General features: G+C 41.0%; 111 protein-coding genes and 1 pseudogene (2 of these 112 cut by a window edge). 55 read left to right on the top strand and 57 right to left on the bottom strand.

The window, feature by feature from the left end; all coding sequences use genetic code 11:
* On the bottom strand, window positions 1-731 hold the 5' portion of the coding sequence (locus tag Vgang_RS06045; RefSeq protein WP_105902031.1) for a DUF2813 domain-containing protein. 934 nt of this gene lie to the left of the window's left edge; the window shows 731 of its 1,665 coding nt (coding positions 1-731); its start codon is at window positions 729-731; the stop codon falls past the left edge of the window.
* 239 nt (window positions 732-970) lie between these two features.
* Here Vgang_RS06045 and Vgang_RS06040 point away from each other — a divergent pair, with 239 nt between their 5' ends.
* Together Vgang_RS06040 and Vgang_RS06035 are read left to right on the top strand one after the other, a co-directional pair.
* Entirely contained in the window at window positions 971-2,698 is a 1,728-nt protein-coding gene (locus Vgang_RS06040; RefSeq protein ID WP_105902032.1) for a bifunctional metallophosphatase/5'-nucleotidase, read from the top strand.
* Window positions 2,699-2,985: 287 nt separating this feature from the next.
* Complete coding sequence (locus Vgang_RS06035) at window positions 2,986-3,939, top strand: TerC/Alx family metal homeostasis membrane protein (RefSeq protein ID WP_105902033.1); 954 nt, start codon at window positions 2,986-2,988, stop codon at window positions 3,937-3,939.
* 92 nt (window positions 3,940-4,031) lie between these two features.
* Here Vgang_RS06035 and moeA read toward each other — a convergent pair whose 3' ends face one another.
* Window positions 4,032-5,291 carry a molybdopterin molybdotransferase MoeA gene (gene moeA / locus Vgang_RS06030; RefSeq protein WP_105902034.1) on the bottom strand — a complete coding sequence of 420 codons (1,260 nt, stop codon included), beginning with the start codon at window positions 5,289-5,291 and terminating at the stop codon, window positions 4,032-4,034.
* Between the two features lie 235 nt (window positions 5,292-5,526).
* Here moeA and folE point away from each other — a divergent pair, with 235 nt between their 5' ends.
* Window positions 5,527-6,210 (top strand): GTP cyclohydrolase I FolE, encoded by a 684-nt coding sequence (folE, locus tag Vgang_RS06025; protein WP_105902035.1) that lies wholly within the window; start codon window positions 5,527-5,529, stop codon window positions 6,208-6,210.
* A gap of 105 nt (window positions 6,211-6,315) precedes the next feature.
* On the opposite strand, the gene arfB is transcribed toward folE, so the two are convergent.
* Window positions 6,316-6,729 (bottom strand): alternative ribosome rescue aminoacyl-tRNA hydrolase ArfB, encoded by a 414-nt coding sequence (gene arfB, locus Vgang_RS06020; protein ID WP_105902036.1) that lies wholly within the window; start codon window positions 6,727-6,729, stop codon window positions 6,316-6,318.
* Between the two features lie 139 nt (window positions 6,730-6,868).
* Here arfB and Vgang_RS06015 point away from each other — a divergent pair, with 139 nt between their 5' ends.
* Complete coding sequence (locus tag Vgang_RS06015; protein WP_105902037.1) at window positions 6,869-7,456, top strand: beta-phosphoglucomutase family hydrolase; 588 nt, start codon at window positions 6,869-6,871, stop codon at window positions 7,454-7,456.
* Window positions 7,457-7,564: 108 nt separating this feature from the next.
* On the opposite strand, the gene Vgang_RS06010 is transcribed toward Vgang_RS06015, so the two are convergent.
* The gene (locus tag Vgang_RS06010) at window positions 7,565-8,035 is read right to left on the bottom strand and encodes an FKBP-type peptidyl-prolyl cis-trans isomerase (protein WP_105902038.1); all 471 of its coding nucleotides are present in this window, start codon (window positions 8,033-8,035) and stop codon (window positions 7,565-7,567) included.
* 12 nt (window positions 8,036-8,047) lie between these two features.
* Window positions 8,048-8,674, bottom strand: a complete 627-nt coding sequence (locus tag Vgang_RS06005; protein WP_105902039.1) for a thiol:disulfide interchange protein DsbA/DsbL — start codon at window positions 8,672-8,674, stop codon at window positions 8,048-8,050.
* 234 nt (window positions 8,675-8,908) lie between these two features.
* Here Vgang_RS06005 and Vgang_RS06000 point away from each other — a divergent pair, with 234 nt between their 5' ends.
* Window positions 8,909-9,931, top strand: coding sequence for a S1 family peptidase (locus Vgang_RS06000; RefSeq protein ID WP_105902040.1), 1,023 nt, complete (start codon window positions 8,909-8,911; stop codon window positions 9,929-9,931).
* A 73-nt stretch (window positions 9,932-10,004) separates the two neighbouring features.
* Here Vgang_RS06000 and Vgang_RS05995 read toward each other — a convergent pair whose 3' ends face one another.
* On the bottom strand, window positions 10,005-10,502 hold the full coding sequence (locus Vgang_RS05995) for a CreA family protein (protein WP_105902041.1): 498 nt from the start codon (window positions 10,500-10,502) through the stop codon (window positions 10,005-10,007).
* 167 nt (window positions 10,503-10,669) lie between these two features.
* Between Vgang_RS05995 and Vgang_RS05990 the strand changes: the two genes are divergently transcribed.
* Both Vgang_RS05990 and Vgang_RS05985 read left to right on the top strand, forming a co-directional pair.
* Window positions 10,670-11,185 (top strand): flavodoxin, encoded by a 516-nt coding sequence (locus tag Vgang_RS05990; protein ID WP_105902042.1) that lies wholly within the window; start codon window positions 10,670-10,672, stop codon window positions 11,183-11,185.
* A 127-nt stretch (window positions 11,186-11,312) separates the two neighbouring features.
* The gene (locus Vgang_RS05985; protein WP_105902043.1) at window positions 11,313-11,978 is read left to right on the top strand and encodes an HAD-IA family hydrolase; all 666 of its coding nucleotides are present in this window, start codon (window positions 11,313-11,315) and stop codon (window positions 11,976-11,978) included.
* Window positions 11,979-12,002: 24 nt separating this feature from the next.
* Here the strand turns inward: Vgang_RS05985 and Vgang_RS05980 are convergent, their stop codons facing one another.
* A complete protein-coding gene (locus tag Vgang_RS05980; protein WP_105902044.1) occupies window positions 12,003-12,218 on the bottom strand; it encodes a hypothetical protein in 216 nt (71 codons plus the stop codon).
* Window positions 12,219-12,472: 254 nt separating this feature from the next.
* Between Vgang_RS05980 and Vgang_RS05975 the strand changes: the two genes are divergently transcribed.
* On the top strand, window positions 12,473-13,066 hold the full coding sequence (locus tag Vgang_RS05975) for an acyl carrier protein phosphodiesterase (protein WP_105902045.1): 594 nt from the start codon (window positions 12,473-12,475) through the stop codon (window positions 13,064-13,066).
* Between the two features lie 47 nt (window positions 13,067-13,113).
* Window positions 13,114-14,406, top strand: a complete 1,293-nt coding sequence (locus tag Vgang_RS05970; protein ID WP_105902046.1) for a DEAD/DEAH box helicase — start codon at window positions 13,114-13,116, stop codon at window positions 14,404-14,406.
* A 62-nt stretch (window positions 14,407-14,468) separates the two neighbouring features.
* Here Vgang_RS05970 and Vgang_RS05965 read toward each other — a convergent pair whose 3' ends face one another.
* The 3 genes from Vgang_RS05965 to Vgang_RS05955 all read right to left on the bottom strand — a co-directional run bounded on the left by Vgang_RS05965 (window position 14,469) and on the right by Vgang_RS05955 (window position 16,886).
* Window positions 14,469-15,206 carry a TetR/AcrR family transcriptional regulator gene (locus Vgang_RS05965; protein ID WP_105902047.1) on the bottom strand — a complete coding sequence of 246 codons (738 nt, stop codon included), beginning with the start codon at window positions 15,204-15,206 and terminating at the stop codon, window positions 14,469-14,471.
* Window positions 15,207-15,343: 137 nt separating this feature from the next.
* Window positions 15,344-16,354 carry a low-specificity L-threonine aldolase gene (ltaE, locus tag Vgang_RS05960; protein ID WP_105902048.1) on the bottom strand — a complete coding sequence of 337 codons (1,011 nt, stop codon included), beginning with the start codon at window positions 16,352-16,354 and terminating at the stop codon, window positions 15,344-15,346.
* A gap of 10 nt (window positions 16,355-16,364) precedes the next feature.
* Window positions 16,365-16,886, bottom strand: coding sequence for an NUDIX hydrolase (locus tag Vgang_RS05955; RefSeq protein ID WP_105902134.1), 522 nt, complete (start codon window positions 16,884-16,886; stop codon window positions 16,365-16,367).
* 227 nt (window positions 16,887-17,113) lie between these two features.
* Here Vgang_RS05955 and Vgang_RS05950 point away from each other — a divergent pair, with 227 nt between their 5' ends.
* The 5 genes from Vgang_RS05950 (at window position 17,114) to ppiC (ending at window position 23,607) form a co-directional block, all read left to right on the top strand.
* Complete coding sequence (locus Vgang_RS05950; protein ID WP_105902049.1) at window positions 17,114-18,778, top strand: ATPase RavA domain-containing protein; 1,665 nt, start codon at window positions 17,114-17,116, stop codon at window positions 18,776-18,778.
* 12 nt (window positions 18,779-18,790) lie between these two features.
* Window positions 18,791-20,239 (top strand): ATPase RavA stimulator ViaA, encoded by a 1,449-nt coding sequence (gene viaA / locus Vgang_RS05945; RefSeq protein ID WP_105902050.1) that lies wholly within the window; start codon window positions 18,791-18,793, stop codon window positions 20,237-20,239.
* A 201-nt stretch (window positions 20,240-20,440) separates the two neighbouring features.
* Window positions 20,441-22,165 (top strand): choice-of-anchor I family protein, encoded by a 1,725-nt coding sequence (locus tag Vgang_RS05940; RefSeq protein ID WP_245879905.1) that lies wholly within the window; start codon window positions 20,441-20,443, stop codon window positions 22,163-22,165.
* Window positions 22,166-22,532: 367 nt separating this feature from the next.
* Entirely contained in the window at window positions 22,533-23,216 is a 684-nt protein-coding gene (locus Vgang_RS05935; protein ID WP_105902052.1) for a MaoC family dehydratase, read from the top strand.
* A 112-nt stretch (window positions 23,217-23,328) separates the two neighbouring features.
* A complete protein-coding gene (gene ppiC, locus Vgang_RS05930) occupies window positions 23,329-23,607 on the top strand; it encodes a peptidylprolyl isomerase PpiC (protein ID WP_105902053.1) in 279 nt (92 codons plus the stop codon).
* A 65-nt stretch (window positions 23,608-23,672) separates the two neighbouring features.
* Here the strand turns inward: ppiC and Vgang_RS05925 are convergent, their stop codons facing one another.
* From Vgang_RS05925 to msrP, 4 genes are all read right to left on the bottom strand, one after another.
* The gene (locus Vgang_RS05925) at window positions 23,673-23,948 is read right to left on the bottom strand and encodes an EAL domain-containing protein (protein ID WP_105902054.1); all 276 of its coding nucleotides are present in this window, start codon (window positions 23,946-23,948) and stop codon (window positions 23,673-23,675) included.
* A gap of 97 nt (window positions 23,949-24,045) precedes the next feature.
* Window positions 24,046-24,837: a lipase family protein gene (locus Vgang_RS05920; RefSeq protein WP_105902055.1), complete on the bottom strand. Its 792-nt coding sequence runs from the start codon at window positions 24,835-24,837 to the stop codon at window positions 24,046-24,048.
* Between the two features lie 71 nt (window positions 24,838-24,908).
* Window positions 24,909-25,517: a protein-methionine-sulfoxide reductase heme-binding subunit MsrQ gene (msrQ, locus tag Vgang_RS05915; protein WP_105902056.1), complete on the bottom strand. Its 609-nt coding sequence runs from the start codon at window positions 25,515-25,517 to the stop codon at window positions 24,909-24,911.
* Between the two features lie 13 nt (window positions 25,518-25,530).
* Entirely contained in the window at window positions 25,531-26,541 is a 1,011-nt protein-coding gene (gene msrP, locus Vgang_RS05910) for a protein-methionine-sulfoxide reductase catalytic subunit MsrP (RefSeq protein WP_105902057.1), read from the bottom strand.
* 275 nt (window positions 26,542-26,816) lie between these two features.
* On the opposite strand from msrP, the gene Vgang_RS05905 reads away from it, so the two are divergent.
* A complete protein-coding gene (locus Vgang_RS05905; RefSeq protein WP_105902058.1) occupies window positions 26,817-27,356 on the top strand; it encodes a cytochrome b in 540 nt (179 codons plus the stop codon).
* 11 nt (window positions 27,357-27,367) lie between these two features.
* Window positions 27,368-27,937, top strand: coding sequence for a YceI family protein (locus Vgang_RS05900; RefSeq protein ID WP_105902135.1), 570 nt, complete (start codon window positions 27,368-27,370; stop codon window positions 27,935-27,937).
* Between the two features lie 76 nt (window positions 27,938-28,013).
* Here Vgang_RS05900 and nadE read toward each other — a convergent pair whose 3' ends face one another.
* Window positions 28,014-28,844: an ammonia-dependent NAD(+) synthetase gene (gene nadE / locus Vgang_RS05895; RefSeq protein ID WP_105902059.1), complete on the bottom strand. Its 831-nt coding sequence runs from the start codon at window positions 28,842-28,844 to the stop codon at window positions 28,014-28,016.
* A 165-nt stretch (window positions 28,845-29,009) separates the two neighbouring features.
* Here nadE and Vgang_RS05890 point away from each other — a divergent pair, with 165 nt between their 5' ends.
* A complete protein-coding gene (locus Vgang_RS05890; protein WP_105902060.1) occupies window positions 29,010-29,528 on the top strand; it encodes a nicotinate-nicotinamide nucleotide adenylyltransferase in 519 nt (172 codons plus the stop codon).
* A 61-nt stretch (window positions 29,529-29,589) separates the two neighbouring features.
* Here Vgang_RS05890 and Vgang_RS05885 read toward each other — a convergent pair whose 3' ends face one another.
* Entirely contained in the window at window positions 29,590-30,225 is a 636-nt protein-coding gene (locus Vgang_RS05885; RefSeq protein WP_105902061.1) for an AraC family transcriptional regulator, read from the bottom strand.
* A gap of 305 nt (window positions 30,226-30,530) precedes the next feature.
* Here Vgang_RS05885 and Vgang_RS05880 point away from each other — a divergent pair, with 305 nt between their 5' ends.
* Complete coding sequence (locus tag Vgang_RS05880) at window positions 30,531-31,655, top strand: 1-acyl-sn-glycerol-3-phosphate acyltransferase (RefSeq protein WP_105902062.1); 1,125 nt, start codon at window positions 30,531-30,533, stop codon at window positions 31,653-31,655.
* Window positions 31,656-31,757: 102 nt separating this feature from the next.
* Here the strand turns inward: Vgang_RS05880 and Vgang_RS05875 are convergent, their stop codons facing one another.
* The 7 genes from Vgang_RS05875 to Vgang_RS05845 all read right to left on the bottom strand — a co-directional run bounded on the left by Vgang_RS05875 (window position 31,758) and on the right by Vgang_RS05845 (window position 36,967).
* The gene (locus Vgang_RS05875) at window positions 31,758-32,069 is read right to left on the bottom strand and encodes a DUF406 family protein (protein ID WP_105902063.1); all 312 of its coding nucleotides are present in this window, start codon (window positions 32,067-32,069) and stop codon (window positions 31,758-31,760) included.
* 107 nt (window positions 32,070-32,176) lie between these two features.
* Window positions 32,177-33,058, bottom strand: coding sequence for a heme ABC transporter ATP-binding protein (locus Vgang_RS05870; protein WP_245879906.1), 882 nt, complete (start codon window positions 33,056-33,058; stop codon window positions 32,177-32,179).
* Complete coding sequence (locus Vgang_RS05865; RefSeq protein ID WP_245879914.1) at window positions 33,058-34,095, bottom strand: FecCD family ABC transporter permease; 1,038 nt, start codon at window positions 34,093-34,095, stop codon at window positions 33,058-33,060. Before Vgang_RS05865 ends, Vgang_RS05870 begins: the two co-directional genes overlap by 1 nt.
* Before the next feature lie 91 nt (window positions 34,096-34,186).
* Complete coding sequence (locus tag Vgang_RS05860) at window positions 34,187-35,008, bottom strand: heme/hemin ABC transporter substrate-binding protein (RefSeq protein WP_105902137.1); 822 nt, start codon at window positions 35,006-35,008, stop codon at window positions 34,187-34,189.
* A gap of 47 nt (window positions 35,009-35,055) precedes the next feature.
* Complete coding sequence (locus Vgang_RS05855) at window positions 35,056-35,472, bottom strand: ExbD/TolR family protein (protein ID WP_105902065.1); 417 nt, start codon at window positions 35,470-35,472, stop codon at window positions 35,056-35,058.
* Entirely contained in the window at window positions 35,465-36,157 is a 693-nt protein-coding gene (locus tag Vgang_RS05850) for a MotA/TolQ/ExbB proton channel family protein (RefSeq protein WP_105902066.1), read from the bottom strand. Before Vgang_RS05850 ends, Vgang_RS05855 begins: the two co-directional genes overlap by 8 nt.
* 36 nt (window positions 36,158-36,193) lie before the next feature.
* Window positions 36,194-36,967 (bottom strand): energy transducer TonB, encoded by a 774-nt coding sequence (locus Vgang_RS05845; protein ID WP_245879915.1) that lies wholly within the window; start codon window positions 36,965-36,967, stop codon window positions 36,194-36,196.
* A gap of 164 nt (window positions 36,968-37,131) precedes the next feature.
* On the opposite strand from Vgang_RS05845, the gene hutX reads away from it, so the two are divergent.
* The gene (gene hutX / locus Vgang_RS05840) at window positions 37,132-37,641 is read left to right on the top strand and encodes a heme utilization cystosolic carrier protein HutX (RefSeq protein ID WP_105902067.1); all 510 of its coding nucleotides are present in this window, start codon (window positions 37,132-37,134) and stop codon (window positions 37,639-37,641) included.
* A gap of 11 nt (window positions 37,642-37,652) precedes the next feature.
* Entirely contained in the window at window positions 37,653-38,231 is a 579-nt protein-coding gene (hutZ, locus tag Vgang_RS05835) for a heme utilization protein HutZ (RefSeq protein WP_105902068.1), read from the top strand.
* Window positions 38,232-38,354: 123 nt separating this feature from the next.
* Here the strand turns inward: hutZ and Vgang_RS05830 are convergent, their stop codons facing one another.
* A complete protein-coding gene (locus Vgang_RS05830) occupies window positions 38,355-39,155 on the bottom strand; it encodes a M48 family metallopeptidase (RefSeq protein ID WP_105902069.1) in 801 nt (266 codons plus the stop codon).
* Window positions 39,156-39,563: 408 nt separating this feature from the next.
* Here Vgang_RS05830 and Vgang_RS05825 point away from each other — a divergent pair, with 408 nt between their 5' ends.
* From Vgang_RS05825 to Vgang_RS05805, 5 genes are all read left to right on the top strand, one after another.
* Window positions 39,564-39,983 carry a hotdog fold thioesterase gene (locus tag Vgang_RS05825; protein ID WP_105902070.1) on the top strand — a complete coding sequence of 140 codons (420 nt, stop codon included), beginning with the start codon at window positions 39,564-39,566 and terminating at the stop codon, window positions 39,981-39,983.
* Window positions 39,980-40,213 carry a DUF3389 family protein gene (locus tag Vgang_RS05820; RefSeq protein WP_105902071.1) on the top strand — a complete coding sequence of 78 codons (234 nt, stop codon included), beginning with the start codon at window positions 39,980-39,982 and terminating at the stop codon, window positions 40,211-40,213. The genes Vgang_RS05825 and Vgang_RS05820 overlap by 4 nt, the downstream gene beginning before the upstream one ends.
* Window positions 40,214-40,670: 457 nt before the next feature.
* Window positions 40,671-42,416, top strand: coding sequence for an SgrR family transcriptional regulator (locus Vgang_RS05815; RefSeq protein ID WP_105902073.1), 1,746 nt, complete (start codon window positions 40,671-40,673; stop codon window positions 42,414-42,416).
* A 47-nt stretch (window positions 42,417-42,463) separates the two neighbouring features.
* Window positions 42,464-42,793 carry a divalent-cation tolerance protein CutA gene (gene cutA / locus Vgang_RS05810; protein WP_105902074.1) on the top strand — a complete coding sequence of 110 codons (330 nt, stop codon included), beginning with the start codon at window positions 42,464-42,466 and terminating at the stop codon, window positions 42,791-42,793.
* Between the two features lie 23 nt (window positions 42,794-42,816).
* Window positions 42,817-43,290, top strand: a complete 474-nt coding sequence (locus Vgang_RS05805) for a LabA-like NYN domain-containing protein (protein WP_170066832.1) — start codon at window positions 42,817-42,819, stop codon at window positions 43,288-43,290.
* A gap of 15 nt (window positions 43,291-43,305) precedes the next feature.
* Here the strand turns inward: Vgang_RS05805 and Vgang_RS05800 are convergent, their stop codons facing one another.
* Window positions 43,306-43,485 (bottom strand): DUF2986 domain-containing protein, encoded by a 180-nt coding sequence (locus Vgang_RS05800; protein ID WP_105902076.1) that lies wholly within the window; start codon window positions 43,483-43,485, stop codon window positions 43,306-43,308.
* Between the two features lie 140 nt (window positions 43,486-43,625).
* Between Vgang_RS05800 and queD the strand changes: the two genes are divergently transcribed.
* Both queD and queE read left to right on the top strand, forming a co-directional pair.
* A complete protein-coding gene (gene queD, locus Vgang_RS05795; protein ID WP_105902077.1) occupies window positions 43,626-43,985 on the top strand; it encodes a 6-carboxytetrahydropterin synthase QueD in 360 nt (119 codons plus the stop codon).
* A 14-nt stretch (window positions 43,986-43,999) separates the two neighbouring features.
* Window positions 44,000-44,668 carry a 7-carboxy-7-deazaguanine synthase QueE gene (queE, locus tag Vgang_RS05790; RefSeq protein ID WP_105902078.1) on the top strand — a complete coding sequence of 223 codons (669 nt, stop codon included), beginning with the start codon at window positions 44,000-44,002 and terminating at the stop codon, window positions 44,666-44,668.
* Between the two features lie 165 nt (window positions 44,669-44,833).
* Here queE and Vgang_RS05785 read toward each other — a convergent pair whose 3' ends face one another.
* Together Vgang_RS05785 and trxC are read right to left on the bottom strand one after the other, a co-directional pair.
* A complete protein-coding gene (locus Vgang_RS05785) occupies window positions 44,834-45,994 on the bottom strand; it encodes an MFS transporter (protein WP_406708296.1) in 1,161 nt (386 codons plus the stop codon).
* Window positions 45,995-46,205: 211 nt separating this feature from the next.
* A complete protein-coding gene (gene trxC, locus Vgang_RS05780; protein ID WP_105902080.1) occupies window positions 46,206-46,640 on the bottom strand; it encodes a thioredoxin TrxC in 435 nt (144 codons plus the stop codon).
* A 134-nt stretch (window positions 46,641-46,774) separates the two neighbouring features.
* Here trxC and Vgang_RS05775 point away from each other — a divergent pair, with 134 nt between their 5' ends.
* Window positions 46,775-47,869 carry a ketoacyl-ACP synthase III gene (locus Vgang_RS05775; RefSeq protein WP_105902081.1) on the top strand — a complete coding sequence of 365 codons (1,095 nt, stop codon included), beginning with the start codon at window positions 46,775-46,777 and terminating at the stop codon, window positions 47,867-47,869.
* Between the two features lie 113 nt (window positions 47,870-47,982).
* On the opposite strand, the gene Vgang_RS05770 is transcribed toward Vgang_RS05775, so the two are convergent.
* A complete protein-coding gene (locus Vgang_RS05770) occupies window positions 47,983-49,626 on the bottom strand; it encodes an FAD-dependent oxidoreductase (protein WP_105902082.1) in 1,644 nt (547 codons plus the stop codon).
* 85 nt (window positions 49,627-49,711) lie between these two features.
* On the opposite strand from Vgang_RS05770, the gene Vgang_RS05765 reads away from it, so the two are divergent.
* From Vgang_RS05765 to Vgang_RS05755, 3 genes are all read left to right on the top strand, one after another.
* Window positions 49,712-50,134: a YeeE/YedE family protein gene (locus tag Vgang_RS05765; RefSeq protein WP_105902083.1), complete on the top strand. Its 423-nt coding sequence runs from the start codon at window positions 49,712-49,714 to the stop codon at window positions 50,132-50,134.
* 10 nt (window positions 50,135-50,144) lie between these two features.
* Window positions 50,145-50,567 (top strand): DUF6691 family protein, encoded by a 423-nt coding sequence (locus Vgang_RS05760; RefSeq protein WP_105902084.1) that lies wholly within the window; start codon window positions 50,145-50,147, stop codon window positions 50,565-50,567.
* Between the two features lie 69 nt (window positions 50,568-50,636).
* Complete coding sequence (locus Vgang_RS05755; protein ID WP_105902085.1) at window positions 50,637-50,879, top strand: DUF2789 domain-containing protein; 243 nt, start codon at window positions 50,637-50,639, stop codon at window positions 50,877-50,879.
* Window positions 50,880-50,885: 6 nt separating this feature from the next.
* On the opposite strand, the gene Vgang_RS05750 is transcribed toward Vgang_RS05755, so the two are convergent.
* Window positions 50,886-51,638, bottom strand: coding sequence for a 5-oxoprolinase subunit PxpA (locus Vgang_RS05750; protein WP_105902086.1), 753 nt, complete (start codon window positions 51,636-51,638; stop codon window positions 50,886-50,888).
* A 119-nt stretch (window positions 51,639-51,757) separates the two neighbouring features.
* Between Vgang_RS05750 and galE the strand changes: the two genes are divergently transcribed.
* Window positions 51,758-52,774: a UDP-glucose 4-epimerase GalE gene (gene galE / locus Vgang_RS05745; protein WP_105902087.1), complete on the top strand. Its 1,017-nt coding sequence runs from the start codon at window positions 51,758-51,760 to the stop codon at window positions 52,772-52,774.
* Between the two features lie 473 nt (window positions 52,775-53,247).
* Here galE and Vgang_RS05740 read toward each other — a convergent pair whose 3' ends face one another.
* Window positions 53,248-55,428: a TonB-dependent hemoglobin/transferrin/lactoferrin family receptor gene (locus Vgang_RS05740; protein WP_105902088.1), complete on the bottom strand. Its 2,181-nt coding sequence runs from the start codon at window positions 55,426-55,428 to the stop codon at window positions 53,248-53,250.
* A 236-nt stretch (window positions 55,429-55,664) separates the two neighbouring features.
* Between Vgang_RS05740 and Vgang_RS05735 the strand changes: the two genes are divergently transcribed.
* Window positions 55,665-56,588, top strand: a complete 924-nt coding sequence (locus Vgang_RS05735) for a LysR family transcriptional regulator (protein ID WP_105902089.1) — start codon at window positions 55,665-55,667, stop codon at window positions 56,586-56,588.
* Here the strand turns inward: Vgang_RS05735 and Vgang_RS05730 are convergent.
* Window positions 56,583-59,264, bottom strand: a complete 2,682-nt coding sequence (locus Vgang_RS05730; RefSeq protein ID WP_105902090.1) for a bifunctional acetate--CoA ligase family protein/GNAT family N-acetyltransferase — start codon at window positions 59,262-59,264, stop codon at window positions 56,583-56,585. The two genes, Vgang_RS05735 and Vgang_RS05730, sit on opposite strands and share 6 nt — an antisense overlap.
* Before the next feature lie 222 nt (window positions 59,265-59,486).
* Between Vgang_RS05730 and Vgang_RS05725 the strand changes: the two genes are divergently transcribed.
* Together Vgang_RS05725 and Vgang_RS05720 are read left to right on the top strand one after the other, a co-directional pair.
* On the top strand, window positions 59,487-60,092 hold the full coding sequence (locus Vgang_RS05725) for an SPOR domain-containing protein (RefSeq protein WP_157946020.1): 606 nt from the start codon (window positions 59,487-59,489) through the stop codon (window positions 60,090-60,092).
* 149 nt (window positions 60,093-60,241) lie between these two features.
* Window positions 60,242-61,249: a D-alanine--D-alanine ligase gene (locus Vgang_RS05720; RefSeq protein ID WP_105902092.1), complete on the top strand. Its 1,008-nt coding sequence runs from the start codon at window positions 60,242-60,244 to the stop codon at window positions 61,247-61,249.
* A 36-nt stretch (window positions 61,250-61,285) separates the two neighbouring features.
* On the opposite strand, the gene Vgang_RS05715 is transcribed toward Vgang_RS05720, so the two are convergent.
* Window positions 61,286-62,254 (bottom strand): tyrosine-type recombinase/integrase, encoded by a 969-nt coding sequence (locus tag Vgang_RS05715; RefSeq protein WP_105902093.1) that lies wholly within the window; start codon window positions 62,252-62,254, stop codon window positions 61,286-61,288.
* 143 nt (window positions 62,255-62,397) lie between these two features.
* Between Vgang_RS05715 and yciH the strand changes: the two genes are divergently transcribed.
* Genes yciH through Vgang_RS05700 form a run of 3 tightly spaced genes read left to right on the top strand, consistent with a single transcriptional unit; the run spans window position 62,398 to window position 64,594 of the window.
* Window positions 62,398-62,709 carry a stress response translation initiation inhibitor YciH gene (gene yciH, locus Vgang_RS05710; protein WP_105902094.1) on the top strand — a complete coding sequence of 104 codons (312 nt, stop codon included), beginning with the start codon at window positions 62,398-62,400 and terminating at the stop codon, window positions 62,707-62,709.
* A 50-nt stretch (window positions 62,710-62,759) separates the two neighbouring features.
* Window positions 62,760-64,178 (top strand): MATE family efflux transporter, encoded by a 1,419-nt coding sequence (locus tag Vgang_RS05705; RefSeq protein WP_105902095.1) that lies wholly within the window; start codon window positions 62,760-62,762, stop codon window positions 64,176-64,178.
* A gap of 32 nt (window positions 64,179-64,210) precedes the next feature.
* Entirely contained in the window at window positions 64,211-64,594 is a 384-nt protein-coding gene (locus Vgang_RS05700; protein ID WP_105902096.1) for a cystatin domain-containing protein, read from the top strand.
* Window positions 64,595-64,878: 284 nt separating this feature from the next.
* Here the strand turns inward: Vgang_RS05700 and Vgang_RS05695 are convergent, their stop codons facing one another.
* Window positions 64,879-65,247 (bottom strand): DUF3693 domain-containing protein, encoded by a 369-nt coding sequence (locus tag Vgang_RS05695; protein WP_105902097.1) that lies wholly within the window; start codon window positions 65,245-65,247, stop codon window positions 64,879-64,881.
* 252 nt (window positions 65,248-65,499) lie between these two features.
* On the opposite strand from Vgang_RS05695, the gene Vgang_RS05690 reads away from it, so the two are divergent.
* The 9 genes from Vgang_RS05690 to Vgang_RS05650 all read left to right on the top strand — a co-directional run bounded on the left by Vgang_RS05690 (window position 65,500) and on the right by Vgang_RS05650 (window position 73,644).
* Window positions 65,500-65,799 (top strand): hypothetical protein, encoded by a 300-nt coding sequence (locus tag Vgang_RS05690; RefSeq protein WP_105902098.1) that lies wholly within the window; start codon window positions 65,500-65,502, stop codon window positions 65,797-65,799.
* A 15-nt stretch (window positions 65,800-65,814) separates the two neighbouring features.
* Window positions 65,815-67,821: a replication endonuclease gene (locus tag Vgang_RS05685; protein WP_105902099.1), complete on the top strand. Its 2,007-nt coding sequence runs from the start codon at window positions 65,815-65,817 to the stop codon at window positions 67,819-67,821.
* Window positions 67,822-67,896: 75 nt separating this feature from the next.
* Entirely contained in the window at window positions 67,897-68,217 is a 321-nt protein-coding gene (locus Vgang_RS05680) for a chemotaxis protein (RefSeq protein ID WP_105902100.1), read from the top strand.
* 260 nt (window positions 68,218-68,477) lie between these two features.
* Window positions 68,478-68,720, top strand: a complete 243-nt coding sequence (locus Vgang_RS05675; protein ID WP_105902101.1) for a major coat protein — start codon at window positions 68,478-68,480, stop codon at window positions 68,718-68,720.
* A gap of 55 nt (window positions 68,721-68,775) precedes the next feature.
* Window positions 68,776-70,266, top strand: coding sequence for a hypothetical protein (locus Vgang_RS05670; protein ID WP_105902102.1), 1,491 nt, complete (start codon window positions 68,776-68,778; stop codon window positions 70,264-70,266).
* Window positions 70,267-70,268: 2 nt separating this feature from the next.
* Window positions 70,269-70,634 (top strand): DUF5455 family protein, encoded by a 366-nt coding sequence (locus Vgang_RS05665; protein ID WP_105902103.1) that lies wholly within the window; start codon window positions 70,269-70,271, stop codon window positions 70,632-70,634.
* On the top strand, window positions 70,634-71,707 hold the full coding sequence (locus Vgang_RS05660) for a zonular occludens toxin domain-containing protein (RefSeq protein ID WP_105902104.1): 1,074 nt from the start codon (window positions 70,634-70,636) through the stop codon (window positions 71,705-71,707). The genes Vgang_RS05665 and Vgang_RS05660 overlap by 1 nt, the downstream gene beginning before the upstream one ends.
* Window positions 71,688-72,896 (top strand): secretin N-terminal domain-containing protein, encoded by a 1,209-nt coding sequence (locus Vgang_RS05655; RefSeq protein WP_105902105.1) that lies wholly within the window; start codon window positions 71,688-71,690, stop codon window positions 72,894-72,896. The genes Vgang_RS05660 and Vgang_RS05655 overlap by 20 nt, the downstream gene beginning before the upstream one ends.
* A gap of 91 nt (window positions 72,897-72,987) precedes the next feature.
* A complete protein-coding gene (locus tag Vgang_RS05650) occupies window positions 72,988-73,644 on the top strand; it encodes a hypothetical protein (protein WP_245879908.1) in 657 nt (218 codons plus the stop codon).
* 565 nt (window positions 73,645-74,209) lie between these two features.
* Here Vgang_RS05650 and Vgang_RS05645 read toward each other — a convergent pair.
* The 3 genes from Vgang_RS05645 to matP form a co-directional block, all read right to left on the bottom strand.
* On the bottom strand, window positions 74,210-74,587 hold the full coding sequence (locus Vgang_RS05645; protein ID WP_105902106.1) for a phage protein: 378 nt from the start codon (window positions 74,585-74,587) through the stop codon (window positions 74,210-74,212).
* Between the two features lie 264 nt (window positions 74,588-74,851).
* Complete coding sequence (locus Vgang_RS05640; protein ID WP_105902107.1) at window positions 74,852-75,154, bottom strand: c-type cytochrome; 303 nt, start codon at window positions 75,152-75,154, stop codon at window positions 74,852-74,854.
* Between the two features lie 150 nt (window positions 75,155-75,304).
* Window positions 75,305-75,754: a macrodomain Ter protein MatP gene (matP, locus tag Vgang_RS05635; protein WP_105902108.1), complete on the bottom strand. Its 450-nt coding sequence runs from the start codon at window positions 75,752-75,754 to the stop codon at window positions 75,305-75,307.
* A gap of 234 nt (window positions 75,755-75,988) precedes the next feature.
* On the opposite strand from matP, the gene Vgang_RS05630 reads away from it, so the two are divergent.
* Together Vgang_RS05630 and fabA are read left to right on the top strand one after the other, a co-directional pair.
* Window positions 75,989-77,650, top strand: coding sequence for a S16 family serine protease (locus Vgang_RS05630; protein ID WP_105902109.1), 1,662 nt, complete (start codon window positions 75,989-75,991; stop codon window positions 77,648-77,650).
* Window positions 77,651-77,713: 63 nt separating this feature from the next.
* Window positions 77,714-78,238, top strand: coding sequence for a bifunctional 3-hydroxydecanoyl-ACP dehydratase/trans-2-decenoyl-ACP isomerase (gene fabA, locus Vgang_RS05625; RefSeq protein ID WP_105902110.1), 525 nt, complete (start codon window positions 77,714-77,716; stop codon window positions 78,236-78,238).
* A 121-nt stretch (window positions 78,239-78,359) separates the two neighbouring features.
* Here the strand turns inward: fabA and rmf are convergent, their stop codons facing one another.
* The 13 genes and pseudogenes from rmf to Vgang_RS05560 form a co-directional block, all read right to left on the bottom strand.
* Complete coding sequence (gene rmf / locus Vgang_RS05620) at window positions 78,360-78,533, bottom strand: ribosome modulation factor (RefSeq protein ID WP_086984359.1); 174 nt, start codon at window positions 78,531-78,533, stop codon at window positions 78,360-78,362.
* A gap of 146 nt (window positions 78,534-78,679) precedes the next feature.
* Window positions 78,680-80,656, bottom strand: a complete 1,977-nt coding sequence (locus tag Vgang_RS05615; protein WP_105902111.1) for a DUF3466 family protein — start codon at window positions 80,654-80,656, stop codon at window positions 78,680-78,682.
* Between the two features lie 19 nt (window positions 80,657-80,675).
* A complete protein-coding gene (locus Vgang_RS05610; protein ID WP_105902112.1) occupies window positions 80,676-82,607 on the bottom strand; it encodes an ABC transporter ATP-binding protein in 1,932 nt (643 codons plus the stop codon).
* A pseudogene (locus Vgang_RS05605) lies at window positions 82,585-82,873 on the bottom strand (glutaredoxin family protein). The gene Vgang_RS05610 and the pseudogene Vgang_RS05605 overlap by 23 nt, the downstream one beginning before the upstream one ends.
* Window positions 82,874-82,910: 37 nt before the next feature.
* A complete protein-coding gene (rlmKL, locus tag Vgang_RS05600; protein WP_105902113.1) occupies window positions 82,911-85,061 on the bottom strand; it encodes a bifunctional 23S rRNA (guanine(2069)-N(7))-methyltransferase RlmK/23S rRNA (guanine(2445)-N(2))-methyltransferase RlmL in 2,151 nt (716 codons plus the stop codon).
* Window positions 85,062-85,714: 653 nt separating this feature from the next.
* Entirely contained in the window at window positions 85,715-86,257 is a 543-nt protein-coding gene (locus Vgang_RS05595) for a cell division protein ZapC (RefSeq protein ID WP_105902114.1), read from the bottom strand.
* 162 nt (window positions 86,258-86,419) lie between these two features.
* Window positions 86,420-87,430: a quinone-dependent dihydroorotate dehydrogenase gene (pyrD, locus tag Vgang_RS05590; protein WP_105902115.1), complete on the bottom strand. Its 1,011-nt coding sequence runs from the start codon at window positions 87,428-87,430 to the stop codon at window positions 86,420-86,422.
* 114 nt (window positions 87,431-87,544) lie between these two features.
* Complete coding sequence (locus Vgang_RS05585) at window positions 87,545-92,389, bottom strand: NAD-glutamate dehydrogenase (RefSeq protein ID WP_105902116.1); 4,845 nt, start codon at window positions 92,387-92,389, stop codon at window positions 87,545-87,547.
* 438 nt (window positions 92,390-92,827) lie between these two features.
* A complete protein-coding gene (gene pepN, locus Vgang_RS05580; protein WP_105902117.1) occupies window positions 92,828-95,434 on the bottom strand; it encodes an aminopeptidase N in 2,607 nt (868 codons plus the stop codon).
* A gap of 136 nt (window positions 95,435-95,570) precedes the next feature.
* Entirely contained in the window at window positions 95,571-96,242 is a 672-nt protein-coding gene (locus tag Vgang_RS05575; protein WP_105902118.1) for a hypothetical protein, read from the bottom strand.
* Window positions 96,243-96,461: 219 nt separating this feature from the next.
* Window positions 96,462-98,468 (bottom strand): carboxy terminal-processing peptidase, encoded by a 2,007-nt coding sequence (prc, locus tag Vgang_RS05570; RefSeq protein WP_105902119.1) that lies wholly within the window; start codon window positions 98,466-98,468, stop codon window positions 96,462-96,464.
* 17 nt (window positions 98,469-98,485) lie between these two features.
* Window positions 98,486-99,121 carry an RNA chaperone ProQ gene (gene proQ / locus Vgang_RS05565; RefSeq protein WP_105902120.1) on the bottom strand — a complete coding sequence of 212 codons (636 nt, stop codon included), beginning with the start codon at window positions 99,119-99,121 and terminating at the stop codon, window positions 98,486-98,488.
* A gap of 159 nt (window positions 99,122-99,280) precedes the next feature.
* On the bottom strand, window positions 99,281-99,754 hold the full coding sequence (locus Vgang_RS05560; RefSeq protein ID WP_105902121.1) for a GAF domain-containing protein: 474 nt from the start codon (window positions 99,752-99,754) through the stop codon (window positions 99,281-99,283).
* Window positions 99,755-99,823: 69 nt separating this feature from the next.
* On the opposite strand from Vgang_RS05560, the gene Vgang_RS05555 reads away from it, so the two are divergent.
* From Vgang_RS05555 to rsmF, 4 genes are all read left to right on the top strand, one after another.
* On the top strand, window positions 99,824-101,653 hold the full coding sequence (locus tag Vgang_RS05555) for an ABC transporter ATP-binding protein (protein ID WP_105902122.1): 1,830 nt from the start codon (window positions 99,824-99,826) through the stop codon (window positions 101,651-101,653).
* A gap of 19 nt (window positions 101,654-101,672) precedes the next feature.
* Entirely contained in the window at window positions 101,673-102,998 is a 1,326-nt protein-coding gene (locus tag Vgang_RS05550; RefSeq protein ID WP_105902123.1) for a paraquat-inducible protein A, read from the top strand.
* On the top strand, window positions 102,988-105,624 hold the full coding sequence (locus Vgang_RS05545) for an MlaD family protein (protein WP_105902124.1): 2,637 nt from the start codon (window positions 102,988-102,990) through the stop codon (window positions 105,622-105,624). The genes Vgang_RS05550 and Vgang_RS05545 overlap by 11 nt, the downstream gene beginning before the upstream one ends.
* Before the next feature lie 124 nt (window positions 105,625-105,748).
* Complete coding sequence (gene rsmF, locus Vgang_RS05540) at window positions 105,749-107,191, top strand: 16S rRNA (cytosine(1407)-C(5))-methyltransferase RsmF (protein ID WP_105902139.1); 1,443 nt, start codon at window positions 105,749-105,751, stop codon at window positions 107,189-107,191.
* Between the two features lie 176 nt (window positions 107,192-107,367).
* On the opposite strand, the gene Vgang_RS05535 is transcribed toward rsmF, so the two are convergent.
* The 5 genes from Vgang_RS05535 to Vgang_RS05515 all read right to left on the bottom strand — a co-directional run bounded on the left by Vgang_RS05535 (window position 107,368) and on the right by Vgang_RS05515 (window position 111,726).
* Entirely contained in the window at window positions 107,368-108,156 is a 789-nt protein-coding gene (locus Vgang_RS05535; RefSeq protein ID WP_245879909.1) for a transporter substrate-binding domain-containing protein, read from the bottom strand.
* 238 nt (window positions 108,157-108,394) lie between these two features.
* On the bottom strand, window positions 108,395-108,643 hold the full coding sequence (locus tag Vgang_RS05530; protein ID WP_105902125.1) for a hypothetical protein: 249 nt from the start codon (window positions 108,641-108,643) through the stop codon (window positions 108,395-108,397).
* A 493-nt stretch (window positions 108,644-109,136) separates the two neighbouring features.
* A complete protein-coding gene (locus Vgang_RS05525; RefSeq protein ID WP_105903758.1) occupies window positions 109,137-109,970 on the bottom strand; it encodes a CvfB family protein in 834 nt (277 codons plus the stop codon).
* 188 nt (window positions 109,971-110,158) lie between these two features.
* Window positions 110,159-110,632 carry a PaaI family thioesterase gene (locus Vgang_RS05520; RefSeq protein ID WP_105903759.1) on the bottom strand — a complete coding sequence of 158 codons (474 nt, stop codon included), beginning with the start codon at window positions 110,630-110,632 and terminating at the stop codon, window positions 110,159-110,161.
* A 161-nt stretch (window positions 110,633-110,793) separates the two neighbouring features.
* Entirely contained in the window at window positions 110,794-111,726 is a 933-nt protein-coding gene (locus Vgang_RS05515; RefSeq protein WP_105903760.1) for a putative PEP-binding protein, read from the bottom strand.
* Between the two features lie 202 nt (window positions 111,727-111,928).
* On the opposite strand from Vgang_RS05515, the gene Vgang_RS05510 reads away from it, so the two are divergent.
* Together Vgang_RS05510 and Vgang_RS05505 are read left to right on the top strand one after the other, a co-directional pair.
* Window positions 111,929-112,993, top strand: a complete 1,065-nt coding sequence (locus Vgang_RS05510; protein WP_105903761.1) for a 3-deoxy-7-phosphoheptulonate synthase — start codon at window positions 111,929-111,931, stop codon at window positions 112,991-112,993.
* 2 nt (window positions 112,994-112,995) lie between these two features.
* Window positions 112,996-113,478 carry a YajQ family cyclic di-GMP-binding protein gene (locus Vgang_RS05505; protein ID WP_105903762.1) on the top strand — a complete coding sequence of 161 codons (483 nt, stop codon included), beginning with the start codon at window positions 112,996-112,998 and terminating at the stop codon, window positions 113,476-113,478.
* 104 nt (window positions 113,479-113,582) lie between these two features.
* Here Vgang_RS05505 and Vgang_RS05500 read toward each other — a convergent pair whose 3' ends face one another.
* The 3 genes from Vgang_RS05500 to Vgang_RS05490 all read right to left on the bottom strand — a co-directional run.
* Window positions 113,583-114,242: a hypothetical protein gene (locus tag Vgang_RS05500; RefSeq protein WP_105903763.1), complete on the bottom strand. Its 660-nt coding sequence runs from the start codon at window positions 114,240-114,242 to the stop codon at window positions 113,583-113,585.
* A gap of 57 nt (window positions 114,243-114,299) precedes the next feature.
* A complete protein-coding gene (locus tag Vgang_RS05495) occupies window positions 114,300-114,458 on the bottom strand; it encodes a hypothetical protein (protein WP_170066867.1) in 159 nt (52 codons plus the stop codon).
* Window positions 114,459-114,863: 405 nt separating this feature from the next.
* On the bottom strand, window positions 114,864-115,343 hold the 3' portion of the coding sequence (locus Vgang_RS05490; RefSeq protein WP_105902680.1) for a LysE family translocator. The gene runs 162 nt beyond the window's last position; only the last 480 of its 642 coding nucleotides appear in the window; the start codon falls outside the window, past its right edge; its stop codon occupies window positions 114,864-114,866.

Genomic DNA, 115,343 nt, shown 5'->3' with positions numbered 1-115,343 from the left:
CCACTAAACAAATGCTCTCTCGGTTGCATCTTTTGTTTGCTGCTATGCCTTTCAAAAGTGAAGTAATGCTCAATCAAATGCTGCATGGCATTGATGGTACTTTTTAATTCCCCTTTATTGACGTGGCCGGGCATAGCTAATAAGCGGCGATAGGTATTATTGATACGCTTTTCAGTTCTATCTTGAATGTCACGATCAGGCTTTAGAACACTTTGAAGGTGACTGGGCAATCGGCGAGCATCACGTAATCTTATAACGGGGTGAATTCGCGATAACTCCATCGCTAATTTATAGCTGTCATCAAGTTGAAGAGGATTACCTTCAATGTCGAGAAATTGGTATTCCGTATCAATTTTTAGTTCACAGCGTGAGGCACTGAGCTGATAAATACAGATTTTACAGGCGTTGCCATCCGCATCTACGTCGTTTTGCCAAACAGGCTTTAAACGTCGATAACGGCTATTTTTATGCTCATTTGAATAAGTGGAGCGCCAACGAGTAATAATTTGAATTTGTTGTGTTTGAGGGTGTGATTGCGCGTAATCCACATGAAAATCTTCAATTTCAAATTGATAAAGGTGACCAGACGTTGGCAGAGCGATGCATAAGGCATCAAGCAAAGAGGATTTTCCCCATGTATTTTCACCGAGTAAAGTCGTGACTTCATCTAAAGTTAGCGATAAACGTTTGATACCACGAAAGCCAAGGATCTCAATTCGGTCTAGTTGCATAGGCTATCCTAAGTATTGAAGATAAAAGGAAATTAGGTAAAAGGTAGTATGTAGAGTATAGAATTAAATATTTTTAAACGTATGTCCATCTCACAATTCTCGGTTACTGAGTCACAGTACAAGTTGGAGGAGCAATAGAAAAATTCATAGTTTTGTAATGAAACTCGCAGTAGTATGAAATCACTTTGTTCGTTGACGAACTGTTCATCGCACAAATGCAATCGAATTCAAGAGGTATAATGACTTCAAACAATGCTCAAACAGTTAGCCTAACTTTGGCTCACATCAATGATACCCACTCCTATTTTGAACCAAGTTCGCTACAGCTTTCTCTTAATATTGACGGACAAACGCTTTCACCTTACGTGAGTGCAGGCGGATTTGCTCGAATTGCGACTCGCGCAGAACAGCTCAAGCAACAAGCGTTACAACAAAACAAAGGCTTTTTATTTTTACATGCTGGAGACTGCTTCCAAGGGACTTTGTATTTCTCATTGTTTAAAGGCAAAGCCAATGCCGACATGTTAAATGCATTAGATATTGATGCGATGGCATTGGGTAATCATGAATTAGACATGGGAAACGAGCCTGTTGCGCGCTTCTTGCAACGTATTCAGTTTCCACTTCTTGCGGGAAACTGGGACGTATCGCAAGAGTCAGCCAAAAAATCGATTCGAGTCAGCGATTCTGAAAACCTAGTGCCTTATCAGCCTTTAACTCAACATGCGGGTTGGATTACTAAGCAAGTGCAGGGAACACCGATTGCGATTTTTAGTCTTGCACTCGATAAAATGGCCGATATATCAAATCCAGATCAAGATACGCCATTCTTAAATGCCATTGAAGTAGCAAAAGCAACCGTGCGTGCTATTCAGGCTTCTGGTGTTAATAATATTATATTATTGAGTCACTTAGGTTATGAGGCCGATCTCGATTTAGCTCAACAGGTAACTGGTATTGGTGTCATTGTTGGTGGTCATTCTCACAGGTTACAGGGTGACTTTTCTGATTTAGGTTTAACGAAAGATGATGATTATGGTCAATATGTGAATCAAACCTATGTCGTTCAAGCAGGATATCATTCGCTGTCGATGGGACATTGTCATATCACTTTTAACCAAGATGGTAAGGTGATTGACTTTAATGGAAAAAATGAATTGTTATTAGGCCGTAGGCTTTGTTTAGATGCCACTCTAGCGGACACCCATCAAGATGATTTTCATGCCAAAGCCAGTGAATATTTAAGGCAGCATCCGCACGTTGTCATCTGTAAAAAAGCCCCAAAACTACACAACATTTTACTAGAAAAATACATTCCGAAAGTTCGTCAGTTGCAAGAAACCGTTGTGGCAAAAAGTGATTATCCACTGCGACATATTCGTATTCCAGACCAAAATGGTCCAAGCGTTTTAGCCCCTTTAGTAGCCGAATCTTTCACTTTCATGATGCGCAAACAAGGCTATGAAGTCGATTTTGCCATTCATAATGCCGGTGGTGTAAGAGCCTCATTAAACCCAGGTAAAATCACCATAGCGGATATTGCCGGTAAATTACTGCCTTTTGCGGTTCCTATCGGTGTCTATGAAATCAAAGGGCAATACCTTGCTGCTATCTTGGAAGGTGCTATCAATAACGCACTCAATAATGGGGTAACAGGAACAGGTTCCGGAAGCTACCCGTATACACATAATCTCGATTTTGATTATTTACCAGACAACCCCATTGGCCATCGAATTGGTAATTTGCATATTCGCTTACAAGATGGGCTATGGCATGCCATCGAATCAGAACGCTTATATAAAGGCACGTCCTCGGCTTATACCATGAAAGGGAAAGAAGGCTACGATGCCATTTTGAATATGCATAAGTATGGCAAAGTGACTTACTTTTCAATGTCTGATTGTTTTGTGGAATTTTTACAAAGTAACCCACAGCGCATTTTGCAACCTATTGAAAAATATAGATGAACAAATATTTTCAATCAAAGTTATCAAATATTGAAAATACTCCTTGAGAGATGATCAACATGCGAGTACATTGACTGCGTTTGGGGAGTAGTCAGTGAAAATTTGCTTGTCGTCATCTCGAAATAGGCCACGAAAGTGATAGATCTATTTCCGGTAAGCAAAGGTGGGTCGCCACTCTGACGAGACCAACGCATATTACGACTATCGGGATTATTCCAGATAGTTTTTGTGTTATGCGGATGGTCTGAATGTCTCATTCATTTCTGTCCGCGGTTTGAGGGATAGAAATGCACATCTCAACTTATGCTTGTTTTGCGTTATTAACCTTGTTCATGCTGGCACTGGATGTTTGGCAGACGCGTAACGGCAATATCACCATTAAAAAAGCCGCGATTTGGAGTTGCTTCTGGGTTTTGCTGGCTTTGTTATTCTTTGTTTCTTTATACGAATATTGGCAGTTTTTTGAACCAAACAGCAGTTATTCGGCTCATGATGCGGCTACAGCATTTCTGACGGGCTATTTGCTAGAGAAATCTCTTAGCGTTGATAACTTATTTGTGTTTGCTTTGATCTTTGGCCGCTTTGCAGTCCCGCATGAGTTAAGACCAAGAGTTTTGCTGTGGGGCGTGATAGGGGCTTTGATTTTACGTGCGATCATGATTGCCGTTGGCGCTGAACTGCTCGAAACATTCCATTGGATCTTATATTTGTTTGCTTTCTTCCTTATCTGGACTGGCTACCAATTAACAAAACCAGAAGATGAAGAAGAGCAACTGAACTCATTTCCAGAGAGAATGGTGCGTAAATTATTCCGAGTGACAGAAAGCTATCAAGGCACGAAGCTGTTTACTAGTGATAATGTCGGTTTAATGGTAACGCCATTATTGGTTGTCGTTGCTGTGATTGCGATGACAGACGTTATGTTTGCGTTAGATTCCATTCCTGCAATTTTTGCGGTGACTCAAGAGCCTTTTCTGGTATTAACGGCGAATGTGTTTGCGTTATTAGGGCTTCGATCTTTGTACTTTGTTTTAGAAGGTATGATTGATAAGTTCGTGTACTTACGCCCAGCATTGGCATTTATCATGATTTTCATCGGTGTGAAAATGCTTCTCATCGGCACATCATGGGCGATTCCAACCATGGTGTCATTGTCGGTATTGCTAACAACCATGACGGTGGCGGTGATCGCTTCAATTCTCAAAGAGAAAAAAGCGTTGAAAAAATCGAGTATCAAGTAATAGCCATTGATTCTCAAGTGATACAAAAACCACAAAGGCCGACGGATGATGATTCGTCGGCCTTTGATTTTGTATGGAGTATTTATTGGTTGTTAGTAAAAGTTAGGGCTAAATAACTGAATTTTCACCGTTTCACCAACATCAACTCGGCCACGTTCTTGCTCTAATACCACAAAGCAGTTCGCAATACTCATAGAGCGGAAAGCACCTGAACTTTGATTACCCGTTGTGGATACTTCTATCTGACCTTGTTCATTAATACTGTAAATACCGCGTTGATAATCGGTTCTACCCGGTGCTTTTTTAAATGGCGTTTTGCTGATAGCTGGGATATTGGGTTGAGCTTTCCACTCGCTATTGCCAGCCAGTTTCGCCAGTAATGGTTGCACCAATATATAGAAGGTCAACATAGCAGATACGGGATTGCCCGGTAAGCCACAAAATAGGGCTTGTTGACGTTCGTTTGTTGCTAGTAAATGACCAAAAGCAAAAGGTTTGCCTGGCTTCATGGCAATTTTCCAAAAGCCAATTTCACCGAGTTCATCTAAAATTTCTTTGGTGTAATCGGCTTCACCAACACTCACACCACCGGAAGTAATCACTACGTCAGCTTGTTCTTGAGCTTGTTGGAATGCTTGTTTTAAGAGAGATTTATCATCAGGGATCACACCAAGATCAATCGCCTCACAACCAAATTTTTCAAGCATCACTTTAATGCCGTAACGGTTACTGTCGTAGATTTCACCTGCTTTTAATTCTGCGCCTAATGGTTTCAGTTCATCTCCAGTTGAGAAGAAAGCGACTTTGGGTTTGTGATAAACCGGTACCATTGGAATGCCTAATGTTGCAATTAAAGGAATATCTCGGGTAGTTAAACGATGGCCCTTAGGCAGCACTAAAGCACCTTGTGTAATATCGTCACCGATAGGGCGGATATTCTGTTTGGCTTTTACTGGCAATGCTTGGGAGAAATCAATCATATCGCCACTGACTTGCGCTTGCTCTTGCATGATAACAACATCACAACCAGTAGGAATTTGCGCACCAGTCATAATACGGATACAGCTCCCTTGTGGCCATTCGCCGTCATACGGTTGCCCGGCAAAAGATTTACCCACGACAGGCATTTGGCTCGATTTTTCGAGATCACAAGCACGAACCGCATAACCATCCATTGCCGAATTATCAAAAGGAGGAACATTCATTGGCGAGCAAATATCAGCACTTAAAACATGACCAATTGCCTCATCGAGTGCCACAGTTCGAGTCTGTGAAATAGGCGTAATTGATTCCAGCATTTTGTTTATTGCAGTGTCGATTGGCATTAAGCCCGGCGTGTCGCAGCAACCCATAATTCATCCTAATTTTCAGTGATTCATAATACTAGGGCGCATTATTACTAAAATCACCTTCAGATGAAATGATAAAGGGCAAATTTATAGGCTAGGGAAGTTAACCTAGGCACAATAAATGTCACAAGTAAATTAGGGATGTAATTTCAGAAGATTACGAGTATCCTTAAAACCCCGCGGTAATAAGCGCTGTAGCTGGCTTATCGGGTGTTAAGAGTGTAATCGGAGAATACAAATGGCAAATTTGGACACGAAATTGGTATCAGATCCAGAATTAAGCGAAGCAGCAAAATTAGTACAAGCGGCTTTGATTGAACGTGGTATCGAAACCCCAATGCAACCAAATGATGTTTCCCAATCGGAGAAGAAAGAGCGTATTGAATACCACATGCGTGAGATCTTATCTTTGCTTGAACTGGATTTATCCGATGATAGTTTGGAAGAAACACCGCATCGCATTGCAAAAATGTATGTGGATGAAGTCTTTTCTGGCCTAGATTATAAAAACTTCCCGAAAATCACAGTGATAGACAACAAAATGTCATGTAGTGAGATGGTGAGAGTTAAAGACATTACTGTTACTAGCACTTGTGAACACCATTTAGTTACCATTGATGGCCAAGCTGCGGTTGCGTATATCCCACGCTCAAAAATCATTGGTTTATCAAAAATAAATCGTATTGTTCGATTTTTTGCCCAACGGCCACAGGTGCAAGAACGCATGACGCAACAAATCTTAGTTGCACTACAAACTTTGCTTGAAACGGACGATGTTGCGATTACCATAGATGCAACACATTACTGCGTGAAATCTCGAGGTGTTATGGATGCAACCAGTGTCACAACCACAACGGCACTGGGTGGCATTTTTAAATCGAATCCAGCTACTCGCGCAGAGTTTTTACACGGATTACGCTAATTCTCCCCAATAACGTTCATTAAAGGCCTCGCGGAGTGATTCTCGCGAGGCCTTTACGTTTTCAGCTTGATGACAAAAAATACGCACATTCAAATGCGTTTTTGCTTAGAAATCGACTTTACCGCGTAGTTTTTTCGTTTGACCACGCTGTACTTTTTTATCAGTACGCTTTCGCTGTGATGCTTTCGTTGGGGCAGTGGCACGACGCGCTTTTTGAATCTTAATCGCATCTAAAATTATCTGTTTTAAACGTTCTAGTGCATCCTCTCTGTTTTTTTCCTGAGTTCTGAATTGCTGAGCTTTAATGACAATGACACCGTCAGTCGTAATTCGCTTATCTTTCAATTCAAGCAGTCGAGTTTTATAAAATTCAGGCAGTGAAGATTGGTGAATATCAAAACGCAAATGAATGGCTGAAGACACCTTATTCACGTTTTGTCCGCCAGCTCCCTGAGCTCGAATGGCTGTCAGCTCTATTTCAGAATCTTCGATTTCGACATTATTGGAAATTTTTAACATAAATTGACCGTTAACTCACAGTTTTAGGGCAGTTGGTTATCGAATTGTTAATAACACAGGTGTATGCTTATAACCACAGTATTACTACGGTAGTATGAAATTTATTACCTCATGCTTAAAATCAAACAGAGAGGCACGTATGGCAGTAGATGTTTCCAACTACAAAGGTTTAATTTTTGATATGGATGGTACCTTAATTGATACCATGCCTTCACATCTACGTGCTTGGGAACAAACAGCTGAGCAATTTCATTTTCCGTTTGATCAAGAATGGATTCACAGCATGGGCGGCATGCCAACACAAAAAGTGGCAATGCAATTGCAGGCACGATACCACATTGATATTGATCCGCAAAAAGTGGCCGATACCAAAACCGGCTTATTTGCCCATTTAATTGAAGATGGCAGCATCATCAAGTGTACATTTGACGTGCTTAAACAATGTTATGGTGAGAAAAAGCTCGCCATTGGGACTGGTAGCAACCAAACCAACGCCTTTAAACTTCTTGAGCATAACGGCATTCTTCCGTTGGTTGATGTAGTTGTGACCGCCGCCGATGTGATTAACCATAAGCCTAACCCTGACACTTTCTTACTTGCTGCGCAAAAACTGGGCTTGAAACCAAGTGAATGTGTGGTATTTGAAGATACTGAAATAGGGCGACAAGCCGCACTCGCAGCAGGTATGGATTGTATCATGGTCAAAGATGGGCAGCTGTATGCCTAATTGAGGTATAGAGGCTAACTAACTCAAACAAACTCAATAAAAAAGAGGTCTTACATTTAATCTGTAAGACCTCTTTTCATTTCTTCGTTTAATTAAGTGGGAGATAGCTCAATCGACTTTCAACAATTCCACATCAAAAATCAGTGTGGCACCCGGAGGAATAGGGCCTGAACCACTTTTCCCATAAGCAATGTTATAGGGAATAAACAAACGCACCTTTTCTCCTTCAACCATGAGTTGTAGACCTTCTTGCCAACCTTTGATGACTTGATTGAGTTTAAAGCTAATTGGTTCACCACGTTTGTATGAGCTATCAAACTCCGTACCATCTAATAATGTACCTTGATAATGGACCAATACTTGGCTGGTTGCCGTAGGGTGAATCGAGCCAGTCCCTTCTTTTAATACCAAATATTGCAAACCACTTTCAGTAGTTTTGACGCCTTCTCGTTGACTGTTCTCAGCAAGAAATTGCTCACCTTTTTGGATATTAACTGCCGCGAGCTTTTGGTTATTGATGTTGCGGTAAATAAAAAAAGCGACCAACAACAAAATAATAATAGGAATAATAATTTTCACTCGTTCAATCCTTTACGGTTGTTTTAATAAGAAGTTAATCGTGTCTGCTATGTCTTGAATATCTTTATGACCACCGACGAGTACTTCATACTTGCCGTTCACAACAAAGGTCGGTACAGCGTTGAATTGGCCTTGTTTGGTGATCGCCATTGCTTGGTCTAAGTAGCGGAAAAGCGCTTTTTGCTGTAACGCATCAAAACTATAAGGGCTGATCATGTGTCGCGAAGTGAAGGCTTGTTCTATCGCTTGCTGTTGCTGAGTCATCGTCGCACCTTCACCGAGCTGAACCGCGGCAAAGAGATCTTTCATCATCGCTTCATCAGGTTTGTGATTTTGTTGCATTACGGCGGCATAGTAAATTAATGCGGCGACTTGCGCTTGATCATTAAACGTAACGTGTACTTTCGCAATTTCTTGGTTGGTGAGCTTCTCTAATTCAGGAATAGAGGCTTCCATGTTTCGGCAATGACCACAAGTAAGAGAAAAGACTTCTGTAACGGGTTTTATATCGGATTGAGAAAGCGTGGTTGGTAGTGGTTGGTATTGCTCACCGACTTTTGGTGTCTCACTATCTGAACAAGCCGCTAAAAATAGAGAACTGACCGCTATCAATGTGATGGTTTTTAAATGTTTAAGCATAATAGGCTTCGAGGTTATAAATGAAGTTAATAAAAAATACTCAGTTACGAGTATAGAGGCTGTAAGATATGAAAAGTTCCTCCTGTTGTAAAACGACTTTTGTAAGCAAAAATAGGTTAGGGCAGAATTAGTTACCTGATGATAGGAATAAACGGTATGTTGAAATACACTTATGTAGCTAAGTAACTTTAAGGTACTTAGGTATAAACAAAACTTATGGAATGAGAAAGCAGTATGTTTTTAAAATCATCATTATCTTTAAAATCATCATTATCTTTATCATCGTTATTACTCGGTTTAGGGATATCGTTATCTAGTTTCGCAGCTGATACTTCTTCATCATCAATAACGACGTATATTATCAATGGTAATACAGTCTCGACTGCCGACTACCCGTACATGGCGTTACTCATTCACAATCAAATTGCTCAAGAATCTAAGATCACTTCTTTTTGTGGTGCAACTCTATTAAATGAACGTTACGTTTTGACCGCAGCGCATTGTTTATATACGTCCGAACCGAGCCAGTTTTCTGATCTAGAAGTCGTTTTTAATGTCGATCAAATACAAAACGATGCTTTTGACCAAACCAATATGATCGCAGCAGAAGCGGTTTATTATCCAGATGATTATCAAAATACTGGCAATTTTGATAATGACATCGCGATCATTAAACTTGCTGAACCGATTTCTTCACTGGTTGTGGAGCCGAATGATTACGTGCAACTGACTGCAAACGAAGATTACCAGTTGGACGGTGAAGTTTTTAAAGTATTAGGCTATGGCAAAACGGGGCCTGATTCTAAAAGCTCTAATACATTACAGGCTGCGCAGGTTGAATATGCTCAACCAGAGTTATGTAATCAATCTTTTGAAAGTCTCACACTCAGCGATAAACAAATATGTGTGCAGGGTAAGGTTCTTAATAACTTACAGACTGGTGTGTGTGGAGGCGATTCCGGAGGGCCATTGTTATATGAAGAGGATGGTGTCCTACATCAAGTCGGAATTGTTAGTTTCGGTCCGAAGGACTGTGGCAATACAGATATCAGCGTGCAAAGCGTGTACACCAAAGTCAGTGGTTATGAAGGATGGATAGCAGGAGTATTAAACGGAACGGAAGCCGCGAAATTCGATGTTACTGAACAAGTAAACAATAACAACACTGCGGAGAGTTCAAGTTCTGGCGGTAGCCTAGGAAGTGGTGCTTTTATGCTGTTGTGTCTGCTGGGATTATTTAGAAAAAATTTTAAATAAGACTAAGAAATACAACGCCAGCACTGAAGGCTGGCGTTGACGCTAAGTAGCAATATTCCAGTAGAATATTTAATTAGCTATTTGTTTGCGCTGAAGCTTCTGCTGCTATTTGTTCTGGTGTTTTGTATGCCTTCGTATTCCAGAGTGGGACAGTAGATAGGCTGTGCTTATAGCTACCTTGAATTTCTTTGGTGCTGTATGAAAGGTAAAGCAACGTTTGTGATCCAGCATCGTAGATACGGCGAATCTTCAACGTTTTAAACAGAACACTTTTCGATTTTTTAAAGACCACTTCGCCTGATTTAGACTTGTCAATTTGAGCGATCATCTCAGGAGTAATTTCTCCGGTTTGACGACAAGAAATCCCCATATCAGAAGGATCGGCAAAATCTAAATTTGCTTCAACATTTGAAATATGACAAGTGACACCAGTCACGATTGGATCGGTCAATACTTCAACTTTAATATCTTTGGTGGTGAATATACCTAAAGACACATCACCAACTTCGTTTTTATCACAGGCAGTAAGAGCTAGTGCCATTGCTGATACGACAGCAAGTTTTTTAATCATCGTCCTTTCCTTCGGATTCGAGTCAAATAATCGTTGTTTGTGCATAAAGTCTATCATAGCCATTGAAAAGTCATAAAAATTAATTTCTTAATTACCTATACTCTAGCCCTACGATGGGGTAACTGTTAGGATGCCTATTCAAATGGATTTATATAAAGGCTTTTACCATGCTTTCTAACATTGAAACACTTGTAGCAGACAAAAATAACTGGCTCGCTAGTCAAGTGGATGTAGAGTTTCCAACCCCTGAAAGCATTGCTGGTAGAGCTTTATATTTAGAGCTTCAATCCCATATTCAATATACACAGTCACCTCGTAATACCTTTACTGAATCCGGTTTAGTCGATGAAGTTATTGAAGTCGATTTTCACCGTTTGACCATTCTATTTTCAGTGCTACAAGCATCATCATTAACAGAAAATACAGAACAACAAGGTTTGCTAATAGAGTTTTTGACGCAAATTATTCTTGATTCTGAATATCAATTATATTTGGGATTCAAAGGCACTGAGCCTGTTGCTGCATTAATGTGTCGCTATATTCAAGGTGATAAAACCATGTTGTTTTCTGATGTAATGACGAAATATGAACAGAAAAACAGCGCTTTTATTTCCGATGTATTAAAGCACATTGAAACTTCTTCAAGCCAACTTGAGCATGTGATTTATCCAATCTTTGCGTAAAGAGTGATCCTGTTTGAAATTTCTGATTTAAACTCTGCGGAAGGTAACATTAATTTAACTTCTTACTGTTTTTTTATCGAATAAATCACAACACTAAATCCATGTCAGCAAAGTAAAAGGTTCTGGGATGGATACACGTAAAATCAAATGCGTCATATTCGATTGTGATGGAACATTGGTCGATAGCGAGCGTTTAACTTGCCAAGCATTAGTTGATGTTTTTGCCAGTTATGGTGCCGATATTAATCCTGATGAATACATGAGCAATTTCCAAGGTGGGAAAATGTTCGATATTCTGAAGCAAACCAGTGAGAGAGCGGGGGTTCTCATTCCAATGGAAATATTAGAGCCTCGATTTCGTGAGCGTTTGAATCAACTGTTTGACGAACATTTAAAACCCATTCCTTTTGCAGTTGAAACGGTTCAGAAATTACAAGAATTGGATATTGAGGTCTGCGTAGCATCCAATGGCCCACAATCTAAAATGAAGCATTCACTGGAACGTACTGGGTTGCTACCATTTTTCGAAAACAAAATCTTTAGCGCGTTCGATATTAATAGTTGGAAACCTGAGCCGGATTTACTCCTCTACGCTGCTATGCAAATGGGTTATAGAGTCGAAGAATGTTTATTTGTTGATGATACGGAAACTGGCGTAATGGCGGGGGTGAATGCAGGATTAACAACCGTCTACTTTTCACCACAGCAACAGGATAAATCGCCTGACTTAAATGACGTTTATTGCGTGCAATGTTTGTCTGAAATACCTGAATGGTTTTCCGTTCAGGTATAAAAATGCCTTAAAACTCCGGACTCATTAGTGCAGTAGAGAGGGGCGAGGCTGACAAGTAGCATTGAAATGTTTTTTGCCAACAGATACGGAATTTTGAATCGGAAGATGAACGGGTCCGCAATGGATGCAAATTAATACATCTTGCTTTTCTGATAATAAAAATTCTTCACTAGAGCAAATCGGACAGCAACAGATCTCAAAATCATCGCTTGGTGTTTTGTTTTGTTTTTTTTCATCCATCGCGTCATCCTTCTGTTTATGTTTACAGTATGGCGAGTAAATTCAGTTATTCCTAGCTTGCACGAAAATTATCCTTAATAAGTCGAGCCTGTTTGTTCAAAATAGAAACTTTATATCAATTAATTACATTCGATTAAGATACCTGTCGCATAATCATGCTATGTATTTAGTATAAAAGCTATGATAGAAGTTCAAAAATAAAGTTTTAATGTTGTTATGAATATGAAGCTATAAAACCCAAATAAGGAACAGTGATGAATTTTTTAGCCCATTTACACATTGCACAGTATTGCCAAAGTGATTTACAAGGCAATTTACTGGGTGACTTTGTGAAGGGCGATCCAAGCGGTAAATATCCTACAGATGTTGTGAATGGCATACGACTACATCGGTTTGTCGACAAATATACCGACACACATCCACAAATACTGGCGTTGAAAATGCTGTTTCCTAAGCCATTAAAACGTTTTGCACCCATCGCGTTAGATATGTTTTGGGACCATTGCTTAGCAAAGCACTGGTCACAATTTCACACCGAGCCTTTAAAAAGATTTATTGAGCAGTCCCGCTCTGAGTGTCAGCACCGCAATTACGCTGTACCCGCATCATTTGTCACAACGACAAACGCAATGTGGCAAGGTGAATGGTTGCTGTCATATCAAGACTTAACCAGTATTCAGTATGCATTAGAACGCATGTCACACCGCAGCGAGAGAATGACGCCGCTAGCAGAGTGTGGTGATACTTTAGAGACGCATTATGAGATTCTGACCAAGACTTTTTTGCTCATTTACCCAGAAGTGCTCGAACAGGCGAAAATATTTGCCTCTCAGCAATCCAAAGTTTGATAGACTTTGCGTGTTTTCTTAATTCGCTCAACTAAGCAAAGGCCATTATGTCTCTTCAATCGCCATTCCAATCACTGGGTTTATCGTCTTCTATTTGCCAAACATTAAGCCAACTGGGTTTTGAAATGCCGACTGACATTCAGTTGCAAGCGATACCTCAGATATTGGAAGGAAAAGATATTCTTGCCAGCGCACAAACGGGGACGGGTAAAACTGCTGCGTTTGGCTTACCTATTATTCAGCGTTTATTGGATGCACAAGCCTACGAAGTCGAGACAATTTCAGCCCCTGAGAATAATCAACCTTCTAAACAGACCCAAGCTGCGGCAGTGAAAGCCTTAGTTTTAACGCCAACGCGCGAGTTAGCACAGCAAGTTTTTGATAACCTGCAATCATACAATCAAAAACTCAAAATCGTTGTTGTGTATGGTGGCACAAGTATGAGTGTTCAAACCAAACATGTGAAAGCAGGCGCCGATATTGTAGTTGCCACACCAGGGCGATTATTGGATCACCTTTTCGTCGGTAACTTGCACTTAAAACACACGGAAATGCTGGTATTAGATGAGGCTGATCGCATGATGGATATGGGGTTCATGCCCGATTTGCAACGAATTTTGCGTAGAATGAGCCCAGAAAAACAAACCTTATTTTTCTCTGCCACCTTTACCAAACGTATTCGTGAAGTGGCATATAAACTCCTCAATGATCCAGTTGAGATACAGATTGCACCAGAGAACAGCACCGCAGATACTGTTGAGCAAATGGTGTATCCAGTCAATAAATCACGTAAGCGCGAACTGTTATCCTATCTAATTGGCTCACGCAATTGGCAGCAAGTGTTGGTGTTTGCTAAAACCAAGCAAACATCTGATGCTTTAGCAAAAGAGCTAATACTAGATGGCATTCAAGCGGCATCCATTAATGGTGATAAAAGCCAAGGTGCAAGACAAAAGGCGTTGGATGACTTTAAAGCGGGTAAAGTGCGTGCGCTCATTGCAACTGATGTGGCTGCTCGCGGGTTAGATATCCAGCAGCTACCTCATGTCGTCAATTACGAATTACCCTTCAAAGCTGAAGATTATGTACACCGAATTGGACGCACTGGGCGCGCAGGTGAAAAAGGGCAAGCGATTTCGTTAATGTGCCCACAAGAGCAATATTTACTCGAAGCGATTGAGAACCTGCTGGATAAACGCCTGCCACAAGAATGGCTAGCGGGCTATGAACCGATATTTGAAGAGGAAGAACCACAGATGAAGCGTCGTAGTCGTTCTTCTGAAAAGCGTAAAATGAAAGCTAAACTCAATATTCATAAAAACCGTGGTAAACGCCGTTAATCGTTAGGGCAGGAACACGCCCTAGTAAACATTAACCCGGTGTTTTTTATTTACTCGGCTTTTTACTCATTCGGATCTTTAGGTGGGGGGACGATAATATCAGCTAAACTGCTTGGTAATTCGATGTACTCCGGCTCGATGTGCAACTGTACCGCTAATAGCTGGCTAAATTGCTGCCAATGGGTAAACAATGCTTGTTCTTTGTCTTCCATTTCATAAGCATGCAACATAAGTGGTTGCAGTGTGCTGGCTGAATGAGAATACATAGAAGCTTGCCAACGTAATGTTTTCGAAGTCAGTGTTGAATGTGGGTAGGCTTGTTTGAACTCCGTTATCAAACGATCAAGCAATTGGTTATTTTTCTTACTTGGCTCAAGTAAATAATTGACCATTTTCGCTTCTTGTCGAACCGCATCAGCTAAAAACGTAATAGGGCGCGGATCATTCAAACTGCACGCCAATACTCGGTTCATTAACTTATACAGCTGAACATTTGCAGGTAAGTTTTTTGGAAGAGAATCAATGATATATTGAAAGTAATTCTGGAAATATTGGTAAATGCCATCGCTGATTTGCTGCCATATTTTCTCTTTGCAGCCGAAGTGATAACGTAACAAACTATGAGAGACACCCGCTTGTTCACTGATTTGTCTTAAAGACACTTTCTTGTAGCCATATTGGCAAAAAAGCTCTGCGCCCACTTTTAAAATGGCTTTTTTAGTCTGCTCTGCTTCTTGTGCACTACGGCGACCTTGTTTCTTTTCTGTTCCGCTATTCAATGTACTACCAACATCAGTCAATCATTGTTACTCAAAGTATACTGATTTTAAGAGAAAATTCTTGGCTAATTTTGTGAGCAACCGGTTAAATCCATGAAAAGACAAAGGGAATGGCTAAGGTCAACAGCCCTAATAACTCATTCCCTATGATTTGATGCTTACTGACTCATAAAACGCTTTATTTGCTCAATCAATACATCCACATCGTTTGCTTGAATATCATTGTGCAACACAAAGCGAAGAGGGTTACCAGAGCCAATCAATATGCCTTGTTGCTTTAAGAAAACTTGCAAAGCATTTTGGTCGATTTCTGAAGATAATTTCGCAAACACAATGTTGGTTTGAACGTGTTCGACGTTAACCATAATGCCATCAATGGTCGTCAGTGCATTAGCTAACTTTTTAGCGTTGTCATGATCAATGGCCAGCCTATCAACTTGTTCGGTGAGAGCGAGTTTACCCGCGGCAGCCAAAATGCCCGCCTGACGCATGCCACCGCCGAGCATTTTACGAATGCGGCGTGCTTTATGGATAAAGTCTTTGCTGCCAAGAAGTAATGATCCTACAGGAGCTGCGAGGCCTTTTGATAAACAAATGGTCATCGAATCAAAGTGACAACTAATTTCTTTAATATCCACATTAAGGGCAACAGCGGCGTTATATACACGCGCACCATCTAAGTGAAGTTGAAGTCCATGTTTAATGGTAAATTCACGAGCTTGGCGCAAGTATTCAAGTGGCAATACTTTACCGTTAATCGTGTTTTCAAGACTCAGTAACTTGGTTCGAGCAAAGTGAAAGTCGTTAGGTTTGATGGCTTGTTCAAGTGCTTTAAAACACAAAGTGCCATCGGGTTCATTCTGGATGGGCTGTGGTTGAATTGAACCTAAAACCGCCGCGCCACCGCCTTCAAACTTATAATTATGGGCTTGCTGTCCACACAAATATTCATCTCCACGTTCACAATGGCTCATTAGTCCAAGCAGGTTGGCCTGGGTGCCTGAACTAGTAAACAACGCCGCTTCAAAGCCATGTCGTTCTGCCGCCCAAAGCTCTAAAGCATTAATCGTTGGATCGTCACCATATACGTCATCACCTACGATGGCATTAGCCATGGCAACTCGCATAGCTTGAGTAGGTTGCGTTACTGTGTCAGAACGAAAATCCATAAATATTCCTTTAATTTAAGAGTCCAGCGAGTTTCGCTTTATATAAACAGGCAATGGTTTTTGAATCAGAAATTTGATCGTCTAAAATCCATTGCTCGACTTTTGATAGCGGCACTTTGAGCACTTCAATGACTTCATCATCATCTTGAGTCAGTGTTTGATTCTCTGACAATTGAGTGGCAACAAAAAGGTGTTGAATTTCATCGCAGAAGCCGGCTAAAGGTGTGCATTGACCTAACGAGATCAATTGACCTGCTTGATAACCACTTTCTTCAATTAATTCTCGACGGGCACATTCAATAGGGGATTCATTGGCTTCTAATGTGCCTGCGGGTAATTCGTAAATCCATTTATTCAGTGACGGCCTAAACTGTTTAAGCAAGATAATATCACCGTCGCCTGTGATGGGTAATATGACCGCCGCACCTGGATGGACAATGGTCGTATGCACCACACTTTGCCCGGTAGGAAGAGTGACATCGATTTCAGCTAATTGTATGGATTTCCAACGATGTAATATGGTTTGAGTCATAAAATAAATCACTTGCACGAAAGTTATGTTTTTCATACTGCCACTTACATTTGGAAATGCAATCCAAACTTCCATCGAAAAATTTTTCCATCAACCACACGGCAGAAAGTCGAGTTGTCGATCAATTCAGAATTACGAATCTAAAATTGAAAAATCGGTTCACCTTTCTGCCAGAATAAGAGAAAGTAAAAGAAATTCTTTACCGTCTTGAATTAACGAGGAAAAGTATGGAAAGCGCACAAAAACGCACCTCAGCCCAACGTTCTTTACTTTCTGAAAGAATCAACAAGCTTGTTGAAGGCTTGTCTGATGGCGTCTATGAACGTGAAGAAACCATCAAATTGTGTTTGTTGGCAGCCTTATCAGGTGAAAGTGTCTTTCTTTTAGGGCCTCCAGGTATAGCAAAAAGCCTCATAGCCAAACGACTTATTCAAGCCTTTGAGAGCAATAGCTACTTTGAATATTTAATGACGCGTTTTTCTACACCAGAAGAAGTCTTTGGCCCGTTGAGTATCGAAGAGCTTAAAGATAATGGCCGTTATGTCCGCTTAACCGATGGCTATTTACCCACGTCACAAATCGTTTTCTTAGATGAAATTTGGAAAGCCGGACCAGCGATTCTGAATACCTTATTGACGGTTGTGAATGAAAAGACCTTTAAAAATGGTAATGACATTGAACGCGTTCCCATGCGTTTGTTGATTGCGGCGTCAAATGAACTTCCTAATGAAGACAGCGGATTAGAAGCTTTATATGACCGCCTGTTAGTTCGCGTGTTCGTCAATCGAATTCAAAATAAACAAAACTTCCGTTCGATGCTCACCGTCGGCACCGACCAAGAAGCGAAAATCTCCCCAGAGCTTGCGATTAAAGACGAAGAATACTTTCAATGGCTTAAAGAACTTGACCAACTTCAACTGCCTGAACAGTCGTTTGAACAGCTTTACTACATCAAATCCATCATTGAATCTAAAGAACAACAAACTGCTTCTGCCACAACCGGAGAGAGTGATCTGTATATTTCGGATCGTAGATGGAAGAAAGCCGTTAAGTTGCTGAAGGCTAGCGCGTATTTTAATGGGCGCGATGAAATTAACGCGTTAGATTTACTGTTACTGCAAGACTGCTTATGGAATTCGCCACAATCTCGCCTTGTCATTCGTGAGTGTTTGAACGATTTTGCTACCGAACAAGCCTATCAACAACGTTCACTACGAACTCAAATCGAACAAAAACAAACTAAACTGGCTGAACTTGAAAATACCGTCACACAGCGTTTTGCGATGACGCTCAATGCCGAGACTGAAGGTACATTGCGCCGTAAAAATGTTTATCAATACGATTTATCGAGCGCTAAACGTTATAAGGTGGCCAATAGTTCAGATTTGGTCAAATTGGTATTACTGCAATCCAATATGTCAGTAACCGATCATGATACGGGCGACAGCCGTTGGGTTTACATCCCATACAAAGAATTGGAGCAAATTGTGCGTGATGGCGGTGGTGAAGGCTATGGTTATGTCAATAAGAAAACCACTTTATGTCGCTTCCGCTTTGAATTGGATGTAGAACAACGCCTTGTCATTAAAGATATTGCCAACCGAGCGATTCCAGTAACCGTGGTGACGCAACAAGGTTTTGACCATGAAATATTGTCGCAATGGCAGCAAACGACTCAAGAGGTGGTTAAAGCGTTATCTGAATTAGAGTTTGATGTCCGTAAAGCACGTAACGACTTTCATGCCAGCTTACCACATAGTTTTGTGGATAAAGCTGTGCTACTGAATATTGAGTCGAGCATCCAAGATCTCAGCCAATTAACGGATGAAATGAAATCTCAGTGTGATGAAACAATGAATCAAGTACATCGAATCCAAGAAGCCTTTGAGTAACGAGCGACATCTATGTTAGGAATTGATGCGTTAGACATTGCGGTCTTATTAGCGGATGCAGAAATGGTTGAAGTGGCGTTGCAAGATTTAATTGGACGCTCTCAGCTATTGCCTCTTGTGGAAGACAATAAGTCTGTTGGGAATTTGGTTCGTAACCAGCTTGAACGCTGGAAAAAACGTGCAACTGGCAAGCTAAACAATGCGCCCCAAACTCAAGAAATGAAGCAAGAAATCACCTTATACCAAGAGGTGATCCATTGGAGTGAGAAAGAGTTTCTCGACAAGATCGAACATCTGCTGGAGCAGTTAAAAGAGTGTTCGGAGTTTTATCCTCAAGCTGTGAAATTACTCGCTGATGGCAACGCTAAATTTAACCCAATGCTGCCGCACTTTTTTTGTCAACAATGGTACAAAAGCATCACAGAAAACGTCAAAAAAATCCAAGAAGCGCAACTAGAAAAAGAAAAACAAATTGAACTGGAGCAATTAAGAAAACGTCTCGAAAATATAAAAAAAATGGATCAATTGACACCAGAGCAAGATACGGGTGCGATTGCCGGACGTATGTGGGATATGACTAATGTCAGTTTGTCTAAAAGTGATTGGTCGGTGATGAAAAACCAGGCGGATTTTTTACAAAAACACCCTCAATTACAAGAAATTGCCGAGCAGCTTGGACGAATGGCTCGCAGCGCCGATCCCAATGAGCCACCTCAGTACAGCGAAGGTATTCAATATGCCGAAGAAACGTCTGAGATGGCAACGGATGATATTGTTGGCATCCATGAAAGCAATGATCTTAATAAATTACTACCCAATGAGCTCATGTTTCTGGCTTACCCAGAATTAGAAGTGGTGTTTTATAAGCACTTAATCGATAAACGGTTAATGAACTATCAAATGCAAGGCAAAGCCTATTCATCAAAAAAAGTGACTTCAACCGAACCTGTACCGGCGAAAACAGAAGAGGAAACAGGGCCATTCATCATTTGCGTCGACGCGTCTGGTTCAATGCGTGGCTTTCCTGAACAATGTGTTAAGGCAATTGCTTTTGCATTAATGCAGATAGCACTAGCAGAAGGCCGAGATTGCTTCGTCGTGCTATTTTCAACTGACTATGTCACTTACCAATTGACCAAACAAGATGGTCTAAGAGAGGCGAGTGACTTCCTTTCCTACACATTCCACGGTGGTACTGACTTAGAGCCTGCGATTAATGAAGCGATAAAGCAAATGCAGACTGACCGTTATCAACATGCCGATCTGGTCATTTTGTCTGATTTCATTGCTCCCAAACAATCTAAAGACATGATCCGTCAAGTGGAAGAATTAAAAGAGAGAAAGAATCGTTTTCATGCCATCAGCTTATCGAAATATGGCAACCCTGAGTTAATGAATATTTTTGATCATGTTTGGTCATACACGCCCAACATCGGGCAGCGATTTATGAAGCAAAAATAGCATCAGAAGCACATCACGTGTATCGGTATTTCTAGTGAGTACCATGATTTGTCATGAACAGAGTTTCTTAAACGCTAACTTTATTCATTCAGCTCACTAATTTTATCAGTGTCATTAAATAGAAATCATTATGAAACTTAACTGTCATAGATAGCCATGATGATAAGGTTTTATTTTCACGGAAGATTTGGAGAACAAGAAGTGAAATTTCAACCAACCTTATCAGTTTTAACTTTAGGCTTAATAACCGCATTACCCACATACGCATTAAACGTGGACCTCGTTGGACGCTATCAAACCGGGATTTATGGCGAAGCTGGTGCAGAAATTGTGGACTACCATCAAAGTACCGCATCCGCTTACGTAGTCGATGGTGCTCAAAACCGCATTGATATCATTTCATTATCTAATTTGCCTACTAAGCCTATCTCAACGCCTTATACAGCGAATACACTTCAAGCTTCACATCTTAGTCTTCCTGATAGTGTCACCACAGCCCAAGGAAAAGTCATTCCACTTGCGACCGCGAATTCAATAGCCATCCACCAAAACTGGCTGGCTATTGCCGTACAAAACAAAGAAAAGTATGACAATGGCGCAGTACTGTTTTACGAAATCAAGGCAGACAAACCGCAGTTGAAACTCGCCGTAGAAGTCGGGTCCTTACCGGATATGGTGACCTTCACACCTGATGGCAGTAAAGTTTTGATTGCAAATGAAGGCGAGCCAAGCCCTGATTATCAGCATGATCCCGTCGGTAGTATTGGGGTTATTAATATGAAAAATGGCCAACCTGAAGAAAACGCAACATTACTCATGTTTGATAAGTTCGAATCGCAAAAAGAGCAACTGATCAAACAAGGCTTTAAATATGCGAGCCCTAAAGGTCATACACTCGCTCAAGATATTGAGCCCGAGTACATCACTGTAACGGAAGATAGCCGTTTTGCTTGGGTCTCACTGCAAGAAAATAACGCACTGGCACAAGTGGACCTAAAATCAAACGATATTGTTGCCATTCATCCGCTTGGGCTTAAAGATTTCGGCAAAGATGAAAATGCCATCGATGCGAGTGATAAAGATGACAAAATAAATATTCGAGCGTGGCAGGGCGTCTATGGACTTTATCAACCTGACACCGTTCATAATTACACTGTCGATGGAAAACATTACACTGTCACGGCTAATGAAGGAGATTCACGTGATTGGTGGTTTACTGCTGCCGATGAGGATTCTTGTTTACAAGCTGGTGGTCAAAAATTTGATGAGGAAGACGGCTGCCTTGGCTATAGCGAAGAAACAAGAGCCGCAAAATTACCATTGGGCGACAATCATCCACAGAAAGATCATCTCGGTAAAAAAGAACTGGGCCGCTTAAAAGTCACGAAAGCCATGGGTGATGAAAACGGGGACGGTAAATACGAGAAAATTGTTTCCTTTGGTGCACGTTCATTCTCAATTTGGGATGAATCAGGCAAGCAAGTGTTTGATAATGGCAATCAATTTGCCAAAATTATCGCAGAACGTTTTCCTAAAGGCTTTAATACTGACGAAGCAGAAAATAAACTTGATAATCGTTCCGATGATAAAGGAACAGAGCCGGAGGCTCTAGCACTCGGTCAAGTGGGTGATAAAATTTATGCTTTCATTGGACTAGAAAGAATGGGTGGAATCATGGTGTATGACATCACCGCGCCACAGAAACCGGCTTTTATCGACTATATATTAAATCGAGATTTAACCGCAAAATTTGAAATAGATGACTCAACATCACCTGTCACGCTAAAAGGTGATTATATTCAAGCCGGTGACCTAGCACCAGAAGGGATGCGTTTTGTTTCACCAGAACAAAGCCCAACGAAGCAAGCCTTACTATTAGTTGCCAATGAAGTGAGTGGCACTGTATCGGTATATCAATTGAACTAAGTCTGATCATTCCATACTCATCCAGACTCAGTTGATTAGCCCTGTTTGTGACAAGCAGGGCTTTTTCAGTTAATGCCATTTGAAAAATCGCCAATTGAAGCCAATATGATAGTTGAGTGATTAACTGTTTGCTTTTCTTATTGGTTTACTCGTTCACTCAACTTAGGAGTCAGTTTATTGTAAACACAAGGTTAAAATGCGAAAATCCGATTTTCATTTAAGTTGCTGATTTTTATGGATTGTAATCTGTTTGCAATACAGCTGTACGCTCGAAAGTATTTGCACGGTTATGTGAAGTAGTTCAAAATTATTGCCAGGAAACAACTGGTAAGAGTTCTTCTAACATCTTATAGGGCAAAGACTGATCATGAAAGTCGTTGATTTAATCAAGCATAAAACAGATTCTTTAGCGAAACATCAATTTGAATTAAAAGATTTGATGTCGCCAGTATTGAGAGAATACTGGGCTGATTTTATTAATCGTGCAAACTCACAACAAATTTTCCCATGGTTGAAAGAGCACCAAACTCCTGCTGTTAATGAGGAAATTGCACCAGTCGCGGTACCTGACATTGAAATGTCGGCAGAAGCACAAGCCTTATACAATGAGTTAAGCTCTCAAATTGGTGAAGAAATTCACGTTGGCAACTGGATGACGGTTGATCAAGATAGAATTAATGCTTTTGGGCAAGTGACGGAAGATATGCAATGGATCCATACGGATACAGAGCGTGCCGCAACAGAGTCTCCATTTAAAACTACCATTGCCCATGGCTTTCTCACTTTGTCACTACTCTCAAAGCTTACAGACAGCGTTGATGAAGAAAACCCGCCATTTCCAACCGCTAAAATGACAGTGAATGTTGGGCTAAATGAAGTGCGTTTTCCATACCCTGTCAAAGCGGGCAATAATATTCGTGCACGCAGCAAGTTATTAAAAGTAACGCCTATTAAGCGTGGCTTAGAGATTGAACGCGAAGTTAAAGTGGAAATCGAAGGCGTGCGCAGACCAGGTTGTGTGGTCGTTTCTGTGATCCGTTTGTATTTTTGATTTCTAAAAAAACTAGATCCACAGACCCTAAGTAGGTTAGGTATTAATAAAATATTTCTTAAAACAGCGCTAATATGTTATTGGCGCTTTTTTCTATTAAAGGTATTTCAAGATGGCACGCACCGCAGCGGCATTACATATTTTGGTCAAACATGAATCCCAAGCGAAGGACATTTTACAACAGCTAAAAAAGGGCGCAAAATTCCAAACTCTAGCGAAAAAATATTCTACCTGTCCATCGGGTAAAAAAGGTGGAGATTTGGGGGAATTCCCGAAAGGCGCAATGGTCCCAGCCTTTGATAAAGTGTGTTTTAACGGTGAATTAATCACTCCACATTTGGTTAAAACTAAATTTGGCTGGCACATCGTCAAAGTGCTTTATAGAACTTAAGTTTTTTGATTTATTACGAAAGAGTCTACGAAGGTCAGTAGGCTCTTTTATTTTATCAATATGGCTTATGCGGCAGGAGTTAGAGGCGCCGGCATGCCATGATAAAACCCTTGGTACATATCGATATTCAATGCCTTCATTGTGTCAAATTGTTCTTGCGTTTCTATCCCTTCAATCACAGTTTTTGCGCCATATTCTTTGGCGATATTCATCGCTTCAACTAACTTAGTTCGATGGCCTTGCATATAATCTTCTAAAACCATGCGATCGGTTTTTACGATACTGGGTTCAATGAGACCAACACGGCCTCTATTTGAGAAATTCGCGCCGAAATCATCAATATCAAAACCTTACTTACTCATTGTTATTCATAGAAGATTAGCTCGAATGGTCGTGGCTTTAATAAAATAGCAGTGTAAAAAATTCGTTAATATAACGCTATCGCTCATCGAAGAAGTCCTTGTCTCGTATATATTTGCTCATCAAATGATAAGAAAAAGGTCTAATTAACCAACTGATAATGGAACGACCTAAGCGGATTAATGTTGGTGTATTTTCATAAATTTTCTCGTTATATAACCAAAGCACTTTGCCAACGTGCCAATACATAAATGGGATAGGAGGGAGAAATGTGACAATATCAATATCGCAGCAAATCCGAAAGGTACGTTTGGCCAACCGATAACGTTGCTTAAAGCGCCAACCACCAATAGCCGGTTGTCCGAAAGTGACCACGCGCTTAATGACGTTAGGGTATTTGCTTTCTAAATAATCCGCTAACACCAACCCGATTGCACCACCAGATGAATGACCAGTAATACTTATCCGTTTACCTGACTTTATGAGCGGAGCAAGAATCGTTTCCAAGCGTAAATAAACCGGTTCTCCGAGTCGATCGTCGCGATGATTCGGAACGCTTTCTTGGTGTATGAGGTAATAAAATCCAGCATGAATGGGGTAATGTAAACCTAGACTGGAGAAACAAGAGCGTTTCCACATAGCGAAATTCAACAACCAATCAAAAAGACTGTGTGAACCTTTAATCACAACAATAACTTCTTCTTTGTCCTGACTCCACAGCACACGCATTAACACTTTACCGCGTGAGTTTTTAATAACACGTTGACCATTTGGATCAAAACCATAACGGGTTTGTTTAAAAATTCGAGGGTAGGCTAAGCGGCACAACACCGCATAGCGTTCATATTGATAGCGTTTAAGTGATTTCAAGTATGTTGCTTATTCGTTGATAAATAAGCCACGATGCCATCATTACTTGACGCTTTAATGACAAGGAGGGATCAGCGTTTCAACTGCGTTAACCAACGTTGAATTTTGTCTTTTCGGATCGTGAGTAAAAAGAGTGCCACCACAAGGTAAAGGCTTGGTTCGAGTATTTCAGATTTTACTGACCAAAAGTAATGAATCGGAGCCAGCAATAAAGCGATATAAACCCAATTGTGTAACTGCTGCCATGATCGTCCCATCTTACGCTGGATAGCTTGTGTGGAAGTCAGAGCAAGTAAAAATAGAATGACCCACACAATAGCACCCACCACCAAATATGGCCGCTTTATAATTTCAGAACCAATTAATTGCCATTGTAAACTCAAATCAAACCAAGCAAAGGCAATGAAATGACATGCAGCCCAAGCAAAACTGTATAAGCCCAACAATCGACGACAACGCATAAGTTGCCCTTGTTTAAACTGTTTCACAATAGGTGAAATCAACATGGTGATCAGCAAGGTATTGAGCGCCGCTTTGCCGGTAAAATGCAAAATAGGCTGAACAGGGTCGGCACCTAAATGACCGTTTTTCACCGCAAATACTAGCCAAATAAATGAAAACAGTTGCACAAGATGCACGATCGCTTTTATGCCGATAACATGATTAGATTTTAAATTCATGACTTTAACAGGCCTAGTAATTACGCTTTAAATCTAAATCTTTATACAATGAGGCAACTTGATCGCCATAACCATTAAACATCAAGGTGTCTTGGCGAACAGATGAAAACAGACTACCTTCGCCAATGAATCGCTCGGAAGCCTGGCTCCAGCGCGGGTGATCCACATTTGGGTTTACATTAGCGTAAAAACCGTATTCATCCGGTGCAAGAAGATTCCAGGTTGTTGGTGACTGCTTTTCTAATAGCTGGATTTTCACGATAGATTTAATGCCTTTGAAACCATACTTCCAAGGAACGATCAAACGCAGCGGAGCACCATTTTGCGGCGCAAGGGTTTTACCGTACAACCCAACGGTCATTAAGGTTAAAGGATTCATGGCTTCTTCAATGGTTAAACCTTCAACGTAGGGAAAATCGATACTAGTAAAACCACGTTGCCCCGGCATTTGGTCTGGATCATAAAGGGTCTGAAATGCCACATATTTTGCTTTACTGGTTGGTTGAACTAATTTCAGTATTGAAGCAAGAGTAAACCCAAGCCAGGGTACATTCATGGACCATGCCTCAACGCAACGATGACGATAGATACGTTCTTCGATTTGCATGTTTTTTAGCAAATCTTGTACATCTAACTTGGCCGGCTTATTCACTTCACCAGTAATTTCAATTGTCCAGGGTTCCGTTTTAAAACCTTTGGCTTGCTCGGCTGGTTGGCCTTTACCAGTACCAAATTCATAAAAATTATTATAGGTAAGGACTTTTTGCTCCGGTGTTAAAACAAGATCGGCATTGGAATATTGAGAAGGCTTACCCGTTAATGGTTGACGAGGATCCGCTGACACATCGGACTTTGGGGCACTACTGAATACATCAAATAAGCCAGCCGAAGCAGGGGTAGCGAAAGGGGCAACAGCGGCGGTAATGCCGATTTTTTTTACAATATCACGACGTTGTTTATAAATGGTTTCAGGTGTCGCCTGATTTTCAGACAGATACCAGCTTGGTCTCGTTTTAATTAACATGATTATTCCTCATCATGGTTAGAATCCCTTTCCCACATGACCAACATTAGGTGAGAAAAATTTCATTCATCACAAAATAAAGATTTGTTACATAAAAGTAACCATGAATGAATAACGTCTATTCCTTATAGATAAAGGGATTGACACAATATTTCATCAACATCAAAAAATTTGAATAAGATGTCCAATGCAAAAGCTTCATTTTCATGGTCTTTTAGTAATACTGCCTATTAAAACAGACAAAGTAGTCCTATTTCGATGTTATGGAATCACACATGAGTAAAAACGTTCAACAGTACAACTTGTTAACCAAGATCAACCATTGGGCTTCAGCTATCGTGATCATTGGTTTATTTGCCGTTGGTTTATGGATGGTAGATCTAAGTTATTACAGCTCTTGGTATCAAGATGCACCACATTGGCATAAATCTGTTGGCCTCATTTTAGCTGCCTACACTATGTTTCGCTTAATTTGGAAACTGGCCACAGCCAACCCAGAAGTTGAAGGGGCTGCCTTTGAAAAAACAGCCGCCAAATTGGCTCACTTTTTAATGTATGCGTTATTGTTCGGCATTTTTGCATCTGGTTATTTAATTTCGACATCAGATGGACGGGGCATTGATATTTTTGATTGGTATACCGTACCGTCACTAGGTGCGTTATTTGAAAACCAATCAGACATCGCGGGACTGCTTCATTATTACTTTGCATGTATTTTGATTGGACTAGCATCATTGCATGCAATCGCAGCACTGAAACATCACTTTTACAATAAAGACAATACCTTACGAAAAATGACAGGAGTAAGAAAATGATCAAAATGGAAATGAAAAAGTGGCTAACTACGGCGGGTTTATGCTCGGCGATGCTATTACCTATGGGCGCAATTGCGGCGGATTACACTATCGATACTAAAGGTGCACATGCTTCTGTTAACTTTCGTGTGAGCCACCTAGGTTACAGCTTTACACAGGGTCGTTTTAATGACTTTTCTGGTACGTTCTCGTATGACCCACAAAATATTGCTGCATCAAAAGTCAATGTAGTGGTTGATACTGGCAGTATTGATTCTAACCATGCTGATCGTGATAAGCATATTCGCAGTGATGATTTCTTAAATGTGAGCGAATATCCGAAAGCCACTTTCACTAGTACTAAAGTGACAGATAAAGGTGATGGTAAACTGGCTATTGATGGGAACTTAGAGTTGCACGGTAAAACGGTACCCGTAACCATTGATGCAGAATTTATCGGCGCTGGTAAAGACCCATGGGGTGGTGAACGTGCTGGTTTTAAAGGCACCACGCGCCTAGAAGTTAAAGACTTTGGCATTCAAGAAATGGCTGGCGCAAGTTATGTTGATTTGGATTTATACGTGGAAGGCGTGAAGCAGTAATCAACTGACATAACATAAAAACTAAAAGGCTCACTGTGATGGTGAGCCTTTGTCGTTTTGTACGGGGTATCTTGGATTAATCGTAAATCGTTGGGATAGGCTGACGCTTATGCTGCGTCGCTTTATAAATACCAACTAAGCGCTCAATGACATCTTGGCTAACTTCTTTACCTTCTAAGAAGTCATCAATTTGGTCATAAGTCAGATTCAACGCATCTTCATCCGCTTTTTGCGGAGCCAATTCTTCTAAATCGGCAGTAGGCACTTTCTTAACCAGCACTTCTGGCGCACCAAGTTCTGCGGCAACTTGTCGTACTTGGCGCTTACTTAAACCAAATAAAGGGGCTAAATCACACGCACCGTCACCGAATTTGGTATAGAAACCAGTGATATTCTCGGCAGAATGATCGGTACCCAACACTAAGCCACCCACGTATCCCGCCACCTCATATTGAGCCACCATGCGTGCACGCGCTTTTACGTTACCTTTTACAAAATCCAGTTTTGCGGCATCGGTTGGCAGTAAGCTAGTACCTTCTAACGCTGTGTGAGTAGCGGTATTGATACCATCAACACCCGCTTTGATGTTGACTGAAATTGAGTGGGTAGGTTGAATGAAAGAGAGGGCGATTTGTGCCTCATCTTCATCTTTTTGCTCCCCGTAAGGCAGACGTACAGCGATAAATTGATAATCCGTTGTACCAGATTCTTGATTCAGTTCATTAACGGCTAATTGCGCTAGACGACCACATGTCGTTGAATCGACACCACCGCTAATGCCTAGGACTAGCGATTTACAACCAGACTGCTGAAGTTTTGTTTTGATAAACGTGACACGGCGTGAAATCTCAAATTGAGGGTCAATTGAAGGTAGAACCTGCATTTCTTGGCGAATGAGTTGCTCCATGATAATTCCTTAATGTGCAGCAAATTTAAATGAGGAGTTCAATGTCCTTGTATCATATACCCAAGTCACCTCAAGATGCGACCCCAATTGAGGGTATACATTCACTCTAAGTGATATAAATGATAATCTTTGTGGCATTCAAAATAAGCTAAGGAAGCGTATAAAGTGAAGATCGCGGTATTTGGTAGCGCATTTAATCCGCCTACATTTGGGCATAAAAGCGTACTGGAAAGATTGTCGCATTTTGATTTGGTCTTAATGGTTCCAAGCATTGCGCACGCTTGGGGGAAAGAGATGCTTCCATATCCAATACGTTGCGAACTGGTGCAATTATTTATTGATGATATTGCTTTGCAGAATGTACAACTGTGCGATGTTGAAACCCACTTATACGAATCTGAAGCTCAAGCATCTGTGACGACTTATGCAGTATTAGAACAACTGCAAAAAGACTACCCTGAAAGCGACTTAACCTTTGTGATGGGACCGGATAACTTTCTGCAATTTTCTAAGTTTTATAAGGCAAATGAAATTACGCAAAAGTGGTCTGTATTGGCTTGCCCTGAAACCATTGGTGTTCGTAGTACGCAAATCAGGCAAAACTGTAAAGTAGGGCATCCAATCTCTGATCTCACAACAGCCGGCGTGATTCACTATATAAATACTCACCAGTTGTATCAATGAAACCAACGACCTCAATTGAATGTGCAACAACCGTCAGTATAAAAATTATCTGGTCTTAAAATTACAGTGCTTGGTTCGCAATGGCCTGGCAAAGCTGTTGGGCTAATTCATGGTTACCATTAAAAACTGATTCAACTATGTTCTTTGTTTTCATACCTGATGAACGCGCTTTTAGTGCATCTCTCACCTTTAAAGCCATGTGTAATTCAGCGTAATCGATGTGACTTCCGCCTTTATTATCTAGGCTTTTAATGTCTAAATTCTTAATATTGGTGATGGTTTTCATCTCACTGGATAAGAGAGGGCTGAGTTTTGTAAGTTCAAAATTCACTACCTTTAACCATGACTTTTGTTCCAGATCAGCGGAATCAAATGTTGTATTTGCCAATGATTTTAGTAACGCACTCAGCAATTCAGATAGTTCAACTTCACCAGCTTGATAAGAATAAACATTGGTTGAACGGCATGACACTTCTACCTCTAATGACGTGGTATTAGGAAAGTAGGTAACTGCCGACAAACACTCAAAAGGCAGCCACAGTGCTTGGCCTTGCTCAAACACATATTCTTCTTTACCGAGACGAACACAAATGACACCTTGCTGAACATAAATGAGCTTATGTTTTATACTTTTTTTACGAGGCGTCGAGTGCAAGTAAGGGAAGTGATTGATTTTATGAGCAATTAAATAGTTCATGTATTGTTTGTCTGCGTTGAAGAGTGTGGCTAATTGGAATGTATCGGTTTGAAGATTCGGCGCTAAGATAACGCGTTCAGCATGGCTTTTCCAACCTTTTCCTTGGTCTGCTCAGTATCCTATCGAAAAATAGCAGTAATTATGCAAAGCATGCTTTCGTTAAAGTTGAACTTGCGTCTATTCCCAATTTCAACGAATTCATGTACTTTACGGCACCTAATTAATTCGTTTTACGTGGATTACGCCTGTCTATTTCTGGCATATCAACGTAAAATACCGTGTTTATTCATAATAGCAGTAACTTAATGAGCCTAGATAACGACCCATATAAAAACGACCCTTATAAAGACATTCGTCCTTATAACGATGATGAGATCCCGGCAGCCCTTGAGCGCTTAATTAATGATGAAGACTTCATCAATGCCATCATCAAATACCGTTTTTCTCATAAACCCGCTTGGTTTAAAAAGTTGATTTCACCTCTGATCAAAGTTTACTTAAAACTGAAATGGTCGAAGCTGAAAACGGTGGAAGACATTCAACATGAAGTAGAACATTTCATGGATTCCACGCTTGATAAAACAACGAATGGTGTCACTTTTTCTGGTTTAGATAAATTAGATCACGAACAGGCTTATTTATTCGTCTCTAACCACCGTGATATTGCTATGGATCCGGCTTTAGTGAACTGGGGTCTATACAATAATGGCCACAAAACAGTACGTATTGCGATCGGTGATAATTTGCTGAGAATGCCTTGTGCGACAGAAATGATGAAGCTCAACAAAAGCTTTATTGTAAAACGTTCAATTAAAGCACCACGCGAGATGATGAAAGCACTTGGTTTACTGTCTTCTTACATCAAACATTCTCTCGATAACAATCATTCTATTTGGATTGCTCAGCGTGAAGGCCGTGCAAAAGATGGCAATGATATGACCGAGCCAGCTATATTGAAAATGTTCCATGTAGAAGGTCGTCGCCAGAAAATTTCGTTTCCAGATTACATTAAATCACTCAAAATCGTGCCGGTTTCTATTTCATACGAAAACGATCCTTGTGATCTCGATAAAGCTAAAGAGCTCTATGAGATTGAAGTCAATGGCAAATACGAAAAAACTGAATTTGAAGATATTGCCAGTATTGTAAAAGGCATCATCGGTGAAAAAGGGCGGGTACATGTCAGCTTTGGTGATGTGATTAGCGATGATTTTGAAACACCGGAAGCGCTTGCGCAAGAAATCGATCGTCAAATTCATTCATTGTATCGCTTATATCCTGTCAACCTGCTCGCTGCTGGTAAACAAAGCGATGCCATTACCGATGAAGTGGAAGCGCATTTTGCTACTAAGTTAAAAGCATTACCCGAAGGGGCTCAGAAAAAACTTGTTGAAATGTACGCAAACCCGGTACGAAATCAACAAGAGTAAATGTTTCACCTTTTTCCAATAGAGAAGATGGAATCATTACCAACTAAAAAGCAACTGCCTAAACAGTTGCTTTTTTGTTTTGAACGAAGCTTATTTTACCGATTAGCGGTTTAAAGAGCGGCTTTGTAGTTCAAAAATCAATTTTTCAGCACTGCATTCAAATTGAATACGAGCAGTCAATTGTGTCGCGTCATCTGCTACTTCTTCAACTTCATGTTTGTAGGCACGGTTAACACGTTCTGCTAATTGAAGATATGGGTCTAATTGAGCCAATAAGACATCTTTTCCCTGAGCAAAAATAGTCACTTCTGCAACATCATCACCTTCTTTAATGATGAATCCCATTTCTGCACTGCAGCCACAAGCTTCACAAACTTGGTTCTCAGCTACTTCATAATCGGTTTCTGTTGTCATTTCTTTATCCTCATACAAAAACTGTGGGTACTTTACGCCTGTTCGAAGCTGAAAACCAGTAAAATGATGAGATTAAACAAATTGCTCGCAGCGTAAAAAAGTACACCTCATTTGGGCATAATAACCGGAAATCCGTATTCTGGATGAGTCGATATCAAGGTGGATTGACCATAAACGTTGTAAATATTGTCAGGCGAGAGTGTTTGCCAAGCGCTACCATCGGCAACGATATTCCCGCCCTGAAGCAATAAAATTCTATCAGCATACTGTGTGGCTAGATTCAGATCATGTAAGACCACAACCACCGCGGTTCCGGCTTGCGCCATTTGCTTAGCTAAAGATAAGGTATTGTGCTGATGCGCTAAATCCAGTGCTGAGGTAGGCTCATCTAACATGAAAATACGATTGTCTTGCGCTAAATGGAGCTGAGTTAATACACGCGCTAAATGTACTCGCTGCTTTTCTCCACCTGAAAGCTGGGGATAGTGGCGTGATGCCATTGAAAGAATCCCAACTTGCTCCATCTTTTCTTCTGCGATTAAAGCGAGTTCTTTACGTGGTAACCCTAGCGGCAGACCGCCGAGTTCAACCACTTCTCTGACTAAAAACGGAAAAGATAACGTACTATGCTGGGGGAGAATCCCTAAGTGTCTAGCGAGTAATCCCTTATCCCAATCTACGTTCGGTTTACCAAAATAATGCAGACTTGCTTCATGACTTGAACACACTGATTCTCCACAAAGAATTTTTAATAGGCTACTCTTTCCTGCGCCATTAGGTCCTAAAAGAGCGGTGACTTTACCTTGATAGATGTCGAGATTGAGCTGATTCAGAATGTTTTTTTTTCCATAGTGAAGAGAAAGGTTGCGTGCCTTAATGGCAATATCATGCTGTGATGTAGCTTGCTCTTTGGCACGGACAAACACTTTTTTATCTCGCTCAATCTGCTGAACAGGCATTCGTTTAGATAAAACATTCATAGTAAACATTAAATAAAACGTCCTTTTTGCTTAAACAACAGATACAAGAAGAATGGGGCACCGACAAGCGCGGTCACAATGCCTACGGGTAATTCGGCCGGCGCTATTGCCACGCGAGAAAACATATCTGCAACCGTCAGTAATAGCGCGCCGAGCAAAATAGAAACAGGCAGCAAACTGCGATGATCTGGGCCAACTAGCATGCGTCCCAAATGCGGAATCACTAAACCAATAAAGCCGATCATACCGGTAAGGCTGACACAGACGCCAACACCAACGGCGGTTAATAAGATCAAACGACGCTTTAATGATTGGATAGGCACGCCTAGGTGTTTAGCTTCTGCATCGCCCAGCAATAATGCGTTCAATGCAGGGGCTTGCTTAATAAACAAGATAGAAAGCGAAAGTAGGGTAACCGCTGCTAAGCCAATGCCATTCCATGTGGCACCTGCTAGTGATCCCATTGACCATAAAGATAAATCACGCAACATTTGATCGTCTGCAATAAAGTTGAGATAGCCGATCGCCGCGCCAGATAGGGCGCTTATCGCTACACCCGCTAATAACATAATGGTTACGGAAGTACCCATTTGTGATGTGCCTAACTTGTAAACAACAAGAGTAGTTAATGCGCCACCTAAAAAAGCAAATATTGGCACTGCGGCTATATTCATCAATGCTTGAAAGTAAAATGCAGGGTAGTAAACGGATACACCTGAAAACATTACGATCGCTAATGCTGCGCCCAAGGCCGCCCCTGCTGACACGCCGATGATTCCAGGCTCAGCTAATGGGTTGCGGAACAAACCCTGCATAACGGCACCACATAATGCTAAAATGCCGCCAATTAATAAGCATAATAAGGTTCTCGGTAAGCGCACTTGATGGATAATAAGAGAAACATGCTGTGGCAAAGCTGTCGAATCAGCAAAATTTGACGTTATCCAACTTTGTCGTAAAAGACTCTCTGGTAAAAAACTTTGCACACTATGTGAAAGGCTAATTTGCATAGGACCAACGGTAATCGAAATAACCGCCGTCACCATAACCAGACAAAAAAACAGTATAACAATATAAGATAATTGAGCTTGCCTTAGCATATTCGAATCTCTACCAATCCATCACTTACCGGGTTCATTACTCAGCGGGATAAACCAGTGGTTGAATACGTTCAGCTTCTGCCAACGTTTTTAAACCAAGGCCACCCACCAATGCTTTACCATCAATCGTAATGATATTAAGGTGCTTACCTGCCGGCGTTGCCGCTAGCATTGGCATTTTATCTAACACCGCTTGAGCACCGCCCAATTCATCAAAACTGCGTCCACTGACTAAAATCACATCGGGTTGCATTTGCACCATAGATTCAACTGAAATTGGTTTATAAGATGTCAACGTTGAGGCTGGGTTCTCAGCGCCAATTAAACGAATTAAAGCATCGGGTGTAGTATCGCTACCCGCTACATTGGCAGGTCGGCCTTCATGAATCAGTAAAAATAGGGCTTTCTTTTTATATTCAGGTTGATGTGAGCTCAGTGTTTTTACTTGTTGGTGAACTTTATCCTTAATAATCTGTGCTTCATTTTCGGTATCAGTCAGAGCTGCAATTTTATCAATACGTTTATCTAACCCCTCTACAGTATTTTGACTGTTCACAACATCAACAGACACGCCGGCTTGTTTTAATGTATTTAATGTCGTATCAGGCCCCATTTCTTCAGAGCCAATCAATCGAGTAGGTTGCAAAGCCAATAAGCCTTCAGCAGCCAGTTGACGGTGATAACCAACAACAGGCAGCGTTTTATCACTTGGCTGTTGGCTAGTCACATCGATTGCCACTAACTGGGAGGTGGCACCAAGCGCTTCGACAATTTCTGTTACCGTTGAGCCCGCGCTAATGATTCTTTCTTGTGCCACCGCCATTGTCGATCCAGCTATCGCTAAACTGACTAAAGACATGCGAACAAATTTTTGAATAACAGGGCGTTGTCGATTTAAACGAGACATTATTGAGGTTCCTCCATGAGAATTTGGGTAGCTGAAATATTTTGCTCTTGAAGAAAGCCAAATAACTTCACGATTTGTTGAATTTCTGCTTGTTTATCAGCGGCAATGACCACATTACATTTTGGGTATTGCTGAATCATATCGAGTAAATCTTGCTGAAAGTTTTTCCAATCCGCTGACGGCTTACCATCAACCGCCCAGACAGGATCTTGGTTTAATATGTTGATAGTGATCGACTGTTTATCGACTTCCTTGATTTCGGATGTCTCCGTAGAGGGGAGTTGCACATCGAGAGAACTTAATTTCACGGAAGCCGTCAGCATTAAGAACACCATTACGATAAAAATAATATCCAGCAAGGGGGTCAGATCTGGCACTGCGGAAGGGCTCGATTGCTGAGTTTGAGACTTAATCATTAGCAACCTGCTGGCTTGAATTTGTTTTATTGTCATTGATAAAAGAAGAAGCAGGATGAAGATCAACCCCTTCTAACCACAAATTAATACGGTTCATCGCATGCTCAGTCCTAGCAAGGATTCGTTCTGTCCATAAGGTATATAACTGAGCGGCAACAATAGCAGGTAAGGCAATCAATAAGCCTGCGGCAGTTGTTCGCATCGCCAAGCCTAGACCTTCAGCCAAATCATTCGGCGTAATATTTCCTGAACTTGCAGCGACTCCTTTAAACATATCGATAAGCCCAAGAACCGTACCAAGTAATCCTAACAACGGGCTGATCACACCAATCAATGTCAGAACCTTGAGACCGCTTTGCAGTCGGTGACGTTTTTCTTGCAACCAAATAGAAGCAATATCTTCACGCAAAACTTTGCTTACTTGAGATTGAGCCAGTAATACCCCCGTACCTTGATAAATAAAGGCTCTTCGTTGTGATAACTCATAAGAAAGGGCGGTCAGTTCTTGGTGAGCACTCGGCTTAACATTTTTGAGTTTGTGACGGACTTGATTTCGCCCAATAGAGTAACTAAAAACAATAAACACCAAACGGTCGACGACTAAAATAACAGTGATGACAGAACATAAAACCAAAGGCCACGCCATTAGGCCAAGTTGTTGTTCAATATGAGAAAATGACATCATTTTTTAACCAACTTAATTTTTATTCTAATTAATGGATTAATCCAATTTAAAACGAATCGGAATTTGAACACGGTGCGCCATGGAAACTCCGTTAACATTGCGAGGAGAAAACTTCCATTGCTTAATGGCATCGAGCGCGGCTTCATCAAGCATGCTTGCGCCAGAAGAAGACAGTAAGTTTTGCTTGATCTGATTTCCATTTTCATCCAGCCAAATCTCATACATAGCAGTACCTTCAATACCGCGTCGTTGTGCCAATCTTGGGTAACGAGGCTTGGTTGGTGGAGCTAGGAAAGTCGGCTGCTCAATTAAAACAGGTGCTTCACTCACGCCGCTTTTTGATGGCGCAGGTGTCGAGGCCGTTTTTTGTGGTTCGATAGTGTGGTTCGAGTCATGCTTTACTTGTGTGTTCTCTTTTTGTGGAGCGGCTTTTGGCTTTTCAACTGGCGGCTTTGTTTTTGCAACCGTGCTTTTAGCCTTACTGTTTTTAGATTGAGTATCTTGGAGCTTTGCTGTCTGTTTAGGTTTGACTATTTCAGGATTGGCTTTGACCGCTTTTGTCGTTTTTGACACATAGGTAGTTTGACTGGCTTCTTTTGCTGATTGACTCGTGTGTTCAACTTTATGTTGTACTTCATCACGCTTTGGTGATGGTGAAATAGCCTGAGAGGGCACTTTCACAAATTGAACAGCAATAGAAGAAGTTTGATTTCCAGTTGGCATAGCAAACGCATTTGGCACGTCAAATTGAGAAAGGACTCCGACGTGTACAGCAATTGAAACTGTAGCAGCTAAACCATAGCGACCCATGTTCACAGCAACATCCTTATAACCTTATTATCAACAATTCGGCGATTATTGATCACAATCTAAATAATATCAATTATCAATTGCATTATCATTTGGTAAAAATTAAGATGCGATTCATTAGCTAAACTGCAATAAGAAATCACTAAAAAATGAGTAAAGATTAAATGGATAGAACGGAATTAAAACAAAAGGTCGCCGATCTTCTCGATAAAGATCCCAGTATTTTGCCCTCGTCTTTAGCGCAGAATTTTGATGTCAGTGAAGGCGAAATTATTGAAGTGTTACCCAACACCATGGTGACTATTGTTGAGGGCGAACATGCACAAACGATTTTAGAAGGGCTGATTGGTTGGGGTCCAGTGACAACAATTGTCCACTCATTTGGCTCAATATTTGAAGTTAAAGCACCGTTTCCAAAAGGAAAAGTCGCACATGGTTATTATAACTTGATGGGGCGACCTGGAGAGTTACACGGTCACTTACGATTGGATTTGATTGAGAAAATTGCGCTCGTTTCTAAGCCTTTTAGAGGAAAAGAAAGTTACTACTTCGGCTTTTTTGATCAAGAAGGCAATAGCATTTTCAAAATTTATCTAGGCCGTGATGAGAAGCGTGTTTTATTCGCTGATCAAGTTGAAAAATTCAAACAAATGCAAAACCAATTTACTCAATAAGGACATGAAAAATGGCAACCTTATCTGCACCAAACGACACCACAACTGAAAACAGTCAATCTCAGGCAAATGTTAAGCAAGAAAGACTTCAAAATCGATTAGGACCAGAAATACAAGAGTTTCGTCAAGAACGTAAAACCATTCAATTAGCGACGGTCGATACTGAAGGTAAACCGAATGTCAGCTACGCGCCTTTTGTGGTTAACACTTCAGGCTACTATGTGCTCATTTCTGAAATTGCTCGTCATGCTCGTAACCTGATTGCTAATCCGCAAGTATCTTTAATGCTCATTGAAGATGAAGATCAATCGAAACAATTGTTTGCTCGTAAACGTCTGACCTTTGATGCTGTGGCAAGCATTGTCGAGCGCAATGGCGATGAGTGGAATAATGTTATCACTGAGATGGAACAACGCTTTGGTGAGATTATTGCAGGGTTAAGTCAGTTAGAAGATTTCAAAATATTTTGTTTAACGCCAAAACAAGGTTTGTTTGTCAAAGGATTTGGGCAGGCATTTCAGGTGAGTGGGGATGATCTGGTCGATTTTGTCCATTTAGAACAAGGACACCAAAAAATTTCACAAGACTAGCTTTCGTAAGTCTTAGTTTCATAAGACTTAATAGCACAAGACTCAGATTCTTTGTTCACATAATTTAGATATAGAAAGGGAAACCAGCGACGGTTTCCCTTTCTTTTACTTGGGCATCATCAATCACGCTTGGCAATTGGGCGCTTGTGTTGAGTATTTGGGCAGTTTTTGAATTTCAGCCGTTAAGTCTTGAATGCGCGTATTATGAGAAGGATGTGTGGACAACAACTCTGGTGGTTGACTGCCACCCGATGCTTTTGCCATATTCTTCCATAACTGGATGCTTTGTTGAGGGTTAAAACCGGCTTTTGCCATCAAATCAATGCCCATAATATCGGCTTCAGTTTCTTGGGTTCGTCCATAAGGTAGCGTAATGCCGTACTGCACCCCCAACCCCAGAGCACCCATTGTCATCGAGCGGTATTCACTGCCGGCTAAAGCCACATCTGTGATTTGCAACCCGGTATTGGTGATTTGGCTGCGCGACATTCGCTCATTACCGTGATTCGCTAATACGTGCGCCACTTCATGGCCTAAGACTGTCGCCAGTTGATCTTGATTGGTCGCCACATTTAATAAACCGGTATAAACCCCAATTTTCCCACCGGGAAGGGCAAATGCGTTCACTTGTTCAGAATCAAACACGACGACTTCCCAATCATCGAAGCTGTCTTGTTTAGGCACTTGTTTGGTGATCGCATTTGCAACGCAAGTGACATAGGCGTTGGTCTTAGCATTGGTACTGACTTTTTCTTCTTGTTTCATTTGTTCAAAAGATTGGCTGCCTAGTTGTGCCATTTCACTATCAGAAAACAGTATCACTTGGCTGCGTCCTGTGGGTGATGAAGAACAGGCGGAAAGTAAAAGCAGAGCAGAGATGCTCGCACTTGCTATAGTGACTCTCGAAAAAGACAATGTTTTCATAATCTTCCTTAATCCAATAACCATCGTTGTTTAATGTTCATTATAAATAGCGACGGGATATGCCGCAAATTAACAGCTTCACAAAAGAAAGATTTCCTTTGCAGAAAAAACAACGTTTAATAACGCTAATTTCACTGATAAGGAACGTGCTTCTCCGGGCAGAGTAAAACTAGCCGGTCAAGCCAAACTGGTGATTGAAGGTAAGATGTATTTGTAATGTTGGCTTACCCAAGTGTATGTTACAGACTAGGTTACAAACCGTGATTTACACGGAGGTTCTGAAAATTCGATACTTGCACTTATTTGATGATAAGAATAAGTTTGATGATAAGAATAGGCTTAAACAGCTGTTTGATTTTAATCTCAATACTTCGTCACTTACATAAAACAACAATAAATAGGGTATTTATGATCTGGAAAAAGGACATTTCGCTTGCTGCGCTAAATGCAACGTCAAAAAACACATTGATGGAACATCTCAACATCGGATACGTAGAAATCACAGATAACAGTATTTCTGCCACCATGCCGGTTTCCAGCATAACGCATCAACCTATGGGCTTACTTCACGGCGGCGCATCCGTGGTTTTGGCGGAAACCTTAGGATCATTAGCCGCGAATATGTGTGTAGATGACAAATCTTACTGTGTAGGTCTTGATATCAATGCGAATCATATTCGAGCTAAGCGCAATGGAGTGGTGACAGGCAAAACTTGGCCAATTCATATCGGGGTATCCACTCAAGTGTGGCAAATTGAAATTGTTGATGAAGAGCAACGTTTGCTTTGTACTAGTCGATTGACTATGGCTGTAAAAACACGCAAATGATCATCGAATTTAGCCAGGGAAAGATCATTGCAAACTTGTACGATGTTGTAGTTCGATTTAATTCGGTGCCATCAGCCAGTTTGCAATGTCACGTTGATGCCATCAAGTTGATTGGGCGAGGAGCTAATGTCATTACCGCCCATGATGTACAGTGCCAATGGACAGTGAAACTCGACAATGAACATCAACTTCAAAACCTAGCCGACTTTTTAGGGATCCCTATTCAATAAGCAAAGATGTACTATACCCAAGTGACCTCAAGATGCAGAATTCAGAGCTATCATCCAAGTTCTTAGACAAGGAAGATTTATGCGGAATGTAAACACCTTTCAATTAAATCTGACGTAGGCTAAGAGCTTGGATGAAGCTCCCGAAGGGCAAGTTAAAACAAGCTTTATGCTGCGTTAAATTGAACAGAGATAGAATGACTATGATCATATTCAATTCGCCTTGCCTAAAACTTGTTTTATTCTTGCTGAAACTCGCATCTTGAGATTACTTGGGTATAAATGTATGAAAGGGGAAATTTTCAATTCAAATTTTCCCCAAAGCACGGCAATCAACTCAAGAAATATGGCTATAAACCTGCTAAAGTAGGAAAAAATTTTTCGTTCCTAATTGCAGACTTTCCCCTTTATAATAACGGTCTCTTTAAAGGAACCATCCTTTTGATGAGTAGCCATTGCCATGAGTAGCCCACGATTAAGAACCCAATTTGAGCGTTTGTTTGAACATTTTCAAGGTGAAGATTGTGCTATCCAACTTGAAGAGTTAACCGATATTTTATGCTGCACTCGGCGCAACACTCGAATCGTATTAAATAAGTTAGCGGAAGAAGGCTGGATTGAATGGGTACCCGCCGCAGGTCGTGGCAAATTATCTCAGCTTATTTTTAAACGCAACAAAGTTGATGTCAGTGAGAACCTCGCCAAACGTTATTTAGAAGAAGGCAAAATTGAGCACGCTCTTTCTGTGTTGGATAATGATCCCGCACGTCTCACGCAAGTGTTTCAGGGGTACCTAGGATTTAGTCATTTAGAAGGGCAGCAAGTCATCCGCTTGCCATATTATCGACAACTCGCCACGCTGCACCCACATAAACCAACACGCCGCTCAGAGCAACATATCATCCGCCAAGTATTCAGTGGACTTACCAAGCTCGATGAACAAGAACAAGTTAACGCAGACCTTGCTCACCATTGGGATATGCTCTCTCCAACCCATTGGCGCTTTTATTTACGTTCTGGTGTGCGTTTTCATAATGGCGATAGGCTGACGACAAACGATATCATCCACAGTATTGAACAGCTAAAATCTCTGGCGCTGTTTGAACATATTGAGTCCGTTTCTTCACCATCGAACAACACATTAGATATTCATCTGAGTCAATCTGACTATCATTTACCATTATTGCTGACAGAAACCCCGGCTAAGATCATGCAAGCCAGTTGTGAGCGCCAAAGCAATCAACGTAATCAAAGCAATCAAAGTAATGACAATTACGATTTAATCCCAAATGGTACAGGCCCGTATAAAGTCACACGCAACGATAGCGCTCGATTAGTATTAGAAGCTTTTGAGCATTACTTCGGTTATCGACCTTTGATCGAACGCGTTGAGGTATGGGTAATCGATGAAGCACATTCCTCTATGGTGTACCCAAGCTTAACGCATCCAGATACTCCCGCCGAAGGCCAGTTTACTGATGTAGAGCTGGATCCAGGATGTACTTATTTGCTACTCAATCGAAAAACGGGCATCGCTAAAGATAATAACTGGGCTTCTTATTTAGCGCAGAAGTTAAATCCATTTAGCCTAATGCGCGGTATACCTGATCAAAAAGTGATTGAAATCGGGCTCCTTCATGCTCACGGTTTAAAACCAGGTTGGCATCATAGTGGCATCTTGCAATCGCAACCAAAACCGCCATCAACCAGTCCCGATCAATCTGGTGGTGAATACAAAACCCAAATCACCGTTGCGTATCATGGTACGCATCCAGTATTTCCTTATGTTATTCAATCAATTAAGCAATTACTGAAAGAAGATGGTATTCAATTGAAAGCGATTAAATATGACTTAACGGTAGAAAACCCTGATGAAGTCGATATTTGGGTCAAATCAATGGGGCTGGCCAATAACCGTAAAGATGCGTTGATCGGTTGGTTGCTTGGTTATAGCGATATTGACATCATGAGTACCGAAGATAATTTTCGTGATTGGAAGCAAATGGTATCCGATTGGCGCTCCCAACCCGATCATGTATTTCCGGCTAAAGAGCTGGCTAAACAATTGGTTCAGACACATCAATTAATCCCAATGTTTCACTGCTGGCTCGGCGTAAGCCAAGAACAATGCGGCTCATTGCAAAATGCCAGCTGTAATGCACTCGGGTGGTTCGATTTTAGTCAGGTATGGGTAAAGCCAGAATAATTCTCTAAACTCAATGAATAGAAGTTAGGGCCCAGGGAGGAATAAATATGGATACACAAGCTGAAGGCTACGCGGTGGTGTTATCAACCACCAATGATGAGGACAGCCAACAAGACATCATCAACGCATTATTGAGTGAGAATTTAGCCGCTTGTATTCAAGTTATGCCGATCACCAGTTACTATCAGTGGCAGGGCGAAGTGAACCAAGATCAGGAAACGCTCTTGATCATTAAAATCTTGCACCGAAACTACGCTGCGGTCGAAAAAACGATTTTGGCGCACCACAATTATCAAGTGCCGCAAATCGTGATGCTGCCCATTGAAACTGGCTTTCATGAATATTTGCAATGGATTCAAACCAGTTGCCGATCTTAATACTCAATACATAATGGATTTTTATGCCAACCGTTTCCATCTTAGTCGATGTTCAAAATATTTATTACACTACGCGTGACCAATACCACCGTCACTTTGATTACAATGCTTTCTGGGCCCAAGTCATGCAGGGACGAACCTTAGTCCAAGCTAATGCTTATGCCATTGCTCGTAGTGATGAAAAGCAGAAACAGTTCCATAATATTTTGCGAGGTATTGGCTTTGAGGTGAAACTTAAACCTTATATACAAAGGCATGATGGGTCTGCAAAAGGAGATTGGGATGTGGGCATAGCTCTAGATGCCATTGAATTAGCTGAGACTTCCGACGTAATTGTTATTGCCTCTGGTGACGGAGATTTCGAGTTACTGGCAAAACGAATTCAGCAACGGTTTGGCAAGAAAGTCGAAGTGTATGGTGTGCCGGAGTTAACGGCGAATTCATTGATTGAAGCCGCCGATAGTTTTCACCCGATCAAAGACGATTTATTGCTGTGATCATCTCTTGAGAGCTTAAGAGGTCGAATCTTGTTCATTATCGCCAGAAACCAACTCTGGCGATTCCGCTTCTAACGCCATCTTTTCTCGTTCCGCTTTAGAGATGTACTTTGGCTTATTTGATTTATGTAATTTCGAATTTTGCTTCTTCAGACGCTTTTTTAAAATCGAATTGATTTTTTTCTTACGGTTCATGATTTCGCCCTGCAAGTAAAAGGACGCGAATCATACCAGACAAATCAAAGCCTGTAGATGTATTTCCATAATCTTTTCTTTTCATTCTTTAATGACTTCTATATATTCGAAGCCCATTTTTAATCAAGCTCGGATGTATCATGACTTGCGAAATCTACAAAGACTTCATTTTTGAAGCAGCACACCATCTACCGAATGTACCAGAAGGTCACAAATGTGGACGTTTGCATGGCCATTCTTTCTTTGTGCGCTTATATATTCAAGGTGAAGTTGATCCAACTACCGGTTGGATCATTGATTTTGGTGATGTAAAGAAAATCTTTGCGCCGATTTATGATCAACTTGACCATTATTACCTCAATGACATTCCAGGTTTAGAGAACCCAACCAGTGAGGTATTGGCGAAATGGATCTGGGAGAAGGTCAAACCCTTGTTGCCACAACTGAGTAAAGTCGAAATTAAAGAAACCTGTACCGCAGGTTGTATTTATCAAGGTTAATAAAGGTTAGCAACGTGTACAAGGTCAATGAAATCTTCCAGACCATTCAGGGTGAGGGCTACTTTACGGGTGTGCCATCGGTGTTCATCCGTCTACAAGTGTGTCCTGTCGGTTGTTCCTGGTGTGATACCAAGCAAACCTGGGCAGCAGAAGATAACGATGAAACCTCAATGGGGGATATCATCGTTAAACAAGGTGATAGCCCAACCTGGTGTCATGCCAATGCTGATGACATCATTCGGACTTATCAAACCCAAGGTTATACCGCTAAGCATATTGTGATTACAGGTGGCGAGCCTTGTATTTATGACTTGCGTTCGCTCACTCAAGCATTCGAAGCGATAGGGTGCCAATGCCAAATTGAGACCAGCGGAACGTCTGAGATTTTATGCAGCGACAACACATGGGTGACAGTGTCACCAAAAATTGCTATGAAAGGCAAACTAGAGGTTCTGAGCTCTGCATTACAACGCGCTAATGAAATCAAACACCCTGTGGGTACACAAAAAGATATCGACCAATTAAATGCGCTTCTTGTTCGAGCTGAATGCACGCAGAAGGCCAATATTGCTCTTCAACCCATCAGTCAGAAACCGCGTGCAACTGAACTTTGCATGCAAACCTGTATTGAACGAAATTGGCGTTTATCGATTCAAACCCACAAGTACCTGAATATCGCATAACGTTATCTTTTAGCTTGCTAATATCAATAACTGCCACAAACAAAAATCCCCTCCAAGTTCAACTTGCGAGGGGATTTCTTATATTACTTCTGTTGCTAGAGTTCTAGGTTTTTATATTTCTCGGTTGTTACGTTTCTGGTTTTTTATCAGTGAGAATAAGCTTAATTATTCGCCCGCGACAACGCGTGATTTACGCTTGATACTCATTGCAAACATATAAAGAGCTGTTGCTAACAAGATAATAAATAAGAATCCAATTAAGCCTTCTGGATCATTCATCCAACCTTGTGCTGCAACAGGGCCGATCACAGAGCCTACACTGTAAGACAACAGCATGATTTGTGTTGCTGATACAATATAGCTTTCATCTAATCCATCGCAACCAAGACTAATAGCCAGTGGGTAGAGTGAAAACACTGCCATACCCAATAACACTAAGCTCACAGCCAAAATAACCAAGCTAGAACTTAAAGCAGTTAAACCAATAGCAAACACGCCTAGCAAGCAAAACAGTCCCATAAGTAGCTTCTTGCCCATGAATTGGCTTGACCAAGAGACCACAGGTTGAACTAACATCGCGCCCATTACTAATAGCGCCATCAAGCTACCAATCTTGGATGTCGATACATTACGATCGTGTAACTCTAGTGGCATTAAACCGTAAATCGATCCGATTAATAGCCCGGAAACCATGCAACCAATAAGCGCAGGTTTATTCATTTTTAATACTTGCTTCAAGTTAAGCGAAGCGTGGTTTTCTTTAGCAGGTTGCTGGCAACGTCCAAAGCAAAGCAAAAGTGTTCCGACAATGAGTAATGCCAAAATCACAATGAATGGCCACTCACTGTCCATATCAAAAACGCTGATGCCCAGTTGACCAAGCGTGCCGCCACCATAAAGTGACGCCATGTATAAACCAAGACGTTTTGCGCGGCTCTTTTCATCACCAATTAATAGCCATGATTCAACCACAACGAAAATACCCGCTACGGCAATACCTGCCACAAAACGAGCAAATAACCAGGCTTCTTGTGTTGGCACTATCGGCATGACCACAATAGTAAGAGAGAATAACACTAAGAAGAAAATAAATGAGTTTTTATGCCCAACCTTGGCAACAATCGGCTCGATAAACATAGCCCCAAGCAGTAAACCTGCATAAAAGGCGCTTGCTAACCAGCTCGCAGTATCCGTACTTAAACCATATTGATTCAACATCAATGGAATCAAACTCATTAAATAACCAGAAGCCACAGCATAAAGAGACAATGCGGCCACTGGTACAAAAAATGATGATTTTGATGAAGTCATAGGTACGTCGTTCACCGCCATACTCCGCAAGGTTTTAGGTTCAAGAAATTGAAAAAGTAAGGAAATTTGCGGCGAATATGGGGCTTATATCACATCATGTAAAATGAGATTTTTTTGGTTTTACGATAAGAAAATTCGATTGAAGTGGAAAGTGCTACTTTTAATCATTAACCAGTCTAAAAAGTAGCATTTTAGACTGATTTTATACAAAGGTTTTAGCGGAAGATTATTTAGACAGGGCTTGATTCAACCACTGTGAAAACTGGCCTTTAGGAAGAGCGCCATTAATGAAATCTACTCTTTTTCCACCTTTAAACACCATAATGGTAGGAATGCTTCGAATTTGATGCATAGCGGCTAGATTTTGTTGAGATTCGGTATCGATTTTTATAAAACGAGCTTGGCCAGACATTTCTGCTGCCACATCCTCAAATACAGGGGCAAAACCAACACAGGGATTACACCAAGGGGCCCAAAAATCAATCACCACGGGAAGTTCACTTGTTAGCAATGCGGCAAAATTGTCAGACGTAGCGGTAACGGGTTTGCCATCAAAAAGAGGGGACTTACATCGGCCACAAGTGGCTTTATCAGACACTCGTGCATGCGGAACGTTATTTTTACCCTGACAATGCGGACATTGAGTAAGAAAAGTCGACATAAAATTTATTTTATCCTTATATACCCAAGTCACTTGGGTATAAAGCAAAGTATCAGTTTTGTGACAATTATCGTATACTATGCGCACGTTTAAAATAAACAAAAATAAAACAATAAAATTTATAAGGTAACTTTATGGCGAATGTATACGCAGAGATCACTGGTTGGGGTAAATGTCTTCCACCTGCAGAATTGACCAATGATGATTTGAGCACTTTCTTAGAAACATCTGATGAGTGGATTCGAACTCGTACGGGCATTGAAAGTCGTCGAATCAGTCATGTGGAAACTTCCGATCTTGCGACAGTCGCTGCAAAGAATGCAATGCAAGCGGCAGGCGTTACAGCAGAAGATATTGACTGCATTATTGTTGCTACTTGTTCTCCTGATACATTGATCCCTAATATTGCTTCAAAAGTACAAAGCAACCTTGGCATTCAATTTGCTGCCGCTTTTGACCTTAACGCAGCTTGTACTGGTTTCTTGTACGGTCTCGAAACGGCCACTCGCCTTATCCAAGCGGGTAACTACCGTAACGCTATCGTTATTGGCGCAGAGCACCTATCTTTTTACTTAAACTGGACACAACGTGATACCGCAGTATTGTTTGGTGACGGTGCGGGTGCAGTCGTATTATCTCGTCGTGAACAAGAACAACCGGTGGGTCTACAGCAAGCGTCTTTAGGCTGCGATGCAGAAGGGCGAGATATCTTAGCGATTCCTAAATTTGGTACCGCAATGGATCGTTTTGCTGAAGATAACGCTCACTGGAATTTCAATTTTATTGGCCGTGATATTTTCAAGCGTGCAGTAAAAGGCATGAACGCTGCGACACAAAATGTTTTAGACCGCTCTGGCCTAGCGAAAGATGAGATTGATTGTGTTGTGCCTCACCAGGCCAATATTCGTATCATTCAAACTTTATGTGATTTTGCAGGTATTCCTCAAGAAAAAGCCTTTGTTAACATTCAAAAATATGGCAATACCTCTGCCGCAACTGTGCCAATTGCACTTTGTGAAGCTGTAGAGCAAGGCTTTGTTAAACCAAATCAAAATATCTTAGTTGCTGCATTTGGTGCAGGATTAACCTGGGGTGCAGGTTTAATCAAGTGGGGTGACCGCGTTACTCCAGTCGAAGCACAAACCGCAGAACTGCCTGCATGTGAAAAATCAGCGCTTCAATTACTTGAAGAAGCGATTGAGCACTGTAAAGCGCATCAAGAAAAATAATGGTTCTGATTAAGTTAATCCGGATTTATTAAAATAATGGGCTCACTACCAATTCGTTCGTGCAATTGATTAGTGAGCCATTTTGTTTGTACTTAAATTATCTCGAATTTAGGTTATTTATTGGCATGAATATAAGTACGATAACCACCAATCAAGTTTCTTGCCTTATACCCGTTGTTCACTAACTGGCGATACGCTACGTTACCACGTAACCCAACTTGACAGTAAACAACAATTTCTTTACCTCTCGGGAGCTCATCCATACGTTGACGAAGCTGATCAACTGGAATATTGACTGCCCCTGGAATGGAGCCATTTTCAAGTTCACCTGGGTTACGAACATCCAATAGAACTTGATCCGATGTGAGCGAGTCTATCTCATTGAAATGAATAGGGGTTGAATCGCCTTTAATGATGTTATTTGCAACAAACGCCGCTTGGTTTATCACGTCTTTGGCACTGCCGTATGGTGGCGCATAAGTCAGCTCTAAATGCTGTAACTGTTCAACCGTCATGCCTGCACGCTGTGCAACCGCTAACACGTCAATACGTTTATCGATTCCATCTTTACCTACCGCTTGAGCCCCAAGAATTTTGCCAGTAGATGGAGAAAACAGAAGCTTGAGTGATACCGTTTCTGCACCTGGGTAGTAACTCGCGTGGCTAGTCGTATGGACATAGACTTTTTCATATGCCATTTGTTCACGCTGTAATTGTTTCTCGTTTTTACCGACTGACGCTACTGCTAAATCAAAGATCTTACAAATAGCGGTACCTTGTGTGCCTTGATAGCTTTCGTTACGGCCAAACATATTGTCTGCAGCCATTCTGCCTTGTCGATTAGCAGGGCCAGCAAGCGGGACAAGCCCAGGGTTACCCGTGACAAAATCTTGATCTTCAATGGCGTCACCAACCGCGTAAATCGAAGGATCATTCGTTTGCATTTGTGCATTAACCACAATGCCACCAAGCTCCCCAATGTCTATACCTGCATCTTTTGCTAAACGAATCTCCGGCTTAACACCAATCGCCATAATCAGTAAGCCCGTGGTTAAATCCTCACCATTGCTCAAGGTTAATTTCAGATGACTATCATCTAACTGCGTTACCTCTTTTAACGCGACACCTAGACGTAAATCGACATCTTTAGAACGGATTTCACTGTGTACAAACCCCGCCATTTCTTTATCGACCGGTGTCATGACTTGATCCGCCATTTCGATCAATGAAGTGTGTATGCCTAATTGATGTAAAGATTCCATCATCTCTAAACCAATAAAGCCTCCGCCGACAACAGTGGCATGATTGGGTTTATTGTTTTTAATCACATCGATAATGCGATCCATATCTGGAATATTTCGTAATGAATGTGTCAATGAATTATCAATCCCTGGAATAGGCGGCACAATAGGTGCGGCACCAGGACTTAATAGTAAGAAATCATAACTTTCTGCATATTCTCTACCGTCTAATACATTTCTCACCTTAATCGTTTTTGCTTGACGATCGATTGAGATCACTTCATTCATCACGCGTACATCGACATTAAAGCGAGCTAAAAAACTTTCTGGCGTTTGTAATAATAATTTATCCCTTTGCTGTATATCACCACCAATATGGTATGGCAGTCCGCAATTAGCAAAGGACACGTAAGGTCCTCGTTCAAACATAATGATCTCGGCATCTTCACTTAATCTTCTTGCTCTTGCAGCAGCAGAAGCTCCACCAGCAACACCGCCTACGATAATAATTTTCATAAAGACCTCTTTTATATTTTAGTAGTTGCTAATAAATTATAGGCTAATATAATATCTGTCAAATATAATCCAACAGGAGAAACGTATGACTATTCCATGGAATGCATTAGTAGGCGGAATCCTTCTCGGTATTTCAGCGTCGATATTACTGTTATTTAAAGGAAAAATTGCCGGTATTAGTGGAATTCTAAGTGGGGCATTAACCCGAAACAACTCAGATAGAAACTGGCGTATTCAGTTTCTCATCGGTTTGATGCTTGGTGGTTTCATTACCAACGGACTCATGCAACCCAGCTTTAGCCATATTCCCACACAGTACAGCAGTACATTTGTCATGATGCTATTTGCTGGCCTGATGGTTGGAATAGGGACTAAGTTGGGCAATGGATGTACAAGTGGTCACGGCATCTGCGGTATGGGCCGCTTTTCTTTTCGTTCTATTGTGGCGACTCTGACATTCATGTTAGTAGCCGCGGTTGTTGTTTTCATCCGTTTACATCTTTTATAAGGTTGCCCAAATGAAAAAATACGTATTTATTCCTTTATTGTCGGGGCTACTTTTTGGTGCCGGCATGGTGTTATCAGGTATGGCCGATCCTGCAAAAGTCATAGCTTTTCTTGATGTCGCTGGTGAGTGGAAAATCGATCTAGCCTTTGTGATGGGTGGGGCATTGATGGTTTTTGTCCCTTTCTATCATTTCATTATCAAACCACGTGGCCATGCATTGGATAATAGTGTTTTTAGTCTTAATCAATTGAAGAGCATTGATGGAAAACTGATCGCGGGTGCCAGTCTTTTGGGGCTGGGTTGGGGGCTTGCCGGTATTTGCCCTGGGCCTGCTTTAGCTTCTATTTCTAATTTCAATTTCGGCCTGCTTGGCTTTATTGTTGCTATGATGGTAGGGATGATGTTAGTCCATCTAATACAAAATAAATCATAGTTTCTGTTCTATGCTTAGATAAAGGCTCAGATAAAGCCATCAAATTTAAGCGAATGCAAAGGAGGCGCTATGGAAATGCATCAACACAGTTTAGAAACTTTGTTTGAACAGCTGGGTTTACCAAGTTCGCGTAACGACATTCAAAAGTTTATTGAGCATTATTCACATAAACTCGATCATACTGCGCCTCTACATACAGCGGATTTTTGGAATCAATCACAATCGGAATTTCTTAAAGAGGCCAAAGAAGAAGATGCCGATTGGGCTGAAGTAGTGGATCAACTTGATACTTTATTGCGCTCTGAGAAATAGCCTGTATTAGAGTGGTTTGTTAAGGGCGCTATAAATACGTTTAACAACGGCAATAGACTCTTCGTTGTCACCGTGCACGCAAAGTGTATCGGCTTGCAGTTCAAGCGTGTGTCCTTTTATCGTCGTCACTGTACCAAAATTCGCTAACTGCATGGCTTGATAAAAAATATCTTCCGCATTGGTATGCACTGCGTTTGGGTGCTGACGTGGCACTAAAGAGCCATCGTCTTTATATGCTCGGTCGGCAAAGGCTTCAAATAGTAAAGGCACATTGTAATCATCCGCAATATCTAAATAAGCACTATTATCTTTTTTTGCCAAGACCATTAAAGGCAACCCTGTTGGCATCACTGCTTGCACAATTGCTTCAAAAATCTCTAAATTCGACATCATATCGTTATATAACGCACCGTGAGGCTTTACGTAATCCACTTGCGTGTCATAAAACTGAGCTAAACTTTGGATCGCACCAACTTGGTAGCTGATAAGGTGAGAAATTTGTTCTGGAGTATGGGGAATAGAGCGCCGACCAAATCCGAGTAGATCTTGATAAGAAGGGTGAGCACCAATACTGACATTATGTTTGACTGCGAGTTGAATCGTTTTTGCCATCGAATCCGGATCTGATGCGTGAAATCCGCAAGCAATATTGGCCATGTGCACATAGGGGATCACGGCTTCGTCATTCCCCATATTCCAATGGCCAAAACTTTCACCCATATCACAGTTCAGTTTTAATTTTGCTGTTTCCAATGTCATGAATTATCGCTCTATACAATGAGTTAACCTCATAATATTGACACTAGAAGGGTATATCTACAAGGTGCAATGTTGTATGGTTAGCGCAATTAAGAAAATCACAAAATTCGAGGATTCCTATGTTTGTTTTAGTTACTGGTGGAATGGGATATATCGGCAGCCACACATGCATTCAAATGATTGAAGCAGGCATGACGCCAATCATTTTTGATAACCTCTACAATAGCAAACCTGCTGTTCTTGATCGCATTGAAAAAGTGTCTGGTGTTCGTCCTATTTTTGTCGAAGGCGACATTCGCGACAAAGCAGCATTAACTCAAGTGTTAACACAATATAATATTGATTCTGTCATTCATTTTGCCGGTCTCAAAGCGGTGGGAGAATCTGTAGCCAAGCCTTTAGAATATTACGATAACAACGTCCATGGCACGCTAGTATTAGTTGATGCAATGCGTGAATCTGGCGTGAAATCACTGGTATTCAGCTCATCGGCTACCGTCTATGGTGATCCTGCCTCTGTGCCTATTCTGGAAAACTTTCCAACCAGTGCGACCAATCCTTATGGCCGCAGTAAATTGATTGTTGAAGAATGTTTAACCGATTTTCAATCTGCAAACCCTGATTGGAGCATTACGCTACTACGCTACTTTAACCCTGTTGGTTCACATCCTTCTGGTGAACTAGGGGAAGATCCACAAGGTATTCCAAATAACTTAATGCCATTTGTTGCGCAAGTTGCGGTCGGTCGTCGTGAATTCTTATCAGTCTTTGGTGGGGACTATCCGACTAAAGATGGCACAGGTGTACGTGATTATATTCATGTTATGGACTTAGCTGACGGACACTTAGCCGCTCTGAAACATGTTGGCAGCAAACAAGGCTTGCACATCTATAACTTAGGTACGGGCAAGGGTAATAGTGTATTAGAAATGGTAGCTGCTTTTGAAAAAGCTTCTGGCCAAAAAGTAGCTTATAAGATTGTAGATCGCAGACCCGGTGATATTGCTGAATGTTGGGCCGATCCAGCTAAAGCAGAGAAAGAGCTTCAATGGAAAGCGACTCGTAGCTTAGAAGAAATGACGGCAGATACATGGCGATGGCAATCAAACAACCCGCAAGGTTATCCTGAAGTGTAGTAATGACATTAAATAAATTCGATAAGAGTTAAATCATTGCTACTGATAAAGGTTATGCTTTCGCGTAGACCATTTTGTTAATACAAAGTGATAGATAAATCGCAAAACAAAATATTAGCAATACATATTGATAACATTAATGGGTATAATTTCTTCGATTTCTATTTGGACTGTCTATTTAGTCTACAAAAATCTAGGGGAAATTATGAGCATGTCATTAGCTCTTATCGTTGCTTTTATCATTGCCGGCGTGGTGATGGTTAAACACGAAAAATCTTTGTCAAACAAAGCTTAATTGATTACAAACCGTTTTTTAAACCCTTTGTTGTAATTGATGTAATAACGAAAAGTCAGCGATTATGCTGGCTTTTTTGTTTTTATTATTAGGGATTTTTAAGGCTAGATAATTTGTTAGACGAAAAAGCCACAGACCGTAATCTGTGGCTTTCGTAACAAACTAAATTCAAACTTAATTAGAATTGATAATCTAAGCTCACACCCCAGTTACGCCCTGGTTGAGAGTAAAAATCTCGGCTAGCAGTAGAGTAACCTGACTCCATATCTGAATATAGCCAGTATTTCTTATCAAAGGCATTAAACAGACCGGCACGCAAAGTTAAGTCATTAATAGGGCGGTAATAAGCAGTGAGGTCAACAAGCGTATAACCAGACACAGCTTCGACGGTTTCATCAGACCAATCATCTTTACTTGCTACCATAGTGACATTAACGAGACCACCGTAATTACGGTTAAGACTATCGTAACCAATTCCTACCACACCGGTCAGCGGAGCAACAGAATCTAAATGTACGTCCTTGTCTTTATCTCGACCTTCAGCGTAGGCGACTGAGAATTTAGAATATAAGCCACGTGGCGCATTAAAGGCTGCATCCAGATTAACAGTTGAAGAAAATTCAATACCGTAAATTTCGGCATTAGCAATATTTTCAGTGGTATAAACATCTTTACCATCTTGCTGCTCACCAGTGTTATAGCCATCAATAAAGTCAGTATAATCATTATAAAACGCACTGATTTCAAAGCGACCTACATCACTGTAACCTCTAAAACCAAGCTCATAAGCTAAGCTTTTTTCTGCTTTAAGGTCGGGGTTAGGATTAAAAATCGCCCCTTGGTTATAGTAGTAGTAAAGGTCTTCTACGCTCGGCGCTTTAAAGCCTTGGCTGATTTGTGCAAAAGTACTGAAATGATTCGAAATGTGGTACACCGCGCCAAGTTTACCTGTGATGGCATCTTCACTATTAGATGGATAATCAGTATCAAACTGTTCATCTGCCTCTGGGTCCGTTCTAAAGCCGTCATAACGAACACCCGCCGTTAACACTAAGGTTTCATCTAAGAAGAAGGCTTGGTCTTGTAAAAAGAGTCCCCATTTTTGCAATGTAGCATCTGGTACACCTGTGCTACCTGGCGTGACAGTTCCTAAATCGTATTTATAATCGGTATTATCCAACGCAAACTGATCATGAATATAAGTGAGACCATAGGTGAATTGGTGATAGCTATTAGCAAATTCTGCCAACTTATCAAACTGAGCATCAAACTGAATTAAATCATCACCTGCGTCACGATAACGCATACGTTTACCCGATCCCATCATGCCAGTTGATGTATCGTAGTTCTTATATTCAGAATCGCTTTGTTGATAGTTCAAAGACCATTTCAAGCTGTCTGCCATCACGTTGCTCATGGTCCATTCATGATTCACACCGACACGTAGACGACTCACATTATCTTTATTGTAGTTATCGGCGTAAGTAATCATTGGCATACCGCTGCCTGGCATCATGATCGAGTAACCATCATAATGTAGCTCTTGCTCGTCATAACGTCGTTGATAGTACTCCGCAACTAAACCAATACGATGATTATCATTCAGACGGTAGTAAACTTTACCTAACAAATTACCGATTTTCTTATCAGCTGGATCAGCAGCACCACGTTCACCGCCAGCCACATCAGCACCAGAGCCATGAGTTTCCGTTTCGCTGCCATCAGCGTAAGTTACGATCAGTAAGGTCTCTAGGTCATCTTGGCGCATTGCCCATGTGGCGGTGTTTTTAAAGGTTTCGTCTGCAGAGGTATACCCTGATTTAATCCCAAAGCGGTTTTCATTTCCATCGGTCACAAGTACATCAGAAGGATCTTTCGTCTTAAATAAAACCGCGCCACCCAAGGCGTCTGAACCATACAAAGTCGAAGAAGGGCCTTTATTGACTTCAATTGCAGTTAATGAATCGACTTCAACCGTACCAGGGTAGTGACGCTGTTCTGTTGCACCAGGGTTATAGGGTGAGGCTTGTTCAACACCATCCACCATGACTTTGATTTTATCGCCTTCAGTACCGCGAATATTGTAATCTGAAATACCAAAGCGACCATGGCCTTGAACTTCCACACCAGGTGTGTATTTCAATGCTTGTTGAGGGTCTGTCGCAAGTTGAGATTCCATTGATTGGGACGAGACAGAGGCAACCGAAGAGGAGACATCTTTCACCGCTTGCTCTGTACGAGTAGCGGATACCACAACTTCTTCAAGTGCAGTTAATTCTTGTGCCGCGTAAGCTGCAGGCGTTAAAGTAAGAGCAATACTACAAGCCAATAATGATGGCTTAATGTTAGTGGGGTACATATAGTTATTCCATTCCCTATGTTGTTGATGGGCGCATTCTAATAAACAAGAATGATAATAACTATCATTTATATTTACTATTTATTTAACAGATAGATTAACATTAATACTGAAAAGCCATAGTTATTGCTTAATAAACAATAACTTAAATGTTTATTCGTTCATGTTTTTCTCATGTTGGCAAAAATTCATAAATGTGACATAAATCACTAAATTAAAGCATTAAGGAAGGAACTTTGAATAACAGCATTACTTTAGAAGCGCTCCATGTGCTTGATGCAATTGCAAGACGAGGAAGTTTTGCAGCCGCTGCCCAAGAGCTGAATCGCGCACCTTCTTCTCTTAGTTATCAAGTGCAAAAACTCGAACAGGATCTGGATTTGGTCATATTTGATCGTTCTGGTCATAAAGCCGTATTTACACAAGCAGGGCAATTTATATTAGAAAGAGGGCGTGCATTAATTGCCGCTTCGAATGAACTGATTTCTGATGCCAACATTCTCGCCCATGGCTGGGAATTGGATGTGACCATAGCCTATGATTGTTTAATCCCAATTAGGACTTTCTTCCCATTACTCAATCAACTGGAAGAGCAATCGAAAACACGGCTAAAGCTGCAAGAAGAAACCTTAGCCGGAAATTGGGAAGCGCTATCTTATGACCGTGCTGATATTCTTATTTGTCCGAAACCGGAACATTTGCCGATTGATGTTAAAGTCGATCCATTAGGTGAGCTGAACATGATATGGGTAGCCGCTCCCGATCATATTGTGCATAAGCGCACGGCTGATTTCGATCAACAAGCACGTTTGAAATACCGAGCCATTGTGATTGCGGATACCGCTAGAACATCCCCGACATTGACGAAAAATCTGTTGGACGAGCAACCGCGTTTAACCGTGAGTAACTTCAACGCAAAAATCGAAGCCTTATGCATGGGGTTGGGAATTGGTACTATGCCAGAAAATGTTGCCACACCTTTGATAGAAAAAGGGCTGCTACAGAAAATACACGGCACAAACGATCAAGCCATGGAGTTAGTGATTGCTTGGCGACGTAATAAAATGGGCAAAGCAAAATCTTGGTGTATTCAATACCTTAAAAAGCACTGGAAACAAGATTATCTCAACTCAAACAGTTGTATATACGATCATTTATAGCGCCAGAAGCATATCAACGATATTGTCTTCAAAATGCGTTTCCGTTTTAAAATTTAATTTCTTCGCTAACTGAACCATGCCTTTATTGGAAGGCATGGTGATACCCGTTAAACGTGCCGTTCCTTTACTTCGACTGTAAGCAATCAATTTTTCCATCAATATTCTTCCCAATCCCATTCCTTTTAGATCGGAGCGGATAAGAATAGAAAACTCAGCATCATAGTTATTTGGATCAGCAATCACTCTGGCGACCCCCAACATCACTTCATGGCCAGTTTCTTCTACTTGAATTGCCACAAATGCCATTTCACGGTCAAAATCGATTTGCGTTAAATTGGCGAGCGCTTCATGGTTAAATTCACCCACTTCTGAGAAAAATCGTTTGTACAAATCCTCTCGTGATACTTGGGTAATAAAGTGAGCCATATTAGCTTCATCTTCAGGTAACACAGGACGCAATAGACAACTTTCACCATTTTTCAATGTTACATGTTGTTCATGTTCAACTGGGTAGGGCTTAATTGCAAGACGCTGACGTTTTTCACCTTGCTTCGCCCTTAATTCAAGCCGGGCATCAATAACGGTAAATTCATCACTGACTGCGAGCAATGGATGTAAGTCGAGACTGATGATTTCAGGATTATCGATCATCATCTGGGAAAGTCGCACTAAGAGCTTACATAACGCAATCGTATCGACGGGGTTGGGTAATTGCTCTAAACGCAGTTTACCCACTCGCATTGAACGAATGACCAAGTAACGAGCGAGCGCCATATTTAGAGGCAGTAACGCAACCGACGCGTCTTCGGCCACATCCCATTCTGTCCCTCCTTGGCCTAACATGATCACTGGGCCAAAAATAGGGTCGGTTTCAATACGAATTCGTAACTCTTGTGAGCCAGCGCGGCTCGCCATACTTTGCACCGAAACACCTTGAATCAAAGCGGCGGGGAACTGCAATGAAGTACGATCCATGATCGCTTGCGTAGCGCTGGCAACCTCATTGGCATTGCGTAAATTGAGCATAACGCCTTGAACTTCCGATTTATGCACAATATCAGGTGATCGTAATTTAACGGCAACTGGATAACCGATTTTTTCACTCACATGTACAGCTTCACTGGCATCAGAAGCAAGCCATGACGGCAATACAGAGACATCATAACTTTTAAGTAAATGAATTATCTGATGAGATTCAAATTGGCTGGTGGACTCTTGAATATGCTGCTGAACCCAATCACGCGCTTGCGCAAGTTGAGTTGGGTTACGAAGCTCAACTGAAGAAGGCGTTTCCATCAACTGCTTTTGATTACGACGATATTCAACTAAATGCATGTAAGCCCCAACGGCGCCTTCTGGGGTTCGATAGGTTGGAATACCGGCTTTAGTAAATAGGCTTCGTGCTTCTTTAGACGTCATTTCACCCGACCAATTGGTCAAGATATTAAAGCGTCGACTTTTCTTATGTGACTGAACGCAGTCGATAACAGCCTGGGCAGTTTCAGTAGGATGTGAAATAGCAGAAGGGCTGTGCATGATCAAAATGGCATCGATTTGCTCACTATCGAGCAGTACATTCATGACATCCGCATAGCGCTTACTATCCGCATCGCCGACAAGATCAATCGGGTTACTGCCAGACCAACTAGAAGGCAGGATTCTATCAAGCTGTTCTTTCGTTTCATCGGACAATGACGCTAACTTTCCGCCACGATGAATTAGCTCATCCACCGCCATCACACCTGGGCCGCCACCATTGGTAATAATCGCAAGCCGCTCACCACGTAAAGGCACGGAGTGAGTAAGCGTCTCTAGGGCAGCAAATAATTCATGGGTATTATTTACACGTAGCATACCAGAGCGCTTGATAGCAGAATCATAAATAATATCAATGCTTTGATTCCCACGAGTGTGTAACGATGCGGCTTGTTGACCTTCGACACTACGACCAGATTTCAACACCAAGATACGTCGATTCCGCGAAGCACTTCGTGCTGCAGACATAAAGCGTCGCGCGTCTTTAATCGAATCGACATAAAGTAAGATCGCTGACGTTTTGCTGTCCATCGATAGGTTATCGAGTAACTCAGGGAAATCGACATCGACGGCATTGCCTAAAGAGATAAAGGTAGAGAAGCCAATTTCTTTATCATTGGCCCAATCAAGTATTGTGGTACAGACTGCAGCAGACTGCGAAATAAACGCGATATTACCTTTAGATGCGGTTACAGGAGAGAGCGATGCATTGATGTTCATCCAAGGTAAAATCACGCCAAGGCTGTTTGAACCAAGAACACGCATGCCGGCTTTCCGAGCAATAGCAAGGCAGGCTTCATCCAGTGTTTGCTCAGAGTCCGCATCTTGCTGATACATATCAGCAGAAACAACAATCACAGCGCCAGTGCCTTTGGCTGCGAGTTGGCTAAAGATCTCTTTGTTTATTTTGGCTTTCGTGCACACAATGGCAAGATCGGGAATGAGTGGTAATAGATCTATGCTTGGATAGGCTAGCACACCGCTTACCGATTTGTATTTAGGCGTAACTGGCATAATAACGCCCTGAAATCCACCATTAAGTAAATTTTGCATCACGATTGAACCTGCACGGAAAGGGCGCTGAGAAGCACCAATCACCGCGATAGAAGTCGGTTTAAGCAATTTATTGAGTGTTAACATGTTTTCACCGTTGATGGATTACCACATATCCTGAGATTCATTTTAATCAAAACCATAACGAACATCTTTCCACAAATAGCTAGCTGTGATCTATCGCTACAAAAATCATCAACGAAAGCGGAAAATGACAAACATATCACTTTCTAATCGCTATTAGCCTTGATATTCATTGATCTCAAAGGCATGATGTGGAAAGAATTTTTTAAATACTTTGGCCTTATTATGAAGAAAATAGCAATCATCTCACTTTCCGTACTATTTTTAGCCGCTTGTTCATCGTCAGACTACGATAGCGAAGTATCAACTGAAACGTATCAAGAGACTTATCAAACCGATGAAGTTCAGCAACCGCTAACGGATTCAAGTGCAGCGCCGTTAGAAGAAGACCTTCATACTCAAGATGTTGCATCAGAACAGCCTCAAACGACTGAATCGGGTAAAAAAGTAGTGAAATTAAGCCCAAGCAGTGAAGATAACGCGCAAGCTGAATCTTCTGCTTCTACGGTCAAAGTTTTCTACCCTGAAGATAACAACGCAGCGCAACCACAATCAGGTAATTTTGTAGTTCAAGTTGCTGCGCTAGAAAACGAAAAAAATCTATTAGAAACCGCCGCTAACTTACCGTCTAACCAACCTAAATGGGAAAACGTTAAAACGGTGAACGGAAAACAATGGCACAGTTTGCTATTTGGTAACTTTACATCATCTAAAGAAGCGAAAGATGCGATTTTACGCCTTCCTATGGAATTCCAAAACATGGGCCCATTCGTGAAAAGCGTTGATTCTATTACTAACTCGCAATATCCAACGCTGAAAAAGTTGCCATAAGTCATAAACTGAATACAAAAACAACAAAGGGGTGCCAAGGCGCTCCTTTTTAATCATATTTTGACTGTTTTATTCAATTTAAGGCTACCCTTAAAGCGATAAAACATTATGATTACGGTAATAGCATTCAAACCAATGACAGCGTCGAAATTACAATGAAAAATATTCTCTTACTATGCGGTGGCGGCTCCTCTGAGCATGAAGTTTCTCTTGTTTCAGCCAAGTATCTCGAACAGCAGCTCCAACTTTCACCTGAATTCAATGTTATAAAGGTCGAAATTAAGCCTGAAGCCTGGTTTGTCTCTAGCGGTGAAAAGGTTGAATTAGACATTGCTCACTCTTGCCTAAAGGGCGATGACCTTACCGCACAACACATTGACTATGTCGTGCCATGTATACACGGTTTTCCCGGCGAAACAGGGGACATCCAGTCTTTACTTGAAATGGCAAATATCCCATACCTTGGGTGCGGGCCTGAAGCCAGTTCAAATAGCTTTAATAAAATCACCTCTAAACTCTGGTATGACGCGCTAAACATCCCGAATACACCATACCGATTCCTAACCGAGAACACCCAAGAATCCCAAGCTATTGCTGAACAAGCCTTTGATACTTGGGGGAAAGTATTCATTAAAGCGGCACGACAAGGATCTTCCGTTGGGTGTTACAGTGTCACCAAAAAAGAAGATTTAGCGGAAGCCATTTCTAATGCTTTCCAGTATTCCGAGCAGGTTTTGATAGAAAAATCAGTCAAGCCAAGGGAATTAGAAGTAGCAGCCTACCAACTCAATGGTGAGCTAGTGATAACCAAGCCTGGTGAAGTGATTGCCCCAGAAGGCGTTTTTTATACTTATGATGAAAAATACAGCACAGATAGCCATTCCTCTACGGTACTTGAAGCTCAAGGACTGACTAAATCACAACATAAAGCTATATATGAACACTCTAAAAAAGTGTTTGTACACATGAATTTAAAAAATCTGTCTCGAATTGATTTCTTCTTAACTCAGGACGGGGAGATTTATCTTAATGAAGTGAATACTTTCCCAGGCATGACGCCTATTTCAATGTTCCCTAAACTAATGGAGCATAATGGCCATAAGTTTAGTGAATTTCTGTCAAGCTCGATCCATGCGGGCATCGCGGATAAAAAATAGAGATAACTTGGTCTGGACAATCTAAAAAGCTGGGGGCTAATCCCAGCTTTTTATTTTTTTGAAAATCAACTGCTCTGATTCAGATAACGCGTATTTCCCAAGATACTGAGCAGGCATGACGATGCTAGACCAGCGGCCAAGATGTTGGATTTGTCTTAAGTTATAGCCTTTTTTATACAAATCTTGCGCAGCGCCAATTCGAGAAGATTGTCCTGAGAACGAAAGATGTGAAGGTAAATTAAGTAACTGGCTCGCTCGCCTGAAAATACGGTATATAGAAGAGTCATTCAGTGGGTCAACGCCCAAATTACCATGCTTATCTATACGGCAAAAAAGAATGCCGCGATAGCTTTCACCTAAGACTTCAAGCCAACGTTGCACTAAAGCTGTCGTACGCTCACTAAGCCTATACGATTTATCTGCTAACAATAATGCCGCTTGGTATGGTTGTGAGAATTGAATATTGTCTACAGTTAACGTTCTTAGCTGACCACGCTTTAACATGCACTCGAACATTAAGCTGTAAATGATAAGATCACGTAGGTCTTTAATAGAATCACTTTTATTTAACCGTAAATACATCTCATCAAGATGATTTCGGGTGAAGGGGGTGGCTTGGGTTGCATCACCTTTTTTCATATTACGAATAGCTGAAAGCACAAAATGAACTTGTCGATGATTCGTTGGCTCGGGTAATGCATGTAATCGATGTACAAGCCCAATGGTTAAACTATAACGACGTATAGAGGCAAACTTTCGTTCACGGCTTTCAGACTCTAAAAACAATCGAATAGCGGTCACAGAGGCGGGCAGTGGGCTAACATGGCGTGAACGACAAAAATCCACAAAGCGGTTCCAATCATTCACCATGGATAGCAATGAGTTATGTGAATACAACCCGACCGTAAGTTGGCTAAAAGCGGCATAGCTTACCGGCTTAGAAAAGCGTTCAATACTTTGTTTTATAATCTCAGGGTTAGTCTGAATTGGGATCTCTTTTCTCATCTCACCGCCTAGATTCCGCTGCTATAATCAAATCCAATATCATAATGAAATTAACGTAAAAATTAGCTTAACACTATCAAAGGCTTGAAGCATAAATTAGTATTGTATTTATCACTATTCAACAAACATTATAGGTAAAGTGTATGTCTCTCGTTTATTCCACAGAAACTGGTCGCATTAAACAAGAAAAACCTGTCGCAGAGCGACCAAAGGGCGATGGTATTGTTCGCATACAGCGAGAAACAAAAGGCCGTAAAGGAAAGGGGGTCTGTATTGTTACCGGCTTAGATATGGCTGACACTGAATTAAAGCTAGTAGCAGCAGAGCTAAAAAAAATATGTGGATGTGGCGGTAGCGTTAAAGATGGCAACATAGAAATTCAAGGCGACAATAGAGAAAAGATCAAAATTCACCTAGAGAAAAAAGGGCACATAGTTAAATTAGCCGGTGGTTAATCCTTTTGTAATAAGCGAATAATCAGTTTTCTCACCAATAAGGTCCACTCATGAACCGTCAGCATATTTTTGAAGGCTCGATCAATCGGGCCTTACTTTCTCTCGCAGTGCCCATCGTATTAGCGCAAATCCTACAATCGGCTTATCAACTAACGGATGCCTTTTGGGTTGGCCGTTTAGGCGCGGCACAAGTTGCCGCCGTTTCAGTTAGTACGCCGGTGACATTTTTAGTTATTGCCCTTGGTGCGGGTTTGGCGATGGCGGGCGCAACATTGTCGGCTCAATACATGGGAGCAGGTAATCAAAAAATGGTGAACCACGTGGCGGCACAAACTATGTTAATGGTAGTGGTCACGGCAATGACACTGGGCCTCACGGGCTATGTGTTATCACCTTATTTTCTGACCTTACTAGGCGTGGAAGAAGCCGTGTATCACGACGCACTAAATTTCATGCATGTGTCATTTATTGGTGTCATTTTTGTTTTCACTTATGCCATGTTCCAATCCATTATGCGCGGCATCGGCCAAGTAAAAGTGCCACTATTGATTGTGCTCGGTACCGTCATTCTTAACTTTGGACTCGATCCGCTATTTATCTTCGGGTTTGGCCAATTTGAAGGGTTAGGGGTGATGGGGGCTGCACTTGCCACTTTAGTCACGCAAGGCATAGCCGCTATCGTTGGCATGTGTATTTTCTTCCGTGGAAAACATGGTATTCATCTTACTTTAAGTAGTTTTAAACCTGATTTCAGTTACATTAAACGTGCCTTTTTCCTTGGTGCGCCGGGTTCTGTTGAACTATCTGCTCGGGCACTCGGCCTAATGATGATGTCATTTCTTGTCGCGAGCTTTGGCACCATCACTATTGCTTCTTATGGTGTTGGCTCAACTATTTTACAAATCGTCACTATTCCTGCGATGGGCTTATCAATGGCAGTATCGACACTTGTAGGGCAAAATATAGGTGCGAAAAACATTGAAAGAGCCTCGAAAATCACGGTTCTTGGTACGATTTGGGGATGGATTGCACTTACCATTTTAGGTATTTTTGCTTATATTTTTGCAGAGCAATGTGTGGCATTCTTTATTCCCGATGATGCGGCCGTCATTGAAAACGGTGCTCAATTTGTACGAACAATGTGTCTAACTTGGGGGTTCATTGGCGTTCAGTTATGCGTTGTATCAGCGTTTAGAGCTTCAGGTAACATGTTGAACACCATGCTAATTTCATTGCTTTCACAATGGGTTATTCAATTTCCGCTCGCTTATATACTGTCAAAACACACTTCGCTAAATTCAGCCGGTATTTGGTGGTCATTTGCCATAACCAATATTATCGTAGCGCTATTTTCTGTTGCTTGGTTTGCTCGAGGGAGCTGGAAAAACACAAAAATTACAGAAGATGATAAGCAAATTGCTAAAATTACCGATGAAGCCTATATCGAAATTGATGAACATCGCTCATAATCGGGTTAGATAACAAAAACGTAGGATAAACTATGTATAAAAAAATACTTCTTATTTCCGCAGCAGCATTAACAGTGACTGCATGCAGTTCAAATGAACCAGCACAAGATCCAGAGTTAAAAGTGAAGTGTGAATCTGTAAAAGTCATTCCAGGTGGATGGAAAGAAACTGAAGTGACCCCGGAAGCCAGACAAGCCGCTTTATTAGCAGCCACAAGCCTAGAAGGCTCTCATTCAGTGAAAGAAGTGCTTTCTGTACAAGAGCAAGTCGTGGCGGGTAAAAACTACAACGTCGTCTTCAGCATTGAAGATGGTACCACTTACGAAACTAAGGTTTACCGTAATCTACAGGGCCAATACAAGATTTTAAGTATCCAGCCTAAATCGTTAATCGATGAGTGTAGTGCGCCAGAATAATCTTTGGAAGGCATAACTAACTCTGTGTAGACAGGTTGATCTATATAACTGAAGAACGCCAATATTCAGCGCAATATTGGCGTTTTTATTATCTATAGAAAATAGCGGAATAGAGAGTCATCAGCAAAAACGGACATAAATGCCCGAGAAGTTTAGCGTCGAACTAAGCCGGTTTTTAGTACCAGAAAAACGTCGAAATATTAAAGAAAAAATGAGAGGTAAAACGTAGATTTAAGCAGATTATAGGAGTAATTCAATACATTTAACGCATAGTCACACCTTATTTAACATAATATACATAATGCGTAGTTAGTTAGTGTCTCATTCAGGCTTGAAACCATGACGGCCAACGCTCCGCAACCCATTGAAATTGCTGATAATCCCAAACCGTTATACTTTTTTGCGATGTTTTCCCATGCTCGTTTTGCTTCGTAGCTTTTCGCTTTATCTGCGGCTAAATATACAAGCACGGTTTCTGTATCTGCACCAATCTCGCTTGCAATAAAAAGTGCTTCATTTTCAGTTAGATATCTAACTCCATTTCTTATGTTTGATAGTTTTTGAGTGCTTATTCCTAAGTCATGCGCAATTTGCTTGTCTTGCACATAGTTTTTAGTCGTTTTATAGGCGTCTAATAGTTCGTTTATATACATTTTTAAAATCTCTCATTTCTCTCTATTGCTCTAATCATAGCCGATCACTATCCAATTTCGGATATTTACAATATGCAAAAATGGATATTAACTATATGCAAATTCGCATATTTGACCGCCTTAGGGGTTCGCCCTTGACGCTTATCCCTTTGGTGGTCACTTCTTAGACCGCTTGGAGGTCTGACCCTGAATCTTACTTTTGAGCGGTCGCCTCCATGCAATTTTTAAAATGACATTTCAGGGGTGTTAATTATGGAAAGTAAACCTTATCTGCATACTAAAATTTTAGAATTTTTTGGTTTTAAACTTCATATCACTGAAACAGATGGCTTGGTTTCATCTGTTTCTGTTAATGATCAGTCTCTTTCTCCCGATTCATCAATTTCTTTAGCTCGTCTTTATGAGCTTGATTCTTTTGGTGAGCCAATTCCAACTTCAAGAGAATTATATTCTTTGGTTTTTGATGGTTCTTTGTACTTTTTAGAAGGCAATGAATTAAACCGTTTTAATTCTTCTTTTCCTCATGAATTTTTAACTAGTTCAAAAGGTTAATTTAAGGGGGCTGTTATGTATCAACTAGTCAGAGACGAACAAACAGGTTTCGAGGAATGGATTAATTTTGTCCCTGTCCAATCGTGGGCAACGGCTGAACATATTCATGATGATCAGTTTATCCGTTCTGGCTTTGTTGACCACACTAAGGGTAATTATCCAAGCCATGTCGATTTGTTCGGTTATGATGAAAACCATATTCATATCCGTGATCTTTCATTTCTAATCAAGCCTACTTTTAACAGTCCTTGTGATGCAGTAATTAAAGCCCTTAAAGGTCACCGTGATTTTTCTGCACACATGAAGCGTTCTTTTATCGACATTCTGAAAAAGAAAGATTACTTCACTGCCCTTTCTACGGTTCAAGCAGCATCAGATCGACTTCATCAAAATGGTTATCCATCAACCATGAGCGATGACCAAATCAAAGAATTAGCCAATGAAAAGGCTGAAAACTTACGCCTTAAAATTTCCAATATGAAAGATGATGTGGATTCATGCTTTGCTTATGTTGAGCATTTTCTTTCTTATTCTGGTTTGGCGTTCCGTGAAGATGAAGTGAAGAAAAAAACCAAAACAGGCGAGCTTTTTTCTCTTGTGAATCGTGCTTGTGATCCTATTTGGTGGCGTCGTCAACTTCGCAGAAAATGTGCTTTGAATGTTGAGCTGGCTGCCCGTGATTTGGAGTTAGTTCAAAAGCATAAGCAAGTGTATTGCTCTGATTTTTCGGTTAACCGTATGCGTGAGCGTAACAAGTCAAACGAAATCGCACTGAAAGAAACCATTGCTTATGATGAAGATGACCCAAATAATTTTTTTACACTTCATGAGTTAAGTGCAAAATCTGTTTCTAATCCTGAAATTAGACGTGCTGAGATGTTCACCCGCTTGCGTGGCTTCGAGGAACTATCAAAAGAGTTAGAACACGATTCTGTTTTCTTTACGGTTACTTCTCCGTCTCGTTTTCATGCTGTATCTAAAGGTCAGGTCAATCAAAAATGGCTCGATGCAGGTTCTCCAACTGCGAAAGATGCGCACAAATATTTAATGCGTGTTTTTGAGGCTTTCCGTAAGTCTATTGATAAACAAGATGTAAAAGTTTATGGCATGCGCATTGCTGAACCGCATCAAGACGGCACACCACATCACCATTTTCTATTTTTTATGAAACCAGAGCATAAAGATTTTGTTATCTCTGAGTTTCAGCGTTTTGCAATGCTTGATTCACCTGACGAGTCAGGCGCTAAGAAACACCGCTTCAAAGCCGAGTTAATCGACAAAGACAAATCAGCGGTTGGTTATATCGCTAAATATCTAAGTAAAAATATTGATGGTCAGCATATTGCAAAAGACCGCAATTCTAACCTTGATGGTGTTCAAGCTGCTGAGCGTGTTGTCACTTGGGCGCGTGTTAATCAGATTAGACAATTTCAATTCATTGGCTCGCCTCCTGTTACGGTTTGGCGTGAGCTTCGCCGTGTTCGTGAAGAGTTCAAACAGGATGATGCTATGTTTACCGATTTAACAGAAGTCGAGCATTTAGCTTTGGAAAATGTTCGCAGGGCTGCCGATTCTGGCGATTGGAAAGCCTTTTGTATTGCTATGGGTGGTATTGCTGAGAAAAATGCAGATGCCCCACTACGCACCGTTTATTCAGTGCCGGATTGTATCGAAAAGTTAATTGAATCCGGTGAGTATTCTGCCACCAAATACGGTGATAAAGCTCAAGCTAGAATTTCTGGTTTGATGTTTAAGCAAGTGTTTGTTGCTACTCGTTTTAGAACATGGAAAACCGAGAATAAAGAAGTATTCCTCAAAGCCTCTCAGAAAATTATGGGCGGTGTTGTTGATTGGTTTGATGCTCTGGAACGTGAGCAAGAATATCAAAGAATGGCTGAGGAACGCTATCAGCAATATTTAGATTTTATGTCTTACAAAGAAGAGTTTGAGTTGTACGCCTTTGATTCTTTTGCTTTTGAAGCGGCTTATTCCTCTGGTTGTTCGGCGCAGCCGGACAGCTAGAGGAATAATCGCTTCCTTGGACTCGTGTCAATAACTGTCGCTCTTAATCTTTAAACAAAACAAAAGGAAATAAATATGAAAATTCAGGGCTTAATTTTGGATGAAACCGACATCATTCAATCTACAAAACTCAATCGTTCAACGGGCGAATCTGAGCAGGTCGCTACTATCAACTTAGTAACGACATTCCCTACGGACACTATCCGCGTTTCAATCTCCGCTGATTTATGGAACAAGGGCGAAGCTGGCAAAGTTTTAAAATCTCTTGTTGGCTCTCGAACTGAATTTCAAATCAAATATAACGAAATGTCTTTCGCGGATGATAAAGGTCAACACCGTTCATTTAATGGTTTCCAGTTGTTCGCATTACCAACACCAAATCAAGCTAAAGGCTAATCATGACTGACGCGCAATTTTCCGAATTATTAGATCACTTAGACAATTTTCAATTGCTTGTCTTTATTGGCCTTTGTTTTGTGTTAATTGCGCTCGGTTGGTTAATCGGAGGTCAACGATAAGCAATGTTATCTATTGAATTTATGACAGGTTCATTTTGTACAGTGTTTCTCCTTGGCTTTGCGATAGGGAAGCAAATTCTTGCTTTCAAACGTGCGGTCGAGATTTCTACAAGTGGTTAATTTATAGGAGATAAAACCATGAAACATTTTAATACTGTAAAAAAATACGTGAACACTAAAACTTTTTCTGTAGTGGCTGTTGCTGCTCTCGGTTCTGTTGGTGCTCACGCTGAATTACCTGCTGGTGCTGCTTCTGCAATGACTGAAATCACCACTTTGGTTGACGATATCATTGCGGCGGTTTGGCCAATTGTTACCGCTTTAACCGTTGGTTTTGTTGGTATCAAACTATTCAAGAAAGGTGCAAACAAAGCATCTTAATTGTTTCTCTCTATGGGCGGTCAAGGCGTCCATATCTTTATACGGATATTTACTTATGACCCTTAAAACAAACTTTTATCTTCTTATTATTTTGACTTTTGGGTTTTCATTTGCTGCTCATTCTGCCGATACATTTGTGACTGGTTATTACTATTATTGGTCACAGGGGGAAGGTAGTTCTCCTGACGAGCTTGCGTCTGCAAAAATATCTTCATTAGAATCATCAGATTTAGGATATCAATCTTATGTTTATTATTTAAAAGAAGCATATTCAAATGGTAACGTCCCGATTGAGTTTTATGGTCTTAATTCACAACAAAATGAAATTTTTCTAACTTCTTTTACTGCAAGGAAAGCTGAATGCACTTCCCAAACATCATATATCCTATCATGTAAAGCTTCTGAGTGTTCAGACGGTGAACAATATAATCAATTTACAAACCAATGTGAGGCAATTCCATTTTGTCAACTTCAATCTACATTAGATCAGATACAAACAGATCAAAATGCTTGTCAATTAAGTAATGGTATTTTTCATTATCAATGCCATAATGGTAATGATATTGTTTCGCCATCATTAGAAACAACCTGTAATGATGGTCCAGCATCTTGTTTAATAGGTTCTTCTAATTGGCCTGAATGCTTGGGTGACTATGACCCTACTTCACCGATTAATCCCCCTGACGGTGGATATACTTCACCTAATGATTCAACGGAATCATCACCAAGTTCCGGTTTTGATAAACCAGAGCCGGATACAGTAACGTCTAATGATTCAACGGATATAGCAGTTGTCCAGGCTATTCAAAATATGAATCGTGATAATAATCAGGCATTAGGCCAAATCAACAAAGATATCAATCAAAATTCTGCGGATATTAAAAACAAATTAACTGATATCAGAAACAGCACTAATGCCGTCGGTCAGTCCATTGTTGATCAAATGAATCAGGATTTTTTGATTGCACAGCAAAACCGCCTATTACAACTTCAACAAAACAGTATTATAGCTAACATTGGCGCTGGTATCTCTGATGCTGTTAATTCAGGCAGCGGCTCTATTGTTGATGCAATTCATAGTGAATCAATGGCTGTAAGAGATGCTATTAGCAGTATCGGCGAATCTATTTGTGATCCATCTACTGATCCTCGTAATTGTCAGGGTGACCATGAACTTAGTTATGGTGACGCTTCTAATTATATTACTGATGCCGCCGATGCAGCTGATAACGCTAGCAATATGGCTTATGATAATGCGGTATCAGCAGCTCAAGCTTTGGTTAATGATTCTGGCACTTCTGAAATTGAAGCTGTAATTAATTCAGATATCAGTTCTTTTATGAACGTTTTCCCATCCTCTGCTTCATGCTCTCCCTTTGCCATTCCTACACCACAGGGCGATATTTCTTTTGATTGTGATTTTTCAGATAAAGCCAAATCTCTAATCAGTTTTATTTTGTATATCTACACTGCGTGGACACTTTTTAGCATTGTCCTTTCTGGTATCACGCCTGCACCTATTCAAGCATCGAATAATAAGGGGTAACTATGCCTGTTTTCCTCATTCCTGCGTTAAATGGTATTAGCAACTTGTTGCGACTGCCTGCACTCGCTGTTTTTTTATCTCAACTTATGGCAACGGTTTTAGGATGGTTTGCTACTCGTTTGACGCGCTCTATCGCCATTAACTTGACTATCCTCACAATGGTACTTGGTTTAACTTTAACAACTGCCCTTGCTCTTAGTGCCATTTTTAACGGTTTATCTTACATAACACCGCCTGAGCTATCGCAAGGCTTTGCCTTTTTTATTCCTGATAATGCTATTCCCTGTATTAGCGCAATTTTTTCAGCTCGTGTTATTAAGTGGGTTTGGCAATGGCAGTTTTACGCTATTAACAAGGTGACGGGCTAATGGCCGTTTATTTTGTTACTGGTAAATTAGGTGCGGGCAAGTCTTTAACTTCGGTCGGTCGCATTCGTGATGCGTTTTTACGTGGTGCACCTGTTGCCACTAATCTTGATATCAATCTTCGATTCATGCTTGGTCGCAACAAGAAAAATACTCGCCTTTTACGTGTACCTGATAAGCCAAGTCTCGCTGACTTTCACGCTATCGGTAAAGGTAATACTACTTACGATGAACGCAAAAACGGTCTTCTAGTGCTTGATGAATGCGGCACCTGGTTTAACTCCAGAACTTGGAATGATAAGAGCCGCCAAGATGTGATCAACTGGTGTTTGCACGCTAGAAAATTAGGTTGGGATATCATCTTTATTGTTCAAGATATTTCCATTGTTGATAAGCAAGCTCGTCTTGCTTTGGCTGAACATACCGTTTTTTGTCGTCGTCTGGATCGTATGCAAATACCCATTATTTCAACCCTTATCCGCATTGCTACACTAGGGCAATTAAAACTCCCACTGCCTAAGCTCCATATTGGGATTGTGAAATATGGTGATAACGTCAACTCTTTAACCGTGGATAAGTGGTATCTGTGGGGCACTGACCTCTATCACTCTTACGACACAAAACAAGCCTTTTCAGACCATTATGAACACGGCACTTATTCTGTGCTGCCTCCCTACTATACGCATGGTCGTTATACCGTGCCCTATACCCTGAGAAACATCATGCGCATTACTAAAATTTATGCTCGCAAATATTCCCGTTTAATTGCCCTAACATTTGGCGCGTTAGCTTCTGGTTTATTGGTTTATTTCTTTGCGCCACATAATAAGCCTGAGTTAGACGCTGTTATTACTCAAGCGGTTGCTGAAACTAAGCCGGTTAATTTTGATTTTTCTGGTTACAAAATAGTGAGTTATATGCACCTGCCTGACGAACCTATCTATTTTGTGCTTGATAAGTTAGGACGCCGCATTAACTCGCATGAACTTGAATCATTGGGCTATCAATTCAACGCTCAATCCCGTTGCAATATCACTATCAGTCAAGGTGAACAGCATGAAACGCTTACTTGTTAAATTTACCGTTATTCTCTGGTTGGTGGTCTCGCCTATTGCCTTTGCTGCTGATGAACCAGTGTATGAGACCTCAAATCTTTCTATCTCTGAATTTGTTGCATGGGGCGCACGAAAACTAGACCGTCCGATTGTTCTATCGCAAGGTGTGACGGGTTCGGTTAGCTTTACCGCTCCCAACTTGCAGCCGTCCGAATATGCCTCCTTTTTTAATAACGTTCTCAACTCTCACGGCTACTTTGTTCAATATGAAAATGGGTTGTATGTGGTCAAGCCTAAAGAGGAAGAGATACAAGAAATTGAGCCCTCCCTTGTCAAACTTTATCGACTGAATCATGTGCGTAATTCCAAGGTGGTCGATTTGCTTAAATCCACTTTATCAGCGACGGTGACGCAATCCATTAAAGGCAATTCAGCAACAGGATTTAGCGCGGAATTACTCCCAACCACTAACGCTGTGATTGTGTCGGGAACGGCTGACCAACTCGCCAAAATAGACGCGCTTGTGTCCGGTATTGACCAACCACAACGACAAATTTTTATTGAGGCGGTTATCACTGAAACCGCATTGGATAACTCGCACGAAATTGGTGTGAATATGCAGCTGGCACTCGACAAGGCCGGATTTGTTACTAACACCACCGCCATTGACTTGCTTACCGATAATGCTGCTATCTTTTCAGGTGGAGATTTTAACGCGTTAATCAAGGCGGTATCGACTGACCAAAACACAGAACTGTTATCACGGCCAAATATGCTTATTATGGACAGGGAACGCGGTTATATTACAGTCGGTCAAAACGTGCCATTTTTAACGTCAACTGAGGCGACCGAGGGCGGAAATATTATCCAGTCTATTGAGCGTCAAGACGTAGGCGTATCCCTTGAGGTTGTGCCGCACGTCATCAATGATGAAATAGTCCTGCAAATCAATCAGGAATCGCAGTCCGTCAGCAATTCGTCTATTGCATCGGACATCATCACCAATAAGCGGACACTGCAAACCGTAGTTAAGGTAAAGGACAAACAAACCATCATGTTAGGCGGCTTGATTTCCAATGATGAACGCACCACACAAACGGGCGTACCTGTCCTGATGGATATTCCTTACCTTGGCGCACTGTTCCGTTCCGACAGAACCGAGAAGACACAACGAGAATTGCGGATAGTGATTAGAACGACAGTTTTATAATACAAACACATTGATAAGATCGATAACACTTTGTTATCAATGATTTTTGCGTATAATTCCTCCTTGTTTTTATTTCATGAAGGGAATTATTGTGAAAAAATCAAAGGTAATAGGTTTAATTTTAAGTGCTTCAGCTATGCTTTCCGGTTGTGGTTCTGTTAATAATGCACTCGCGGAAAAAAGTACAACGGTTGAGTATTATAGAATTTTCAATGTAGAAACAAATAGTAATAGATCGGCTGTAATTAAAGCTGCAAGTAATGGGCTTGGAAGAAATATTAATTCTGCAAATGAATCGACGCCAATCCCAAACTTTTCAACGCCTCCTGAACAATCTGGTAGATTTCATTTAGTAAACCCATTTGCAGGATCTAACATGGCTTCTTTAGCCGCCGCAAATGGTGTATCTTTAAAAATAGCTACATGTGATGGTGCAGTCTGGGTTGCTCAAGCAACACGTGAGATTCAAGATAGTAGCACATTAAAATTGACATCGTGTTTATGGCAATATAAAAACGGATACCATTTGGATGTTTATGCGTCGTTTAATAAACAAACGGGTGGCTTAATGCAAATTAGTCGAAGCTTGTCTGATGCAATGGTAGGTACTTCCGAAGAGTGGACGGAAAAAACATTTTTAGATATTGTCAGAGAAATAAGAAAAGAAACAGGTGCAAAGATCACGTATTTAGAAGGTTATCCCGAAATGCATGGTACACCATGGTTAGATACTGAAAAAAATATTTAAACTATCAAAATAGTTCAATTTATAGAGTATAGAAGTTGCAACAATTAAAGAAAAATTTATAATATTTTCATACTTTGAATTCACACTCTTAGTTTTATGTTGTAATTTTCAAAGTTACAGTGTTCGCAGTTTGGTGACTCTTACTGCTTAGGCATTGCAAAGAAAGTCAGTCTCCATTAGGTCTGACTTTTTTTGTTTCAAAATTTTGTAAAAATCATCAAATTCTATAACAAATCTTGAGTTTTTAGCAGTATGTCTTTTTTTGAATTCATAAATGACATACTTTTTTATGGCGAAGCCATCCAAGCCCACTCACTAACGTTACTGTATTCGCTTGATTCAACTGGGCGAAAACCTGCATTCACAATGCAACAGAAAAACACACCTCTTTACTCTAGAATCAAGCCTTGCAGAGCCTATCCACATCAATGGCGATTTATGCCACTGCAACTCAGCTACCTGCCCATTTAGGTTACATGTTTTTTTATACAGGTTAATTAGCCGAAGAAAGCAAAGCTCGCGCACCCTGTATAGTAATACGGGGTGAAAGTCTCACCCCTTTTACTTACTTGTTTTTCATCTTTATGGCACTTATCGCGCGCGCCATTTTTAAGAGGTGTGTTGAGGTTTTTATTTCGAGTTCGGATTGTATTTCTATTAGAGCCAATCCCATTAGAATTTGTTGCGGTGTAGCTCTGTGGTCGTAAGGTGTGATTAAGCAGTTTTTGTTCATTTTGAAGCCTTGCCATTCATCAGCATGGCTTAATTCTCGCCCTGAATACATTCTCATTAGCCGTTTGCACTCTGGCGGTATGGGTTTTCCCTTGTCCCAATCCGTGACCGTCCTCACAGTTTTGAAACAAAGTATTGCGGTTTCTTCTATAGTTAATCCGCACTCAAATTCACGAAAAACGTAGTTTTTTGTCATTTCGTGATACTTCATAGTTATAACCCTTTAAAGGGCTATATTGTACAGTTATGTTTTTTAACGTCTTATTTACCGTAACCTGACATAATGCGAACCTAATCATAATCACAAGATAAATCAACAATGCTGCAACAGATAACTATTTACTTAGCAAGTTAACTACTTCATTCGCATACAGAGCTAAATCTCCTTCGGTGAAATCTCTTGGGTTATCCAAGATCATTTAGTTCTGTCTGTGATTAATATGTGGCAATTACAAATCGATGGATTAACGAATGGTTACTTTAAACTCTCGTAATACGCTGCAATGTTGGCAATATCTGCATCGTTTATTGTGGCTGCCATTGGTGACATCACAGGATCTTTTCGTTCGCCGCTTTTAAACGCTTTCATCTGCTTTTCAAGATAAGCCGCATTTTGTCCTTTTAGATTAGGATAAGTTTTAATTGCGGCTTCACCATTGGCACCATGACACGAGGCGCACATGGCGGTTTTTGCTTGTCCAGCAGCAATATCCGCTGCGTAAGTAAAACTTGATGTTGTGGCTATCGCACATAGGGAAAGAAGAACAACTTTTTTCATAAGATACCTCTTGTTTATTTCACTTTACTGTAAACATCAATGTATACAATTTAGCAATATAAACGTCAATATCCAGTCGAGACAATAAAATTTTTATCTCGATCACGCCAATCAATGGGGAAAATAACAATTTAAGCCCTTCTGACTCTATTAAAAGTCGAGCAATTTGCTTAAATCTGCCTTGATGCTGTTTACTTTCTTACTGGCTTTTTCACTGCGCGACGCTTCTGTGACCAAATACTCAATCGCTTCAGATAATGTACAACCGAGTTCCTGTGCTCTTTCGGATAGTTTCTCCCAAACAGCGTAATCTAAATCGATTGATTTCTTTTTGGTATGAGCATGCTCACCATTAAAATGACGCTTACGCTTGGCGCGTATCGCTTGTTTTAGCTTATTATCAAGCTCAGGATTCATGTGTTCATCAATCCAGGTAAGAACTTGTGTTGGCTGGTGTTCTAATCGTTGTAAATAAGTAATCGCTGCTTGAGATTCACTGGAATCTTGGTAGCGCGTAATCGCTTCACCGTCTTTCCATTTCCGAATCAGATATTGCCATTTCCAACCACATTCTAAGTTTTCAAGTTGTTGATATTTCATTTGTCTTCCCTAATAGACATTGCATGGTGACAGCGTAACTAAAAACCATCACATTCTCAACGTTTTCCGTAATTTTTAATCATAGTCTAGCTTGATAATGCTTTATGATAACAGGCTCTCAAATCGTGGCATTGATGCAGACTTTCAAATGATTGAGAGAAGCATAAACAGGTATAAGATTAAGGTATTTTTCTATATAATTCTTAACCTTTATCCATATACTGAATTTTTATAATGATCAAAGAGTCTTGGCAATCCGTTATTCCTAATTTTTCTCAATTCGAAGATACTCTAATTCAAAGTGATAAGCTCCCTAGTCTATCCTTCTTAGATCTTCAGCCTAGACTTAAATCTACTTTGTTGCATTTCGAACGAACCAATTTCCCTCGTATTTTGTTTATTAATGCGCCGGATAATTACGTTTATCGCCAGCAATTATCTGAATGCTATAAAAATCTTAGCTCTGACATTGCGAGCAAACCTGTCATTGTCAGTGAGAGCCTGAGCCCAGAAGATCTATTCGGCCAATATCAAATTGAAAACGGTGAAATTAGCCATACTCGACAAGGCCTACTTGATCGCGCTCATGGGGGCTATCTTATTGTTTCTGCTAATTTAATTATTGCGAACCCTCGTATATGGCCCAAGTTCAAAGCGGCTGTTTTAGGCAATGCTTGCAGCCCACTACCCGCTAACTCTAAGCATGTCATCAGCCACCCACCAAAACATCACTACGATGTGAAACTGGTCATTGTCGGTGATCGTATGCAGTTGGGTGATTTCGAAATGTTCGATGCCGATATGAGAAGCGCGCTGTGTCTTTTTACAGAAATAGAGCTTGATTATCTGATTACAGAAAATAGCTTCAGCCAGTACATCGGTTATGTAAAAGGGATTCTCACACAATATAACCTTGGCTCTTTTGCAAATACGGCAGCTTGGCACTGGTTACTGATTCACGGCGCTCGTGAAACAGAAGACCAACAGCGTATGCCTTTATGCCCTATTTGGCACCGAACTTTGCTTACAGAAGCACATAACCTGACTAACGGGCAGCCTATTACTCACCAACACTTAACTCAAGCAATTGAACATAAGAACTTCCGCCAATCCTATCTTCCTGAGCGTGCTCTAGCGGATATCTTGGAAGGACAAGTTATTATCGAGACGCAAGGTGAACGTGTTGGTCAAGTGAACGGTTTGACCGTAATTGAAGTACCTGGCCACCCAGTTACTTACGGCGAACCAGCTCGTATTTCTTGTGTTATTCATTTTGGTGATGGTGATATTGCTGATGTGGAGCGCAAAGCTGAGCTTGGAGGCAATTTACACGCCAAAGGTATGATGATTATGCAGGCTTTCCTAAGTAGTGCATTAAACCTAGATGAACCACTTCCTTTTGCTGCATCTATCGTGTTTGAACAATCGTATTCCGAAGTGGATGGCGATAGCGCTTCATTAGCCGAATTGTGCTCGCTAGTCAGCGCCCTATCTGAGTACCCAATCAACCAACAAATCGCCGTTACTGGCGCAGTAGATCAATTTGGCCGCGTGCAAGCTGTCGGCGGTTTAAATGAAAAAATCGAAGGTTTCTTTAAGGTATGCCAACATCAAGGGTTAACAGGACATCAAGGTGTGATTTTACCTAAGTCGAATCTGAAGCACTTATCATTGCAACATGACCTTGTGCAAGCGATCAAAGATGAACAATTTCATATCTGGTCAGTTGAATCAGTTGATGAAGCGTTACCTCTCATTTTTGGAAAAGCATTTCGTGGTGATGAAGAAGAAACTATCCTTAAAAGGATTTCAGAGAGAATCGATCATTTCGACAAGCACGATTCTGCACCGTGTGGACTACTAAGCAAGTTCAAAAATCTCATTGGTTTACACTGATCGGACTTGTTTAGCGTACACGTGTTCTCTAAGATACACGGACTAATTTTGGAGTAATTAATAATGCAAAACAAACGTAATTCGTACACACGTGAAGATCTTTTAGCATCAAGCCAAGGAGAGCTTTTTGGCCCAGGTCGCCCTCAACTACCAGCACCAAACATGCTGATGATGGACCGCATCGTAAAAATTACCGATGAAGACGGTTCTGGCACTTTTGGTAAAGGTGTGATTCTTGCTGAATTAGATATTACTCCTGATCTTTGGTTCTTTGATTGCCACTTCCCTGGCGACCCTGTAATGCCGGGTTGTTTAGGACTTGATGCAATGTGGCAACTTGTTGGTTTCTTCCTTGGCTGGGTTGGCGGCGAAGGTAAAGGTCGTGCTTTAGGTGTGGGTGAAGTTAAATTCACAGGTCAAATTTTACCTACAGCAAAAAAAGTTACATACGAAATCAATATGAAACGTGTTGTTAACCGTCGCTTAGTCATGGGTCTTGCTGATGGTCGCGTTTTGGTTGATGGCAAAGAAATCTATGTTGCTAAAGATTTGAAGGTTGGCTTGTTCCAAGACACCTCCTCTTTCTAAGAGATTCATTATTTAAAATAAGTCAGCGTTATGCTGATTTATTTTATCCAACACATCCAGTTATAGTGCATTAAGTTATAAAAATAAAGGCTCCTAAACTGGAGCCTCATGAAATAACATCTTACTTAATAAGTCCTGACTGCCGATCGTCTCTTGCGTCTCGCCAGCCTCCTAACCAATTCGATTTAGCATCCGTTTGCTGATATGGACAGTCATCCATCGACCTGCCATTAAGACCGGCTTTATAACCTTGAGATTGCGCTCTTTCTAGGCGATCGCGTTTCTGTCTCTTCATAGTACAGTCCTCTTACTTTGATCATTACCAAAAAACGACTATCTTGTGGCAATTTTATGACACCACTTAATAAGCATCGATCAAAGCCTGAGTTTTCTCAAGGTAAAAAAAAACCGAGGCGCATTTTTGTGAGCCTCGGTTCAATATTACATTTTCATTTTGCGTCTTCGGAAACTTATTAAGCCAAGCATGGTCAGCATGAAATAACCGAGGCTACCAGCACCTTGTCTTTCTACTGGCGCATCGCCCTCACCACGAGTTTCAATATCCGCTGCCGTTGCCCCTGCAATTGGTACCAGCTTAACTGCGACTAATTTTTCATCTATATTTCCATCACCACAGTATGAATTATGAGTCGTATTATCATAGCCACCAGCACAGTAGTTAGCTGTTGCTGAAATCACTCCATCATCATTAATACCGGTTGCATTTACAATACGATAGGCATTATTCGCATCAGAGATTGAGCTATCACCATTGTTATCTCCGTTGGTTAAATTATCTAACCACCAAGCTTTCCCTTGGAACAAGGCTAAACGGTCAACATTTGTCCCTGTTGTTAAGTTTAGAGGATCAATAAAACCACGACGACGTCGCTGTTTACCATCCACTTCACGGTTGTCTTCAGCATCAATTGAACCAACAATTTCATTGTAGTTATTAATCGCATTCGCTTCACCACCGGCACCTTTGAAGAAGATGTCGCCACTTAGGAAAACAGCTTTTGGCGCAGATGATGTACTACCTTCTGATGCATCCGTATAAAATAGTCGATTATTGGCTGCACCATTTTCAGGCTTATCACCCTGGCGCTTTGCTTCACCTATTGCAATTAAGTTTTTGTTTATATCCTTAATCAAACTATTGCTATAGATGTAATCATCACCTTGCTTTACTTCGGCACCTGAAACAAAAACCGTATCCCACTGGTCAGCAGCAGTCGGTGAGCTAAAGCTTGATTTAGGGTAAAAAATAGACGCTTGCATCAAATAGTTGTCGTCATGGTCAACAGTATTAAAACCACCTAGCACAGGTTTTCCTGAATAATCTCCTTCCTCTGGAACCGTAGCAGTACGCGCACTCCCCTGAGCTGCATAATCATCGTGATTAGGTGCTGTAAAATTGCTCCATGGCGCTACGGTGACACCACTACCATCTGTAGTCCATACGTATGCTTTAGTTGCAAAGGCAAAGTTTTGGCAATCTTCTAGAAGCACTGGATTTGGATAATTAGTTGTATCGGTACATTTACTTAAATCATGACCATCGTAATTTTTATTATCATCGTCATTATCGAATGGTGCTACTGAAGCTGAGCCCACAACATAAATTGAGCCAGCAATCTCAAAGGAATCATATGCGAAAGTACGACCCATTTGTTTTACTATCGCATCACCGTCTTGTTTTGGAAGCAGCACGGTATCACCATAAAAGCCACGTTGACGATATTTAAGTACACTATTATTACTACCAACATAATAATAACCACTACTTGAAATGCCAATTGGAGTCCCATCTTCTAGAACTTTATTCACAACAACATTAGCAGTACCATCTTGTAAAGTACCACCTGGAACCGTGTAGCTAGTGTCCTCTGGTGCAGCTACCTCTTCACCATTAACAAAACCAATGGCATTACGACCATTATAACCTTGATAAAAAGCACGACGCTCTTGGCATAAACCGCCAGTTAAGCTGTAATCACAAGCCTCTTCATCGTTATCTGATGTCGCGCCAAACCACTGTTTTTCAGCCCAAGTTTCACAAGTCGAGTATCCTAATTGGTTATAACAATAGTTACGAATATCTCTTAAATCTTGATAGGTGAATGTATTGTCCATTTTAAACGGCACTTCATCACGATAAGAAATACCGTCCTCACCTTGGCGAGTATCGCCTCCTAAAAGGTAATCATCACCCGTTCCACAATCAGTGGTAAAACACCCTAATGGATTATCCTCAGAAGCAACTGGTGATTCAGGATCGCTAATCGCACTTGAATAGACTTTATTTGCATCAACATTAGAATCAACCGGCACAATTTGATAAAGCGCCGCCGATGCGGAATTGGCTGCCATTAATGCAGCAGCCACCATTGATAATTTGAAAATTTTATTTGGCATTAATTAAACTTCTAATCCGTTAGCCCTGCATAGATTCAAGCTCTTCCCAACGCTCGAATGCAGTTTCTAATTCTTGTTCAGCAGCGCTCAAACGAGCCAAAACCGCTTGGGTTTCATCACTGCTCTGGGTGAAAAAGTCAGGCTGATTAACCTGAGCTTGTAATTCTTCAATTTCACTTTCAAGTTGCTCTAAAACTTGAGGGAGTGCTTCTAGCTCTCGTTGCAGTTTATAGGATAACTTCTTCGGTTTGTTAGCAGCAGGTTGAGATTTGGGAGTTTCCTCAACTACTTTAGTTTCTTTTGCTGCTTTCGTGTTCGAATCTTGGTTATCCGTAACACCACGAGCGAGTAACGTTTGGTTTCTTTGCTCTTGCGCATCGTGATACCCACCAACAAACTCTTCAATTTTACCGTTACCTTCAAAGATCCAACTTGAAGTCACGGTATTATCAACGAATTGACGGTCATGGCTCACCAGCAGCAAGGTCCCTTGATAATTGGCAAGAATTTCTTCCAAAAGTTCCAATGTTTCGATATCTAAATCGTTGGTTGGTTCATCTAAAATCAATAAATTGTTCGATTTTAAGAACAAACGCGCAAGTAATAGACGATTTTTCTCACCACCAGACAAAGCTTTGACAGGTGTACGTGCTCTTTTCGGTTCAAACAAGAAATCTTGCAGATAACCTAAAGCATGACGAGTGCGCCCACCCACGGTCACTTCTTGTTTACCATCCGCCAAGTTGTCCATCACCGTTTTTTCAGGATCTAGTACTTCACGGTATTGGTCAAAATAGGCGACTTCTAATTTAGTGCCGCAATGCAAACGTCCAGAGTCAGGTTGAAGTTCCCCTAGTAACAATTTTAAAAGAGTACTCTTACCACAGCCATTTGGACCAATTAAGGCAATACGATCACCACGCATGATGTTGAAACTGAAATCATCAACAATCGTTTTACCATCAATTTGATAATGCAGATTTTGTGCTTCAAAGATGATTTTGCCAGAGCGATTGGCTTCATCAATCTGAATGTTAGCCTTGCCCTGCACCTCACGTCGTTCTGAACGTTCTTCTCTTAATTTTTTCAGTGCTCTCACGCGTCCTTCATTTCGAGTACGTCGAGCTTTAATGCCTTGTCGAATCCACACTTCTTCTTGAGCAAGCTTCTTATCAAACTCGGCGTTCTGCATCTCTTCAACACGCAACGCTTCTTCTTTATCGACCAGATACTGCTCATAATTACCAGGATAAGAACTTAACTTGCCGCGGTCTAAATCTAAAATTCGAGTCGCCATTGACTGAATAAATGCACGGTCGTGCGAAATAAATACAATGGAACCTCGGAAGTCTTTCAAAAACGCTTCTAGCCACTCAATCGTAGTCACATCTAAATGGTTAGTTGGTTCATCCAGTAGCAATACATCGGGATCACACACTAAAGCACGAGCTAATGCGGCTTTACGTTGCCAGCCACCTGACAAGTTAGTCAGTAATGTATGACCATCTAGCGAAAGCGACGTAAGAATATTTTTGATGCGGTCTTCTAAACGCCATGCATCATTGTGATCCAGTTGCTCTTGTATCTTAGACAAACGGTTAATATTTTTCTCTGACGGGTCTTCCGCCATTACATCTAACTGATGCTGATATTCCTTTAGCAATTCGCCGACTTCAGCTAACCCTTCTGCCACATAATCATAAACCGTGCCTTCGGCATTTCGTGGCGGATCTTGCTCTAAACGCGAGACGATAACGTCTTGTTCGATTTGAATCTTACCGTCATCCATGATGATTTCGCCGGCAAGCACTTTCATCATGGTGGATTTACCTGCACCATTACGGCCAACAAGACACACGCGCTCGTTCTGCTGCAAAGCAAAATCGGCTTTATCAAGTAATGGATGATCGCCAAAAGCTAACTGGCCATTATGAATGGTAATTAACGCCATGTATTTTTTAACCACGCTTGTAATTCGTCTAAATTAAAAGGCCAGCCTAGTTCACTTTGAACTGAATGATGATTGGCTGACACTTCTTCTGAGTGGGAAATGAACGCTATAGACAACACTGGGATAGTGAGACCGTAACGAGAGTAAAGGTCGTCGTCATAAGCAATATCAACCACTTGTGTTACCTTATCGAGCGATAACGACTCTAGCATAGCGTAGGCTTGCTCGCATAGATGACAACCCTGGGTTGAATATAAAATCAGCATCCTTTCCCTTATTTACTTACTGTATCTATTTGTTACTTCAGCTATTGGCTGATGAGTTGTGTGTAATGATCCAACAATTATGGATGTGCTTATTACGAGCAAAATCCAACGGTAAGGTCTTAGCTGAGATGTTTTCAGCTTTCAGTTCAAGCCTTTCAATGCCTTCCAGATCCATTTTGAATAAACGTTTGTTATTTGAAAACACAACGACCGCATCTTCACGCATCAAACGTTTTAAATTTTCCATCAGCATCAAGTGATCACGCTGAATATCAAACGTCTGTTCCATGCGTTTTGAGTTAGAAAACGTAGGTGGATCAATAAAAATCAAATCAAATGTACGATCTTCATGTTGAAGCCACTGTAAACAATCCGCCTGCTCAAACTGATGCGCTTCGCCAGTGAAACCATTTAGCTCCATATTACGCTGCGCCCACTGCAAATAGGTGTTCGACATATCAACCGTAGTCGTCGATTTTGCGCCACCAGCTGCCGCATGAACGGTTGCACTGCCGGTATAGGCAAACAGGTTCAAGAAATCTTTACCCGCCGACATCTGCCCAAGGCGACGTCGTGTTAGCTTATGATCCAAGAACAGCCCAGTATCGAGATAATCTTGTAAATTCACTAACAACTTCACACCGTACTCATTGACTTCAAGGTATTCAGAGTCTTGAGAAAGTTTCTGATATTGACGCTTACCTTTCTGTTTTTCTCGTGTTTTGAGCGTGACTTTGTTTGCATCTACGCCCAAAACTTGAATCGTAGCACGGATAATATCCGTCAATCGGCGTTTCGCGACTTCTTCTGGAATCGTTTTAGGCGGCGCATATTCTTGGATGATGACATTGTCTAAATACAAATCGATAGCGACATTGTAGTTTGGCAAATCGGCATCATAAACACGATAACAATCGAGCTGCTCTTTCTTCGCCCACTTGCCAATTTTTCCCATATTCTTCTTCAAACGATTGGAAAAATCAGGTGCGACTTGCGCTTCAGCACTATCAGAATGACGTTCAGTAACTCCATTAGGATTCACACGAGCAGTAATCGAGTAGTTTTTTTGATGACACGGTAACGCACCGTTGTTCAGTTTATACTGCTTATCCGCTCGCATGCGTAAACAGCTAAGCAATTCTTCACTGGATGAAAAGATGGATGCATTACTCCCAGCGAATTCACTCTTAAGTTGAGCACCAAAGGCTGTATACAGAGCAATTAAACCAGGCTCAGTTCCTAAGCGCTCACCATACGGCGGGTTACATACGATAACCCCCTGCTTAAAACCTGCTGGCTTTTGCAATTTAGCCGCATCACCCAAACTAAATTGAATCACACCTTCGAGTCCAGCGCGTTTTGCATTGTCTTTAGCGGTTTGCAATACACGCGGATCGTTATCAATACCGAAAAAATGATTCTCAGCTAGCGATTTAATCCCTTTACGCCCTTGAACGCTGGCTTCAGCTTTAATTTCAGCCCAAGATTCGCTATCAAAATCGTATAAAGATTCAAAACCCCACTTAGTTCTTTGAATACCAGGAGCGACATTCGCTGCCATTAGAGCCGCTTCAATGATCAACGTACCGGAACCACACATTGGGTCGAGCAATGGTTGAGATTTATCCCAGCCACTTCGGCTCACGATTGCACAAGCCAGTGTCTCACGCAATGGAGCCGCACCAGCTTTCAAACGATAGCCACGTTGATGCAACCCTTGCCCCACCATATCAATACCAAGAATGGCACGGTCACGGTGTAAGCGCACATGAACACGAAGATCCGGCTGATCTTTGCTGATCTCTGGGCGCCCTAAGTCTTTTTTGGTGAAACTATCGACGATAGCGTCCTTAACTTTCATAGCACCATACTGACTGTTTCGAATCTCTCGGTTTGTTCCGTTGAAATCGACGATGATGCGCTTTTTCACAGAGAAATACGCTGACCAATTCACCGCTGATGCCGATAAATACAGATCCATATCATCATTACAGTAAAATTCAGAAAGAATCAGCACAAAACGAGAAGCAAAACGACTCCACAAACAACAGCGATAAAGTTGCGCTTGATTGGCAGTAAAACGCACCCCTGCTTGAACCGGTTTTGCATCCGTGATCCCAAGCTGGGTCAATTCGTCCGCGAGTAAATTTTCAAGGCCATTTGAGGTAATTGCTAAATATTGATTCATTTTGACTTCAGTACAGTGATAAATGGATGTGGATTATATAACGAAAGCCCTCATAGATGCGACCATCAAGCCATGAGAACACTTGAATATATTGAAACAATGGACAAGAAACCGCCGCTTTCATTCCCCAGAGATGTTTTCAGCACAATTACAACACTTCAAAGCACTCGATTTTTCACACGACAAAACTAGCAATACCTTTAATAGCAAAATGAACTCCACGCTTAATCATTAACCAACATGAATTCAAGTCATATTTAAAACCAATAGTTACAAGCATAGTGAGTACTTATTCACTAGGCAATCACACAAAAATCTGGTCTATACCAATGCGATTTTTACAGTGTAAATTTATTACAAAATGGCAGAAAATGAGGAATAAATGATGTAAGAATGGATTTTTACTTAAGGATTTAGTGCGTATTTTTATCTATTTGAGGAAAAATATTTTGGACATTAAATGCACTTTTTTGCGCTATGTCTCACTTTATACTGAATTAGATGTTGTGGTTTTCACCACCTTCCGATGAATTTTTGAAAGGATTAAGGCTTGGGCTCGCCACTTGAAGTGAATTTTTTACAAAAAAAAGCCGGCACTATGGCCGACCGAATGAACAACAAGGAACGAACTGGTTAAACGTATGCCGAGGCAGTTACCCTACCATGGCATAGGTTTCATAATGACTATGCAAGTTAGCTTTAGCAAACCTATCGTGCATCACTTTTATAGGTTCGGCGAATTTGAGCGTTTTGGATTCTGTAAGACTGAAATCACGCAAAGAGACAGAAATACAAATGCTCGCAGTTTCTCCTACCTCGACCACCATAAAATGGCCTTCTGAATAGCAATTTCTTAGATGGACGATTTCCCCTTCTTCAGGGGTAAAATCGCCCCCTTGTGAAGAGAAGAACCAACTTTTAGGCTGAACTGGCTTATGAAAGCGTCTAGCTGCAACACTATTTAATGCCAACTCAGCCTTGCGCGGCTCTGATAACGGTAGAACATCCACCTGTTGTTTGAATTTGTGGTAACTCGATGCATCATCGACAGAAAACTCATTTTCTTGAAATGCACTGTTGATAAGAAGTTTTTGAGGAAGATTTACGCTGAAAACCATGTCCTGCCCAAGATCCAGCATAAGGGACTTGTTGGTCTCATTGTAATACCATTTCCATGTATCACTCGGTTTAAGCATTGTTCCAGCCTCTCAAAAAAAAAGCGAAATAGACACTTCACTTCTCGTCTATCCGTTAAGATGTTCTTTGATTGTACAAACGGATAAACAAAAAAAAAGAGGAAAACTTAGTTCCTCTTTTCAGGCTGAAATCATTTTTTCATTAAAATGAATACTTGATTTTTATATATTTTTCACAATCTCTTTTACAAGCGCTGGACCTTTATAAATAAAACCAGAAAATACTTGTACTAATTTCGCACCTGCAAGCATTTTCTCTTTTGCTGCAATGTATGAGTCAATACCACCAACACCAATAATTGGGATCTCTTCACCAAGCTCTTTGTATAACTGACGAATCACTTCTGTACTGCGAGACTGTACAGGGCGACCACTTAAGCCCCCCGCCTCTGTTGAATTTTTCATGCCATCGACCAAAGTACGATCCAATGTCGTATTCGTCGCTATTACACCATCGATTTTATATTTCTTTAAAGAATCACAAATTTGCTTTAATTCATCATCCGTCAAGTCTGGTGCAATTTTAAGTGCAAGCGGGACATACTTATCATATTGCTTAGCCAGTTCTGCTTGTTTTTCTTTCAATGCCGCCAATAGTTCATCTAAAGCTTCACCATATTGTAAGGTTCGCAATCCTGGCGTATTTGGCGATGAAATATTCGCAGCAATATAACCTGCGTATGGATACACTTTTTCCATACAGATTAAATAATCTTCCGTGCCCTTTTCGATCGGTGTGTCTTTATTCTTACCAATGTTGATGCCTAACACCCCATCAAAGTTCGATTTTTTAACATTTTCAATCAGTGCATCTACACCTTCATTATTGAAGCCCATGCGGTTGATGATCCCTTCTGCTTCAACAATACGAAAACAACGAGGCTTTTCATTACCAGGCTGTGCTCGCGGTGTCACTGTGCCGATTTCTAAGAAACCGAAGCCCATTGCACCGAACGCATCAATACATTCGCCATTTTTATCCATACCGGCAGCTAGACCTACTGGGTTCTTAAACGTTAAGCCCATGACTTCAACAGCTCGTGTTGGCAAGTTTTGGCGGAAGAAAAAGTCTAGAGGAGTGCCATTTAATCTTCTTAAATTTTTAATAGCCATTTCATGTGCCGTTTCAGCACTAAATCTAAATAAGCCAGCTCTGGCTATACGATAAAGCATACTTCCTCCAAATAAGATCAAAAAAGCCCCGAAAAATCCGGGGCGAAGTATACCTTTGTTACACTCGTTATACCAGTTGCAATCGTTTGCAGTCAGGTTAACTCATGTTCACACTTAGTGCTTGAGTGACTGATTTGCGGCACAATTTAAATTCAACAACATCAATTCTCGCAACGCTACTGAAAATTTAGCAAATTCATGCGCCGCTCCGACTTTGAACTCATTAAGAATACTTTCCCAACGCTCAATAGAAACTTGATTCGTCTCTATCCATGCTGAAAGGTTCGTATCCACATCTTCTGTTTCTCCACAGGTAATAACTTGCTGAGTTAATTGACGTTGTTGCCAATCTAGATCTTCACGGAATGTAGCTCTCGCCAACGCTTGCCAGTGATTATCAATCGGTTGATTATTAATTTGATTTAAGAACCAATGCAGCGATAGACGATCCCCAAGAGTGAAATAAAGCTTGGCTGTGTGATCAATAGACGATCCACTTTCCGCTGCCACCGTAGCAATATCTAATGATGAATATAAACTGGTTAAACGTGAGATCGTATTGGCAACCTCTTTATTCACACCCTGTTTTATCCAATCTTTTGCTAACTGGTTATGCTCTTCGACTTCAGATTTAACCAAATAAGCATCAAGATCATTTTGGATACGCTTCACGTCCGCTTGGAAATGCTGAATAATGTCGCTAACACTTTGTTTTAGCATGCGATTACGTAATAACCAACGAGATGAACGACGTAAAATCCGACGCACGAACATCATTAATTCATACTGAACTCCTGCTGTGGCCACATTATCGAGTGAACGGATTTGCTCAAATAAAGACTCCGCTGCAAAGATCTCACGTGCCGCAACATAAGCATTAGTAATATCGACAACGCTGGCACCCGTTTCATCTTGCAACCGTGAAACAAAATTGCAGCCCATTTCATTCACCATTTGATTTGCCAATGATGTCGCTATCAATTCTTTTCTTAATGGATGCGTATCCATCTTATCTTTATAGTGACGTTGTAACTCGGATGGGAAGTATTTAATCAAAAGCTCTGCATTAGCTGTATCATTGGCAATTTCATCACATGCGAGTTGCTCTTTAAGCACCATTTTCGAGTATGCAATGAGAACGGATAACTCCGGTCTAGTGAGGCCTTTACCGTGTTTTTCTCGCTCAAGTAAAGTTTCATCGTCAGGAATGTACTCCAGTGCACGATCTAACTTACCCTGCTTTTCAAGAGCATGAATAAAGCGAATTTGCTCTTTTACCTGCGCGGTCCCTTGATGTTCGCTGACTGAAATCGATTCAGATTGACAATAGGCATCTTCTAACACGATGTCTGAAATATCATTCTCCATACGGTTAAGCAATTCATTACGTTGCTTAATGGTGAGATCGCCATTACTGACCAAGCTATTCAGGAAGATCTTGATATTCACTTCGTTATCAGAACAATCCACACCGCCCACATTATCGACAAAATCAGTATTAACACGGCCACCAGCTAAAGCAAATTCAATACGGCCACGCTGTGTCATGCCAAGGTTGCCACCTTCGCCTACCACTTTAGCCCGTAATTCACAGCCGTCGACACGCAGACCATCGTTCGCTCTATCTCCGACTTCAGTATGGCTTTCACTGGACGCTTTCACGTAAGTCCCAATACCACCATTCCATAATAAGTCGACTTTCATCTTTAAAAGTAACTTGATTAATTCCGTTGGCGTAACGGATGGCTTTTGCGTCCCCACCATTTTTTGGATCTCTGGTGTCAATGTGATCGACTTCGCTCGTCTTGAGAATACGCCACCACCATTTGAGATCAAACTCGGATCGTAATCCTCCCAACTTGAGCGAGGTAGCTTGAATAAGCGGTCACGTTCGATCCAACTTTTCTCAGCATCCGGATTGGGATCAATAAAGATGTGAAGATGGTTAAATGCGGCTTGCAGACGAATATGCTTAGAGAGCAACATACCGTTACCGAACACATCACCCGCCATATCACCAATACCAATACTGGTAAAATCGGTTGATTGGCAATCGATACCCATCTCTCTGAAATGACGCTTCACCGATTCCCAGCCACCTCTTGCGGTAATACCCATGGCTTTGTGGTCATAACCATTTGAACCACCTGAGGCAAAAGCATCACCTAGCCAGAAGTTATATTCGGCTGAAACTGCATTGGCAATATCAGAGAATGTCGCGGTGCCTTTATCGGCAGCAACCACTAAATAGGCATCATCATGATCATGACGCACAACATCTTTCGGCGGAACCACTTCACCATTGATGATATTGTCAGATACATCGAGTAACGCACGAATAAATCGCTTATAGCAACGTTGACCTTCCGCAAAAATTTCATCTCGATTGGTTAAACCGGCTTGACGCTTACAGACAAAGCCACCTTTTGCACCAACAGGAACAATAACGGTATTTTTCACCTGTTGAGCTTTCACAAGGCCTAAGATTTCAGTACGGAAATCTTCTTGTCTATCAGACCAACGCAAACCACCGCGTGCTACTTTACCCGCTCGTAAATGAACACCTTCTACATCTGGTGCATAAACAAAGATTTCAAACTCAGGTACCGGAGCAGGAATTTCGGGAATTTTTCTTGGTTTCAGTTTTAGTGATAGCCACGGTTTCGCATGACCTTGATCATCCGTTTGGAAATAGTTGGTTCTGATTGTTGCTTGAATCATTTCCATATAACGGCGGATGATTCGGTCATCATCTAAGCTTTCAACTTTCTCTAATTGCTCTTTAATCAACGCAATCAGTTTGTCTTCCGCTTTACTGCGAGATTTTACTTGTGGATCAAAACGCTTAATGAATAATTCGACTAAGGCTTGTGCTAATTTAGGATGACACGACATAGTGTCTTCAATATATTGCTGACTAAACGGAAAACCTACTTGTCTCATATACCGAGCGTAACTACGAAGAATCGTCACTTCTCGACCCGTTAGTCCTGCCGATAAAATCAGACGATTAAAACCATCACTCTCTAGCTCTCCACTCCAAATCGCAGCAAAGGCTTGTTGGAAACGATCTCGAGCTTCCGTAAGATCCACTTTTTGATCACCACGATGCAACATGGAGAAATCTAAGATCCAAAATACCGTGCCATCTTCTTTTTCGATCTCATAAGGCGATTCTCCGATCACGCGTAGCCCTAGATTTTCTAGCATCGGCATCACATCAGAAAGATGAATAGGCTCTTCTTTGTGGTACAACTTTAACCGCACCGCTTTGGAATCCTGCTTCTCTTCTTGTGGTCGATAAAAGAGCATGCCCAACTTATTGTCTTCGTTTAATGATTCAAGCTGCTCAATATCGGCAACCGCAGTGCCTCCGGCTAAGGTCTCTTCTTTATATGAACGAGGGAAAGCATCTTTGTATTGTTTAACCAATTCAGTACCTTGATTCTCACCGAAATGGTTCATGATGAATTGAGAAAGGCGATCATCCCAAGTTGAAGATGCTTCCATCAGATTCCTCTCAATATTTTTAACGTTAATATCCTGATTGGTGTTATCTACACGGACAATGTAGTGGGTTCTTGCTAGCGGGCTTTCTGAGAAAAACGTGGTAAACTCAACTTCCTGCTCACTATTAAAGTATTCTTTAAATAGCTTTTGAGTTTTATGTCTTAATTCCGTGTTATAGCGTTCTTTCGTAACATACACCATGCAACTATAAAAACGTCCAAACGGGTCTTTCCGTACAAACAAACGTAAAAGATCACGATCTTGCATTTGAACGACGCCCATACCCACTTCAAGCAACTCGGCTTCTTGCGCTTGAAGCAACTCATCTCTTGGGTAATTTTCTAAAATATTATGCAGTGCTTTCCAGGAATACGAGCCTTTCAAATAACCACTTGAATTTAAAATTCGGCTGACTTTATCGCGAATAAGTGGAATATTTTCAACACTTTGGTTATAAACCGCAGAAGTATATAAACCAATAAACCGATGTTCGCCAATCACATTACCTTTGTTATCAAACTTCTTGATACCGATAGAATCCATGTGCGCAGGACGATGAATCGTTGAAGCTGTACTGCCTTTAGTTAAGATAAGTAACTCGGGTTTTCTCGCTTCTTCTTTTGCAGATTCACTTAACTCCGATAACTTATAGCTTCTCACTCTTTCTGGCTTGGTAAACAAACCGTATGCTGCAGAACTTGATGGAACAAGCTCGAAATCCCCTTTTACTGGGTTGAGATCGAACTCTTTATAACCCATAAAAGTAAAATTATGTGCCCCAAGCCAACGTAAAAAGGCAAGACCTTCCTCCATACGTTGTGAGTCAATGGGTGTACTATCGCGATTTTTTTCGGCTTCTTGAATTACTTTTTCCAATTGGGCAGACATGGATTGCCAATCTTCAACAACTAAGCGCGTATCTCCCAAAACATTCAATAACTCTTGTTTCAAACCATCCATTCGTTGTTTATCGTTCACCCTATCGATTTCAATATGAAAGAGTGACTGCATTTCACCAACGTCTTGATTGATACCTATAATATGTTTTTCACTGCGGGCAACTTTGGTTGGGGCATTTGCCATAAAGTGACTAGTAAACCCTAAGCGGTTCAATGCCATCTTAATAGAATCAACCAAGAATGCAGAATCAGGCACCACCACTTCCACGACAGTATGAGTCGATTGCCATCCCTGTTTTGCTAATGTTGGATTGAATACGCGTACAGAAACTTGGCTTTCATCTTTTTCAGCCACATGCTGCCATAGACTGACAACCGCCCCGTATAAATCCGCTTCATTTCGTTGAAACAAATCATCTTGTGACACATTACTGTATAAATGTTCAGCTAGCGCTTTAACTAATCCTTGAGTCTCATCATCTAGCTTGTCTTCAATGAGTTGGTAGACTTTTTCCAATAAAACAGGAGTGACTTTTTCTCTCGTCGGCATATCGATACTCCACAAATGGATGTTTTTTTATTATGTGTATTCACGTTATGACTATTCTCAATCGTTAAGTTCAACCTCACTCTTTTGTTACCTAAATCTCATCTATAGATACAAAAGATGAATCGTTGCAAAATTGCTGAGAATGCACAGCGGTATTGTAAGAGTAGTATTGTTAGAAAGTTAAATCTTTTCCAAGCAACAAACAGAGTAAAAGTCGAATATGTGACTCAGGTACACAATAAAAAATCTAGACATAGACATTAATACAAATCAAATAGCTACACGATATAACCAAGGCGGAGTTTTGAACTACCCTTAGTTGTGGATAAACAAAAAAAAACAGCCCAAATGGACTGCTCTAAAAAGTAGAAAATATGAACGATTTTAAAGATATGGAAGCTTCCAAAGATATGAAAGCTTCTAAAGGTATAAAAGCTTTTAAGCTTCTAACGCCTTATTAATCTTTTCATATAAGTCTTTAGCTAAGTTATCTAACCCCGCCAGTTTTTCTAATTCCACTCGAATCAAATTTTGACGAGTATCATCGTATTGACGATATTTTAATAGCGGGTCAATTAATCGCGATGCCACTTGCGGATTGCTTTCGTTTAAAGTCACCAATATTTCACTGGCAAACTGATAACCTGAACCATCAATCGCATGGAAATTCACAGGGTTTTGCGCAAAGAATGCCCCAATTAAACTGCGAGTGCGGTTCGGGTTTTTAAGGCTAAATGTTGGGTGCGACATGGTTTGCTTAATCACATCCAATGCATTATCTGCAGGATTGGTGCCTTGCAACATAAACCATTTGTCCATCACCAAACCATCATGGCTCCACTTATCACTGAAATCTTTCATCAGAGATTCACGACAGCCTAGTTGTGCTTGGTTTGCCGCGCTCATCGCAGCCATGGTATCTGTCATATTATTCGCTGACTCATATTGCGCAGACACCAGTGACTCACCCTCATCAGTTACCGCCAGATAAGATAAACACACATTTCGAAGCGCACGTTGACCAATAGCCGCATGTTCAATGGAATATTTATCTTGTTTTAAGCTGTGATACATTGCGGTCAACTCATCCACTAACTCTGCCGCAATCGTACGTTTGATGAAACCTAACGCTTTGGCGATGGCATCAACGTCAACAGGTTTAAACCAACCCGCCACTTCATTTTGGCTTGGTAAGGTTAGCATTTCGGCAATGAAAGCGGGCTCAAGTGATTCGCTTAATAAAATACCTTTAAATGCGTCAAGAACAGACTGAGGCAATGCCATTTCGTCATTAGCTTGGCATGCTGCAATATTTTGACGTAAGTATTTTGCCAGCAATGTTTGTCCTGCATCCCAACGAGCGAATTCATTTTGCGCTTGATTCATCAAGAAAACCAAATCTTCATCTTTGCTGTGATAGCCAAGTTTCACTGGCGCAGAGAATTCACGTAATAAAGAAAGGATCGGTTCTTGCTCTACATTTTCAAACACAAATTGCTGAGTGTCTTGAGTGAAATCTAAAACATTACCAACCGCTTTGCCTTCAATGATCATTGGAATCACTTCACCATCAGGTGAGTAAAGTTCTACATTCATCGGAATGTGCAATACTTGTTTATTTGGCTGATCCAATGTCGGCTCAGTTTTCTGACTCAAAGTTAAAGTAAAGGTCTTAGCTGCTGCATCATATGCAGTATTTGCCGTCACTACTGGCGTACCCGACTGGCTATACCACAAGCGGAACTGTGTTAAATCGACACCAGAAGCATCTTCCATCGCCGCAACAAAATCATCGCAAGTTGCCGCCGTGCCATCATGACGCTCAACATATAGCTTCATGCCTTTTTGGAAACCCTCTTCACCCAATAAGGTGTGGATCATTCGGATCACTTCACTGCCTTTTTCGTATACAGTCAAAGTATAGAAGTTATTCATTTCTATGACTTTATCAGGACGAATTGGATGAGACATCGGGCTCGCATCTTCCGCGAATTGAGGGCCGCGAATAATGCGGACATTGTTAATGCGATTCACAGCGCGTGAGCCAAGATCGGATGAAAATTCTTGATCTCGGAATACGGTCAACCCTTCTTTCAAGCTGAGTTGGAACCAATCACGACAAGTAATTCGGTTACCCGTCCAGTTATGGAAATATTCATGCCCAATCACAGCTTCAATACCTAGATAATCCGTATCGGTTGCTGTCTGATCGTTTGCCAAAACGTATTTAGAGTTAAAGATGTTTAGGCCTTTGTTTTCCATTGCCCCCATATTGAAGAAATCAACGGCAACAATCATATAAATATCAAGGTCATACTCTAAACCAAAGCGCTCTTCATCCCACTTCATCGCATTGATAAGAGACGTCATCGCATGCGGTGCACGGTCTAAATTGCCTTGATCCACATAGATCTCAAGCTCGACATTACGCCCTGATTTCGTCACGAACTTATCGCGTAATACATCAAACTGACCGGCGACAAGGGCAAACAAATAAGATGGTTTTGGATGCGGATCAGACCATTTCACCCAGTGACGGCCATTTTCGAGCTCACCTTCATCGATACGGTTACCATTACTGAGTAAAAATGGATTGGCCGCTTTATCAGCGATAACCGTGGTGGTGTATTTGGCTAAAACATCCGGTCTATCAAGAAAATACGTAATTCGGCGAAAACCTTCGGCTTCACATTGGGTACAAAAAGCACCACCCGATTTATACAGCCCTTCTAATGCCGTGTTGGCAGACGGATTAATGTCTGTCACCACCGTCAATTCAAACTCATTAGGTAATTGGTGAATATGAAGTTGAGTTGAGGTGACTTCATAGTCAGACCAATCTTCACCATTAATCTGCAAACCAGCCAGCGCCATGTGCTCGCCTTCCAGAGTCAGCGTCGTTGAATTTCCTTGCTTTAAGACTTTGGACACAGCGGTCACTTTTGTTTCTTCATCATAAAGATCAAAAGTTAAATCAATATCGGTAATAGTAAATTCTGGTGCGGTATAGTCTTTGCGATACTTAGCTTGCGGCTGGTTTGTCATATAAATACTTCCTTTTCATATTCGAAAAAAATCCAAACCATTCTGACATATAATATTAACCTTGCCCATTGAGACATGTGACTAAAGCTAGTGATTGTAGTAAAAATAATGAATTTGAATGTTTTATATTCAAAAATCAGTCTAACCCACCACGGTGAAAGGCAATGTAGGTATCTGAATCTTCATTGGTTAAGAAAAGTTGATCGCGCTTAAGAGCAAACTGCGATTCCTGCTCACCATCATCGAAAATAAAATAGATATTGTTATCTTCAATGTAGTACACGCCGTCACGATATTTTTTCATGCCCGTATAGGTAAAGGATTGAATAGAAAAATAAAAATTAGGGTAAAGAACCAAATCAATTTCAGAAATTTTACTGGCAGAAACATCATCACCTTTCACCACGCTACTACGCCAATAACCAGACAGATATCTAGGAAGAATTTTCGTCATGGTGACGCCATTCAGTATGAGCTGGCTTGGGTTTACATTGTATTCAAAGGTTTGAGGAGACGAGGAAGATAATCCAATAACCAGATTATGTTCATCCGCAGAATAGTCACCAGACCACGTTTTTACGGTATGATCTTTATTTCTTACCCAAATTCTAAAACGGTAATTGGATTCCAATAACAAAGTTATAGAAAGAAACTCATCACTATTTCGGGTTTCTAAGTTTGGGTTGATGATGTGCCATTTACCAATCAAAAATGGGGTTTCAAATAAAAACATATCATGCTTGATTGGAGGATCGATGTTGGCAGCCCCAAGAGTTAAACAACTTAATAGCATAATGACACTTTTCATTGTTTGCCCTCTAAGCTGATTTGAATGATACCCACTACATAAGGTCTCATTTAATCTTAGATGGCAGATCTCTTAGCCGCAAAAATAATCACTTTTTATTAAATCTATCAATATGATATGAATGGAAAATAGTGGATAAAATTCCTAAATAGAAAAACAAAAAACGAGACTAAAATAGTCTCGTTTTCATATTATCTTCATCGCTTGTATGAAAATGGCTTAAGCATTAGATAAATCCGCTGTGATAGCAACCGCTTCATCTAAATACGCATCAGGCGCCTCATAATCTTTAGGAATGTCATCCAAAGATTTAAACGCTGGCTTATTCGCTTGTTTCTGGCGAAGATTCACACGCTCTAAACGCTCTTTATCCGCCTTTTCCACTTCAGCTTCACGATATTTTTCGTTCAGAGAAATCGTCGTATCGTCTTTTTCTGCTTGGTACTTAGCAATGTCTTGGTTAATAAATTTAAACTCAAGATCGTTTGCAATGCGTTGTTGATGCAATTGCTCAAGTTTCGCGACTTCCGCTTTTAAGTCAGACTTTGATTCTACCTGTGTATAATTGGCAGCAGGAATTTGATCCCATGGTAAAGCATTGTCTTCCACACTTTCACCGGTGTCCTCTGGCGCTACCGCACTCGGGAATGGAATGTCAGGAGCAACACCTTTACGTTGTGTACTACCACCGCTAATACGATAGAATTTTTGAATCGTATATTGCACATAACCCAACTCTTGGTCAAAAGTATCATAGATATGTGTCAATGAACGGTGCTGCTGAACCGTACCTTTACCATACGAATTCTCGCCAAGAATAATAGCGCGATCGTAATCTTGCATAGCAGCGGCAAAAATTTCAGACGCTGATGCGCTGTAACGGTTGATCAAAACTGTCAATGGACCACTATAATTCTCAACGCCATCGGTATCGCTATCAACATTAACTCGGTCGTAACTATCACGAACTTGAACCACTGGTCCTTGAGTGATAAATAAACCTGAAAGCTCAATCGCTTCAGTCAACGCACCACCACCATTATTGCGCAAATCAACGACAACGCCATCAACGCCGCCTTTATTAAACTCTTGTAATAATTTATTGGTGTCTTTCGCTAAGCTGACATAGAAACTTGGGACTTCCAGAACTCCGATTTTTTTGCCATTCTTTTCAATCACTTTTGATTTAACGGCACGGTCTTCTAGACGAATCTTGTCTCGCGTAATTGTGACAACGTGACTTTTTGCATTCTTCCCTTCTGGCAAGATCTGCAAATGCACTTTGGTTCCTTTCGGACCTTTAATTAATTGCACCACATCATCAAGACGCATACCGATGATGTCGACCATTTTCTTACCATCTTGACCAACAGCAATGATCTTATCGCCTTCCGACAATTCTTTCGAAGTCGCGGCAGGACCACCAGTGACTAAAGAGCGAATAATCGTATAATCATCTTCTGATTGCAGTACTGCCCCAATACCTTCTAGCGACAAGCTCATTTCAGATTGAAACTCATCAGCGGTACGTGGAGATAGATAACTCGTATGTGGATCAATTTGACGAGCAAACGCATTCATATAGATTTGGAAGACATCTTCACTATGAGCCTGAGTGATACGTTTAATTGCATTATTATAACGTTTCGTTAGTAACTCTTTAATTTCAGGCCATTTTTTACCTGTTAATTTAAGATTCAATGCATCGTATTTTACACGTTGGCGCCAAAGCTCATTCACTTCTGCGGTATCTTTCGGCCAAGCCGCTTTTGATCGATCAAGCTCCATTTTCTCATCAGTATCAAATTTGATCTCATGATCGAGAAGCGTCAATGCATAACTAAAACGCTCATAACGACGCTTCATCGACAAATTGAACATGTCGAATGCGGCTGTGGTATCACCCGATTTCAGTTGATCATCAATTTCAGTTTCAAATGGTTTGAAGCTATTGATATCAGCTTGAGTAAAAATATTACGGTTGTAATCAAGAGATTCGAGATAACGATCGAAAATGCCTTTAGAAAATGCATCATCCAGATTGAAGTGCTTATAGTGAGAGCGAGTAAAACGGCTCGCTACCCTCTGACTGGCAATGGCATGCTGAGTTTCAGGAGAAAGCGTTGGAATTTGAGACTCGCTGATCGTTGGTTGAACAGCAAATGCAGAGTTTGCTGCTAGCGTTAAGCTAGCAGCAAGTAGTGAAACTTTTAATCGGCAATTCATGCGTAGGAATATCCTTTCTATACGCGTAAGTGCTCCGCTTTTACGACCATTTGTAAGCCGTTAGCAAGACGGACACGCACATCGTCTTTATTGATCTCAACAATCGTTGCTGCCATATTGCCTTGTCCCATGTTTACATTGATGTTTTTGCCGATGACGACTTCATCTGACGTCAATTCACGAGTTTCAACAGGCGCAACTTTTTGAGTTGTTTTTTTCGATTCAGGTTTTGGCTTACGTGGCGCTTTTGGTGTTGCTTTCGCCTTCGCTTTTGCAACGCGTTCTTCACGGTTCTTTTCAGCTTGTTCTTTACGACGCGCTTGTACACGAGCTTTACTTTCCGCTAATGTCGTTTGAGCATGTTCTACATGTTCTGTTTCTAATTCACCGCATGCATTACCATCAAGGTCAACACGTGTAGCACCTAATTTCACGCCGTGAAGGTAACGCCAAGAAGAAGTATATTGACGTAACGCAGCGCGTAATTGAGTTTTACTTACTTTAGGGTCATCGCTTAGACGTTCAGCAAGATCTTGAAAGATACCAATTTTTAAAGGCTTTGCTTCGCCTTCTAAAGTAAAGCATTGTGGGAAACGTTCAGCAATATAGGCAATCACTTCTTTGCTGTTCTTTAACTTTTCAGTGTTTTCCATGAGGGTTCCTGGTTGGTGCGGTCTCATTCCGCACGGGTGTTCATATAAATAATTCAGGCTATTATAGTGAGATGGAAATGAAAAACCACCAACACATGCAAATTAACACCAGTTATTATACCTAAGTGGCGTTAATTTGTGTTTTCCAAGTCTAAAAAATCATTTTGCATCATGATGTGATTGAAAAATCTCTTCCACTTCTTTCATCATTGCAACAAGACCCTGCTCATCGATTTCAGAAAAACGCCCCACATTTGGACTATCAATGTCTAAAACGCCAGCCACTTTACCGTTGACTGTAAATGGAATCACAAGTTCCGAATTACTTTGCGCATCACAGGCAATATGTCCTTCAAATTGATGAACATCGTAGATACGTTGCACGGCATTCTGCTCAACGGCAATTCCACACACACCCTTGCCAACGGCAATGCGCACACAAGCAGGATTACCTTGAAATGGACCCAATACCAATTCGTCATTTTTAAGCAAGTAAAAACCAACCCAGTTGATCTCTTCTAACTCCATATTTAATAACGCACTAATATTAGATAAGTTAGCAATAAGATCCGGTTCAGACTCAATTAATGCTTTTACTTGAGCGGTGATTCGTTGGTACATCTTTAAACTCATGCTTTATTTTCCATATTCAAACAATTTTACGTACAATGCCTTAAACCTAAAAAGGAATCATTATCAAGTATGCATTATGACAATCGGCACGTGATCAATAAACAGTGGTTATTGACTCAGATCAAGAATCACAAGGGTAAATTAATCTTTGCCAATGTGGTAGCAATTTTCGCAACCGTGATCAGTGTGCCCATTCCTCTACTCATGCCACTCATGGTTGATGAGGTGTTGTTAGACAAACCTGCTTCCGGTATTGAAGTCATGAACACTCTATTACCAACGTCTTTACAAAACGCTACAGGGTATATTTCATTTATTTTCTTGATGATTGTGCTGATGCGTACCGCCAGTCAATTGCTGAACATTTTACAAAGCCGACAATTCACCCTGGTATCGAAAACCATCACTTATCAAATACGTTCCAAAATGATTGATAAACTTGGGCTTATCAGTATTAAACAGTATGAAACCCGAGGTAGTGGCGGCATCAATTCTCATCTTATTACGGATGTGGAAACCATTGATTCCTTTATAGGCACCACATTAAGTAAATTTGTTGTCAGTTTCCTCACGGTGTTTGGAACGGCGATCATTCTGTTATGGCTCGATTGGCGGCTAGGTTTATTCATTTTGCTTGTTAATCCAATCGTTATCTATTTTTCACGCAAACTTGGCAGTAAGGTCAAACATTTAAAACAAAAAGAAAATCAGTCCTTCGAGCGCTTTCAGAACCGATTGATTGAAGTACTGGATGGCATTTATCAATTACGAGCCTCAAACAAAGAAAAGCTCTATCTAGAACAACTAAAACGTCAAGCGAACGATATTCGACAAGATGCGGATAAATTCGCTTGGCAATCAGAGGCCGCCGGGCGATTATCATTTCTTCTATTTTTATTAGGGTTTGAACTATTTCGAGCCGTTGCCATGCTGATGGTGGTGTTTAGTGATCTCACTATCGGTCAGATTTTTGCCGTATTTGGCTATCTCTGGTTTATGCTTGGCCCAGTACAAGAGTTGCTCAGCGTGCAGTTTTCTTGGTACAGCGCAAAAGCTGCATTGCAGAGAATTAATTTGTTATTGCAAATGGAAGAAGAGCAGCGCCCAGCCTCCACCACAAACCCATTTCAAGCCGGCAAAGCGATGGATATTAAAATCAAAGAGGTTTGCTTTGCCTATAATAAGGAAGCACAGGTACTCAACCAACTGAACCTTACTATTCCTGCTGGAAAAAAAGTGGCTCTCGTTGGTGCAAGTGGAAGCGGTAAATCAACATTAATTCAGTTATTAATTGGCGTTTATCAACCTCAGCAAGGGCAAATACTTTTTAATGACGTGGATGCCACAAAAATTGGTTTTGAACAAATTCGTGAACAAATAGCAGTTGTATTACAACAACCTATCCTATTTAATGACAGCCTAAGACAAAACCTTACATTGGGTAGTGACTACCCTGATGAAAAACTGTGGCATGTCTTGGAAGTGGCGCAACTTGATGATGTAATTTCACAATTATCAGATGGGTTAGATACACAAATTGGACGCCAAGGCGTACGTTTGTCGGGCGGTCAAAGGCAACGGCTTTCTATTGCTCGAATGTTGCTTGCGGAGCCCCAACTTGTCATTTTAGATGAAGCAACTTCGGCACTTGATACCGCAACCGAGTCACGTCTTCATCAAGCCATGAATACATTTTTAAACGGCCGAACCACATTGATTGTCGCGCATCGTTTATCTGCGGTTCAACAAGCTGACTTCATTTATGTATTAGAAGATGGGCAAGTCACTCAGGCAGGCACACATCGCGAGTTAGTAGCTCGGAAGGGATTGTATCAAACGTTATACGGTAACGTTTCAAGCGCCATATCTACTTCCTATCCAGATAGTGTGTATAAATAATAACTATAAAGCGAGTTCTATGGATACCAAGGGTTCTGAGCAAACTTCATATAATGCCAGTCGTGCTGCCGTCATTGAGCCTGCGACTCAACTATCGGATAAGGACCACGATACGAATAATCACCATGTGCAAAGTGTCGTGATTTGTCCTTGTTGCAACCTGAAATTGACTACTCAGGCAGTACAACACCGTATTAATGCCCACTGCCCTCAATGTGACACTCAATTGTATAGAGGGAAACAGTTTCTACTCAATACCAATCTGATGCTAGCACTCAGCGGGCTACTTTTCTTTATTCCGACCCTTTTTCTACCCTTTATTACCATTCGACTGATCAATGTAAATTTTGCATCGACCGTGATTTCTGGAGCCTTCGCACTGTTTAATGAGGGCTTTGCGTTACTTGGACTTTTGATCTTTCTCTGTAGTGCTGTTTTTCCCGCATTACTTTTTATTTCTGTCATAGGTGCGCATTGGGGGCTAAAGCAACGCCACTTCAAAGTATTCAAATATTCGCTTGTCACCTATCAACATGTTAAGCATTGGTGGATGTTGGATGTATTTCTATTAAGCATCGCCGTTTCAGCTTTTAAATTACGCGAATATTCCACCGTTACTCCTGAAGTGGGTTTAATCTGTATCGTGTTAGCTCAAGTTATCGCTATCACGTTAATCTTGCGAATGAGCGTTAGACTCTATTGGGAAACTTGGGAAACAGCCCCAGACTTCTCCAAGCAATCCACCGCAGTGCATTGTCAGCATTGCCATCTATCCCAACCTTACACACAACATTGCCAACGCTGCCAAAGCCCTATTACGCAACATTATCGCCGTTCTATTCAAACTACATGGGCATTTTTGCTTGCAGCTGCGGTATTTCTTATTCCTGCAAATGTACTCAGCATTTCCATTATTTTTAGTAATGGCATCCGCTACGAAGATACCATTTTTTCCGGTGTAGTGACGCTCATGAATGGTCACATCCCCATTGCAATCATTATCTTTGTAGCAAGTATTTTAGTGCCTGTAGCGAAAATTATGGGATTAGCTTATATTTTGATTTGTATACAGTTAAAATCATCGGCTGATCAATACCATAGAATGAAACTTTATCTATTCGTAAAGTGGATTGGTAAGTGGTCTATTTTGGACCTCTTTGTGATTGCAACTACGATTGCGCTTGTCGACCGAGACCAAATTCTCGATTTTTCACCCGGCCCCGCTGCCATCGCTTTTGCTGCTGTCGTGGTACTCACTATGTTTGCGGCAGAAAGTTTAGACCCTCGTCTAATTTGGGATACACCTACTAAAACGGACAATAAGAACGAATCCTATGAAGTATGAGTCATCAGAAAATCAGGTTACTTTGAAAAAAGATAGAAAGATTTCGCCGTTGTGGATCTTACCTATTATTGCATTATGTCTTGCGGCCTGGTTAGGATACAAAAGCTACAGTGAAATGGGTCAACGCATTCAAATTCATTTCACCAATGCACAAGGTTTGATAGAGGGTCGCACGACTATTCGCTACCAAGGTCTTGAAGTCGGTATTGTGCGAAAAATTAGCCTCGCCGATAACCTAAAAGATATTTATGTCGACGCGGACATTTACCCAAAAGCAACCAAGTTATTGTCTGAAAATACCCGGTTTTGGCTAGTCAAACCGCAAGCTAGTTTAAGTGGTATCACTGGGCTCGATGCTTTAGTTTCAGGGAATTACATCGCGATTCAGCCAGATAACGACACCATGGAAGGTAAGAAGCATTCCACCAAAACGGAATATACCGCCCTCAAAGAAGAGCCAATGGATATCCGTGCTCAAAACGGTGTGAACTTTACGCTCACTTCAAAAGATCTCGGTTCTATTTCTGTCGGTTCGAAAATCATGTTCCGTAAAATCCCGATTGGCGAAGTGACCAACTTCAACTTAGCTCAAGATTCCAGCTCAGTAAAAATTCAGGTCTCAATTAAGCAGCAATATGCGCACATCGTAAATTCAGATAGCCGTTTTTGGAATGTCAGCGGTATCAATGCCAATGTCGGCTTCAACGGTGTGGATGTACAACTTGAAAGTTTAAATGCTCTTCTTGTCGGTGCGATTGCTGTCGATTCTCCAGAAGATGGACAGCGCATAGAGGCAGGCAAAACCTTTAAGCTCTACCCCGATATTAAAACGGCTGGCCGTGGCATTCGTATAACCCTAGATACTCCTGATGACAGTAACCTTTCTGCTAATTCACCGATTATGTATAAAGGGATTGAAGTCGGTCGAATCACGGATGTAAACCTATCTGACGATAAAACCAAAGTAGTCGCTTCGGCAGCCATCGACCCCACTTTTTCTGATGACTTAAACTCTGGCTCTCACTTTGTATTAGAAGAAGCAAAGCTCTCACTCACCGAAATGAAAAACGTGAGCAACTTCATTCGTGGCAATTTTTTGAGTTTAATCCCTGGCAATGGGCAACGAGCCAGACATTTTGCTGTCGTGAAAAAAAATGAACTCCTGCGAGCGGCGAATCAAACGACTCCGATTAACCTATCAGCGGAAAATACCTATGGAATTGAGGATGGTACGCAAATTCTCTACCGTGGTATTCCTGTCGGTAGTATTAACAAAGTCTCATTGGATGGAGAACGAGTTCGATTTGATGCACAAATTGATACTCAATACGCACATCTGATCAAATCCAAAACACGCTTCTACATCACTTCAAGTGTTAATGCGAGCTTTACCGGGACTGGTATTAATGTGTCAATGCCGCCAATTAAACAACTTCTCGCCGGCTCCGTAACTTTTGATAGCTTAGGTGAAGATAAAATAAATTCAGAGTACCACTTGTATGCGAGTAAACCACTCGCCGATTTAGCCAAGTATGAAACCGCAGGATCCACTAGCCTCACTTTATTTGCGAATACTTTACCTCCCGTTTCCATAGGTAGCCCTATCCTTTATCGTAACTTAGAGGTAGGTAAAGTCTCGCACTTCGCCTTAGTGGATGGCGGCGTGAAAATACAAGTCCGAATTGAGAACCGCTATAAGTACCTCGTCACCAAACAAACGGTATTTTGGAACCATTCCGGTATTCAAGTTGACGCTAATCTTAGCGGGTTAAAAGTGACCGCGTCACCAATTGCAAGTTTAATTAAAGGTGGGATTTCATTTGATAGCCTACCGGGAGTTGAAAACAAGCTCAAAGATAATTGGATTCTTTACCCTGATTACAAATCAGCACGCCAATTTGGTAAAGAAATCACCCTACTAACCTCAGAAAATCAAAATGTTGCGGTTGGTATGCCGATTAAATATCAAGGCGTTCAAGTAGGTGAAGTGACACTCGTTCACCCTAACTTTGTGAAGAAAAGTGTGGAAATATCAGCTCGTATCTTCCCTGAGTTTGTTGATGATATTGCCAAGAAAGACAGCCACTTCTGGGTGGTTTCACCAGAAATAGGCATCACGGGCGCAAAACATATTGATACGATTCTCAGCCCCTATATTGAGGTTGAACCATCTAATTCAACTCAAGTTAGCAATGTCTTTAACTTAGAAAAACAAGCTCAATCTGATACAGGTCGGATTTATTATCTACAAAGCCTTACCCGCTCATCAGTGAAAGCAGGTGCACCTGTGCTTTATCGTGATTTTGAGATTGGCCACGTCACCGATGTCGAACTTGGCGAGTTAGCAGACCGAGTGATCACGACAATAGAGATTGAACCTGAATATGCTTATTTGATTCGAAAAAATTCAGTATTCTGGAATGTGTCTGGCGTGAATGTCAGCATTGGTTTGTCAGGTGCCAACATAAAAGCAGGCACTGTTGACGATGTTTTACGTGGTGGTATCGCCTTTGCTACACCAGATGATGAGTCTTTACAGCCTAAAGCCGGGGAAAAATCGACGTTCTTGCTCAATAAAGAGCCTGAGCCTGAGTGGTTAACTTGGCAATTAGCGATTCCTAAGTAACCTTAGCTGAAGTTAAGTAAATTCAATACTAAGTAAAGAAAAAGTGCAGCGGTCAAATCAGCTGCATTTTTTTTCATTTACGCTAAAATTCACGCTTATATTTTTATCCCGTGAGGCCACTTCTTTGCACACTAACGTTAACCTACCTACTGAATTTCTTCAGCTTGTTGAATCGACCATGCCAAGCCACCTTTCTATGGCGGATTTTATCGCGGCATGCCAAAGACCGCTGCGTCGTAGCATTCGTGTCAATACATTGAAAGTCAGTGTGCAAGAGATGTTGGTGATTGCTGGCGAAAAAGGATGGACATTATCTCCTATCCCTTGGTGTGAGGAAGGATTCTGGATTGATCGCGAAGATAAAACCGTTCCGTTAGGTAACACGGCTGAACACTTAGCTGGCCTTTTTTATATTCAAGAAGCAAGCTCGATGTTACCGGTTACTGCGTTATTAAAAGATAACGACAATCTAGATTTAGTGTTAGATATGGCAGCCGCACCCGGTTCTAAAACGACTCAAATAGCAGCAGCCATGCAAAATCATGGTGCCTTAGTCGCCAATGAATACTCTGCAAGTCGTGTTAAAGTATTGAGTGCCAATGTACAGCGCTGCGGTGTGTCGAACACTGCACTCACTAATTTTGATGCTCGTGTGTTTGGCAGTTGGTTACCTGAGCAATTTGATACTATTTTATTAGATGCTCCCTGCTCAGGTGAAGGCACGGTACGTAAAGACCCGGATGCAATGAATAACTGGGATCTTACTTCTATCGGCGATATTGCTAATACCCAACAAGACTTAATCGAAAGTGCTTTTCATGCGCTCAAACCCGGTGGCACCATGGTGTATTCAACCTGTACACTCAACCACCAAGAAAACCAACATGTATGTTTGCACTTGAAAAAGACCTTTGGTGATGCGGTTGAGTTTTTACCATTAGGTGATTTATTTGAGCATGCTGAAAAGGCACTTACTCCTGAAGGCTTTTTACACATCTACCCACAAATTTTTGATAGTGAAGGCTTCTTTGTTGCTAAGATAAAAAAGCACGCATCCGTTCCACCACCTGATGTCAATAAGCGTTTGGGTAAATTCCCTTTCGAGCCGGCTAATAGCAAAACCTGCCAACAAATCGTTCAAGAGTTAAATTCAACACTCGGATTATCCATACCGTCTTCAAGCCAAATTTGGCTACGTGACAAAGAAGTCTGGCTTTTCCCTACCGCAATGGTTCATTTAATTGGTGAGCTGCGCTTTAGTCGTATTGGATTGAAGCTAGCTGAAACATTGAAACCATCAAATAAAAAGAATGCGCCCCTTTATCGATGGCAGCATGAAGCGGTAATGGCACTGGGTACAACGAATCATGAACAAAGTGTCGAGTTAACGATTGATGATGCGCGCGAATGGTTTATGGGACGTGATGTGAGACCAGATGTCACGCCAGGTAAAGGTGAAGTTATGGTCACCTATTCTGGCAGCGTAATCGGGTTAGGTAAATGGGTTGGCAACCGCATTAAAAACGGTTTACCTCGAGAATTGGTCCGAGATAAAAATTTATTTTGATGTTCAATGTATGGCAATAAGCCAACTGGACATGTGTTTGTAAGCTGGAAAATTGAGCAGTTTGCGCTAGGCTTAACAAGGTTCAACTTAAGTTCTACGATTAACGCAACGCTCGCATAGAGCAATTCCCCTAGGCTCGTAATAAATTTGATTACGAGCCCTTTTTTATGTTGGTCTTACTGAACAATTTCCCATTGTTTGGCTAAGCGGTCTTTATCATGCCCTGCAAGCCATTGATTCACTTTATTGAGTAACTCAGTGTTCTCTTTTTTCATCATGTAAACTTTATAGCTTTTTGTCCCCTCTAAGACTTCATTCGACGCAATACAGAACACACCTTTTTCATAGTTCTGATAATAACGCCCTTCAATTAAGTCTGTGAACATCACATCAGCATGATTATGCCTAATAGCCATTAAGGTTTCTAAATTATCTTTTTTACGGATGATTTGAGCATGTTTTATATGAGCATTAACATAACTCTCATTAGTGCCACCAGGGTTAACCACGACCTTAACATGCGGTTGATCAATATCTTCTAACGTTTCAAATTCAAGCTCTTTGCTGCATTGAGTTAATGCTATCTTGCCGTTTTTGGCAACCGAATTGGATAAAGCGAACTGCTTTTCACGTTGAGCGGTTTTTGTCACTCCACCAGCCGCTATATCAAATTTATCTTCAGCGAGATCAGAACTTAACGATGGCCAAGTTGTTGCGACATAGGTCACTTTCAAACCAAGTGATTTGGCTAAATGCTTAGTCATATCGACATCAAACCCCACGAGTTGACCGAGTTTATTTTTGAAAGATAAAGGGGAATAATCGGCTGTCAGACCAATACGAAGTTCACCACTTTGCTGAATTTCATCCCAACTTCTGGCTAAAGCGGAATGAGAAGTAAAAAGTGCTGTTGCAAGTAAAAGGCCGCCCACCGCATGGTGACGTGTAAGGAGTTTGCTCATCATTAGTACTTCCATTTTAAATGATTGATTTGTCCATAAACCAACATCTATCAAATCAGAACGGGGTTTAAAAAGCCATTCATTTTATAATATTTGGAAGACAAAAAGAGTATTTTGAGAGGAAATCTTTAAACAAACTCATTCCGTGGGTCCGATTTAAGATTTAAAGAGAAGTTATATAAAAAATATTCTGACTTATACTCGCATTCCAAGTCGCACAACATAGCATTGTAATTAACCTTTAATGACGAATAAAGTTGGGTAGTTCATCAATGAAATGATCTTCTTTTTCGATCACGCCTGCTTTCTCACGTTGCTGCCATAATTCTGGTGCATCGAGAAATTTTTTCGCTTTCTTTTGGTCAAATACCTTGAACATACAAAATACATTCACTTCAGTTTTTGACGACGATGCCTCATGCCACAGGCTTTTAAGCATTAACCCTGCTTCTTCATAGGAAATGGGGTTTACGTTAAAGTAATCACCCATACCTGATAGTCCATGATTTTATTTCTACATAAAAGATACATAATATACCCAAGTGACTTCAAGATGCAGAATTCAGAGCTGTCATCCAAGTCTTTAAACAAGAAAGATTCGTACAGGAATGTAATCACCTTTCAAGCGAATCTGACGCTGTGTAAAGGCTTGGATGAAGCTCCCGAAGGGCAAGCTAAAACTCGCATCTTGAAGCTACTTGGGTATAAAACCCAGTTACTTTCTACAGTCAGCTGTTCGCTTTTCAGTGGGGCTCTATTTAATGCCAATTGGTAATGAGGTTTAAGTTCAGGTTATTTTAAACTGGCTCAAAACCATCAATTCTTTGACTTAACTCAACTAAATGTTAGCCATTCAGTCTCATTTTAAATATTTAACAACCCAAAAATGAAAAAACGCATCACTTTTCAGTCATGCGTTTTTAGGTAATTCGTTTTCAAACAGCCTATTTTTAATTAGCCGATTTTTATTCCATCACTTGGCTTTAGGCTTTATAGATCCCATCTTGCTCGATTCGAATCTTCCCTTGCTTGTACAAACCACCAATGGTTTTCTTAAAGGTGCCTTTGCTTGTTCGGAACACGGTAAAAATCGCTTCTGGTGTAGACTTATCACTGAGCGGTAAGAAACCACCTTTAGACTCAAGAACATGCATCACCTTCTCACTAAGGTCATCCATTTTTGCAACACCAATTTTTTGTAGCGATAAATTAATGCGCCCATCCTCACGAATCCCTTTGATATAGCCCTTTAGACGCTTACCGACAAACAACTTACCAAATACGTCAGATTTAAAGATGACGCCCCAGTGAGACTCATTAATAATTGCCTTAAAGCCCAAATCAGTACGCTCAGCAATCAATAATTCAACTTGCTGATTAACTTCATAATTTGCTGGGGTTTTGTCCAACAACTTATTGAATTTCGTTGTACCCACAATACGGCCAGAGGCTTTATCTGAATACACATAAACCAGAACATTTTGGCCTTCACGTAAAGGAACGCGTTGATTACCAAACGGTACGAGAAGATCCTTTTTATCAATCCCCCAATCAACGAATGCGCCAACGCTATTCACACCAACGACATGCATCATTGCCCATTCACCAACCTGTGCTAATGGTTTTTCCGTTGTAGCAGACAATTGATTATCAGAATCAAAATACAGCATGACATCAACATCATCACCGACTTTTGTTCCTTCTGGTACAAATTTACTTGGCAATAACACCGAGCCGTAATCGTCAGCATCGAGGAATAAGCCGAAGTCAGCTTGTTTAGTGGCAGTTAATGTATTGATTTGACCGATTTTAATCATGAAAACTCTTATTTGTTATACAGGAATGTTGAAAATAGTAGATGCAGGACACGAGACACGAGACACGAGACACGAGACACGAGACACGAGACACGAGACACGAGACACGAGACATTATACGCCCCTGCTTCTATTATTCACACAAAATAGCGCATAAAAATAAAAACTTCATGAATTGAGAACTTAAATCAGCCTACTGCTTTAACCGACAATGTTAATTCAAACTCAGCCATCGGCTTATCTCCATTTAAACTCGGACATAAGGCAGTGATCTTAACCGGTTGATTAACGCGTTCTCCCGTTTCAATGGTTTCAGCTAGCATTCTATCAATCAGCTTTCCATCGTTACAAACAAACACCACATCGTCTTCTGGACGAGCTAAGAACTCCGCTTTCACCGCTTTAAAGGCTAAAGAAATCTTCTTGCCCATTTGCTCTGATTTGCTGATTGCTAGAAAGCCACCAGCCGCATCGGCCCCGACCGCTAACGCGCCAAAATACATGCTATTCAGGTGATTTTTCGTTGCTTTTTGTAGTGGGATCTTAATTTCTACCGATTCCTGGGTCAGTTTTAAAATTTCAGGCTGACAATAACCAATCATTGGAACAAGTTGTTCACCAAAATACTTTAAATGCTCATTGGCACGAGATAAATCGCTCATGTTCTTTTCCTAGTTAGGTTTCACGTCTGACCAGTTAACGCATTATTAACATTCTAGTCAATAAATAAACAATCAACTTGCTGACGAGCTAAAAAAAACCGATGCTGAGATCGGTTTTTTTGTGATTTATGAAGCCAATTACAAATTACAAGTCATTATCTTTAAGCCAATACCTGCACTTGATCAAGTTCCGCCAACGCATCTTGCATTTTTGGGTAATTGGCTAAATCTTGGCAATAAACAATACAGGGTTTTTTAGCATTATTTGCCACTTTAACAGCCTGCGACAACAACATCAGTACCGCGTCATGCTCTGGGTTAAACAAGCTATTCAAGTCTTCATTATGAATATCAACGCCCAAAGTAAGCTGAGTCAGGTTCCCTGTGTTAACCACTAGGCCATCAAAATATTGCAGCAATTTATCCGCAAGAAGTACAGAAGATGGCGCGTCACAGCAGTATAAGACTTTTAAACCCGCCAGCCCTCTTGGCAAGCCTTGAATCGCCAAACGGTCGATGACCATCGCCGCATCACTCAAAGCACGTACAAAAGGCACGACAATTTCAATATCAATGCCCTTTTCACGTAGTTGCTTAATCACAAGACACTCGAGTCCGAAAGAATGAGTGTGCTCTGCTGATGCAAATCGAGAAACGCCACGAAGACCTATTGCCGGGTTCACTTCTTCTTTTTCGATACCACCACCGATCAAAGCCGAATAGGCGTAGCTATCCGCATCAGACAAACACACACGCACATGTTGATGCTGAGGTAAAATCGCCGCTTCAATTAACGCTACTAAGGTTGTGACAAAGTGTTCATCAATAGCGTCTTGTGTCAGTTCAGTACTGCCCACTAATGCTTGCAGATGAACACGATCAGATTCATCCAACTTATCTAAATGTTGACCAACTTCAGGATGATAAAAAATATTTTCTTGGACTAATTCACTCAGAGAAACAAAAAGATGCGTGGCATTATCAACTTGTGACGTCTGTTGTGACGGCAGTACATCACCAATTAATGTATTAGAAGGAAGTGTGTTAGCAGAAAGCTCTTGAGAAGAAAGGCTTCCTTGTGAAGTCTGGGACATAATTACTCCATTAAATAAGTCACTTTAGCTTGAAAATACTGAGTAAACCGACACAAAACAAGTAAAAAACCACTTTCATGCTCAATTAAACAGCAATCTTAAGAAAATAAGTAAAAATCAATAAGAATGCTGCCCATAACGTTTATTCCGTCACATAATTCCGTTATCTTTACCCGGTGTACTTTTAAATGAAGACAAACAAATGCCATTTGTAAAAACTGATGAGCTACGCACCCAAGCGCTTGGTCCTATGCCAACGCCAATGGAATTAATGCAAGCTCACCCTCTGCCAGATGAAGTGGCAGAACACATTGAACATTCTCGTCGCCAAATTGAACAGATTCTGTCAGGACAAGATTCTCGCCTGCTTGTTATTGTCGGCCCATGCTCGGTACACGATACCGAAGCCGCAATGGACTACGCCCAGCGTTTAAACCAATTACAAGCCCAGTATAAAGATCAGCTCTTTATTGTGATGCGTACTTATTTCGAAAAACCACGCACTATCATAGGCTGGAAAGGTTTGATCACGGATCCGAATTTAGACGGTAGTTACGCCTTAGAAGCGGGCTTAAATAAAGCGCGTAAATTACTGCTCGATATCAATAAGCTTGGAATGGCTACGGCAACTGAGTTCCTAGATATGATCACTGGCCAATATATTGCTGATTTGATCTCTTGGGGCGCAATTGGGGCACGCACAACAGAATCTCAAATTCACCGCGAGATGGCCTCTGCACTTTCATGCCCTGTGGGTTTCAAGAATGGCACCAATGGTAATGTGAAAATATCAACCGATGCGATTCGTGCTGCTCAGGCTTCTCACTACTTCTGCTCTCCAGATAAAAATGGTCGCATGACAGTGTACCGTACATCCGGCAACCCATTCGGCCATACCATTTTACGTGGCGGTGATTCTGGGCCAAACTATGATGCACAATCAATTCAAGCGGCTTGCGAGCAATTAAGTGAGGTTGGTTTAACCCCTCGCCTAGTGGTTGACTTCAGCCATGCTAACTGCCAGAAAGAACATCGTAAACAACTCGATGTGGCGAAAGATATTTGCCAACAAATCGAAAATGGTTCGACTTATATCGCCGGCATCATGGCTGAAAGCTTTATTGAGGAAGGTAATCAACCCATGGATGACATTACCAATCTCACATACGGAAAATCGATTACCGATCCATGTTTAAGCTGGCAAGATACCGCGGATATGCTCGCTATGCTTGCCCAAACTATTAAAAATCAATCGGAGAAAAACTGATCATGCCTTCATTCGATATTATTTCTGAAGTAGACAGTGTTGAAGTAAGAAACGCCGCTGAAAACGCCAGCCGTGAACTTGATACCCGTTTCGATTTTCGTAACGTTAACGCGAGTTTTGAGTTTAAGAACGACATTGTTAAATTGAGCGCTGAAAACGAATACCAAATTGGTCAAATGATGACGATTCTTCGCGGTCAATTGGCTAAGCGTGGTGTTGATGCCAACTCTCTTGATCTGCAAAAAGCCGATCAAACCGGTAAAACTTACTCACAAGAAGCCTGGTTCAAACAAGGTATTGATGTGGCGGTAGCAAAAAAACTGGTTAAGTTGATTAAAGACTCAAAGCTAAAAGTTCAGGCCTCAATTCAAGGTGACAAGGTTCGTGTTACAGGTAAAAAGCGTGATGATTTACAACAAGTAATGAGCCTAGTGCGTTCTTCTGAACTTGAACAACCATTCCAGTTCAATAACTTTAAAGATTAATCGACGATCCTGTTAATAAAATCAACCACAAGCAAAATCAAAAAGGCGATTTCAGTTATGAATATCGCCTTTCTTTTATTCTTCTATTTCAATCCATTTTGTCCCTAAGCTTGTGGTTTGATTCCGAGCTTAGAAATAGTAGATTTCACGTCGGCTAACTCTTGTTTCTTCTTAGCGAGTGATGCATCAATTTTACCAATTTGTTCTGTAGCCAGTTTTTCTTTTTCACAAGAATCTGATTTTGGGTCCCAACTTGTACCATCTTTAAACAACTTACATTCTTCTTGTAACTTTTTGGTTTGGGCAGCCAGTTTTTCTCGGGTAGTTGATAATTTTGCAATTTGAGTTTCTAACTCACCTTCTTTATCAAATAACTGGTGAGATTGTTCATATAAATCGCTCTGTAGTTCTTTGGTTTCTTCAAGCTGCTTATTCTCAGTTTTAAGCGTAACAGCTTCTTTTTTCTGAACCACTAACGTCTGTTCTACTTTCTTTTTCTGCTGTTGCAGCTTCTCAAGCTGAGCCGTGAGCTTGTCAATTTTTTCTTGTTGTTGCTGAGATTTTTGCTCAAACCCTTCGCTCTTTTCATTCAGAGCAGTTTGCAGCGCTTCGTATTTCGCCAATAAATCTTGATGCTTAGACGTAAATTCCGCTTGTTGTGACGCTAACTTTTCAGACGTTGGCGTCACTTGGTAATAAGTGATCACAGAACCCAAAGCACTTCCAACAACAACGGCAACAACTAGCAAGATTTTATTATTCATGAATATGTGGTTCCAATAATTAAAATATAAACAAAGGGACTAATGTCACAACTCGTCTCAGCGAATCAACTCGCTGACCATCACAACGGCAATATAAGCCAGCAATGCACCGGATAACACTATCGCCACCCATTTTTGAAATTGAGCATTAGTACGATATCTCAATAGCAAATATGCCAACACTGCAAAAAGAGCAATCGCGATCAGTCTAGTCATACTGTCCCTTCGTTTTCCCTCAAGTAATCGATTTATAACGGTTAATTTTAAAATTACCTTAGCCTAGAACAAGATTTGTCTCGCTAATGTCATATCAGGTCACATTGTTCACATTATGCGACGGTAATCCTAGGGTCTGTTGATATTTCGTGATTGTTTTTGCAGCGAATTGTTGGGTATTTGAACAAGGCAGAGGCTCCATGGTGTAGCTAGCCTACACGAGGAGCCGATAACGCAGTACAAATGACCAACAAACGCTGCCCGAAGGGTTCGGCTAAAAGCATTTTATACTTCGTTAAGTCTCATTTACTTAGAATAACTAGGCTACAATCGACTTGCCTCGCCTAAAATGCTTTTATCTCGAACAAAATTCAACCACGAAACGTCAACAGACCCTAGAGCCTATTAATCATTATCTAACGCTAATTTTAGACCAAGTGTCACAAGCACGACACCTGTTACCCCTTCCATCCATTTCATCATGGACGAGTTTTGAATCCAACTTTTAGCTGAATGTACCATAGTCGCAATACCGCACTGCCACACCATCGCAATCACAAAATGAATCGAGGCCATAAATAAAGACTGCAATAACGCAGAATGCTCTGGGTTAATAAACTGAGGTAAGAATGCTAAGTAAAATACAGCGGTTTTAGGATTCAGAACATTAGAAAGCAAACCTTCACGGAAAGAACGCTTTACCGATAAGGCCTTACCGACACTGCCACTGGTGACATCCAATTGTCCTTGCCCTTTCCAAACAGCGATTAAACCAGTGACACCGAGATAAACCAGGTAGGCAGCACCTACCAATTTCATGGCATGGAACAACTCAGCCGATTGCAACAAAATAGCCGAAATACCAATCGCCGATAATGTCGCATG

The organism is Vibrio gangliei (assembly GCF_026001925.1).
GTDB lineage: Bacteria > Pseudomonadota > Gammaproteobacteria > Enterobacterales > Vibrionaceae > Vibrio > Vibrio gangliei.
This window is presented reverse-complemented; position numbering and strand designations above follow the sequence as displayed.

What these genes read in the sequence shown, in the direction of transcription:
- Vgang_RS05500 (WP_105903763.1), bottom strand. Translation starts at nt 114,242, where the DNA reads ATGAATAATAAAATCTTGCTAGTTGTTGCCGTTGTTGTTGGAAGTGCT.
- Vgang_RS05995 (WP_105902041.1), bottom strand. Translation starts at nt 10,502, where the DNA reads ATGATTAAAAAACTTGCTGTCGTATCAGCAATGGCACTAGCTCTTACT.
- Vgang_RS05750 (WP_105902086.1), bottom strand. Translation starts at nt 51,638, where the DNA reads ATGACATTGGAAACAGCAAAATTAAAACTGAACTGTGATATGGGTGAA.
- hutX (WP_105902067.1), top strand. Translation starts at nt 37,132, where the DNA reads ATGGATAGAACGGAATTAAAACAAAAGGTCGCCGATCTTCTCGATAAA.
- queD (WP_105902077.1), top strand. Translation starts at nt 43,626, where the DNA reads ATGACTTGCGAAATCTACAAAGACTTCATTTTTGAAGCAGCACACCAT.
- Vgang_RS05900 (WP_105902135.1), top strand. Translation starts at nt 27,368, where the DNA reads ATGAAAAAGTGGCTAACTACGGCGGGTTTATGCTCGGCGATGCTATTA.
- Vgang_RS05505 (WP_105903762.1), top strand. Translation starts at nt 112,996, where the DNA reads ATGCCTTCATTCGATATTATTTCTGAAGTAGACAGTGTTGAAGTAAGA.
- Vgang_RS05800 (WP_105902076.1), bottom strand. Translation starts at nt 43,485, where the DNA reads ATGAACCGTAAGAAAAAAATCAATTCGATTTTAAAAAAGCGTCTGAAG.
- Vgang_RS05860 (WP_105902137.1), bottom strand. Translation starts at nt 35,008, where the DNA reads ATGTCTTTAGTCAGTTTAGCGATAGCTGGATCGACAATGGCGGTGGCA.
- yciH (WP_105902094.1), top strand. Translation starts at nt 62,398, where the DNA reads ATGTCTCTCGTTTATTCCACAGAAACTGGTCGCATTAAACAAGAAAAA.
- Vgang_RS05880 (WP_105902062.1), top strand. Translation starts at nt 30,531, where the DNA reads ATGAGCCTAGATAACGACCCATATAAAAACGACCCTTATAAAGACATT.
- Vgang_RS05905 (WP_105902058.1), top strand. Translation starts at nt 26,817, where the DNA reads ATGAGTAAAAACGTTCAACAGTACAACTTGTTAACCAAGATCAACCAT.
- Vgang_RS05700 (WP_105902096.1), top strand. Translation starts at nt 64,211, where the DNA reads ATGTATAAAAAAATACTTCTTATTTCCGCAGCAGCATTAACAGTGACT.
- Vgang_RS05935 (WP_105902052.1), top strand. Translation starts at nt 22,533, where the DNA reads ATGAAAGTCGTTGATTTAATCAAGCATAAAACAGATTCTTTAGCGAAA.
- Vgang_RS05610 (WP_105902112.1), bottom strand. Translation starts at nt 82,607, where the DNA reads ATGGCGTTAATTACCATTCATAATGGCCAGTTAGCTTTTGGCGATCAT.
- Vgang_RS05685 (WP_105902099.1), top strand. Translation starts at nt 65,815, where the DNA reads ATGTATCAACTAGTCAGAGACGAACAAACAGGTTTCGAGGAATGGATT.
- Vgang_RS06040 (WP_105902032.1), top strand. Translation starts at nt 971, where the DNA reads ATGACTTCAAACAATGCTCAAACAGTTAGCCTAACTTTGGCTCACATC.
- Vgang_RS05770 (WP_105902082.1), bottom strand. Translation starts at nt 49,626, where the DNA reads ATGAAAATTATTATCGTAGGCGGTGTTGCTGGTGGAGCTTCTGCTGCT.
- Vgang_RS05870 (WP_245879906.1), bottom strand. Translation starts at nt 33,058, where the DNA reads ATGTTTACTATGAATGTTTTATCTAAACGAATGCCTGTTCAGCAGATT.
- Vgang_RS06015 (WP_105902037.1), top strand. Translation starts at nt 6,869, where the DNA reads ATGGCAGTAGATGTTTCCAACTACAAAGGTTTAATTTTTGATATGGAT.
- Vgang_RS05680 (WP_105902100.1), top strand. Translation starts at nt 67,897, where the DNA reads ATGAAAATTCAGGGCTTAATTTTGGATGAAACCGACATCATTCAATCT.
- Vgang_RS05740 (WP_105902088.1), bottom strand. Translation starts at nt 55,428, where the DNA reads ATGTACCCCACTAACATTAAGCCATCATTATTGGCTTGTAGTATTGCT.
- matP (WP_105902108.1), bottom strand. Translation starts at nt 75,754, where the DNA reads ATGAAATATCAACAACTTGAAAACTTAGAATGTGGTTGGAAATGGCAA.
- proQ (WP_105902120.1), bottom strand. Translation starts at nt 99,121, where the DNA reads ATGGAAAACACTGAAAAGTTAAAGAACAGCAAAGAAGTGATTGCCTAT.
- Vgang_RS05815 (WP_105902073.1), top strand. Translation starts at nt 40,671, where the DNA reads ATGAGTAGCCCACGATTAAGAACCCAATTTGAGCGTTTGTTTGAACAT.
- Vgang_RS05990 (WP_105902042.1), top strand. Translation starts at nt 10,670, where the DNA reads ATGCTTTCTAACATTGAAACACTTGTAGCAGACAAAAATAACTGGCTC.
- Vgang_RS05820 (WP_105902071.1), top strand. Translation starts at nt 39,980, where the DNA reads ATGATCATCGAATTTAGCCAGGGAAAGATCATTGCAAACTTGTACGAT.
- Vgang_RS05865 (WP_245879914.1), bottom strand. Translation starts at nt 34,095, where the DNA reads ATGGTGACGGCGGTTATTTCGATTACCGTTGGTCCTATGCAAATTAGC.
- Vgang_RS06005 (WP_105902039.1), bottom strand. Translation starts at nt 8,674, where the DNA reads ATGCTTAAACATTTAAAAACCATCACATTGATAGCGGTCAGTTCTCTA.
- Vgang_RS05805 (WP_170066832.1), top strand. Translation starts at nt 42,817, where the DNA reads ATGCCAACCGTTTCCATCTTAGTCGATGTTCAAAATATTTATTACACT.
- galE (WP_105902087.1), top strand. Translation starts at nt 51,758, where the DNA reads ATGTTTGTTTTAGTTACTGGTGGAATGGGATATATCGGCAGCCACACA.
- nadE (WP_105902059.1), bottom strand. Translation starts at nt 28,844, where the DNA reads ATGGAGCAACTCATTCGCCAAGAAATGCAGGTTCTACCTTCAATTGAC.
- Vgang_RS05640 (WP_105902107.1), bottom strand. Translation starts at nt 75,154, where the DNA reads ATGAAAAAAGTTGTTCTTCTTTCCCTATGTGCGATAGCCACAACATCA.
- Vgang_RS05825 (WP_105902070.1), top strand. Translation starts at nt 39,564, where the DNA reads ATGATCTGGAAAAAGGACATTTCGCTTGCTGCGCTAAATGCAACGTCA.
- Vgang_RS05515 (WP_105903760.1), bottom strand. Translation starts at nt 111,726, where the DNA reads ATGTCCCAGACTTCACAAGGAAGCCTTTCTTCTCAAGAGCTTTCTGCT.
- Vgang_RS05885 (WP_105902061.1), bottom strand. Translation starts at nt 30,225, where the DNA reads ATGAACTATTTAATTGCTCATAAAATCAATCACTTCCCTTACTTGCAC.
- Vgang_RS05585 (WP_105902116.1), bottom strand. Translation starts at nt 92,389, where the DNA reads ATGCCGACGAGAGAAAAAGTCACTCCTGTTTTATTGGAAAAAGTCTAC.
- Vgang_RS05595 (WP_105902114.1), bottom strand. Translation starts at nt 86,257, where the DNA reads ATGCTTAAACCGAGTGATACATGGAAATGGTATTACAATGAGACCAAC.
- Vgang_RS05730 (WP_105902090.1), bottom strand. Translation starts at nt 59,264, where the DNA reads ATGTTAACACTCAATAAATTGCTTAAACCGACTTCTATCGCGGTGATT.
- Vgang_RS05530 (WP_105902125.1), bottom strand. Translation starts at nt 108,643, where the DNA reads ATGGGTGATTACTTTAACGTAAACCCCATTTCCTATGAAGAAGCAGGG.
- Vgang_RS05675 (WP_105902101.1), top strand. Translation starts at nt 68,478, where the DNA reads ATGAAACATTTTAATACTGTAAAAAAATACGTGAACACTAAAACTTTT.
- fabA (WP_105902110.1), top strand. Translation starts at nt 77,714, where the DNA reads ATGCAAAACAAACGTAATTCGTACACACGTGAAGATCTTTTAGCATCA.
- rlmKL (WP_105902113.1), bottom strand. Translation starts at nt 85,061, where the DNA reads ATGAATCAATATTTAGCAATTACCTCAAATGGCCTTGAAAATTTACTC.
- Vgang_RS05495 (WP_170066867.1), bottom strand. Translation starts at nt 114,458, where the DNA reads ATGACTAGACTGATCGCGATTGCTCTTTTTGCAGTGTTGGCATATTTG.
- folE (WP_105902035.1), top strand. Translation starts at nt 5,527, where the DNA reads ATGGCAAATTTGGACACGAAATTGGTATCAGATCCAGAATTAAGCGAA.
- Vgang_RS05985 (WP_105902043.1), top strand. Translation starts at nt 11,313, where the DNA reads ATGGATACACGTAAAATCAAATGCGTCATATTCGATTGTGATGGAACA.
- msrQ (WP_105902056.1), bottom strand. Translation starts at nt 25,517, where the DNA reads ATGAATTTAAAATCTAATCATGTTATCGGCATAAAAGCGATCGTGCAT.
- Vgang_RS05560 (WP_105902121.1), bottom strand. Translation starts at nt 99,754, where the DNA reads ATGAGTTTAAAGATGTACCAACGAATCACCGCTCAAGTAAAAGCATTA.
- Vgang_RS05520 (WP_105903759.1), bottom strand. Translation starts at nt 110,632, where the DNA reads ATGAGCGATTTATCTCGTGCCAATGAGCATTTAAAGTATTTTGGTGAA.
- Vgang_RS05845 (WP_245879915.1), bottom strand. Translation starts at nt 36,967, where the DNA reads ATGGGTCGCTATGGTTTAGCTGCTACAGTTTCAATTGCTGTACACGTC.
- cutA (WP_105902074.1), top strand. Translation starts at nt 42,464, where the DNA reads ATGGATACACAAGCTGAAGGCTACGCGGTGGTGTTATCAACCACCAAT.
- Vgang_RS05615 (WP_105902111.1), bottom strand. Translation starts at nt 80,656, where the DNA reads ATGCCAAATAAAATTTTCAAATTATCAATGGTGGCTGCTGCATTAATG.
- Vgang_RS05725 (WP_157946020.1), top strand. Translation starts at nt 59,487, where the DNA reads ATGAAGAAAATAGCAATCATCTCACTTTCCGTACTATTTTTAGCCGCT.
- Vgang_RS05830 (WP_105902069.1), bottom strand. Translation starts at nt 39,155, where the DNA reads ATGAAAACATTGTCTTTTTCGAGAGTCACTATAGCAAGTGCGAGCATC.
- arfB (WP_105902036.1), bottom strand. Translation starts at nt 6,729, where the DNA reads ATGTTAAAAATTTCCAATAATGTCGAAATCGAAGATTCTGAAATAGAG.
- Vgang_RS05955 (WP_105902134.1), bottom strand. Translation starts at nt 16,886, where the DNA reads ATGACTCAAACCATATTACATCGTTGGAAATCCATACAATTAGCTGAA.
- Vgang_RS05760 (WP_105902084.1), top strand. Translation starts at nt 50,145, where the DNA reads ATGAAAAAATACGTATTTATTCCTTTATTGTCGGGGCTACTTTTTGGT.
- moeA (WP_105902034.1), bottom strand. Translation starts at nt 5,291, where the DNA reads ATGGGTTGCTGCGACACGCCGGGCTTAATGCCAATCGACACTGCAATA.
- trxC (WP_105902080.1), bottom strand. Translation starts at nt 46,640, where the DNA reads ATGTCGACTTTTCTTACTCAATGTCCGCATTGTCAGGGTAAAAATAAC.
- Vgang_RS05950 (WP_105902049.1), top strand. Translation starts at nt 17,114, where the DNA reads ATGGAAAGCGCACAAAAACGCACCTCAGCCCAACGTTCTTTACTTTCT.
- Vgang_RS05655 (WP_105902105.1), top strand. Translation starts at nt 71,688, where the DNA reads ATGAAACGCTTACTTGTTAAATTTACCGTTATTCTCTGGTTGGTGGTC.
- Vgang_RS05630 (WP_105902109.1), top strand. Translation starts at nt 75,989, where the DNA reads ATGATCAAAGAGTCTTGGCAATCCGTTATTCCTAATTTTTCTCAATTC.
- ppiC (WP_105902053.1), top strand. Translation starts at nt 23,329, where the DNA reads ATGGCACGCACCGCAGCGGCATTACATATTTTGGTCAAACATGAATCC.
- Vgang_RS05855 (WP_105902065.1), bottom strand. Translation starts at nt 35,472, where the DNA reads ATGATTAAGTCTCAAACTCAGCAATCGAGCCCTTCCGCAGTGCCAGAT.
- Vgang_RS05875 (WP_105902063.1), bottom strand. Translation starts at nt 32,069, where the DNA reads ATGACAACAGAAACCGATTATGAAGTAGCTGAGAACCAAGTTTGTGAA.
- Vgang_RS06035 (WP_105902033.1), top strand. Translation starts at nt 2,986, where the DNA reads ATGCACATCTCAACTTATGCTTGTTTTGCGTTATTAACCTTGTTCATG.
- Vgang_RS05555 (WP_105902122.1), top strand. Translation starts at nt 99,824, where the DNA reads ATGCATTATGACAATCGGCACGTGATCAATAAACAGTGGTTATTGACT.
- rmf (WP_086984359.1), bottom strand. Translation starts at nt 78,533, where the DNA reads ATGAAGAGACAGAAACGCGATCGCCTAGAAAGAGCGCAATCTCAAGGT.
- viaA (WP_105902050.1), top strand. Translation starts at nt 18,791, where the DNA reads ATGTTAGGAATTGATGCGTTAGACATTGCGGTCTTATTAGCGGATGCA.
- Vgang_RS05715 (WP_105902093.1), bottom strand. Translation starts at nt 62,254, where the DNA reads ATGAGAAAAGAGATCCCAATTCAGACTAACCCTGAGATTATAAAACAA.
- pepN (WP_105902117.1), bottom strand. Translation starts at nt 95,434, where the DNA reads ATGACAAACCAGCCGCAAGCTAAGTATCGCAAAGACTATACCGCACCA.
- pyrD (WP_105902115.1), bottom strand. Translation starts at nt 87,430, where the DNA reads ATGCTTTATCGTATAGCCAGAGCTGGCTTATTTAGATTTAGTGCTGAA.
- Vgang_RS05535 (WP_245879909.1), bottom strand. Translation starts at nt 108,156, where the DNA reads ATGATGAGCAAACTCCTTACACGTCACCATGCGGTGGGCGGCCTTTTA.
- Vgang_RS05670 (WP_105902102.1), top strand. Translation starts at nt 68,776, where the DNA reads ATGACCCTTAAAACAAACTTTTATCTTCTTATTATTTTGACTTTTGGG.
- Vgang_RS05695 (WP_105902097.1), bottom strand. Translation starts at nt 65,247, where the DNA reads ATGTATATAAACGAACTATTAGACGCCTATAAAACGACTAAAAACTAT.
- Vgang_RS05765 (WP_105902083.1), top strand. Translation starts at nt 49,712, where the DNA reads ATGACTATTCCATGGAATGCATTAGTAGGCGGAATCCTTCTCGGTATT.
- Vgang_RS05510 (WP_105903761.1), top strand. Translation starts at nt 111,929, where the DNA reads ATGCCATTTGTAAAAACTGATGAGCTACGCACCCAAGCGCTTGGTCCT.
- Vgang_RS05550 (WP_105902123.1), top strand. Translation starts at nt 101,673, where the DNA reads ATGGATACCAAGGGTTCTGAGCAAACTTCATATAATGCCAGTCGTGCT.
- Vgang_RS05850 (WP_105902066.1), bottom strand. Translation starts at nt 36,157, where the DNA reads ATGATGTCATTTTCTCATATTGAACAACAACTTGGCCTAATGGCGTGG.
- Vgang_RS05775 (WP_105902081.1), top strand. Translation starts at nt 46,775, where the DNA reads ATGGCGAATGTATACGCAGAGATCACTGGTTGGGGTAAATGTCTTCCA.
- Vgang_RS05690 (WP_105902098.1), top strand. Translation starts at nt 65,500, where the DNA reads ATGGAAAGTAAACCTTATCTGCATACTAAAATTTTAGAATTTTTTGGT.
- Vgang_RS05705 (WP_105902095.1), top strand. Translation starts at nt 62,760, where the DNA reads ATGAACCGTCAGCATATTTTTGAAGGCTCGATCAATCGGGCCTTACTT.
- Vgang_RS05545 (WP_105902124.1), top strand. Translation starts at nt 102,988, where the DNA reads ATGAAGTATGAGTCATCAGAAAATCAGGTTACTTTGAAAAAAGATAGA.
- Vgang_RS05970 (WP_105902046.1), top strand. Translation starts at nt 13,114, where the DNA reads ATGTCTCTTCAATCGCCATTCCAATCACTGGGTTTATCGTCTTCTATT.
- ltaE (WP_105902048.1), bottom strand. Translation starts at nt 16,354, where the DNA reads ATGGATTTTCGTTCTGACACAGTAACGCAACCTACTCAAGCTATGCGA.
- Vgang_RS05975 (WP_105902045.1), top strand. Translation starts at nt 12,473, where the DNA reads ATGAATTTTTTAGCCCATTTACACATTGCACAGTATTGCCAAAGTGAT.
- msrP (WP_105902057.1), bottom strand. Translation starts at nt 26,541, where the DNA reads ATGTTAATTAAAACGAGACCAAGCTGGTATCTGTCTGAAAATCAGGCG.
- prc (WP_105902119.1), bottom strand. Translation starts at nt 98,468, where the DNA reads ATGAATTGCCGATTAAAAGTTTCACTACTTGCTGCTAGCTTAACGCTA.
- Vgang_RS05665 (WP_105902103.1), top strand. Translation starts at nt 70,269, where the DNA reads ATGCCTGTTTTCCTCATTCCTGCGTTAAATGGTATTAGCAACTTGTTG.
- Vgang_RS05525 (WP_105903758.1), bottom strand. Translation starts at nt 109,970, where the DNA reads ATGATTAAAATCGGTCAAATCAATACATTAACTGCCACTAAACAAGCT.
- Vgang_RS05980 (WP_105902044.1), bottom strand. Translation starts at nt 12,218, where the DNA reads ATGGATGAAAAAAAACAAAACAAAACACCAAGCGATGATTTTGAGATC.
- Vgang_RS05645 (WP_105902106.1), bottom strand. Translation starts at nt 74,587, where the DNA reads ATGAAGTATCACGAAATGACAAAAAACTACGTTTTTCGTGAATTTGAG.
- Vgang_RS05755 (WP_105902085.1), top strand. Translation starts at nt 50,637, where the DNA reads ATGGAAATGCATCAACACAGTTTAGAAACTTTGTTTGAACAGCTGGGT.
- hutZ (WP_105902068.1), top strand. Translation starts at nt 37,653, where the DNA reads ATGGCAACCTTATCTGCACCAAACGACACCACAACTGAAAACAGTCAA.
- Vgang_RS06000 (WP_105902040.1), top strand. Translation starts at nt 8,909, where the DNA reads ATGTTTTTAAAATCATCATTATCTTTAAAATCATCATTATCTTTATCA.
- Vgang_RS05575 (WP_105902118.1), bottom strand. Translation starts at nt 96,242, where the DNA reads ATGAAAAGTGTCATTATGCTATTAAGTTGTTTAACTCTTGGGGCTGCC.
- Vgang_RS05660 (WP_105902104.1), top strand. Translation starts at nt 70,634, where the DNA reads ATGGCCGTTTATTTTGTTACTGGTAAATTAGGTGCGGGCAAGTCTTTA.